Below are 111,873 nucleotides of genomic sequence, written 5' to 3'. Positions count from 1 at the left end.
TGGGTCACCTTGTCCCCCACCCGGAACACCCGCCCGCCGAAGCGGCGTTCCGGCACCTCCGGGCGGCTGGGCGTCAACGCCTCCTGCAGCACCAGGTTCAACGCCCCCGCACCGGCCGGACCGCGGTGCATCGGCGCCAGCACCTGCACATCCCGCCGCGGGTTCACCCCGAACTTCTTCGGCAACCGCCGCGCCACCACATCCACCGTCAACTCCGCGGCGGCCTCGGCTTCTTCCACCGGGAACAGGAAAAAATCGTCCAGGCCGTCGGTGATCGGCTGTTCGCCCGCGTTGATCCGGTGCGCGTTGGTCACCACCCCGGACTGTTGCGCCTGCCGGAAAACCTGGGTCAGCCGCACATGCGGGATCGGACTGTCCGCGGCCAGGAGATCACGCAGCACCTCCCCCGCCCCCACCGACGGCAACTGGTCCACATCGCCGACCAGCAGCAGGTGCGCGCCGGGCCCGATGGCCTTGACCAACTTGTTGGCCAGCAACAGATCCAGCATGGACGCCTCGTCCACCACGACCAGGTCCGCGGGCAGCGGCCGGTCCCGGTCGAAGGCCGCGTCACCACCGGGTCGCAGCTCCAGCAACCGGTGCACGGTCGCGGCCGGGTGCCCGGTCAGCTCGGTGAGGCGCTTGGCCGCGCGGCCGGTCGGCGCGGCCAGGACCACCCTGGCGTTCTTGGCCCGTGCCAGGGAGACGATGGAGCGCACGGTGAAGCTCTTGCCGCAGCCGGGTCCGCCGGTGAGCACCGCGACCTTCTCGGTCAGCGCCAGCTTCACCGCCTCTTCCTGTGCCCCGGCCAGTTCGGTGTTGTTCTGCCGCCGCAACCAGGCCAGGGCCTTGGTCCAGTCCACCGCGGCGAACTCCGGCATCCGGTCCTCGCCGGTGCGCAGCAGCCGCAGCAGCGCGGCGGCCAGGCTGATTTCCGCGCGGTGGAAGGGAACCAGGTAGATCGCGCCCACCGGGGTCTGCGCGTCCTCGCCCGGTACCTGTTCGCGGACCACGCCTTCCTCGGCGATGAGTTCGGCCAGGCAGTCGATCACCAGGCCGGTGTCCACCTGGAGGATCTTGATCGCCTCGCTGATGAGTTCCTGTTCGGGCAGGAAGCAGTTGCCGTTGCCGGTGGCCTCGGACAGGGTGAACTGCAGGCCGGCCTTGACCCGTTGCGGGCTGTCGTGCGGGATGCCGACCGACTTGGCGATGGTGTCGGCGGTGCGGAACCCGATCCCCCACACGTCGGTGGCCAGCCGGTAGGGCTCGGTGCGCACCACGTCGATGGACTTCTCCGCGTACTGCTTGTAGATCCGCACCGCCAGGGAGGTCGACACCCCGACCCCTTGCAGGAAGATCATCACTTCCTTGATGGCCTTCTGTTCCTCCCAAGCGGCGGCGATCAGCTTGGTGCGCTTGGGTCCGAGCTTGGGCACCTCGATCAGCCGCTGCGGGGTCTGCTCGATCACGTCCAGGGCGTCCACGCCGAAGTGGGTGACGATCCGGTCTGCCAGCACCGGTCCGATGCCCTTGATCAGCCCGGAACCCAGGTAGCGCCGGATGCCCTGGATGGTCGCGGGCAGCACCGTCGTGTAGTCCTCGACGTGGAACTGCTTGCCGTACTGGGTATGCGAGCCCCACCGCCCGCGCATCCGCAGCGACTCACCGGGTTGCGCGCCCAGCAGCGCGCCGACCACGGTCAGCAGATCGTTGGCGCCGCGCCCGGTGTCCACCCTGGCCACGGTGTAGCCGGTGTCCTCGTTGGCGAAGGTGATCCGTTCGAGGACCCCCTCCAGCACCGCGTGCTTGAACGGTTCGCCCCCGTTCATCCCCGCCACCCCTCGCCGTGTCCACGCCGGGACAACACCTATCACAGCCCCGGCTGACGCGAGGGCACGGCAGCCGGGCAGCGGGGTGCCGCGCTGGTGACGTTGACACACTCATCGCATGACAGGTTTGACCGCCGAACTCGTGGTCGAGGGGCACGTCCCGCAGACCCCGGCTATCGCGCCGAACGGGCAGCTGCTCTGCTACGTTCTCGCGCCCACCAGCCGAATCGGTGACCACCTCGACACCACACTCTGGCTCGCCGACCTCGAAGGCGACGGTGGGTGGCGCCGGGCGACCAGCGACACCGCGACGGAGTCCCGGCCGCGCTGGTCCGCGGACTCGCGCACGCTGTACTTCCTGTCCGACCGCGCCGAACGTGGCACCGCGCAGGTGCACCGGCTTACCCGCACCCATGACGTGGTGATCGCGTTGACCACCTGGCGCGCCGGCATCATCGACCACCTGCCGCTCGCCGATCCCAACCTGGTCGCGTTGCTCGCCGAAGACGAGCCCACCGAGCAGGACGCGCGTCGCGTCCAGGACCGCGATGACGCCATTGTCGTCGGTGAGCGCGAACCGCGGGCCCGGCTGCGCCTGCTCGACCTGCGCACCGGCCAGGTCAGCACCCCGAGCGTGTTCGGCCACCGGCACGTCGTCGAACTGCGGCAACGACCCGACGGTGGCCCGCTCGCCGTGCTCACCCAGGCCAGCGCCGACCAGGACTACGGCCCCCGCACCGGCCGCCTGCACCTGTTCGACCCCGCAACGGGGACCGCGGCGGACCTCGGACCGGTCGAGGCCGACGCGCACTCGCTGGCCTGGTGGCCGGGCGAGGACGGTTGGCACCTCGGCTATGTCGCGCTCACCCCACCGGTCCTGCAGGCCGGCGCCGCCGTGTTCGACCTGGCCCTGGGCAGCCGCGTCCGACGCAACCGCACCGCCGGCCTGCCGATGTGCCCCACCGAACTGAGCCAGACCGACGCCGCCCCGCTGGTGGTGTTCGCCGACGGCCTGAACACGACCCTGGCCCGGCTCGACCCCGACGGTCCCACCCCACTGTCGCAGCACCCCGGCCGCCTCGACGACCTCACCACCACCCCCGCGGGCACGGTGATCGCGGTACTGACCGGCACCCGTTACCAAGCCACGAACGTTCACCTCGGACCACCAGCCGGACCGCTGCGGAAGATCACCGACACCCGGCCCGAACTGGACGGCATCACCTTCGGCACCCAGCGACCGCTGGCCTATCGCGCCGCCGACGGCCTCGATCTGGACGGTCTGCTCGTACTGCCAGCCGGGAAATCCGCTTCGGACGGCCCGTTCCCGCTCGTCACGATCGCGCACGGAGGCCCCTACGACCGGTACGCCGATCGGCTCCAGCTGTTCTGGTTCCCCAGCGCGCAGTGGCTGGCCACCGCCGGATACGCGGTGTTCCTGCCCAACCCACGCGGCGGCCAGGGCCACGGCCACCAGTTCGCCGCCAGCGTCGCCGGCCGGGTCGGCCAGGAGGAATGGACCGACATCCAGACCGGCATCGACCTGCTCATCGCCGAGGGCATCGCTGATCCCGATCGGCTGGGCATCGCCGGCGGGAGCCACGGCGGCTTCCTGGCCGCCTGGGCGATCGGGCAGACCGAGCGGTTTCGCGCCGCGCTGGTCAACGCTGGCGTCACCGACTGGGGGATGCTCGCCGCGACCGGGGAGAACGGCCAGTTCGAGGCCGCGCTCGGCGGCAGCACCGGGTGGCACGGAATCGGCCCACACCGCCATGACGCGGTCAGCCCGGTCTCCTTCGCCGGCCGCGTCCGCACCCCGGTGCTCATCCTGCACGGGGCCCAGGACACCAACGTCCCCCTCGGCCAGGCCGTGTACTTCCACCGGGCACTGCGCCACTTCGGCGCCGAGCACGAGTTCGTGATCTACCCCAGAGAGGGCCACTCGATCCGGGAACGCAACCACCAACTCGACCTCCTGCGCCGCACCCGGGCCTGGTTCGACCGCTGGCTCCGACCCTGACCAACAACTCCCGGTAATCGATTGACCACATAACGTTTGAGACATCTGTCCTTACGGTTCGCGGCGCCTGACTAGCGTCGAATCATGGGTCGATCACGCAGCGCGGCCATCCGCCTGGTCCGCGAACTGATGTCCCGGCCGGAACAGCACGACCGGCCGACCAGCCGCGGCTACCCGGTGCTGGTGGTGGCCGGGTCCCGGGGCAGCGGCAAAACCACCCTGCTCACCGACCTGGCCCGGCGGCTGGACCAGCACGTGCCCTACGCCCGCCTGGACCTGGAAGCAGGCAAACACGCCTCCATCCCGCAGCTGCTCTCCGCGCTGGCCTCGCAGCTCAACCGCTGGTGCCGCGGCTACGGCCACCTGCGCTTCCCCCGGCTGGCCGCCGCGACCGTGGTGATGGCCCTGGACCTGCCCGAGGACCGTCCGGCTGCCCGCCGCCAGGTCCTCGCGGTGCTGCAACAACGCCGCCGCCTGGACACCCTGGCCCAGATCCTGGAGACCGCGGCTGGCGAAGCCCTCGGCACGGTCGAACTGCCACCGGGGGTGCCGCCCGGTCCGCTGGGCAGGCTGGCCGGTTCGCTGGTGGGCTGGGCCTCGGGCTGGCGGTGGACCAGGGTGGTGCTCGGCCGCTTCCTGGGCTGGTTCAAGCACCAGGACCGCGACCTCGACGAGGACGCCCTCGAAGTGCTGGTCGACATCAACGAATGGGCCCGCGACCCCGACCACGAACAAGGCCAGTACCTCCTGGAACAGTTGCTGTGCCGGGCATTCCTGGCCGACCTGCGCGCCGGGTTCGGCACCCGCCGCGCCGCCGAGTGGTCGCTGAACTGCGTGGCCCTACTGGACAACGCGGACACCCCGGTCGGCCGCCGGTTCCTGCTCCGCCTCACCGACACCCGCAAGCAGACCGCCCCCGACCCGCTCACCCTGGTCGTCACCAGCCGCGGCCCGCTGCTGGACCGGATCGACCCCGCCGACGTGGCCACCCTGACCCCGCGCGACCGCACTTACGCCGAGCTGCAACGACGCGTCGACCCGCAACATCCGCGCTGGCTGCACCTGCGGCTGCCCGACCTCACCGAGGACGAGGTGCGCGAACTGCTCGCCACGCTCGGCGCCCGGGTCGGCGATGACCGGCGGATCGCACACACCGTGCACCGCTTCACCGGCGGCCACCCCGCCGCGGCCCGGCTGCTCGTCGACGCCCTGCGCGCACACGCCGAGGCGCGCCCGGAAATCGCCGAACTGCTCACCAAACGGGAACCGCACGGCCTGGAACAGGACACCCCGCTGTGCGTGGCCGACCGCCTGCTGCACCGCCTACTCCAGGACTACCCGGTCGAACTGGACTTCCCCGACCTCACCGTGCTGACCGACCTGGTCACCTGCGCCGCCGCCCGCACCGAGGACGACGGCCTCTGGCTGGCCGGCCAGGCCGAACTCCGCGCCAGGGACCGCACCTCGCTGCCCGAGATCGAGGCCACCCACCTGTGGTCCGGCAGCGGAAACCTGTTGCGCCGCCTGCTGTTGCACCGCCTGGCCCGCCGCGCCCCCACCGATCCCGCCCCCTGGTCCAGGGTCTTCGACACCCTGCGCAGGCACAGCCTGGAGGGCTCGGTCGCCGCCCGCTACTACGCCCTGGCCGCCGAGGACCTCGCCGGGGTCGCCGCGGCCGAAACCCAGCGCCTCAAGCACCTGGACACCACTACCTGGCTGGCCGAACTGCACCAGGTCACCGCCGCCCCCAACCGCCTGCCCCACCGCCTGCCCGCGGTGGACGAGGTGGCCACGCTGCTGCACAACCTGGGCCCGGCCGGCGACACCCAGCACACCGTCGCCGGCCTGATCGCCGCCCTGTGGCTGGACACCGACCCCCTGCACCGGGACACCCGCGGCCGCCTGCACCAGGAGATCGCCACCCACTTCACCACCCTGGCCACCTATTCGGGGGCCTCGCCCACGGTGCTCCTCGATGAGTCCCGCCGCTACCAGCGACTCGCGGAGCAGTCATGACCGACCTGGACACCATCGATTTCACGCCCCCGCCCACCAAAGCGGGCCGGCGGCGGCGGATCCGCAACCTCGGCGTGCTCACCGCCGTCGTGCTGCTGGTGGCCGCGGGCGCGATCTGGATCGGCGACCGGCTGCTCGGCGCCTGCGGCGGACCGTCCTCCGGGGTGTCCGAAGTGGACGGTGAATGCGTCGGCGTCACCGACGGCTCCTACGAGTTCCACCCGGATCTGGCCGAGGTGCAACGGAAAATCGTCGCCGAGAACGAGTGGGTGCTAGCCCAGAACAAGCCCTACGTCAGCGTCGCGTTGTTGTCCCCGTTGACCTGGAACGACACCAGCGCGCTCAACGGACCCAAGATCCTGCGCCTGCTACAGGGCAGTTTCGTCGGCCAGCAACGAGTCAACCGCGGTTCCCTGGCCGGTGATCCGCAGCCGCTGATCCGATTGCTGCTGGCCAACGCCGGTTCCGGGATGACGCACTGGGAACCGGTGGTGACCGCACTGGCCGAGCGGGTCACCAGCGACGATCGACTGGTGGCGGTGTCCGGGCTGGGCATGAGCGTGGCGCAGACCGCGGCGGCCGCGACCCGCCTGTCCGAGCTGCGCCTGCCCATGATCGGCGCGCTGATCACCGCCGACGGCCTGGACCACGAGCACATCAACGGCCTCATCCGGGCCAATGCCACCAACACCGACTACGTCGCCGCGCTGGCCCGCTACCTGTCCGGCCGCGCGGATCTGCGGGACGGGCTGCTGGTCTACGACGCCAACCAGCCCGACCTCTACACCCGCACCCTCAAACAGGCCATCGAGCGGCAGTTCACCGAACGCGGCGGCTATCTCCGTTATCCGCCACAGAGTTTCGTCGGCGCGTCCATCCCGGGCGCGGCCACGCCCAACATGTTCGACGGCATCACCAAGAACATCTGCACCGTGCACCCGCAGCTGGTCTTCTACGCGGGCCGGGAAGGCGACCTGGTCAGTTTCATCGAGGCGCTCAGTCACCGGGTGTGCCGGGCCGAACCGCTCACCGTGCTCACCGGCGCGACCGGGTTCGGGCTGGTCAAGGTGCTCACCGGCAAACTGGTCGCGGCCAACGTGACCGCGGTCTACGCGTCCTCTGTGGACGATGAGCGGTGGCGGGCCGGGGCGTCGGAAGCGCCGAACTACCGCGATTTCCACGCCGCCTTCACCGCGCACTTCAGCCCCGCCTCCCTGGACGACGGGTACGCGGTGATGCACCACGACGCGATGGTCACCGCCGCCCGCGCCATCCGGCTGGCCGCCGAGCAGTCCGGCGCGGCCCGCGGCCGGCCCAGCCCCGCGGACGTGCTCAGCCAGCTGCTCAACCTCAACAACGCCTACCAGGTCCCCGCGGCCAGCGGCCTGATCTCCTTCAGCGCCAAGACAAAAGGCAACCCCGGCGGCAAACCGGTGCCGGTGCTCCAGGTGCCGCCGCCCCCGGTCGGGCCGCCGACCACCCCGTACTTCACGCCGAGTGGCTGACCCCGGCCCGCCGGGCCACGTGCAGCACCGGGGTGACGTCCACGCCGGTGATCTCCGGCAGCGCGCCCAGGGTGCCGGTCAGCAGCTCGTAGAGGTCCTCGCCGTCCCGGCACACCACCGCGACCAGGAGGTTGCTCGGTCCGCTGGTGGTGGCGGCCATCCGGGTGGCCGGGTGCGCGGCCAGCACCTTGGCCACCTTGCCGAGCCCGGCGGGCTGGATGGTCAGCCACAGCAACGCTTCCAGGTGGTAGCCGAGCAGGCGCGGGTCGACCTCAGTGGTGATGGCGATGGCGCCCTCACGCAGCAGAGCGTCCACCTTGCGGCGGGCGGTGGACTCCGAGACGTTGCTGTGCCGGGCGAGTTCGGTGAACCCCATCCGCCCGTCCTTGACCAGCAACGCGGTCAGCCGCCGGTCCACCTCGTCCAGGGTGGGCAGCGGCCGGGTCGCCGGCAACGGCACCACCTCGCCCAGCCGGGCCTTCTCCTCGGCCGACAGCAGCGGGGCCTGCCAGCCCAGCGCGTCCGGGAAGATCCACAGCAGCCGCCGGGTCTGCCAGGAGTCGATCGAGGAGGTCTTGGGAAGTTCCTTGAGCAGCAACAGTTTCAGCCGGTCCGGCGTGCTCACCCACAGCGTCGCGGCGATCTCGTCGCCGCCCTCCAGGATGAGCACCTGCCACGCCTCGGGCAACGCGGCCAGGGCCTCGGCCACCGGCGGCGTCCGGCCGGGGCGGCAGCGCACGCGCAGGACCAGACCGGTGAGGTCGGGGTCGAGCACCGGGTTGGGGATCGCGCTCACCCGCACCGTGCCACCGGCCAGCAGCGGAGCCAGCCGCCGGGTGACGGTGCGCTCGGAGACCCCGACCGCCGCCGCGACACTCGACCAGGTGGCCCGACCGTTCACCTGCAGCGCGGCGACCAGTCTACTGTCAAGATCATCCATATGCGTTCGCCGGTTCTCGTCGACTGGGGCCGCCACTTCGCGGGATTTCGTCGTTTCAGCGTACGGGACGACCGGTTCCAGGCAAGTCCGCGCTGAAGTGGAGGGCGAACACCAGGACACGGGAGGCCGAAGTGGCACAGGTGAACAGGCGGATGGCACTGGGACTGGCCGGCGGCGCGATGCTGACCGCCGCGGTGCCGGGGGTGGCCGCGGCGGCCGACGCGGAGGTGGTCGCGACCACCCCGCTCGGCAGGCTGCGCGGGCAACGCGCGGGCGAGATCACGGTGTGGCGCGGCATCCGCTACGCCGAGCCGCCCACCGGGGAGCACCGGTTCACCGCACCCCGCCCGGTGCGACCGTGGAGCGGGATCAAGGACGCCACCGAGTTCGGCGCGGCCGCCCTGCAACTGGCCGGACCGCCCCGCCCGCCGGGTCCGCAGAGTGAGGACTGCCTGTTCCTCAACGTCTACTCCCGCGGCACCAGCGGTCGCCGGCCGGTGGTGGTGTGGATCCACGGCGGCGCGTTCATCAGCGGCGCGGGCAGCGACTACGACGGCACGGTCTTCGCCGAGCGCAACGACATCGTCCTGGTCACGATCAACTACCGCCTGCACGCCTTCGGCTACCTGCACCTGGCAGGCCGGCCAGGGTCGGGCAACGCCGCCCTGCTGGACCAGATCGAGGCCCTGCGCTGGGTGCGGCGGTGTATCAGCGGCTTCGGCGGCGATCCCCGCACCATCACGGTGATGGGCGAGTCCGCGGGCGGCATGTCCATCGGCAGCCTGCTGGGCGCGCCCGCCGCGACCGGCCTGTTCCGCCGCGCGGTGACCCAAAGCGGTGGCGCCCGCCCCCACTTCACCCCCGGCCAAGCCCAGCGCACCACCAACTACGTGCTCAAGCAGCTCGGCATCCCCGACCCCAACTCACCCAAGCTGTTCACCGTGCCCGCCGCCGACCTGGTCGCCGCGGCCGCGGCCGCCACCCAGGCCCCCGAGCTGAACGGCGAGGTCTTCCACCAGGTCCTGGACGGCCACGTGCTGCCCACCCACCCGCTACGCAGGCTCTCCCCCGCCGTCGACCTCATGATCGGCACCTGCCGCGACGAGTCAAAACAACTCGCCCAGCTCTTCCCCCTCTTCGCCCCCGGCCTGGAAGCCAAGCTCGAATCAGTAGTCGGCGACGTCCGCTTCGCACAAATCCAGGCCACCTACCGCAAACACAGCCCTGCAGGCCGCGACCCGCGCTTGGACCTGGTCAGCGACACCTTCGTCGGCCTCCCCTCGATCTGGCTGGCCGAAGCCGCCCAGCGCGCCGGGGCCCGCGCCTGGACCTACCGCTTCGACTACGCGGACGCCTCCCCGCTGGGCCCGGTGCACGCCTCCGACCTGGCCTTCACCTTCGGCAAGGTCCGCCAGGAGCAACTCCATCCCCAGGCCAACCTCAAGTTCGCCCAGCGCCTGGCCACCCAGCTCAACGACTCGCTGTGTGCCTTCGCCCGCTCCGGCGACCCCCGCCTGCCCGATCTCCCCCGCTGGCGCCCGTTCGAACCCGGCGCCCGCGACACCATGATCTTCACCCGCCACCCGTACGTCCGGGAGGACCGGGTACCCGCCGAGATCCGCACCGCCTGGACCGGCGTGCCACCCACGGCATTCTGATCGCAGACTACACAGCCAGGCTGTAGAGTTGCGGGTATGCGACTCACCAAGTACGGCCACGCCTGCGTCCGGGTCGAGCACGAGGGCGAGACCATCGTGCTCGACCCGGGCGCCTTCACCGAGCCGGAGGCGCTCACCGGCGCCACCGCGGTGCTGATCACCCACGAGCACTTCGACCACTTCGACGGCGACCGCCTGCGCCAGGCCCTGGACGCCAACCCGGCGCTGCGGGTGTGGACCACGGCCTCGGTCGCGGCCCAGCTCACCGGCCTGGCCGGCCGGGTCACCGCGGTCGGGCACGGCGACCGGTTCGACCTCGGCGCGGTCGAGGTCGAGGTGCACGGCACCTGGCACGCCGAGATCCACCCGGACCTGCCCCTGGTGCCCAACAGCGGTTTCCTGCTCGGCGGCACGGTCTTCCACCCCGGCGACGCGCTCACCGTGCCCGACCGCCCGGTGGACACCCTGCTGCTGCCGTTGCACGCGCCCTGGTCCCGGGTCGCGCACCTGATCGACTACGTGCGCGCGGTCAAGCCACGCCAGGCATACCAGGTGCACGACGTGCTGCTCAGCGACATCGGCCGCACCCTGACCAGCAGCATGCTCGGCGAACGCGGCCCCGGCACCGGCGCGCCGCTGACCCTGCTGGCCACCGGTGAGAGCGTCGAACTGCCCGCCTGACCCCGGCGGTGATCATCGCGACGGATACGCTGCGTCCGGTGATCGCTACGGATCGGGGGTTCGGTGGGCTTCGCGGTGGTGGACGTCGAGACCACGGGCTTCGCCGCAGGCCGCGACCGGGTCATCGAGATCGCCGTGGTCCAGGTCAACGCCCAGGGCGCCATCACCGGCGAGTGGTGCACCCTGGTCAACCCACGCCGTGACCTGGGCCCGCAGCACATCCACCGCATCACCACCCGCGAGGTCCTGCCCGCACCCACCTTCGAGAAGATCACCGGCGACCTGATCACCCGCCTGACCGGCCGGGTCCTGGTCGCGCACAACCTGACCTTCGACGCCAGATTCCTCCAGGCCGAGCTGACCGCCGCCGGCGTCCTGCCCCCGGCCGAGGCCCTCAACGGCCTGTGCACCATGACCCTGGCCCCGCGCTACCTCACCACCGACCGCCGCAACCTGGCCGCCTGCTGCGCCGCCGCGGGCATCCCGCTGACCAACGCGCACTCGGCCCTCTACGACGCCCGCGCCACCGCGGCCCTGCTCGCGCACTACCTGGCCGCGGGCCACGACGACTGGTCCCCACTGCTCGCAGCGGCCCGCTCCCGCCCCTGGCCATTCGCCCCCGCCCTGGACACCCCGGTCGTGCACCGGAGCGCGCCCGGCCACCCGGTCGCCCGCCGCCCCCGCCGGGACGGCGCCCCCAGCTACCGCCGGGCGAGCCGAAACCCGGCCGTGTTCCGCACCAGCACGGCACCCAGCCCCGCCCCTGTCCCCCGCTCCGCCGAGGACGACCGCCCCACCGGCGCGGAACTGCCCGCCGGATTCCGCCTGGACGCCGGCGACCGCATCGCCTTCACCGGCCAGACCGACCAACCCCGCGAACAGCTCCAGGCCCACGCGGCCGCCGCCGGGCTGGTCACCCACCCGGAGAACGTCTGCCGCTGGACCAAGGTCGTGGTCGCCGCGGACCCGGATTCCCTGTCTACCAAGGCACGCAAGGCACGCGACTACCAGATCCCGATCATCACCGAACCGGTGTTCGCCCGCCTGCTCGCCGAGCTGCGCACGCCAGGATGACCAGCAACCCCAGGTACTGCCCCAGCGCCGCCGGTCCGAAGGCGCTGGGGCATGAACATCAGGGCCGCGAACGGCGAGACGTGGTGGCGAGACGTGGTGGCGAGGCAGGGGCCGGGGCGGGGCGGAACGCGGTGGCAAGGCAACCACCCAAGGCAACCGCTCAGGGCAGGACGTAGTGGCTGGGGCGACCGGCCCGGTGCACGAGCCGCGCGCCCAGTTGTTCGGCCTCGATCCGCTTCATCAGGGTGAAGCCACTGGGCTCGCGCACGGCCACCGCGTGCCAGGGGGTGAGCCAGGCGTCCGGGGTGCGGCCGAGCAGCAGGCCGAGTTTGGCCGCGCCGCAGGGCTGCGGGTGGATGGACAGCCGCACCGCGTCCGGGAACCGGGCGCCGACCAGATCGCCCCAGGCCCGGCTTCGGGCGACCACACCATAGGCCCGGTGGCGGCTTTCCCGTTGCAGGGCCGAGCGGGTGCCCGAGTAGCCGGGGCCGTGCCGGTCCTCCAGCAGGAAGCGAACAATGCCCAGGTACATGGCGCGCAGGTCGGCGTCGGCCCGGATCCGCGCGCGCAGTTCCGCGATCGGTTCGGTGTACTCCGCATCGAGCAGGCGGCGCAGTGATTCCGGGCCGGAACCGGGCGCGTAGTCGTCCAATGTGTACAGATCGAGCCGGTCCGACCCGGTGGCCCGGATGAGCGCGGCCATCTCCTGCTGGTAGGCGGTGATCGCCTCATCCGGCACGCCGATCAGGTCGCCGAAGACCCGGCCGTCGGAACAGATGGTGAGCCGGGCGCCCGGTGGATACAGCTCGGTCAGCTCCGCGCACAGGTCGCTGAGGAAACCGACGGCGAGTTCCTCGGCCAGGTCGGGCAGGTGGCCGAGAACCTTGTCCCGGTTGGGCGATTTGGCCGGAAAGGCGGGCAGCACGAACTGAATCGGCCGGTTCTGCCCAATTGCCCGGATCACCGCGGGCAGGTGCGCGGAAAGGCACCGGGGGCACGGACTCGGTCCGCACGGCCCGCCATTGCGTGCTTTCCGCTGGTGCGCAAGCACAAGTTCGAGCACCCGCGTGGCCAGCCGCGCCGGTGTCGTGGAGGACAACATGCAACTCATTAGAATTTGAACAATTCGGCGGGGGCCACTGACACCTCGCCATGACCGCAAGACATGGTTCGACCGGTCAGGGGACGATCAGCGGCTACGCGGCCAGGTCAGCGGGTCCTAGCATCGAGATCATGGACGTGGAGATCCGGCACCTGCGGATGATTGGGGCCATCAGCGAGGCGGGCAGTCTCAGCGGCGCCGCCACCCGGCTCGGCCTGACCCAGCCGGCCCTGACCCGCCAGCTACAGCGCCTAGAGCGCGCCTTCGGCGGCATGCTGTTCCACCGCGACCGCAACGGAACCCGTCCGACCGCGCTGGGCGAGCTGGTGGTGCAACGGGTGCGGGTCCTGGTGCCCTCGGTGGACGAGCTGATCGAGGAGGCCCGCCAGCACGGTGCCCCGCTGTCCGACGGCCCGGCCCGGATCCGCGTTGTGGCCCACCCGACCCCGCTACCGGGTCCGATCACCGAACACCTGCACGAACTGGCCCCGGAGGCCGACATCACCCTGCGGCAGGAACGCTGCGGCCAGACCGCGATGGAACTTCTGGCGGGTGGCGCGGCGGACTTGGGTGTGCTCGCCGAGCACCCGGGCATGCCCCTGGACCGCCCGCCGGGCGTGACGGTGCACACCATCGCCACCGAACCGCTGTTCATCGCCGTCGCAACAGGACATTCGCTAGCAAACGAATTCGAGATCGCCCTGGCCGACCTTTCCGAGGAGAACTGGATCCTCCCCCAGGGCTTGGAAATCCGCTGCGCCGAATACCTCCGCGGCATCTGTGCCAATGCCGGTTTCATCCCCCGCATCGCCTACCGCCTGGACAGCTTCAACGCCCGCGACTTCCTCCGCCGCGGCCTGGGCGTGATGCTCGCCCAAGCCACTTTCCGTCTGGAGGAGGGCATCTCGGTCCGCCCCTTCGCCGGCGCCCGCCCGGACTTCCGCCACATCCTGGCCTTCCGCACCGACAGCCCCCTGGCCGCCCTGACCGACACCCTGGTCAGCAGCGCGATCCGCGCCTACTGGGCCAAGGCGGACCAGGCCCCGGTCTACCGAAGCTGGCTGTCCCGCACCGACGAACTGGCCGGCTGACCCCACCCGCCACCGTCCCAACACCCCGGTCATCCCGGACCCGACACCCCGGTCGTTCCGAGGCAAACGACCGAACCCGTGCCACCGCATCAGCCGCGCCGCACAACCCGCGTGACCCACGCCAGGCATCACGCACCACCAGCCGCCCTCACGCATCACCTGCCACCCTTGCTCACCACCTGCCGTCCTCACTCACCACCTGCCGCCCTTGCTCGCCGGCAGCCGCCCCTGCACACCGCCAGCCATCCTTGGGCGCCACCAGCCGCCCTGCCGCCAGGCCGCGAGCACCCCGAACACCAGCGCGATCAGCACCGCCAGCCGCCCACATGCGCCTGCGGCCACCCTGCGCCACCCGTGCCCTCCGAGGCCCGGTCTCAGACCGTCCCCGCCGCGCCAACTGCCTGCTGCACCCAACTGCCCGCTGCATCATCCAATTGCCCGCTGCACCCACTGCCCGCTGCACCCACTGCCCGCTGCACCCGTTGCCGCCACGTCCCTTCACCGCCGCGGCGAGCACGGCTGCCCACCGCGCTCATCCCACGGCACCCGCGCGCCTCATCCCGAGCCACCCGCACGCCGCCACCTGCCCGGCACCTCGCGCCGCCACCGCCAGGAAGGCGAGCCCGCTCGCACGCCCCGACAGCGACATCCGGCCTACGCCGCCCGGTGCCATCGCAGGTCCGGACCCTCGTCCACACCGCCGTCCCTGACCACCGCTCGTAGGACCTGTGCACCTACGTGGCAGGCGACACACTCTGACGAGCGACTCGGCCCCACCGCCGCGGATGACACAATCCGCGCCATGACGATGAACGGGCGCCTGTACGAGATCCGCTCTGGCCGGCACACCGCGGTGGTGGCCGGAGTGGCCGCCACGCTGCTGTCCTGGCGGGTTGACGGCGTCGAGCGGCTGCTCACCCACGCCGCTGACGAACTCGGCGACAGCTATCAGGGCAAGACCATCGTGCCGTGGCCCAACCGGATCGAGGACGGGGCATACACCTTCGGCGGGGTGCGGCACCAGGTCCCGCTGAACGAGCCGGACCGGGGCGCTGCCCTGCACGGGCTGCTGAGCTGGACCGAGTGGTCGCTGGTCGAGCACACCGAGGACCGCGTGGTGCTGACCCAGGACCAACGTCCGCAGTACGGCTATCCGTTCGCACTCTCCTTCCGTATCGAGCACCAGGTTGACGCCGATGGCGTCCGAATCACCTTGCAGGCCACCAACACCGGCTCGGCACCGGCGCCCTTCGGCGCGGCGCACCACCCGTACCTGGCCACCACCGGGCCGGTCGAACTGACCGTGCCTGCGGCCACCTACTACCCCACCGACAACCGCCTGCTGCCCATCGGCAAGGAGTCGGTGACCGGCACCGCGCTGGACTTCCGCGCCGCCCGCTCACTCGGTTCGGCGGCTCTGGACACCGCCTTCACCGACCTGGTCCGGGACGAGCGGGGACACGCCGTGGCCCGGGTGGCCGACGCGACCGGCACGGCCACCGAGCTGTGGCTGGACGGCGGCTACGACTACCTGCAGGTCTACACCGACGACTACGCCCCGGCGGCACGCACGCCGCGCTCTGGCATCACCATCGAGCCGATGACCTGCGCGCCGAACGCCTTCAACAGCGGTGACGGGCTGATCGTGCTGGAACCGGGTCAGAACTGGAACGGCTCCTGGGGGTACCGGTCCATCGCCTCCAGCTCCTCCAACGCGGCCTCTGCCTCGGCCTGATCCTCCGGGGTCTGGTTGGCCAGTATGCCGAGCAACTGCAGGCGGTCGTGGCTGACGGTGCCGGGCTCGGCGGAGTAGACCAGTAAACGCTGGTCGTGCTCGGGGGTCAGCAGGATCTCGCAATGCACCTCGATCAGTCCCATCTCGGGGTGCAGGAAGCGTTTCTCATCCGATCGGCGCACGGCCACGACGTGTTCGTCCCAGAGTTCGGCGAACTCGGCGCTGCTGGCGCGCAGGGCCCGGACGAACTCCAGCACGTCCTTGTCCTTGGCTCTGCGGGCCACGGTGGCCCGCAGATCCGCCACGTGCACCCGCGAGTGGTGCGGGTGGTCCTCGGCCGGGAACAGCGCGCGGGTCTCCGGGCGGGCGAACCAGCGCCAGTAGAAGCTGCGGTCCCAGCCGTGCGCCGAGACCAGATCACCCATCAGGGCGACCGAGAGCGGGTTCTGCGCGAGCACGACACCAAGGTCGGAGACCACCTGGGCGGGGTTGTCCCACAGGCGGCCCAGCAGCGACCGCAGGCTGGGCCGGATCGTGGTGGTGGGCTCCTGCGGGACCGGTGGCTCGTGCCCGGCGAGCAGGTACAGGTGGTCTCGTTCATCGTCGGTCAGTCGGAGCGCGCGGGCCAGGCTGGCCAGCACCTGGGTGGTCGGATGTCGGCCTCTGCACTGTTCAAGGCGGGTGTAGGTGTCGGTGGAGACACCGGCGAGGCGGGCCACCTCCTCGCGGCGCAGGCCGGGGGTGCGGCGGCGGGTCAGGTCGAGGCCGGCCACCTCGGCGGGCTGCACGCGGGCCCGGCAGCGGCGGAGGAAGTCGGCGAGTTGGGTTCGGTCCACGGCTCCACCCTGCCCTGCCGCACCGACAGTTATCCAGGGACTCCGAGTCCCTGGGACGCCCAGTCCCTGGGACTCGGAGTCCTCTCCTCAACTCGGCGCCGGCGGGGCAGGCTCGGGTCAGCGGCAGCTTCGCCGCGGAACCGACTGGAGGCCCCACCGTCATGAACACCCGTCCCCTCGGCGCCACCGGCCCGGCCGTCGGCGCGCTCGGCCTCGGCTGCATGGGCATGTCCGACCTGTACGGCCCGGCCGACCGGACCGAGAGCATCGCCACCATCCACGCCGCCCTGGACTCGGGCCTCACCGTGCTGGACACCGGCGACTTCTACGGCATGGGCCACAACGAGCTGCTCATCGCCGAGGCACTGCGTGGCCGCGACCGCGAGCAGGCCGTCATCAGCGTCAAGTTCGGCGCGTTGCGCGATGCCGACAACAACTGGCTGGGCGTCGACGCCAGACCGGCCGCGGTGCGGAACTTCGCCGCGTACACGCTGCAGCGGCTGGGCACCGACCACATCGACGTCTACCGGCCGGCCCGGCTCGACCCGGCCGTGCCGATCGAGGACACCATCGGCGCGATCGCCGAGCTGGTGCGGGCCGGGCACGTACGGCACATCGGGCTCTCCGAGGTCGGTGCGGAGACCCTGCGCCGGGCCGCCGCGGTGCACCCGATCGTGGATCTGCAGATCGAGTACTCGCTGATCTCCCGCGGGATCGAGGCGGAGATCCTGCCGGTCTGCCGCGAACTGGGCATCGGCGTCACCGCCTATGGCGTGCTGTCCCGGGGCCTGCTGTCCGGACACTGGGCGGCCGGGCGGGCGATGCCGGCCGGGGACTTCCGCGCGCACAGCCCGCGATTCGCGCCGGAGAACCTTGGGCACAACCTGGGCCTGGCCGAGGCATTACGTGCGGTGGCCGAGCCCCGGGGCGCCACTCCCGCCCAGGTGGCCATCGCGTGGGTGCTGCACCAGGGGCAGGACATCGTGCCGCTGGTGGGCGCGCGCAGGCGGGAGCGTCTGGCCGAGGCGATCGGCGCCCTGGATCTGGAACTGTCCGATGTGGACCTCCAGGCGATCGAACGCGCGGTGCCGGCGGATGCCGCTGCCGGAGCACGCTATCCGGAGCCGTTGATGGCGCACCTGGACAGTGAGCGGTGACCCCGGATCGGCCCATGTCGCCCGGCGGGGCGGGTGGGCCATGATGGAGGCTCCCCGTCGAGGAGTCCGCCATGACCGCACCCGGGCCCGGATCCCTGTACTGGCGTTACGCGGGTGACCGCCGTTCGCTGCTGCTGCTCGGGCGGGTCGGTCTGCTGGAACTGATGTTCCCGGCGCTGGGCGCGGGCGTGGTGGAGCACTCGGCGTTCTACACCGAGCCGTGGGCGCGCACCCTGCGGTCGATCCCGCAGATCGCCGGGGTGGTCTACGACGGTCCGGCGGCCGGGGCGACCGCGCACGGCATCCGCGAGTTGCACCACGGCATCACCGGCCGGGATGCCCAGGGGCGGCGGTACCACGCCCTGGATCCGGAGGTGTGGTTCTGGGCGCACGCGACCATGTTCGACGTGGTGCTGCAGATCGCGGAGGTCTTCGACCGGCCGTTGACCGAGGCTGAGCGAGAGCAGCTCTACGCCGAGTCGGTGCTGATCTACCGGCGGTACGGGGTGAGCGATCGGCCGGTGCCCGGCGATTGGGCGGAGTTCCAGGCCTACTTCGAGCGGGTGTGCGCCGAGCAGCTGGAACTCACCCCGGCGGCGCGGGCGTTGCTGGCCTTCGTGCACCGGCCGGAGACGATGGCGCAGCCGTGGCTGCCCGCTCCGCTGTGGCGGCTGGTCGCACCGCTGGTGGGCCGGGTGCTGTGGTTCCTGACCCGCGGGTTGTTGCCGCCGGTGGCGCGGGCCAGGATCGGCGCGTCCTGGCGGCCGGTGGACGAGCGGCGGTTCCGGCCGTTCGCGGTGGTGGTGGCGCGGGTCTGGCCGTTGCTGCCGTACCGGCTCCGCTACCTGCCGCGGGCGCGGGCCGCCTTCGCCAGGGCCGACCTGGCCGCGGGCGAGGACGTGCGCGGCAACCGAGGCTGCGGCAAGCGAGAAGGCCGCAACAGCCGAGATAGCGGCGAGCAGCGAGAAGGCGGCGGCCACCGCGGTGACAGGGAAGGCGATGCTGGGCGAGGCGGTGGCGGCCGCGCGGACGGCAACCGGCAGTCTTGGCGTCCTCGCAGGTCAGCGTCGTTCGCGGATGCGCGTTCCCGGTCCGGCGGCTAGCGTCGCGAGACGGGAGGCGCGGCGAGCGGAGGAGGGGGACTTGCCGGTCCAACAGGTGGTGTTCGCCGCGGAGCTGGCCGAGGCCGGGCTGGAATCGGCCATCGAGGAGTTCCTGCGGACGCGTGGCGACAGCGATGTGCGGGCCGGGGTCGATCCGGCGGTGGTGCGGGCCCTGACCGAGTTGGCGCTGGCCGGCGGCAAGCGGATCCGGCCGGCCTTCGCCTGGTGGGGCTGGCGGGCCGCGGGCGGTGATCCGGCCGGGGAACGCGCGGACTCGGTGGTGCGGGCGCTGGTGGCCCTGGAGTTGTTGCAGTGCAGCGCGTTGGTGCATGACGACGTGATGGACCGGTCCTCGACCCGGCGTGGGCAGCCCGCGGCGCAGGTGGTGTTCGCGGGTCGGCATCGGACGGCCGGCTGGTCAGGTTGCGCGGAACGCTTCGGCGACGGGGTGGCGATCCTGATCGGCGATCTGGCGCTGGCCTGGGCGGATGACGCGCTGGTCGGTTCCGGGGTCAGCCATGACATGTTGCGGCGGGCCTGGCGGCCGTGGCAGGCGATGCGCAGTGAGATGGTGGCCGGTCAGTACCTCGATCTGCGGGCGCATGCCAAGGGCGAGGACTCCGTGCCCGCGTTGTTGCGGGTGGCCCGGTTGAAAACGGCCAGCTACACCATCGAGCGGCCGTTGCAGCTGGGCGCCGAGCTGGCCGGGGCGGCCGAGCCGATGATGAGCCGGTTGCGGGCGTTCGGGCGGTCGCTGGGTGTGGCCTTCCAGCTCCGCGATGACCTGCTGGGGGTCTTCGGCGATCCGGCGGTCACCGGCAAACCGGTGGGCGATGACCTGCGCGAGGGCAAGCGGACCCCGCTGCTGGTGCTGGGGCTGCACCTGGCTGAGCGGACCGGGCGGCGCGCGGTGACCGAGCTGCTGACCGGGATCCTGCGCGGCAGCGGGGAAAACCCGGTGGAGGAGTCCACTGTGGACCGGGTTCGCCAGGCGCTGACCGAGGTCGGGGCGGTGGACGCGGTGGAGCGGATGATCGCCGAGCACACCGCGGCCGCGCTGGCGGCGCTGGCCGCGGCGGACCTTCGTGCGGGCCCGGCCGGGCAACTGGGTACGTTGGCCAGGGTGCTGACCGAACGCGATCACTGACGGGTTCGGCAGCCGGCGGACGACCGAACGGAGTGCGGCCATGCGGCGGGTGACCGGACGGAGCGACCACGTCCTGGTCGTCGGCGGCGGGCTGGCCGGGTTGTCCGCGGCCCTGCACCTGCGCGGCAGCGGCCGCGAGGTGACCGTGGTGGAACGCGAGCCGCATCCGGGCGGGCGGGCCGGGCGGCTGGATGTGGACGGGTTCCGGCTGGACACCGGACCGACCGTGCTGACCATGCCGGAACTCATCGACGAGGCATTGCACGCCGTCGGCGACTCGCTGGACCGACGGCTGGAGCTGCTGCCGCTGCACCCGGCCTACCGGGCCCGGTTCGCCGACGGCAGCAGTCTGGACGTGCACACCGGGGCCGAGGCGATGGCCGAGGAGGTGCGCCGGTTCGCCGGGCCGGCCGAGGCGCAGGGCTACCTGCGGCTGCGGGAGTGGCTGGGCCGGTTGTACGCGGTGGAGCGGGACCGGTTCATCGGCGCGAACTTCGACTCGCCGCTGGATCTGGCCGGCGCCTCGCTGGCGAAGCTGGCGGCGATGGGCGGGTTCGGGCGGCTGGGGCCCGCGGTGGGGCGGTTCATCCGGGATCCGCGGCTGCGGCGGGTGTTCTCCTTCCAGTCCCTCTACGCCGGGGTGCCGCCGCAGCGCGCGCTGGCTGCCTACGCGGTGATCGCCTACATGGACACCGTGGCCGGGGTGTGGTTCCCGCGCGGCGGTATGCGCGCTCTCCCCCAGGCCATGGCCGAGGCCGCCGCGGCCGCCGGGGTGCGGTTCCGCTACGGCGAAACGGTGGAATCCCTGGAGGGCCGGGGCGGGCGGGTGCTGGCCGCGCACACCGCCACCGACCGGATCACCTGTGACGCGGTGGTGCTGACCACCGACCTGGCCGCCACCTACGACCTGCTCGGCCACCAGCCGCGCCGCCCGGTGCCACTGCGCTGGTCGCCCTCGGCGGTCGTGGTGCACCTGGCCGCCGAGCAGACCTCGCCGGACCTGGCGCACCACACAATCAGCTTCGGCGAGGCGTGGGAACAGACCTTCGCCGAGATCACCAGTGGCGGCCGGCTGATGTCGGATCCCTCGCTGCTGCTGACCACCCCGTCGCTGACCGATCCGACGCTCGCCCCGCCTGGCCGGGCCGGGCACTTCCTGCTCGCGCCCTGCCCGAACCTGGCCGACGCACCCCTGGAGTGGGACCGGATCGGCCCGCACTACGCCGAGGAGATCGTGACGGTGCTGGCCAAGCGCGGCCTGCTGCCGGACCGGGCCGCGGTCACCCGGCTGTCGCTGGTGACCCCGGCGGACTGGGCGCGGCAGGGGCTGTCCGCGGGCACGCCGTTCTCGCTGGCGCACACCTTCGCCCAGACCGGCCCGTTCCGGCCGGGGAACCTGCCGAGGGCATTCGCGAACGTGGTGCTGGCGGGGGCGGGCACCACGCCCGGGGTGGGGATTCCGCCGGTGCTGATCTCCGGTCGGCTGGCCGCCCAGCGCATCACGGGCTGACCAGCGCCACGAGCGCGGCTGCCCGCCGGACAGGCCGCACAGCGGAGACTGACCACCGCCGTGGCGGCTCCCCGGCCGCAGGAGCGGCTGCCCGCCGGACAGGCTGGACGCGGGGCCGATCACCGCTGCGCCGCCCCAGCGACCGCGACCGGCCCGGCCGCATTCCGCACGTCGGCGACCGGCGACCGGCGACCGGCGACCGGCGACCGGCGACCGGCGACCGGCGACCGGCGACCATACGCCGCCTAGGCGACCGTGATGTCGCTCAGTTCCAGGGTGATGCCGGCGATGCTGAGGTCCGCCGTGTTGTCCGGATTGCGCCGGTACACCCGCCGGCTGGTCGGGAACACCAGTCCGCCCACCGTGCGGTGTTCCCCGGTGTAGTGCGCGACCAGCACGTCCGCGTTGACGTCGACCGTGTAGTCCAGGCGGCGGAGCAGGCCGTCGGGGCCGTAGTAGAAGGTCTGCTCGGCGGTGTGGGTGGCCAGGTCGGCGGGGAAGGTGACGTGCAGCCGCCGCCAGGTCTCGCCGTTCTCCCGCCAGGTCTCGCCTTCCTCGGCGCGGACGCCGTCGAAGGTGAACAGGTAGGGCGTGACCAGGTAGTTCCACATGGCGTAGCCCAGGAAGTAGCCGACCTGCAGCGGCTGCCACGGGGACAGCGCGTCGTTGCCGCGGTAGGTGCCGCGCGGTTCGGTCAGGCGGTCCACCACCGCGCCCGCACTGTCCCGCAGGGTGACCTCGTTGGGCCGGAAGGTCAGGTTGTGCCCGGGGTCGAGCCAGGGCGTGATCACGTGGTGCTGGCGGTGCGGGTCGATGACCAGGGTCTGGCTGGTGAAGGCGTCCGGGTAGCCGCGCAGGCCCCAGAACGGTCCGCCCGCGTTCAGGTGCGCGGTGATCTCGGTGGTGTGCTGCCAGGCGGTCAGGCCGCCGTGCTTTTCCAGCACGAAGTCGAGCAGGTCACTCATTGTCGGTCGCCTTTCAGTGGAACGCGAGCTGGTTGCCGAGGAATCGGTCGGCCTGGCTGACGAACAGTTCCGGGTACTGGAACAGGGCGCCGTGGCCGGATTCGGGGTAAATGCTGAGCTGGGCGTTGGGCAGGTGCCGGGCGAGGTCGTAGGAGTTGATCGTGGGCACCATGACGTCCTCGCGCCCGTTGACCACCAGGGTCGGTTGGGTGATGCGGGCGAGGTCGGCGAAGCGGTCCGCGCCGTCGGCCTGCCAGGTCGCCGTGGCGATGCCCTGGGCCTGCATGGTCTGCGCGCCCGAGGGCGGGTCGGCGTCGGCGCGGGCGGTGCGGCGGTCCCAGAACTCGCGGCCGGCGGCCTGGCTGGCCGCGGCGGGGTCGAAGAAGAGGAACAGGAAGTCCGCCAGTTCCGGCACCGCGTTGCGGGTGGCCACGTGCGGGTAGTCCGGGTGCGCGCCCTCGCTGGTGCCGCCCTTGGCCCGGGTGCCGACCAGGATCAGCCTGCGCACCAGGTCGGCGTGTCGCAGGGCCAGTTCCTGGGCGACCATGCCGCCGATAGAGAAGCCCAGCACGTCCACGGTGCGCAGGCCCAGTCCGCCCAGTGCGGCCGCGACCCCGTCGGCGTGGCCCTCGATGGTGTCGGGGGTCTGGCCGGTGGAGGCGCCGACGCCGGCGTAGTTGACCAGCAGCACCGGGCGGTGTGCGGCCAGGCCGTCGGTGATCGCCGGGTCCCAGTTGTCCAGGCCGCCGCGGAAGTGCTGGAGGAAGACCAGCGGGGTGCCGGTGTCCGCGCCGAAACGGCGGTAGGCGTACCGGGTCCCGTCGGCCTCGACGAATTGTGTCGGCGCGGTGACATGCGTGCTGGCGGTCATGCCCGTTGTCCTTTCCTGAGCCCAGCCGATCCAGGTAAACCGATCGGTACCGCAGACGTTAGCACCAGATGGAAACCGATCGGTACCCGCTTTCCTGTGATCGGCGACACGCGATTTTCCGGAACAGGAAAACGAGCGGTACCCTGAACGCATGACCACCCAGGCCAGCCCGCGCGAGCGCATCCTCGGCGCGACCAGCGCACTGTTCTACCGGCAGGGCATCCAGGCCACCGGCGTGGAGGAACTGGCCGAGGCCGCGGCGGTCTCCAAGCGCACCCTCTACAAGCTGTTCGGCAGCAAGGACAACCTGGTCACCGCCTACCTAGAGCAGCTGACCACCAGATCCCTCGGCAACGAGGCCGGCCTGGCCCGCGCCGATCTGTCCGCCCGGGATCGGCTGATCGCCCTGTTCGACCGCCCGGACCAGGCCCTCGGCTTCCGCGGCTGCCCCCTGCACAACGCCGCGGTCGAACTGGCCGAGGCCAACCAGGCCGCGCACGCGGTGATCCACCGCCACAAGCTCGACTTCCTGCGCCACCTGACCGAGACCGCCCGCGAGGCCGGGGCGGCGGATCCGGACGAGCTGGGCCGCCAGCTGTTCGTGCTGTTCGAGGGCTCGATGGCACTGGCCACCTCCCTCGATGACGACGCCGCCTTCGACTACGCCCGCCCGGCCGCGCTCAACCTGATCGCCACCGCCACCGGCAGCTGACCGGAATCACTTTGAGCAATCGCTCAACATGTGCTTAGAATTGAGCACTCGCTCAATCCTGGAGGCACAGCATGGAAACCTCACTCCCGGCCCCCGTCTGGCGGATCGTCGCCACGGCGGTGGCCGCGGTGGTCATGGCGGCCACCACGCTCACGCGGATCTCGGAAACGACCCGCGTCGACCCAACCGAGCAGTACCTGGTGGTGATGTCGCTGGTCGGATTCGTCCCGCTCTTCTTCATCGGCAACGAGTACGCGTTCCGGGTGGCCTGCCTAGTGGTCGCGGTCAGTCCCGGCCTGACCGTGCCAATCCTGTTCATGGGTCCCGGTCTGCTCCTGCTCGGAGTCGCCCTGTCCGGCCGGTCCTGGCTGGCCAGGGTGCCGTTCATCGTGCTCGGTGCGGCCGGCGGCTACCAGATCATCGCCTTGATCATTTACCGCTTCCACGGGCTGTCATGACAGCCCCGCCGCGCTGGCTGTGGCGGCTGATGGCGCTGCCGGTCACCGTCTCGATGGCCGTCGGCGTGCTGATGTCGATCGCCCTCGGCCCGGCCAGCCCGTTCTTCCTGGCCCTGGCCCTGTTCGGCTTCCTGCCCCTGGCTGCCCGCAGCACCACCCAGCTCGGCATCCTGTGCCTGCTGACCGGCGGCGTCCAGGTGGCTGTGGGTGTGCTGCCGTTCCTGGTCCTGTTCGCCGCCAGCGGCGGGGTCATGATGCTGGTGGGACTGGTGGCCTTCGTCAGCCGGCCACAGCGGGCACCGGCAGGGTGAACTCCGGCCGGGACCAGGTCACCCGGGGCGGCGACGGCGGCAGGATCCGGACCTGCTGCGCGCCCTGCCGACGGTAGAACTCGGCCGCGGGCGGGTGCGAGACGATCCGCACCGCGGTCAGCCCGCGTTGCCCCGCCTCGGCCAGCATGTGCCGGAGCAGCCGCGCTCCCAGACCCAGTCCCTGCGCGTGATCGGCCACGAACAGCAGGTCCAGCTCCGGCGGATCCAGGATGAGCCGGTAGAAGCCCAGCGGCTGCCGCTCGCGCATGGCGACGAAGGTGGGTTCGGCGGTCAGGTCCGCCGCGGTGAGCCGGAAGTCGTGCAGGATCGAGGCGTACTCACCCCGGTAGGCCGAACAGGCGTACATCAGTTCGGTCAACTCATCGGCCTGACCGGGGTCGGCGGGGCGTATGACGGTCACCTCCGGCAGCGTAGGCGGGGGCACCGACAGCGCTACAGGTACAGCAGCGCGGTCAGGGTCAGGCCGCCGAGGGCGATCAGCCAGGTGTAGGGCAGCGTGGACAGCATCACCCGTTCCGGGCGGGTGCCGGCGTACTGGGCACTCCACACGGTCTGTGTGCTGGTCGGATCGGACACGCCGAGCACCTGGCCGAGGGAGGACATCAGGCCCAGCACCGCGGTCTGCGGGTACACCCCGCCGGAGATCAGCACCCCGGCCACGCCCGCGCCGAGGCCGTAGATGTTGAGCGGCCCCCGGTACAGCGACAGCGGCGCCAGCACCGCGAAGACCACCACGAACAGCACCGGACCGGCCGGGCTGACGGCTTGCACGATCGGATTCAGCGCCGCGACCGCACCCGGTAGCCGCACCGCGGACAACAGCATGCCGATGGCCACGAACAGCACGATCGGCGGCGCGGCCACCTCGAAGGCCCGGTACAGCGTGCGCAGCGCGCGTTCCTTGGCCCCGCCGCGCCGGTAGGTGCTGACCAGGCAGTAGAGCAGTCCGGCAAGCAGGGCGGGCACGATCGGCAGGTCGAAGCCGAGCGCGAGCACGATCGGCACCAGCGGGGTGAGCAGGGCGTACCAGGGCGCGTCGCCGCGGCGGGCCCGTCGCCGGGTGGCGGCGCGCACCGCCCAGGCGTGCCGCACGCCCTTGCGCCGGGTTTCGATGAGCACGTAGGCGATTCCGATGACCAGCACGATCGGGAACAGCCGCAGCTGGAAGGAGCGGACCTGCTCGATCGGCATCCGTAGCGCGTCGGCCAGAAACTGCCAGCCGATCAGTTCCAGGGGCAGTCCGGCGGAGATGCCCATCAGCACAGTGCCCGCGGCGACCACCTTGGGCACGCCGACCGCGATCATCGCCGGGATCCCCACCACCCCGGCCAGCAGTGCCGCGGGCGCCGAGCCGGTGATGGTGCCGACCAGCAGCGACACCCCGAACACGCCCACTGCCACCAGCGCGGGCCGTTCCCCGCCGAACTCGACGATCTTGCGCACCAGGGTCGCGGCGATGCCGGTCTCCTCCAGCAGCGCACCGAGCCAGGAGCCGAGCAGGATGGCGATCATGGTGGCGGCCAGCAGCGGCGCGCCGGTCTGCAGCACGGTGGTGGCCACGCTGGTGGTCTTGCCGAGCAGGCTGGCCCCGGACAGCAATCCGATGGCCACGGCGAGAAAGCCGAGGGTGAACGCGGTGGGCAGCAACCGGGTGAGCATCAGCAGCACACCCAGGGCCATCACGGCCACGATGACAAAGCCCATGGTCAACTCCGGGTGGCGGCGAGGTGGCGGCTGAGGGTCTGGGTGAGGCGCAGCGGGCAGTGCCGCCCGCCCAGGACGTGCCGGGCGTAGCTGTGCGCGGCGATCTCGTCCGCGCCGAGGACGTGGCCACGTAAGCGAATCCGGCCCAGGGTCAGTGCGGTATGGTCGAGGCGGTGGCGTAGTTCCCGGCCCGCCGCGCCGTGCAGGCGGTGGTGGGCCTGCTCATGGGCGATCGCGGCTGCCTCGACGATCTCCGGCGGGAACGTCTCGTGTTGTCCCTGGTCGCGCAGGATGTCCTGGACCGCGGTGAGCGCGTCGGTGTAGAGCAGGATCCTGGGACGGTTGGGCCGGTATTCGGCGAGCACCAGCTCGTCCGGGTGGTGGCCGCCCCCGACCCGGTGCACCGGGATGTCCAGCGGTGGCGCGGCGTTGGCGAGTTCGCGGCCGAAGTCTAGGGCGATGCGGGCCCAGCGGCGCAGGGTCTGCTCCTCGCGGTGCTCATGGGTCGGGGTGGCCCGCAGCAGCCACACGGCCCGGTCGAGTTCGGTCATCGCCGTTCCTCCATGATCGCCACCAGCGTTTCACCCGGTGCGCGGGTGCGGAGTTCGGTGTCGATCAGGGCGAGCAGCGCGTCCACGGCGAGCACGCCGCTGAGGTCGATCACCTTGGCGCCCACCAGCAATCGCACCGCGGGGGCGCGAGCGCCGCCGTCGCCGTAGCGGGTGCGGTCGCGGATGAGTTCCAGGAGTCTGGCCGGGGCTTGCGCGACGGTCAGCGCGTCCACGTGCGCGTCGGAGCTGTGCACGCGGACCACGCCCTCGGCGTCGACCACGCGCACCGCGAGCCGCGGTCGCCGGAGCAGGCCGCGCTTGCGGGTGTGGCCGAAGACGCGGTAGTTGCCGTTGTGCGCCAACGACCGCACCTCGGCGACCGGTGCGTCCAGGCTGCGCGCGGCGATCTCGCCCGCCCGCTGATCGTCCACTGTGGACGCGCGGTCCTTGGTGCGCAGGTCGGTGGCGCCGGTGGCGATGGCGCGGACCAGGTTGCGCTGCGGGTCCACCAGGACCTCCACCTCGACCCCGGCCGGGTCCGCGCCCTGGGCGACCACGGCGGCTTCGGCCTCGGCGCGCACGGCCAGCACGTCGGCGTGCCCGGGGTTGGGCACGATCCGCTCGACCGATTCCCGGACCAGGGCCAGTGCGACGCCGAGCGGGCTGATGACCTCGCTGTGCGCGGCGATCCGCCAGTCCAGCCCGGTTTCGGCGCCTAGGTGCGGGGTGACGGTGGCCGCTCCCCCACCGCCGCCGACCAGGGTGAGCAGGTCCCGGTCCAGCCGGTAGTCGGCCACCAGGGCGTCGAGGACGGCCCGGACCGGGCGGATCGCCTGGTCGAGCACGGCCCGCGCGGCGGTCTCGACCGGCACGCCCAGGGCCAGCGCCAGTGGGGTCAGCGCGAGCCGGGCGAGGGCGGGATCGGCGTGCGCGTGATCGCCCGGTGGGACCACGCCGAGTGCGTTGGCCGCGCAGGTCAGGGTGATCGCGTAGCGCCCGCCCGCGGCCTCGATGGCCAGGTAGTCATCGGGGTCCTCCGGTCGTGGGCGCAGGGTGATGAGCCTGGCCGCGGCGAGTTCGGCTGCGGTGGCGAAGCAGGCGTAGGGCAGGCCGGCGATGTGCGCGCTGCGCGGTCCGACCTCGGCGATCTCCCGCTGTCCTGGGGCGAGCCGGATCATCGAGCCGCCGCCGACGCCGACCGTGCGCACGTCCAGCGCGGACAGGTAGGTGTCCCGGCCACCCAGGCGGGCGTGCCGGATCTGCACCCGGCCGCGGCGGATCACGCTGATGTCGGTGGAGGTGCCGCCGGTTTCCAGGAAGATCCCCTCGCTGATCCGCTCGGCCAGCAGCGCACCCGCCACCCCGGCGGCGGGGCCGGACAGCACGGTGAGCAGTGGGCGGCTGCGCATCTCGGCCAGGGACATCACCCCGCCATCGCAGCGCATGACCATCAGCGGCGCGGTGATCCCGGCCGCGGCGATGCCGCGTTCGACCAGGGTGGCGGTCTCCAGCATGCGCGGCATGATCCCGGCGTTGAGCACGGCGGTGCGGGCGCGTTTGGTCAGCCCGTACAGCTTGGAGATCTCGTGGGTGGCGGTGGCGGGGATGCCGGCTTCGGCCGCGGCGGCGAGCACGGCCTGTTCGCCGAGTGGGTCGTCCACGCTGAACGGTTCGACCGCGACCAGCACTTCCGCGCCCGCTTTTCGCAGCGTGGCCACGGCGGTGGCGGCCTCGGCAGGGTCGCGGGCGGCGGCGTAGCTGACCGGCAGGGTGCGGCCGGGGGCGAGTTTCAGCTTGCCCAGGGCGCGCAGTCGCGCGGTGGCCCAGCCGTCGAAACCCTTGCCCACGCCGACGATCCCGACCTGGGCGACGTCGCCTTCGAGTAGGGCGTTGGTGGCCTGGGTGGTGCCGTGGGCGAGGAAGCCGACTTCGGCTGCGGCCACCCCGACCTGGTCCAGCAGTGCGGTCAGCGCGGCCACGATGCCGTGTGCCACGCCGTCGGGGTGGTGGTGGCTGGTCGGCACCTTGACCTGGCCGAGCAGCTCGAAGGTGCGGGCGCTGACCGCGACCGCGTCGGTGAAGGTGCCGCCGACGTCGATGCCGACCCTGATCCGTCCCACCGTTCCGCCTTCCGGTGTCCGCATGGTCAGTACCCGCGGATGTCCGGCCAGCGGCGTTCGACGCCGGCGCGGTCCAGTTCCTGGGTGAAGCTCTCCAGCAGCTTGGTTTCGGCGTGCACCTGGTGCGGTTCGACTCCGTTGCGTAGTGCGAAGCCCGCCAGGTGCCCGGAAACCTCTCCCACATTCCACTCGACGGGGTGGAGTCGGAAGCAGCCGTTGGTTATGTGCGTGGTGCCCAGATTTTTCGCCGCCGGGAGCAGGTTCCGGACCCGTTGCGGCAGCAGCGCGCCGAGCGGGATCTCGAACGGAACGCTTGCCACGTCTATGTAATTGTCGCCGCCGGTGGAGGGGTGAAGATCGATCCGGTAGCTGCCGACGCCGACCGAGTCCGGGTACCTGGTGCCACCGGCCGGACCGACCAGTTCCAGGGCCACATCACGTTCGGTGACTGTCCTTTTGGCACGGACGCGCCGGGATTCGCGGATATATGGTGCTTTCGCGAGACCATCAGCCGTTCCGGTGATGTCGTTACGCAGCTTCAGTCCGGGGAAGCCGGTTCCGCCGTCGTGGCGTGGAGCTTCGGTCTGCAGCCAGTACAGTACGGACAGCGACAGTTGCTTGGCCTCGTGCAGGGCAGTACGGACTTCCGCGGCGTCGACCCCGCCGTCGATCTCCAGGGCAGGCATGAGCCAGTAGTCGTTGAGTGGCCAGTTGACCAGGGTGATGTCGGAGTCGAAGCTGCCGGGCCGGTGCAGGCCGCGCGCGAGGATGCGCCGGAAGCCCCACAGCTCCTTGTCCCCGGCGTCCGCGCTCTGGTCCGCGCTGACCGCGAGCGGATCGGTGTCCGGGTTCGGGCGGAAGGTGCGTTCGGTCGGTTCGAGCGTGCGTGGATCCGGTGCGCTGAAACCGATCAGCGGGCCGGGCCAGAACTCCGGCCGGTAGGTGCGCCAGAACGAGTACATCTCCGGCCGGTCGATGACGTGGTTCTCGCCCTGGTGGTGGGACAACGCGAAGCAGTAGGTGATGCCTTGGAGGTTCAGTGGATCAGCGAGATCGGGCGCGTGCGGCTCATCGTGTTCGGCGGCCGCCTCGGCCCCCGTGACGTGTTCGACGCCGGCCATCGGCAGCAGGTCGCCGGATTCGGTGGCGTCCAGGATGTAGGCGGCGCGCACGGTGGTCTCGGCGCCGTCCGGCCCGGCGAGGGTGACCGCCTCGACCAGGTCGCCGTGCACGTGCGCGCGGATCGGCCTGTGTCGCAACAGGATGGTCAGTAGTCCGGCGGCGATCAGCGGCTGGCACAGCTCCTGGAGCACGGCCAGGGCGACCCGCGGTTCGTGGCAGAGTTTGCTGACCCGCCCGGCGCCCGGGTTCAGCTCGCGCTGCCGGAGTGCCTCGGCGCGCAGCGGGTAGGCGCGCCGGTAGTAGGCGCGGATGCCCTCGCGGAGTTCGCGATAGCTCGCGGTGCAGCCGAAGCGCTCGATCCACGGGTGCTCATCCGGTGGCACGGCCTGCGCGGTGAGCTGGCCGCCGATCCAGTCGGTCTCCTCGGTCAGCACCACGGTGTGCCCGGCCCGGGTGGCGGCCAGGGCCGCGGCGACCCCGCCGAGGCCGCCGCCGACGACCAGGATCTCTGTTTCACGCTCGGACAATGCTCAGGACCTTTCGGAAGGAGTCAGCGATGGGGTGCCGGACCGGTGGTGTCGCCGGTGCGCGGTGCGCACGGCAGCAGGTGCTGGTGCGGTGGGTGATCCGCCCCGGTGACCAGGTCGACCAGCAGCCGGACCGCGGCGCGGGACATCTCGTGCCGGGGCACGGCGAAGCCGCTGATCCGCCGGTCCCGCCAGCCGGTGACCGGTGGCGCGCCGAGCAGGGCCAGGGACACCTCGCCGGGGCAGTCCGCGCCGAGGGTGTCCAGGGCTCTGGTCAGGGCGGTGAACACGGCTCCGGTGTCGGTCTCCTCGGTGACCAAAGCGGTGACGCCCGCGGCCAGCCAGCTCGCGAGGAGGCCGGGCGTGATCCCGGCGGCGTCGGCGCGGTGCACCAGGCCGTCGTGGTCGGCGCCGATGCTCGCGGCGGCCCGGCGGACGCCGAGTTCGCGGTCAGCCGAGGACGGGGCCTCGTCCCGCTCGCGGACATAGCGGAAGTGCCGGTGCCCCAGGGCGTGCAGGCCGTGCACGACCTCGGCGGCGGCGCTGACGTAGTCCGCGCCGACGTAGGGGATGCGGCCGTCCAGCTCGTCCCGGCGTCCGATGTGGACGAACGGGTAGTCCTCGGCGAGCAGCACCGCCAGCTGGTCCTCGGGCACGTGCCTGCCCAGGAACAGGCAGCCGTCGGCGACCCGGACCCGGCGCAGGATGTCCTGGCCCGCGCCGCTGGAACCGGTGAACAGCAGCACATCCTGGCCCTGGGCGGCGGCCTCGGCCTCCACGCCGGCCAGCGAGGGGTAGTAGGAGTGTTCGACGCCGGTGGGGAAGGTCGCGGTGAAGGTGTAGAGGCCGAGGATGTTGTTGCGGGCCAGGGCAAGCCGGGTCGCCACCGGGTCTGGCGCGTAGCCCAGGGTCTGCGCGGCGGCCAGTACCCGGCGGCGGGTGGTCTCGGCCAGGCAGATGCCGGACTTGTTGCCGCTGAGCACCAGCGACACCGTGGTCTGGGAGACCCCGGCCAGCCGGGCCACATCCGACTGCGACGGACGTCTGCGTCCTCTCGCGGCCAACCGGCACCTCCGGATCTCCAGCGCTAATGCGGATTAGCACCGAACTGTCGTCAGCGCCGGCCGGACAAGTCAAGGAGCTGACCGAAATGGGTCAGACCGCCGTACTAATACGTATTAGGTCCTTGACCGGCCGGTATGGGCCGAGCACACTCCCCCGCCAACGCCGTGGTTTCGCAAAGGAGCGAACGACATGGACGACACCGCGCACCACCCGGCGACCTTCACCCGCCGCACCCTGCTCGGCGGCGCCGCCGCACTGGGCTCAGCCGTCGTGCTCGGCGGGCTCCCCACCCCGGGCTCCGCGGCCCCACTCGGCGGCGCGGCCGCGCCGGGTTCGGCCGCCGCGGCCCCAGGCGGCTTCCCCGACTACCGCTACCTGAAGCTGGCCTTCGACAAGGCCACGCTGACCTATCCCCCGGCCCGCCGCGAGGTGATCTTCCCGTGCGTGCGGGGCACCGCGGGCCGGATCGCCAACCCGCTGGGCCGCTTCTACCTCTACTACGCCCCGCACGACGCCCCCGGCGGGATCTGCCTGAGCTACGCCGACTCCCTGGAGGGCCCGTTCCGGGAGTACGGCGGCAATCCACTCGTGCGACGGGAATGGCCACCGCACTACGACTTCGTCACGCACGTGTCCAGCCCGCACGTGCTGTGGAACAGCCGGGCCAAGGAGATGTGGCTGTACTTCCACGGGGAGAACACCACCACCCGGCTGGCCCGCTCCACCGACGGCATCACCTTCCGCTACGACAAGATCGTGCTGTCCACCGACATGCTGCCCGCCAGCACCAGGGAGACCAGCTACGCCAGGGTGTTCGAGCACAGCATCCCGGCGCGCGGGGCGAACTACATCATGGTCTTCATGATCAATACCACCGCGAACCGGCGATCGATCGGCTGGGGCTGGTCGGCCGACGGCCGGAACTGGAGCTTCGACCAGCAACCGCTGATCCGGCCGGAGGAGGTCGGGCGGACCAACCTGTCCGGGCCGCACGTGTTGTTCCGCAACGACTCCGCCTACGTCGTCTACCACACCGACCAGGGCGGGATGCGGATCACCGAGGTAGGCAAGGACTTCAGTCGGCGCAACCACCTGGGCGCCTTCCACACCCCCCTGAACACCGCACCGGACAACGGCCGGTCCGCGGCCCCGTCCTTCGGTTCCGACGGCGGACGGGAGTACATGTTCTACGAGGCCGGGGACCGGCTCGGTGGCAACATCGCGATCGCGCGGGCGGTGTGACATGCGCGGGTGGACCACAGTGCCGGCGGCGGTGCTGACAGCGGTGCTGACGCTGATGTCGGCACCGGTGGCACAGGCCGTCGCGCCCGCGGGGACGGCTGCGCACTGGGTCGCGACCTGGGGCACGGCCATGAGTGAGGGCAGCGCCGAACTGTCCTCCTGGCCGAGCTACACCGTCCGACATTTCCCGCACACCAGCGTCGGCGGGTCCACAGTCCGGGTCCGACTGTCCAATGTGTACGGAGAAGGGGCGGCTCGCTTCGGCCGGGTCACCGTCGCGGTGGCCAGCGCCACCAGTCCCCGCCGGCCGGTCGGCACCCCGCGCGAGCTGACCTTCGGCGGACGGCGATCGGTGACCGTGGCCGCGGGCGGAATGGCGGTGAGCGATCCACTGCCGTTCACCATCGCGGCGGGCTCGGACCTGGTGGTGAGCATGTTCCTGGACCGCCCACCCGGCCTGGCCACCCGGCACCGGGCGGCCTACGCGCACAACCACCTGGCCGCCGGGGACCAGTCCGGGGCGCTGGATCCGGCGGTGTTCACCCGCAGCACCACCTCCTGGTACTTCCTCTCCGATGTGGAGGTCGACGCCCCCGGCGGCGCGGTGGTGGCCTTCGGCGACTCGATCACCGACGGCGCCGGGTCCGCGGTCGGCGCCAACCACCGCTGGCCGGACCGGCTCGCCGCGCGGGATCGCCGATCAGGTGTGGTCAACGCCGGGATCAGCGGCAACAAGGTCCTGGTGGACAACCCGGGCTACGGGCCCGCCGGGGTCTCCCGCGCACAGCGGGACATCGCGAACCGGGCCGGGGTGCGCACCGCGATCCTCCTGGAGGGCACCAACGACATCCGGCAGGACGACCCGCCCACCGTGGCGGAGTTGTGGCAGGGCTACCAACGGATCGTGGCCACCGCGCATGCCCGTGGCATCCGGGTGCTCGGCGGCACGATCACCCCCTTCAAGGGCTCGGCCAGGTTCACCGCGGCCAGGGAATCCTTACGGCAGCAGGTGAATCAGCGGATCCGGTCCGGTCAGCTCTTCGACGGGGTGGTCGATTTCGACGCGGCCGTGCGGGATCCGGCTGATCCGGCCCGATTACGGGCGGAGTTCCACAGCGGCGACTGGTTACACCCCAGCGACGCGGGCCACCAGGCCCTTGCCGGAGCGGTGCCGCTCAGCGAGTTACCCGCACCGGCAGCGGCCGGGACCAGGTCTGGCCGATGAGGTCCTTGCCGAAGCTGTGATGCTTGTCCTCGCTGACCAGCTCGAACCCGAACTCCTGGTAGATCTTGCGGGCCGAGGTGAGGACGTCGTTGGTCCACAGGGTGATCGCGGAGTAGCCGGCGCGTTCGGCGAAGCGCAGGCATTCCTCGACCAGGCGGGAGCCGATGCCCAGGCCCCGGGCGTTCGGTTCGACCAGCAGCAGCCGCAGCCGGGCGGTGTGCTCGTCCTCGGTCACGCAGAACACGCAGCCGACCGGTTCGCCGTCGACCTCGGCGATCCAGCCCGCCTCCCGAGAAGGGTCGTGATAACCCGCGAAGTCAGCGATGATCTTGGCGACCAGGGCTTCGTAACTCTGGTCCCAGCCGAACTGCTCGGCGTAGAGCACGGCGTTGCGGCTGATCACCCAGCCGTAGTCGCCGGGGCGCAGTGCGCGCAGCACCACAGCGCGCGGGCGGGAGCGGGCCGGTTCCAGCACCTCGCGCACCGTGTTCATGGCTGCCACCAGGCGTTCCTGGTCCGCTTCGGAGAGGTCGCCGAGCAGGCCGAGGACCTGCTCGGCCGAGCGGGCGTCCAGGTCGGCGAAGACGGCGCGGCCGGCTTCGGTCAGGCGCAGCACCTGGCGGCGGGCGTCGGCGGCGGACTTCTCCTTGACCAGGAGTCCGTCGGCGGCGAAGCGGCCGACGATGCGGCTGAGGTAGCCGGCGTCCAGGGCGAGGTCGCGGCGCAGGTCGGCCACGTCCACGGTGTCGCGCTGGCCCAACTCGAAGAGCACCCGGGCCTCGGTGAGTGTGTACGGGGTACGCAGCAGGCCCTCGTCGAGCACGCCCAGCTGCGCGGTGTAGCACCGGGTGAAGGCCCGGACCGCGGTGATCCGCTCCTGCCGCACACTCGACATCGTTCCCCAGTCCGCTAGTTAGTTGACTGAGTCAAACATATCATGGGGTTGACCTGGAGTCCGCTCCAGCACCTAGGGTCCGGCGCAGAGATCACCAGACTGGGGAGCAGCACTTATGCGTTACCGCACACTCGGCGGGACCGGCATCGAGGTCAGCGTGCACTGCCTGGGCGCGATGATGTTCGGCGCGGTCGGCAACTCCGATCACGGCGACAGCGCCCGGATCATCCACGCCGCACTGGACACCGGCATCAACTTCGTGGACACCGCGGACATGTACTCCACCGGAGAATCGGAGGAGATCGTCGGCAAGGCCCTGGCCGGCCGGCGCGAGGACGTGGTGCTGGCCACCAAGTTCCACTTCCCGATGGGCGAGGGACCCAACCGGGGCGGCAACTCCCGGCGCTGGATCACCCGCGCGATCGAGGACAGCCTGCGCCGCCTGCGCACCGACTGGATCGACCTGTACCAGGTGCACCGCCCCGACCGGAGCACCGACATCGAGGAAACCCTGGGCGCGCTGACCGACCTGGTCCGCCAGGGCAAGATCCGCGCCTTCGGCTGCTCCAGCTTCCCGGCCCAGGACATCGCCGAGGCCCACCACGTCGCCGAGCGCCGGGGCCTGTACCGCTTCCGCACCGAACAGCCGCCGTACTCGCTGCTGGCCAGGGGCGTGGAGACCAACCTGCTGCCCACCGCCCAGCGCTACGGCATGGGCGTGCTGACCTGGAGCCCCCTGGCCTCCGGCTTCCTCTCCGGCAAGATCCGCAAGAACCAGCCGGTGGACCTGGGCACCGGCCGGGCCGCGCTGACCCCGTTCCGCTTCGACCCGGCCCTGCCGGAGAACGCGGCCAAGTTCGACGCTCTGGAAAAGCTGACCGAACTGGCCCAGGACCTGGGCGTGAGCCTGCCGGAGCTGGCGGTGGCCTTCCCGGCCGTGCACCCGGCGGTGACCTCGGTGATCATCGGGCCGCGCACGATGGAGCAGTTCGAGTCGCTGACCAAGGGCGCCGGGCTGGTCCTGGACGACGCGACCCTGGACCGGATCGACGAGATCGTGCCGCCCGGGACAGACCTGTACCGGGCGGACGGGGCGTGGCAGCCGCCGTCGCTGGAGCCGGCGCGTCGGCGGCGTCCGGTGGCCGAGCGCGCGGCGGACTGAGCGAACGGGTCGCGGTCGGGTGGGCGGCGGCGGGTCAGGGTTGGGTGGTGGGGTTTGTCGAGGCTGACCACTCTTCCCTGGTGAGCTGGTATTCGACGTCGCCCTGCTCGCTGCCGTCGATCTCCGCGCCCTCCCAGTCCATGAAGAAGGTCCGCACGAACCGCAGCCCGGCCTTCTCCATCACCCGCCGCGACCCCGCGTTCACCGTCATGGTGTTCGCGGTGACCATCCGGACCCCGTGCTCGCGAAATGCCTTGTCCACCAACGCGATCGAACCCTCGCTCGCCAGGCCCTGGCCCCAGGCGGTGGTGGCGAGGCGGTAGCCGAGTTCGACGACTGACGAGTCGGCCTCGCTGGGGAACAGCTCGAACCAGCCGAGGAACTCGCCGGTCTCGCGGCGGCGGGCGATCCAGTAGCCGAGGTCGCGGGGGTAGCCGCGGCTCATCCTGGTGGCGAACCCCGCTTCGGTCTCGGCCGCGGTCTGGGGTGCGCTGAGGTAGCGCATGACCGCCGGGTCGCTGTGCAGGGCGATCACGTCGGGAAGGTCGGCGGGCGCCGGGGCGGTGAGGACCAGGCGTTCGGTGGTCAGGAAGCTCGCCATGGGGTCAGTGTGCGGGATCGGGGCAACTGATTTCCGGTGCAACCAGGTTGGTGCTTTCGGCGTAGAGGGGGCATGCGAGTACGTCTGTGGCTGCCGGTGGGGCTGGTTGTCGCGGTGGTGGCCACGGTGCTGATCACCTCGTTCGGGCGGGATCCGTGGCGAACCGGGTGCACCGGGCCGCTGACCGCGCCGGGGACCGCGACCGGGTCGGGGGCCGCGGTGCGCAAGGCGGTGGAGGAGGCCGGGCGCGGGGTGACCATCGGCTACGAGGTGGTCGACCTGTCCTCCTGCCAGGTGGTGGCCGGAGTGAACGCGCAGCAGCGGTTCGCCTCGGCCTCGGTGGTGAAACTGCTGATCGCGCTGGACGCGCTGGAGCGGCAGGGCGAGGCGGCCGAGGACCTAGTGGAACGGATGCTCACGGTCAGCGACGACAACGCGGCCAGTGCGCTGTGGACCGCGCAGGGCGGTCCGCAGATCGTGCAGCGGATGGCCGACAAGCTCAAACTGGGCGGGGTGCGGCCGCCGAAGAAGGCCGGGCAGTGGGGCGACACCCAGCTCACCGCGCACGATGTCGCGCTGGTGTACCGGCACATCTCCGCGGTGGCCTCCCGGGAACACCGGCAGGTGCTGACTGCGGCGATGGCCGCGGCCCCGCGCACCGCCGCGGACGGCTTCGACCAGCACTTCGGCATCCCCGACGGCATGCCGGGCGCCCGGTGGGCGATCAAACAGGGCTGGGGCAGCAGCGCGGAGCGGACCATGGTGCACAGCACCGGGCTGGTGGGAGGCGATCACCAGTACGTGGTGGTGCTGCTGTCGAGCTGGCCGGAGGGCATGGACCGGATGGCGGCCGGCCGGGCGCTGACCGCGGGCGCCGGGCGGATGAGCGAACCGGCATCGCCCGCCTGACCGGGCACGGGTCGGCGAGCCGGGGAGCAAGCGGGAGCGGGCGCCTGACGCTTTGACCGGCCGGGGCCGGGGTATCCGGTCGTGGTGAACGCCACCAGACATCGAGTCGTCATTGTCGGCGGAGGGTTCGGCGGACTGGCCGCGGCACGCGCGCTGCGCAAGTCCGATGTGGACGTTGTGCTGATCGACCGGATGAACCACCACCTGTTCCAGCCACTGCTCTACCAGGTGGCCACCGCGCTGCTCGCCCCCGGCGACATCGCCCCCGCCCTGCGCGATGTGCTGCGCAAGCAGCGCAACGCGCGGGTGGTGCTGGGCAACGCGACCGAACTGGACGTGCGGGCCCGCACCGTCCGGGTGGAACTGCCCGACCGCAGACACGAGGTGGTCGGCTACGACAGTCTCGTGGTCGCCGCCGGATCAGCGGACAGCTACTTCGGCCATGAGCAGTGGCGCGAGGTGGCGTTGCCGATGAAGACCCTCTCCGATGCGGTGCGGCTGCGGTCCCGGCTGCTCACCGCCTTCGAGAACGCCGCCAACGCGCACGATCCGGCCGAGCGGGCCCGGTGGCTGACCATCGCGATCGTCGGCGCCGGGCCGACCGGGGTGGAGCTGGCCGGGCAGGTGGCCGCGATGGCCAGGACCGGGCTGCGGCACCAGTTCCGCGATATCGACCCGGCCTCGGCGCGGGTGGTGCTGATCGACGCGGTGGACACCGTGTTGCCGCCCTTCGCCGAATCGCTGCGCGCGCACACCGCGAAGAAGCTGGGCAGGCTCGGCGTGGAGGTGGTGCTGAACAGGATGGTCGCCGAGGTCGACCAGGAGGGCGTGCTGTTGCGCGCCAAGGACGACAGCCAGGGGCGGCTGTCCGCGCGGACGGTGGTGTGGGCGGCCGGGGTTCGGCCGGCCGACTTCGCCGATCAGCTGGTCAAGGCCACCGCGGTGCCCACCGACAAGAAGGGCCGGGTCAGGGTCGAGCCGGACTGCTCACTGCCGGGTCATCCCGAGATCTTCGCGGTCGGCGATCTGGCCAATCTGGACGATCTGCCGGGACTGGCCGCACCGGCCATCCAGCAGGGCGGCCACGTCGGCGAGGTGATCCGGGCCCGGCTGGGCGAGCGGACCGCGCCGCCCCGGTTCCGCTACCGGGATCGCGGCACCATGGCCACCGTCTCCCCCGGTGACGCCGTGGCCGACCTGCGCGGGCTGACACTCCGCGGCCTGATCGGCAAGGCGGCCTGGATCGCGGTGCACCTGGCCTTCCTGGTGGGCTGGCGCAACCGGATCGCGGTGCTGGCCGAATGGGGCTGGCTGCTCACCACCGGCCGCCGTTCGCAACGGATCATCCTGGAGGCCGCCGACGAGGGCATGGCGCGGAGGAAGTCTTGACCACTACCGAGAGCCGGGCGGTGAACCGACTATCCACTGTGGACACTGCGACCGTGCTGCCGTTGGCGCTGCCCAGCCCGGCAGTGTGATCGCCCTGGCGGCCCGGCGGAGCAGGGCGCGGCCGGGCCGCCAGGGCGCTCAACCAGGTCGCGCTCAGCCGGCGCGACTGAGCGCGGCAGCCGCGCGAGCACGGGCACGCGCTGATCAGCGCTGCCGGAACGGCACCAGGAACCACAGCACGCCGAAGCCGATGGCCGCGGCCACACCGAGTGCGATGCCCGCCCAACCCCCGATGATCACCTCACCGAGCAGGAGCACCGTGCCGGTCAGCGCGAAGGCCAGCGCGCCCAGGCCGAGCACGGTGAACCTGTTGGCCGCGTTGATGATCCGCTCTCGCTTGCCGCGCCGGAACAGCACCCGGTGCCAGGCCGCGGGCGCGGTCAGCAGGGCGACCGCGGCCGCGGCGAACAGGATCGTGATCAGGTGCGTGACCCGGATCGCGAGGCCGACCTGGGTGTAGCGTTCGGTGAAGGTGATCGAGAGCAGGAACCCGAACAGGATCTGCACCCCGGCCTGGGCGACCCGTAGTTCCTGGAGCAACTCGTTGAGGTTGCGGGTCAACCGTTCCTCGGCGTCGGCCTCCGGTTCGCTCATACCAGGTCAATACCCGCTGACCGGCTGTTTCACCCGGTCCGCGCAGAGCGTGCGCACGCACGATTGTGCCGCCCCCGGTGGTGGCTGGGGGGCGGCACAATCGTTTCCGGTGCGGCGGCCGGGCCCTGCTTCCCGGCCGCGCGCGTGCTACCTGGTAGTCGGGTCCTCGACCGGCCGGACCTCGCCGCGCCAGCCACCGGTCTCCTGACCGCGATGCTCGATGAACTCCTTGAACCGGCTCAGATCGCCGCGAACCCTGGTCTGCACGAGGCCGAACGTGTCACCGATTTTCTCGGTGGCGCCGGTCGGCTCGAACTCGATCCGCAACGACACCTTGGTCTCGGCGCCGTGCGGGGTGAAGGAGACGGTCCCGCGGTGCTGGGGCCCGGACACCACGGTCCAGGAGATCCGCTCGTCGGGGACCTGGTGCAGGATCTCGGCGTCGAACTCGCGCTCCACCCCGGCGATGCTGGTCTTCCAGTGGGTCAGCGTGTTCGACACCTGATCGACCCGTTCGACGCCCTTCATGAACTCCGGGAACGTCTCGAACTGGGTCCACTGGTCGTAGACGGCGCGTACCGGCGCGTGGACTTCCACGCGTTCCTCGATCACGCTCACTGTCCTGACAACTCCTCTCTCGTGTCGGTCACGCCCTCTTCGGCTACCCGCCGGGCCCGGCCGGAAACGTGCGGCGGCGAAGAAATCGGGAACCCGGTTCCTGTGCTCGACACCGCTGCCACCCGCCACTACCGTCCCGGCTGCTCGGCCGCTGAGTCCACTGTAGACAGAGGTGCTACCTGGGCAGGTTCCCCAGCGGGGGCGGCTCAGCCGAGGCGCTGGGTGAGCACCAGGGGGCCGTCCTCGGTGATGGCGATGGTGTGCTCGGAGTGGGCGGTGCGCGAGCCGTCGGCCGAGCGGATGGTCCAGCCGTCGGGGTCGAGCACGATCTGGCCGGTGGTGCGGGCGAACCAGGGTTCCAGTGCCAGGGTCATGCCCGCGCGGAGCTTGAGCCCGCGGCCTGCGCGGCCTTTGTTGGAGACGTGCGGGTCCTCGTGCATGGTCCGGCCCAGGCCGTGCCCGCCGAACTCGGTGTTGACCGGGTAGCCGTGGCCGGTGGCGACGGCCTCGATGGCCGCGGAGACATCGCCCATCCGGTTGCCGGGCCGGGCGGCCGCGATGCCGGCTTCGAGGGCTTGTTCGGTGGCGCGGACGAGTCGCAGGTCCTGCTCGGCCGGGGTGCCCACGATGACGGTGCGCGCGGAGTCGGCGACCCAGCCGTCGATGCCGACCGCGAGATCCATGGTGAGGACGTCGCCGTCGCGCAGCGGGTAGTCGTGCGGCAGTCCGTGCAGCACCGCGTCGTTGACCGACAGGCAGATCATGTTGCGGAAGGGGCCGTTGCCGAAGGACGGGGCGTAGTCCCAGTAGCAGGACTGTGCCCCGCGGTCCCGGATCCGGCCGCGGACGTGCTGTTCCAGCTCAAGCAGGTTGACGCCGACCTGGGCCAGTTCGCCGACCTCGGTGAGGATCTGGGCGACGAACTGCCCGGTGGTGCGCATCCGCTCGATCTCCGCGGACGACTTCAACTCGATCATGCACACCCTCACCTCGTCGGTATAATAATACCAACGTAGCAGTTGCGGTATTAAAATACCACCGGTACTCTGATGCCGTGGTTCGCACTCCGCTCACACCCGAACAGATCGAGGCAGGCAGGCGCCTCGGACGCATGCTGCGGGCGGCGCGGGCCGACCGGGATCTCACCGAGGTGGCGCACCTGGCCGGCATGTCGCCGGAGACCTTGCGCAAGATCGAGACCGGCCGGTTGCCCAGCCCCGCGTTCGGCACCATCGTCCGCCTCAGCGAGGCACTCGACCTGCCGATCCAGGACCTGGCCGCCGCCTGGCGCGACGACCAGCGACTTGAGGCAGCGTCCTGACCTACGCCCTGGCGGGGGATTGACGATGTAAACGCTTTCATGGTTAATGGAGGCAGCCGTCGCCGCACGTTCCCCCACCACGAACGAGGTGCACGGATGTCTGCACGCAACTGGCTCATCGCCATACTGACCAGCGGATTCGCCCTGACCACCGCCATCCCGGCGCAGGCGGCGGTGATCTGGGACGGCGATGCCTCCCGCGGCACCGGGGTCTTCGAGGACATCGCCAAGGGCGAATGCGAGGCGCCCGGCAGTGTCACCGCGGTGGACGATGCCACGCACGGCAAGGTGTGGCGCTTCCACAAACCCGCCGGCGACCGCCGCTGCGAGAGCCGCGGCATCCGGGTCGGCGGCGGCAAGTACACCTTCCGCAACAACACCACGGTCTACCTGGGCTGGCGCAGCAAACTCTCCAGCACGGTCAACAACAACGCGATCTTCCAATGGAAGTCCTACGCCAGCCACATCCAGAACTTCCCGGTGGTGCTCAAGGTGATCAACGGCCGGATCAGCATGCTGCAACGCCAGCCCGGCCCCTCGGAGAAGATCATCTGGTCCCAGCCAATCACCGCGAACAGCTGGAACCACTACGTGATCGGGCTCGGCCTGTCCTCGGCGACCAGGGGCGGCTGGGTCGAACTCTGGTTCAACGGCGTGCGGCAGAGCTTCACCGACGGCACCCAACGCTATGCCTGCCGCACCTTCGACAGCCAGAACGACCCGAAATGGGGCATCTACGGCGCTTCCGGCACCACCGTCACCAACTACGTCGACGGACTCAAGGTCGGCACCGGCTACGCCGATGTGGCCGCGACCGCCGGTTCCAGGCAGTAGACCTGGTAAGCGCTCTTGATCACCGGCTGGGCCACGTTGCGCACCCGCACCCCACCAGGGGTGCTGCCGTGCTCGGTGCCGAAGTGGGCGTGCCCGTGCACGGCCAGATCCGCGCCCGCGCTGTCGATGGCCTCGGCCAGCAGATACGAACCCAGGAACGGGTAGATCTCCGGCGGCTCGCCCTTGAGCGTGTCGGTCACCGGCGAATAGTGGGTCAGCGCGACCGTGATATCGCAGTCCAGGCCGTGCAACGCGTCGGCGAGCCGCTCGGAGATCCCGGTGGTGTGGTTGATGAACGTCTTCATCTCCCGCTCCCCGAACGCACTGCCGCACTTGCCGGCGAATCCGCCGCCGAAGCCCTTGACCCCGGCCACGCCCAACCTGCACCCCCCGACCGTCAGCGTCACCGCCGCACCCTCCAGCACGGTGATCCCGTGCCCGGTCAGCAGTTCGGCGACCTGCTCGGGCACATCGGCGTGGTGGTCGTGGTTGCCCAGCACCGCCAGCACCGGCACCGGCAGCTCGGCGAACTCCTCGGCCACCACCAGAGCCTCGTCCAGGCTGCCATGCTTGGTCAGATCCCCCGCCAGCAACAACACATCCGCGCACCCGCCGAGCTGTTCCAGGGCGGGACGCAGGTGTCCGGCGGCGTCCGGCCCCAGGTGCACGTCGCCGACCGCGGCTATCCGGATCACCGCAACTCCTCCCGTCCGGCCGGGGCGCCCGCGCCGGCCACGTGGGTGTCGTTGTGCACCACCAGATCCGGCGCCAGCTCCCCGATCACCTCGGCCAGGTTGCGCCGCCGTTGCTCGCTGGCGACCTCGCCGACCAGGAACACGTGCTGCCCGCGCACGGTGACCTTGACCCCCTGCTCGGCGGTGCGGGGGTCCGCCACCAGCGCCCGGCGCAACCGGCTGACCTCATACTGCGGTGTGCTGGCTTCGTTCACCCTGTCCTCCTCGATGGCCGAGCGCGCCGAGGGCCGGGGCGATCCGCAGTCGCTTGGCCAGCAACAGGAATGCCTCGGCGTACGGCGAACCGGCGGTGTCGGTGGCGACCCGTTCCCAGTCGACCTGCTCGCGCAGCGCCCTGGTCATCGGCAGCAACTCGGTGAAGTCGCAGCGATGCGGCCCGAGCACCAGCAGCTTGTCGATCACCAGGTCGGTGGCGCGGGCCACCGGGGCGTTGACCGAGCCGACCCGCAGATCCTCGGCGGTAGCGAGTTGTTCCCTGGTGACCGGCCGGTCGTTGGGCCGGAAGATCAGGTCGATCAGCCGGTCCCCGTCATAGGCCTTGAGCAGCCAGTCCTCCGGCGGCTGCGCCCCACGCATCCCGTTGTCCATCAACGCCTGCACCGCGCGGCGGGCGTCCTCGGCGGTGACCAGCAGGTCGATATCGTGATCGGAGGCCGCCCCGCCCCTGGCGTAGGCCGCGGCGCCGCCGGTGACGGCGAACGGGATGTCCTTGGCGCGCAACGTGGTCACCACCTTGACCAGGGTGCGCAGCAACGCCTCCGGATCGGCGGTGGGCGGCTGATCCGGCGGATCTTCCAGCGGTAACGGCGGCAGTTCCGCGCTCATCACTGCTCGATCCGCAACGCGAGCTGTTCCGGCGCACCGGATTCCCCCTGCCGCCCGGCACCCGGCTCGGACTCGCCGAGATCGGGATCCTCCCCCGGTGGCGCGGTGTCGATGGTCTCGTCCAGGTCCTCATCCGGGGTGTCGGCCCAAGGCCGCCCGGCCACTTCCGGGGCCTGGTCCGGGATTTCCCCGGCGAGCCGGTCGGCCAGGGGTTCGCCGTCGGCCATCTCCCGGGCGGTGGTGCCGAACCGGTCCGCCTCGGCCCAGCCCTCCGGCGGCTCCACGCCTTCTTCCAGGGGATCCACGCCGATGCGGTCCTCGTCGAGATTCTCCGCGGTGGTGTCACCGCGCTGCTCCTCGGGGCTGTACTCGTGTGCTGTCATGGCTTTCGCTCCTCTCCGGCCAGTGTGGTCGCGGGGCCGCGGGCAGCACGTGCTCGGACCGGTTGTCGCCCGGTTACCCACCGCCGCCCAACTCACACACCGCCACGACCGGACGAAACCGGTGTACGCGCGCGTCTGTCTGGGTAAACCGCGGGCATGAGAACGATGTGGCGGGGCCGGAATTCGTCTCCGCCGACCAGACCCGCCTAGCCGATGGGCGACCTCACCGACTACCGGCGCACCCGGGATGCCACCCGCACCCCCGAACCAGTGCCCAGCGGACACGATGACACCTTCGTCATCCAGGAACACCACGCCGGCCGCCCGCACTGGGACATCCGCCTGGAACGCGGCGGGGTCCTGGTCTCCTGGGCGGTGCCCAAGGGCCTGCCCGCCGAACCCGGCGTGCCCCGCCTGGCCATCCGCACCGAGGACCACCCACTGGCCTACGCCACCTTCGCCGGGCAGATCCCGCGCGGCGAGCACGGCGCGGGCCGCATGACCATCTGGGACACCGGCCACTACGAAACCCGCCACTGGACCGGCTCCCGGGTCGAGATCGTGCTGCACGGCGACCGGGCCAACGGCCGGTTCCTGTTCACCCGCAAGGGCGAGAACTGGCTGCTGCACCGCCTGGATCGCCCGGCCGACCCCTCCTGGACACCGCTGCCCGAGGCGATCGCACCCATGCTGGCCACCCCCGGCACCCTGCCGCCCACCGAAGAGGACGAGCAGTGGTCCTATGAGTTCAACTGGGACGGGGTGCGCGCGCTCGCCCGGGTGGAGGGCGGTCGCCTCACCCTGTTCTCCCGCAACGGCGACGAGATCACCGCCGGCTACCCGGAAATCCACGGCCTCGCCGAGCAACTCGGCAGCACCCAGGCCCTCCTGGACGGCGAACTGATCGCCTTCCAGGACGGCAAACCCAGTTTCGCCGCCCTGCAACGCCGCATGCACCTGCGCGAGGCCGCCGCCATCCGCCGCCACACCCAATCCCAGCCGGTGCACTACCTCGTCTTCGACCTGCTGCACCTGGACGGACAGTCCACAATGGACCTACGGCACGCCGAACGCCGCCGCCTGCTCGACGAACTCGCCCTCTCCGGCCCCCGCTGGCTGACCCCGCCCGCCTACCCCGGCGCCGGCGCCGCGGTGCTGCGCGCCGCCCAGGACGCCGGACTGGAAGGCGTGGTGGCCAAACGACTCTCCGCCCGCTACCACCCCGGCCGCCGCAGCCCGAGCTGGGTGAAGGTGACCGACCTGCGCACCCAGGAAGTGGTCATCGGCGGCTGGCGCACCGGCCACGGCCGCCGGGAGGGCCTGGTCGGTTCGCTGATGCTCGGCGTGCCCGCCGGCGGCGGACTGCGCTATATCGGCCAGGTCGGCACCGGCTTCACCCAGGACATGCTGCAACTGCTCACCCGCCAGCTCACCGCACTGGCCAGGAAAACCTCCCCGTTCACCGGCGCCGTCCCGGCCGACCGCGCCCGCGCCACGCACTGGGTCACCCCGTCCGTGGTCGGCGAGGTCACCTTCCGCGAGTGGTCCAGGGACGGCCGGTTGCGCACCCCGTCCTGGCGCGGCCTGCGGCCGGATCGCGACCCGGCCGACATCACCGCACCACCTCCGCTGCACTAGGATTGACCTGCGGAAAGGGGGATCCGGATGGACCGGGACATACGCGATGTGGACGATGTGCTGCGCCTGCTGGACGGCCTGTTCACCCGCGAGGCCGACCGCTGGACCAGCGACGCCGGATCGACCTGGTGGGACGGCTTCTACGCCGACCGGGACAAGCCCGTGCCCTTCTTCGCCGCCAAACCCGACGAGAACCTGGTCTCCTACCTCGACCGCGAGCTGTTCACCCCCGGCCGGGCCCTGGACCTGGGCTGCGGACCGGGCCGCAACGCCGTGCACCTGGCCGCCGCGGGCTTCACCGTGGACGCCATCGACCTCTCCCCCACCGCCCTGGACTGGGCCCGCGACCGGGCCCGCGAAGCCGACGTCGAGGTCAATTTCCGGTGCGGGGACGCCTTTTCCACCGACCTGACCGGCCCGTACGAGCTGATCTACGACTCCGGCTGCCTGCACCACCTGCCCCCGCACCGCCGGATCAGCTACCTCGCCCTGCTCGACCGGCTACTGGCCCCCGGCGGACACTTCGCGCTGACCTGTTTCGCTTCCGGCGCCATGGGTTCGGAGCTGTCCGACACCGAGCTGTACCACCAGGGCGGCCTCGGCGGCGGACTCGCCTTCACCCCGGAGTCACTGCGCTGGATCTTCGCCGATCTCACCGAGGTCGAACTGCGCCGCATGCGCGAGGAACCCGCCGACTCCGCCGGCTTCGGCGAATCCTTCCTCTGGACCGCGCTGTTCCGCCGACCCACTACAGTCAATCCGCGTGACGCACGGTAACCACAACGCGGGCTCGGTCGGCGGCCACCTGGTCCAGGCCGGCTCGATCACCGGCGACATCTACCTGGGCGCCACCCCACTGCCGATCCCCCGCCAACTCCCACCCGCCCCGACGGCTTTTGTCGGCCGCGCCCCGGAACTGTCCGCCCTCACCACTGCCCTGGGCGGCAACGCGACCGTGGCCATCACCGCGCTGGCCGGGACCGGCGGCATCGGCAAAACCGCACTCGCCCTGCACTGGGCACACCAGCGGATCGCGGACTTCCCGGACGGCCAGCTCTTCGTCGACCTGCGCGGCTTCAGCCCCGACAGCGACCCCCTCACCCCCGCCACCGCCGTCCGCGGTTTCCTGGACGCCCTCGGCCAGGACCCGGCCCACCAGCCCGCCGACCCGTTCGCGCACTACCGCAGCCTGGTCGCGGGCAAACGCCTGCTGATCATCCTGGACAACGCCGTGGACACCGCCCAGGTCCTCCCCCTGCTCCCCGGCAGCCCGACCTGCACGGTGCTGGTCACCAGCCGCAACCACCTGCCCGGCCTGATCGGCGCGCACGGCGCCCAGCACGTCGCCCTCGACGTCCTGCCCCGGCCGGACGCGCACGAACTGCTCGCCACCAGACTTGGCCACGCCGACCCAGCCGACCTGCGCGAACTCGGCGAACTCTGCGGCGGACTGCCCCTGGCCCTCAACATCGTCGCCGGCCGCGCCCGCACCCAACCGCACCTGCCGCTGTCCGAGGTCATCGCCGAACTCCGCGACACCGGCCTGGACGAGGACGACCCGACCGCCAGCGTCACCGCCGTGCTCTCCTGGTCCCACCGCGCCCTGGGCACCGAAGCGGCCCGCGTCTTCGGCCTGCTCGGCATCGCCCCCGGCCCCGACATCAGCCTGACCGCAGCCACCGCCCTTACCGGCTCACCCGACACCCGCCGCACGCTGCGCGCCCTGGAACAGGCATCCCTGGTGCACCGAGACGCCAACAACCGCTGGCGCATGCACGACCTGGTCCGCAACTTCGCCGCCACCACCGCCACCGACCGGGACCTGGGCGGCCTCACCGACTTCTACCTGCACACCGCCCTGGCCGCCCACCACCACCTCGACCAGCTGCACGTGCTCCCCCTGCCACCCGGCCCACCCCGCACCCCGCCCCTGGATATGCCCGACGAACAGAGCGCGCTGGCCTGGTTCGACGCCGAACACCGCGCCCTGTTCGACACCGTGCGACTCGACGACAACCCGCTGCTGACCTGGCAACTCGCCTGGGCCCTGACCACCTACCAGCAACGCCGCGGCCACCAGGCCCTCCACCTCATGACCTGGGGCCTTGGCCTGGTCGCCGCCGACTACCTCGATCACCCAGAAGCCCGCTACACCGCACTCCGGCTGCTCGGCCGCGCCAGCCTGCGCCTCGGCCACCCCCAGCAAGCACTCGACTGCCTGCGCCGCGCGGTCGGACTGGCCACCGAAGCCGGCGACCTGGCCGGGCAGGCGCACGCCCAGCGCGCGCTCGCCCTCGCCTGGCAGGCCCTCGGTGATCACCAGCAGGCCCTGGAGGCCGCCACCCACGCCCTGGATGCCTTCGAGCAGCTCGGCGCCCCGGAGTGGCGGGCCAAGGCGCTCAAGGGATATGGCTGGCACCTGGCCAACCTCGGCCTGGAACTCAAGGCTGTCGACTACTTCACCACCGCCCTGGAACTCTCCCGCGTCCACCACTACCGGGACGGCGAGGCCGGCGCCCTGCACAGCCTCGGCAGCATCGCGCTCAAACTGGGCCGCCACCACGATGCCATCGACTACCTGCACCAAGCCCTGACCCAGTACCGGGAACTCGGCGACGCCTACGAACAGGCCGACATCCTGCGCCGCCTCGGCAGCGCGCACACCGCCCTCGGCCAGACCGACCAAGCGGCCACCGCCTGGCGTGAATCCCTTGTCCTGCACCGCGCCCAGCACCGAGAACAGCAGGTCGCCTGGCTACTTGCCCGCCTCGGCGAAAGCTGAGGCCAACCGCTCCGCACCCGCCCCGGACAAACCCGCCAGCCCCGCCGCCCGCCCGGTCGCCAGCAACAACAACTCCCCCACCGGACCACGCACCTCATCAGCCCCCTCCCCCGAGATCCACTCGGCGTCGGTCGCGACCAGACGCAGCCCGCGGAACCGCTTGCGCGCACCGTAAAACGCGCTCTTCAGGACGTGTTCCAGGGCCGCGACCGTCGGCTCCACCGGCATCACCCGCACCCGGCCCAGCGGCCGCGCGATGTCCTGGGTGTGCACCAACGCATCGGTCAACGGGTCCAGCAAACCCGAACCGGGCGTGCGCTTGGCCGAGCCCGCGTGCTCCCGCACCTGCGCGATCAACTCCGCCGGACTGAACCGCGCCGCCCGTTCGATCGCCAGGGTCGCCTCCATCCGGTCGAAGCTGCCCCGCGCCCGGATCGCGGCCTTGGCCAGACCGACGAAGGTCATCCGGGTGGAGATCGTCATGTGCGCGGCCACCTCATAGACCGTCCACTCCGGACAGAGCGACCGGGCCTGCCACTCCGATTCGGGCAGACTCTCCAGGAAATCCGCCAGGTGCAAGCGCTGCTGAGTGGTCCAGTCGAGGATCTGGTCACGGTCCATGGTTGTTCCCCTCCAGGGCGACAAGTCGGTCGCGCAGGTGCGCGCGTTCAGGTTCAGTGCCCGCCAGCTCCAGGGCTTCCCGGTACGCGGTGGCGGCCTCGTCGTTGCGGCCCAGGCGTTCCAGCAGGTCCGCGCGGGCCAGCGGGTACAGGTGGTAGCCGCGGAGTTTCGGCTCCCCGGCCAGTTCATCGAGCAGGGCCAGACCGGCGGCGGGACCGTCCCGCATGGCCACCGCGGCCGCCCGGTTCAGCGCCACCACCGGCGACGGCATGATCGTCAGCAGCACGTCGTAGAGGGCCACGATCTGCGGCCAGTCCGTGCTCGCGAAATCGGCGGCCTCATCGTGCAGCGCGGCGATCGCGGCCTGCACCCCGTACCGCCCCGCCGGACCGCCGGACAGCGCGGCGACCACCAGCGGCTCGCCCTCGGCGATCATCGCCCGGTCCCAGCGCGACCGGTCCTGATCGGCCAGCAACATCAGCTCGCCGTGCCCGCCGGTGCGCGCCGCCCGGCGGGCGTGGGTCAGCAGCAGCAACGCGAGCAGCCCGGTCACCTCCCGCTCCCCGGGCAACAGCCGGTGCAGGATCCGCACCAGCCGGATCGCCTCCTCGGCCAGGTCCAGCCGCTGCAACTCCGGCCCGGAACTGGCCGCGTACCCCTCAGTGAAGATCGAGTACAGCACCTGCAGCACCCCGGGCAGCCGCTCCGGCAACTCATCCGCGCCGGGCACCCGGAACGGGATCCGCGCCTCCCGGATCTTCTTCTTCGCCCGCACGATCCGCTGCGCCATCGTCGCCGAGGGCACCAGGTAGGCCCGCGCCACCTCTGGGGTGGTCAGCCCGGCCAGGCAACGCAAGGTCAGCGCGCCGCGATCCTCCGCGGGCAGCGCCGGGTGCGCGCAGGTGAAGAACAACTGCAACCGGTCATCCGGCAGATCCCCACCCACATCGGCGGCCGGAGCCGGATCGGACCGGTCCGCCTCCACCTGCAGGATGGCCAGCCGGGCCGCGTAAGCCTGGTCCCGCCGCAGCCGGTCCACCGCCTTGCGCCGGGCCGTGGTCAGCAACCACGCCCCCGGCTTGTTCGGCACCCCGTCCACGGGCCAGTGCGTCAGCGCCGCCTCGATCGCCTCCGCGGCGACCTCCTCGGCCAGGTCCAGATCACCGAAACGGCGCACCAGCGAGGCCAGCAGCCTGCCGTGCTCCTCCCGGAAGATTGACTCGACCGAGGAGGACGCCTGCTCGCTCATGACGATCAGTTCCCGAAGTCCGCGACCGGCCGCACCACGACCGCCCCGCCACCCCAGGACCCCGGGCAGCGCGCCGCCCACTTCAGCGCCTCGTCCAGATCAGGCACGTCGATGATGTCGTACCCACCGAGCACCTCCCGGGTCTCCGCGAACGGCCCATCGGTGACCGTCCGCTCCCCCGCCGCGCTGACCTGCACCGTCGTCGCGGTCACCAGGTCGGCCAGGGCGTGCCCGCTGACCCACACCCCCGCGTCCTTGAGCTCCTTCTCATAGGCCACCCAGTCCTCGAACGTGCAGCCGTTGTCCGCGTCCTTGTCCGCGGCCATGATCATCAGCATGTACTTCATCGTCGTGCTCCCGTCAGTTCTGGTGCTGGCGTACACCATGACGACGAATGGCCGCCGGCGATATCGACACGCCCCAGCGAACTTTTTCCGGTAGCCCCCGCGCCAACGGGGTACCCGGGTCCGATGAGCACCGACAACATCGTGGTCGCGGTCCAGGACCGCCGGGTGCGCCTGACCAACCTGGACCAGGTGCTCTACCCGTGGAGCCGCACCACCAAGTCCGAGGTCATCGACTACTACGCGCACATCGCCCCGGTCCTGCTCCCGCACCTCCAGGACCGCCCGGCCACCCTGCGCCGCTTCCCCGACGGCGTCACCGGCGAGTCCCGTTACGAAAAAGACGTCTCCCGGCACGCCCCCGGCTGGGTACGCACCGCCCAGGTGCCCACCCCGCGCAGCAGCCGCGGCCGGGACAGCGTCCACCTCCCCGTGCTCGACGACCTGGCCACCCTGATGTGGGCGGCCAACCTCGCCGCCCTCGAACTGCACGTTCCACAGTGGACAGTCGGCCCACCAGGCGGCATCCGGCCACCGGACCGCCTGGTCTTCGACCTCGAACCCGGCCCGCCCGCCGGCCTGGGCCTGTGCTGCCGGGTCGCCGAACACCTGCGCGCCGTGCTCGCCGAGGACGGCCTCACCGCCTACCCCAAGGTCAGCGGCGGCAACGGACTCCAGCTCTACCTGCCGGTCCGGGTCACCGCCCCCGAACACACCAGCGCCTACGCCAAGACCATCGCCCAGCGACTCGCCAGACAGCTCCCCAACCTGGTCGTGCACCGCATGACCAGGGCCGAACGCACCGGCCGGGTGCTCATCGACTGGAGCCGGAACAACCCGGCCAAGACCACCGTCGCCCCATACTCCCTGCGCGCCCAGCCCCAGCCGACCGTGTCCCTGCCGGTGACCTGGGCCGAGATCGAGGACTGCACCCAGCCCGGCCAACTACGGTTCGGCCCGGAGCAGGCCCTGGACCGCATCGAGCAGGACGGTGACCTGTGGGCGCCGCTGCTGGATCCGGACCGGGCCGCGGTGCTGCCCCGCTAGATCCGGTCGCCGGGACCGAGGCGGCGCGGCGGGTAGTAGCCGTCGAAGTCCTTGGGGTCATTGGGGTTCGAGCTGGTGTGCAGCTGATCCGGGAACACCACCACCGCGGTGGTGCGGGTGAAATCCAGGCCCTCGGCCGGGCCGAACCACTCCTCGCCGACGCCGGTGTGGTGGATGCCCGCGCACAGGATGACCACCCGATTCGCGTCGATCGCGCAGGCCAGCAGTTCGACCAGGACCTCCGGCGGGGTGCCGGTGAACCGGTAGCGGAAGTTGACCGCCGAACCCCGCTCCGGGACCTGCGGATGCGGCCGGACCTCCCAGCTGAGGATCTCCGCGGTCATCGGATAGGTCCGGTCGCCACGGACCACGGTCACCTTCTGCCCCGGCACCCCCAGCCTGGGCGGCTCCGGCGCGCCACAGCCGGCCAGGCCGATGAGCAGCACAATCCCGATCAGCAGTGATCCCCCACGCATGCGCCAAGCCTAGGCGGTTGACATGCAGCCGTTTGGCTGCCTATCGTTCAGGCAGCCAAACGGCTGCATGTGCGAGAGGATCCGATGGACGAGGTGTTCAAGGCACTGGCCGATCCCAGTCGCCGCCGGTTACTGGACAGCCTGAACAGCCGGAACGGACAGACCCTGCGGGAGCTGTGCGCCGGACTGGAGATGGCCCGCCAGTCGGTGAGCAAGCACCTGGCGGTGCTGGCGGCTGCCGAACTGGTGACCACCCAGTGGCGCGGCCGGGAGAAGTTGCACTACCTCAACGCCGCGCCGATCAACGCCATCGCCGACCGCTGGATCACCCACTACCACCGTCCCCGCGCCCAGGCACTGGCCGACCTGAAAACCGCATTGGAGCAAGGACCCATGGACCCCTTCGTCTACACCACCTACATCCGCACCACCCCCGAACAGCTGTGGGCGGCCCTGACCACCCCGTCCTTCACCCAGCAGTACTGGGGCGCGACCCTGGAATCCGACTGGCGCCCCGGCTCCACCATCACCTGGACCCAGGGCGACTGGTCGCACAGCGACCCGGAGCAGGTGGTCCTGGAGGCCGATCCGCACCGCAGGCTGGCCTACACCTGGCACACCTTCACCCCGGAGTTCGCCCCCAGCGTCGGCCTGGACCCGGAGCTGGGCGCGAAGCTGGCTGCGGAACCGCGGTCGAAGGCGAGCTTCGACATCGAGGCACTGGGCGAGCTGGTGAAGCTGACGGTGACCCATGACGGGTTCGCGCCGGACTCGGTGCTGCGCGGCATGATCAGCGAAGGCTGGGTGCACATCATCGCCAACCTGAAGACGTTGCTGGAGACGGGTTCGGTGTTGCCGGAGCCGGCGCCGCAGGACGCCTGACCCAGCCTGGCCAGGGCACCGCCGCCACACTCGCGAGGCCCTGGCCTGCCCGACCTCTTCTCGGCAGGTTTCGTCTCTTTTCGTCCAGCGGCATTGATTTCACTCGACACTGAAGTTATCGACACAATAATGATGCAGGGCCGACCTGTTCGCGCCGATGACCGCGGGTGAGCTATCGCCTGGCGGTTGACCACGTCATCCGGTCAACCCCAACGCCACCACACGGTGCGCCTGCCACGCCGCGCCACCCGGCCCGCCACCCGCCACCCACCAACCTGGCGCCGCCTCTCGCCGCCGCCTGCCGCCCGGCCCACCCGCCGACTCGGCGCCACCTCTCGTCCGCCGCGCGACCGCAACCCCCGGCGCCATCGCAGTGCCCCTCCCCCGCGCCACTCCCCTCTGTGCCCGGGTTGTGCTCGTCGCCCCATCGCACCAGTTTCGCTCGCCACTGAAACCATCACGACCATCAACCACTGAGTTTGATCCCCACCCCACCTGTGCCTACGATGCGGTCGCCTTGTCGACGGCAACGGGAATCCGACACGTTCGGAGCGGTCGCGCCACTGTGAAGCCAGACCCCGTGCCGTCCACACCGCCACCTAGCGGGTCGCGTCAGCCCGGGGAGGTTTCACGTCGTGCGTCGTTCCCTGACCGGCCTGGTGCTGCTCGCGTTGACGGCGTTGTTGCTGGTCGCGACCGCCTTCTCCGCCTCCGTCGGCGCTGAGCAACTCCCCATCGGCGCCGTGCTCGACGTGCTCGGCGCGCGGCTCACCGGCTCCCCCGGCACCGATCTCACCTTCGACACCATCGTCTGGAACCTGCGCGTCCCCCGCAGTCTGCTCGCCCTGATCGTCGGCGCCGGACTGGCCATCGCGGGCGCGGCGATCCAGACCCTGGTGCGCAACCCGCTCGCCGATCCCTACCTGCTCGGGGTGTCCTCCGGCGCGGGTGTCGGGGCGACCGCGGTTATCACCTCCGGGTTGTTCGCGGGGGCCGGGGTGTGGGCGTTGTCGGCGGGGGCACTGGTCGGCGCGCTCGGGGCGGCCGCGCTGGTGTTCGCGATCGCCGCGGCCCAAGGCGGGTTGACGCCGTTGCGGTTGGTGCTCACCGGAACCGTGCTGGGGTCGGCGTTCTCGGCCATCGCCAGCTATCTCGTGTTCCGCAGTGCGCAGCCGGGAGCGGCCGAATCCGTGCTGTTCTGGCTGCTGGGCAGCCTGGCCGGCGCGGACTGGGACCGCCTCGGACTGCCCCTTGCAGTGGTGCTGCTACTGGGTTTGTTGCTGGTGGCCGGGAGTGGGTGGCTGGACGCCCTCGCCATGGGGCCGGACACCGCGGCGGCGCTGGGGGTGCCGGTGCGGGGGTTGCGGAACTCGTTGTTCGTCGCGCTGGCCGTGCTGGTCGCGGTACTGGTGGCGGTGTCCGGCGGGATCGGGTTCGTGGGACTGGTGATTCCACACATCGCGCGACTGCTGGTCGGGGCGCGGCATCGGGCGATGCTGCCGGTGGCGGCGTTGACGGGGGCGTTGTTCCTGCTGTGCGTGGACATGGCGGCACGAGTGCTGGTCCGGCCGGTGGAGGTGCCGTTGAGCGTGGTCACCGGGCTGATCGGCGCGCCGGTGTTCCTGCTGCTGCTCGGACGGCGGCGGTACCGGTTCGGGAGCGAGGGATGAGACTGCGGGCGACAGGGCTGGACTGCGCGATCGGCGGGCGGACCATCCTGCGCGGGGTCGATCTCGCCGTCGAACCCGGTGAGGTGCTGGGATTTGTCGGGCCCAACGGCAGCGGCAAGTCCACCCTGCTGCGGGTACTGGCCGGGATCCGGCCGGCCGCGGCGGGGCAGATCCTCCTGGACGGCCAGCCGCTGTCGGCGTTCTCCGCGCGGCAGCGGGCGCGGCGGATCGCCATGGTGGGCCAGGAAGAGGAACTGCCAGCCGATCTGCTCGTCGGCGAACTCGTCGCACTCGGGCTCGTCCCGCACCGCGCGCCCTGGGCCGGGGGCGACCGGCGGGAACGCGAGACCGTCCTTAAAGCACTGTCCACAGTGGACCTCGCGGACGCGGTGGACCGGCCGGCGGAACAGCTTTCCGGCGGTGAACGGCGCCGGGTCCTGCTGGCTCGCGGACTCGCCCAGGACGCGCCGCTGCTGGTGCTGGACGAACCCACCAACCACCTCGACATCCGGCACCAGCTGCACCTCCTGGACCTGGTCCGCGGGCTGGACCGGACCGTGCTGCTGGCCCTGCACGACCTCAACCTGGCCGCCGACGTCTGCGACCGCGTAGTGGTCCTGCACGACGGCCAGGCCCGCCCGGCCGCCGCCCCGGCGCAAGCCCTGACTCCGCGACTGGTGCACGAGGTCTTCGGGGTCCGGGCCACCCGGGTCACCCACCCGGACACCGGGCGGCCGCACCTGCTGTTCACCCCCACCCTGGAGCGCCCATGAGCCGTCCCGTCCCCCTGCTGATCGGCGCCATCACGCTACTCGCCCTGCCGGCCTGCGGCAGCGGCCCGGCCGCGCAGCCCGCCGCGGGCACCGTCACGATCACCAACTGCGGCACCCCGGTCAGCTTCCCGGCGCTGGCAAAGCGGCTGTTCGTCAACGACGGCAACCTGATCGCGATGACCCTCGCCCTCGGCGCGCAGGAGCAGATCGCGGCGGTCTCCAGCGTGCAGCGGGACGCCCCCACCCTCAAGCGGCACTACGGCGCGGTGGTGGACAAGCTCAACTCGGTCTCCCCCGAATACCCGGCCAGGGAAACCGTGCTCGCCCAGCGCCCGGACGTGATGGTGGCCGGCTGGAGTTACGGCTACGCCGAGGAGAAGCAGCTCACCCCGGCCACCCTGCGCCAGCAGAACGTGGCCGCCTATGTGCTCACCGAGAGCTGCCGCCAGAGCGACGGCAAGGCCGCCCGCGGTGTGGTCGAACCCTGGCAGGCACTGCGCGAGGACCTGGCCAACCTGGGCAAGATCACCGGCCGCACGACCGAGGCGGACCAGGTCACCGCCGATCTGGACGGCCGGCTCAAAACCCTGCGCGACGCACCGAAAGCGGCCAAGGCGCCCACCGTGTTCCTCTTCGACAGCGGCACCGACAGCGTGTACTCCAGCGGCCGCTTCGGCGCGCCCGAGGCGATCATCAGCGATGCCGGGGCCCGCAACGCGCTCACCGATGTGGACGACACCTGGACCAAGGTCTCCTGGGAACGGGTCGCCGCGGCCAAACCGGACGCCTTCCTGTTCGTGGACTACCCGCCGCAGAGCTACGCCGACAAGGTCGCGCTGCTCAAGGCCCGAGCCGGGATCAACGAGCTGCCCGCGGTCAAGGAGAACCGGTTCCTCAACCTGCCCTACGCGCTGTGGACCTCCGGGCCGCTCAACATCGACGCCGCCGAACAGGTCCGCAAGGCCCTGGAAGGCTGGCGGCTGGTGCCTACCTCCGGTGTCACCCCGAAGTTTGACGACCGGCCCGGGAACTGAGCACATCCGCCGATCCGATGGCACGATGGCGGCATGAGCTTCCTGGACAAGGCGAAAGAGCTGGCTGAGCAGGCCAAGGAGAAGGCGGCCGAGTTCGCGCAGAGCCCCGCGGGGGACAAGGCGCGCGAACTCGCCGCCAAGGGCGTGGACGCCGCGGCCAGCGGGATCGACAAGGTCACCGGTGGCAAGTACACCGACAAGATCGAGAATGTCAGCAACAAGGTCGAGGGTTTTCTGGACAAGGACGGCAAGCCGGAGGGTGACGCCAAACCCTGACCCGGCAGACTGACCGGATGCTGCGGACCGATCACGGGCTCGTCCACTCCCCGACCGACCTGGTCGACCTCATGGAGTGCGGGCACCGCAGTCGGCTCAACCAGGCCCTCGCGCTCGGCCTGCCCGGCGCGCCCACGCCCGAACGCGGATCCGAGGCCCTGGTGGCCAAGCACGGCCTCGCGCACGAGCAGGCGGTGCTGGCCCGGCTCAAGCGACGGTACGGGGCCGGGGTGGTCGAGATCGACACCCCGGCCCCAACCCCGGAGGCGCTGACCGCGGCCGCCGAACACACCCGGCAGGCCCTCGCCGCCGGGGCTCCGGTGGTCTACCAGGGTGTGTTCTACGACGGGGAGTTCTCCGGCCGCGCCGACTTCCTCATCGCCACCGACGACGGCGCCTACGAACCACACGACGCCAAACTCGCCCGGCACGCCCGCCCGTCCGCGGTGCTCCAGCTCACCGCCTACGCGCAGGCGCTCACCCAGACCGGGTTCACCGCCGGGCCGCTGATGCACCTGCTGCTCGGCGACGGCAGCGCGCATTCCTTGCGGGTACAGGAATTCCTGCCGCTGCTGGCCCACCTCCGGGACCGCCTGCGCACCCGCCTCGGCGAGCAGGCCACGCTGCCCGAGCGACTGTGGGACGACGAACGCCCGGCCTGCGCGACCTGCCGGTTCGCCCAGCACTGCGCCCAGGGCCGCTCGGCCGCCCGGGATCTGTCCCTGGTCGCGGGCCTGCGCACGGACCAGCGGCGCAAACTCGCCGCCGCCGGGATCGGCACCATCGAGGCCCTCGCCGCGGCCACCGAGACCGAACGCCCGCCCACCCTGTCGGCGGCCACCTTCACCGGATTGCGCGCCCAGGCCACCCTCCAGGTGCAACAGGACCTCACCCGCACCCCGGAAGACCCGATCGGCAAGGTCTCCTACGAGATCCTCGCCCCGGACGAGCTGGCCGGGCTGCCGCAGCCCAGTCCGGGCGACGTGTTCTTCGACATGGAGGGCGATCCGTTCGCACTGGACTCCGACGGCCTGGAGTACCTCTTCGGCGCGATCACCCTCACCCCCGGCGGCCTGGAGCAGTTCACCCCGTTCTGGGCGCACAGCCGGGTCCAGGAGAAACGCGCGTTCGAGTCCTTTGTGGACTTCGTGACCGAACGCCTTGCCGAGCACCCGGACCTGCACGTCTACCACTACGCGCCCTATGAGACCAACGCGCTGAAGAAACTGGCCGCGTTGCACGGCACCCGGGAGGAGGAGGTCGACACGCTGCTGCGCGGCGGGGTGCTGGTCGACCTGTACACCGTGGTGCGCAAGGGACTCCGGGTCTCCCAGCGCTCCTACTCGATCAAGTACCTGGAACCGTTGTACATGCCCGAATCCCGGGCCGGGGACGTGCAGAACGCGGTGTCCAGCATCGAGGCATACGAGGACTATCTCACCCTGGCCGAGGTCGGCGACACCGATCGCGCGGCCGGGGTGCTGCGCGGCATCGCCGACTACAACGAGTACGACTGCGTGTCCACCAACCGCCTTTACCGCTTCCTCCTGGACATCCGCGCCGAGGCTGGGATCGAACCCACGCCGCCGATCGATCCGTCCACATTGGACGCCGCCATCGATTCCGCCGCCGACGAACTGGCCGCGCAACGCCGGGCCGAACGCGCAGCCAAGCTCGCCGCCCTGATCGACCCGCTGCTGGACGAGCTACCGGAGAACCCGGCCGTCTTCACCCCCGACCACCGCACCCGGTCCCTGCTGGCCGCCTCGGTCGGTTACCACCGGCGGGAGACCAACCCGGCGTGGTGGGAGTTCTTCCGCCAGGTCGCCGCGCCACTCACCGATCTGGAGTCCGACAACACCTGCGCCGTCCCGGTGTCAGTGTCCACACAGGACTGGACCGCGCCGTCGGGCCGGGTGCGCAACGCCAAACGCGAGGTCCGGCTGGCCTGCGACCCAGACCGGCCGCACCCGTTCGCCCCCGGCGACACCGTGCGCCTGCTCTACCCCGGCCACCGCACCAGGGACGCCCTGGTCGTCGACGCCGGGGCCGACGGCCTGACCGTGCAGGAAAGCGCCAAACCCGCCGAACTCGACGGGTTCGACGGCCGCCCCGCCGCGGTGCTGCCCGGCAGTCCGGTACGACCCAGCCCCAAGGACGAGGCCGTGGCCGACCTGGCCCGGATCACCGTGGACACCCTGCCGGTGCTGCCCGCGCACCCCGGCCTGGACCTGCTGCGCCGCCGCCCCCGCCTGCGCGGCAACCGGGATCTCCCTTCCCCCAACGACTTCGACGGCGACCTGGTGGCCACCGTGATCGCCGCCGTGGACGCCCTGGACGGCTCCACCCTGGCCGTGCAGGGCCCGCCGGGCGCGGGCAAGACCTACCTCGCCGGACGGTTGATCGCGCACCTGGTCGCCAACGGGCGCAGCGTCGGCGTGACCTCCAACAGCCACAAGGCGGTGGAGAACGTGCTCACCGCCGCCCGCGGCGCGGCGCGAGCGACCGGGGTGGCGCTGCCGATGGCCAAGCGCCCCAAGAAAACCCCCGAACCGGACTGCCTGTGGGAACAGCCCAAGTCCAACAACGACCTGGCCCGCTGGCGGGAGGAGCAGGGCGGTGGGCACCTGGTCGGCGGCACCGCCTGGACCTTCGCCAACGCCGCGCTGCGCGCCCAGCCCTTCGACGTGCTGATCATCGACGAGGCCGGCCAGTTCGCCCTCGCGGACGCCCTCGCCGTCTCGCTGTGCACGCGGAACCTGGTGCTGCTGGGCGATCCGCAGCAACTCCCCCAGGTCGTGCAGGGCACCCACCCGGCCGGTGCGGATGCCTCCGCGCTCGGCCACCTCATCGGCGCCGCCGACGTGATGCCGCCCGCGCTCGGCTATTTCCTGGACCAGTCCCGCCGCATGCACCCCGCGGTCTGCCTGCCCATCTCCAACCTGTCCTACGCCGGCCTGCTGCACGCCCACCCCAGTGCCGCCGGACGCGGGATCGACGGCGTGGCACCGGGTCTGCACCTGCGCGAGGTCGACCACCGGCACAACCTGGCCTCCTCCCCCGAGGAAGCCGCGGTGATCGTCGACCTCACCCGCGACCTGCTCGGCCGCACCTGGACCGACGGCGCGGAGTCCCGGCCGCTCACCGAGTCCGACATCCTGGTGGTGGCCCCGTACAACCTCCAGGTCCGGGTGGTCCGGCGGGCGCTGGAACGCGCGGGCTACCCGGAGGTGCGGGTCGGCACGGTGGACAAGTTCCAGGGCCAGGAAGCCCCGGTCGTCCTGGCCACCATGACCAGCTCCGCCGCCGCCGATCTGCCCCGCGGACTCGACTTCCTGTTGTCCCGCAACCGGTTGAACGTCGCCCTCTCCCGCGCGCAGGTCCTGGCCGTGCTGATCTGCTCACCGCGGCTGGTCGAGGCCGACATCCGCAACGTCGAACACATGCGCCTGGTCGCCGGAATGCTCGGCCTGCTCGCCGAGGCCCGGCCCTGGCCTACCAGGTGACCGGCAGCCCGTCCACGCCACCGCCCAGCTTCACCGCCTCCGGATCCACGTTCATCGGAATCTCGTGCACCGGCACGGTCAGCGCCAGCCCCGGCAGCCGGGCGATGAGCGCGCTGAAGGTCTCGCTGAGCTGGACCTTGGCCAGCGGGGCGCCGATGCAGTGACTGATGCCGTGGCTGAAGGCCAGGTGCGGGTTGGGGGCGCGGGTGATGTCGAAGCGCTCGGAATCGGGGAACACCAGCTCGTCGTAGTTGGCCGAATAGTGGTCGCACAGCACGAGTTCGCCCGCGCGAATGGTGACCCCACTGATCTCGATGTCGGACTCGGCGTAACGCGGCATCACCGACTCCACCACCTGCCCCATCCGCAACACCTCGTCCACCGCGGTCTCGATCAGTCCAGGATCACGCGCGAGCAGATCCCGCTGCTCCGGGTGCGCGGCGAACAGTCCGATGCCCACGCTCTGCACGCCCGGGGTGACCAGGAACGGGAAACTGATCGTGGACACCAGCGACACGATCTGCTCCACCGGCACCCCTGCCTCGGCGAGCGCGGTGATGATGTCCGGCCCCGGATGCGCCATCCGCCAGGTCACCGCCTCGACCAGGTGCCCGAACACCGCGCCCACCGACGCCTCGTCGTCCACCGCCAGCAGCAGGCTGATGAAGGTCCGCTCGTCCGGCACGCCCAGCAGATCGCTCAACACGCCGTGCGACAACGGCAGCGAGAACTCGCTGTGCAGATCGGCGGGCGGCCCCTGCTCGATCAGTTGGTCCAGCAGCGCGTGCACCCGGGCCCGGATGCCCTCGCGCAGCACAGCCACCCGGCGGGCGGAGAACAACGGGGTGAGTGCGGACCGGAAGTCCCGGTGCAGTTGATTGGCCTCGGTGAAATCAGTGCCGAGCAGGTTGTAGTCGAACACCGGACTGTCCAGATAACGCGGCCGGTTCGCCGGATCCGGATGCGCGTTCTCCAACCGCCCGTCCAGCAACAGCTTCTTGAGTTCGGCATGCCTGCTCACCAGCCAGGCTTCGTCCCCGGCCCGGGTCCGGACCTTGGTGATCGGCCCGCGCGACTGGAGTTCCCGGAGCACCGGGTCCAGCCTGCCGACCACGGGCTGCGTGCACAGCAGCAGCGGTAGTTCCTCCAGGTTTGGCGCAGTCGTCACTCCGGCAGCCTCCAGCTCGGTTACGGATGGCGGTTCGAAACCGTTGCGATGAGAAGTTACCTACCCGAATTGCCGGAATTCACTGGTTTATGGCGTGTTAATGTCACGCGCCCCGGATTCGCGTCACCACACAATTCCCCGACCGTCAACCAGCACGCCTGGCCAGAACTCGCCATCGGCATTCAACCCGTTGATCACGCGCCGCGCGCCGCGCGCCGCACGCTGGCACCGGCGCCGCGCGGCGCTGGCGCCCAGCGCCGAGGCGGGGGCCCGGGATCGCGGGCCGGGCGGCACGGGCGCCCAGCGCCAGGGGCCAGGGGCCGGGCGGCGCGGACGCCCAGCGCCGGAGATCGGGGATCGGGGATCGGGGATCGGGGATCGGGGATCGGCCGTTGCGGATCGGGCGGTCAGCGGCACGCCACCAGCGTCGGGCTCCGGGTGCCTGCCATGCCTGCTCACCTCACCAGCCTGCTCACCCTACCGGTCCTGCTCACCTCACCGGTCCTGCTCACCTCGCCTGGCCACCTCATTACCTGGCCGGTTCAGCATCACCTGGCCGACTCAGTCAGGCGGGGCCCGGTCGATGGTCGCCTCTCCCCCGCCCCGCGCACCGCTTCTTTCTGCGGAACGAAACGATCAGCGGCCAAAGTTCCCCGAGCGACACATCTCTTGGCGAACAGCCTCAGCCCAGCATCCACGCCCAGGTCACCGGCCTCGGCCGCACACTAAGGGATGACGCCGCCCAGGAAACCCAGCACCAGTGTAGACAGGTGGGCCTGGGTGAACTAAGCGGCCGGCGTCGCGCTCCCCGATACCGCGCTCCCCAGCGTCGTGCTGATCTCCGGCCGACCGAACCCCTGGCCGCCTTTTCGCCTGATTGACAGGCCGATCCGGGTGCTGCTCTACTCGTTTTCGTCTTTCCCGCAGGCGCCGCCGCCGTATCACCCCATACGACGACGGAGATCGCCTCATGCGAAATGTTCAGCCCGCTGAACCCTCCCGCCGCACATTCCTCCTGGGCACCCTCGGCGCGTTCGCGGCCGCTCCCCTGTTGCCGGGAACCGCGTTTGCCGCGCCGGACTGGTCGGTGTCGGTGGTCGACTCGACGATGGCCCGCTTCACCCCGGCCACCCTGGGTGGCTGGACCTATGAACGTGGGCTTTACCTCTACGGGCAGTACCTGGTGTACAAGCGCACCGGCAACGCGCGTTATCTCGACTATGTCCGGCAGTGGATGGACCGGCATGTCGATGCCAACGGCAACTTCGCCAACCGGCTCAACGATCTGGACGCCTTCCGGCCCGGCTACCTGTTGCCGTTGCTGCACCAGGAAACCGGGCAGCAGCGGTACAAGATCGCGGCGGACCGGATCCGGGACCGCTTCCCGAGCTATCCGCGGACCAGTGACGGCGGCATGTGGCATGCCACCGGCAAGGTCGGCGAGCTGTGGGCGGACGGGGTGTACATGGCCCAGCCCTTCATCGCGCTGCACTCCCAGCGCTACGGCCAGACCTACGGTTTCGACGAGTCCACCCGGAACATGCTGACCTATCACACCAGGTTGAAGGCACCCAGCGGGTTGCTCTTCCACGCCTACGACGCTGACGGCTCCGCCGGGTGGGCGCCGGATCCGCACCGGCACTCCGCGCACCACTGGGCGCGGGCGATCGGCTGGTACGCGATGGCCGCGATGGACATCCTGGATGTGTTGCCCGCCAACCACTCCCGCCGGACGGCGCTACTGGACACGGTGCGGCAGCTGGCGGTGGCGTTGCAGCGGTTCCAGGATCCGGCCAGTGGGCGCTGGTTCCAGGTGGTCGATCGGGGCAGCACGGCGGGGAACTGGACCGAGACCTCGGCCTCGGCGATGTTCACCTTCATGCTCTCCCGCGGCGTGGAGAAGGGGTACCTGGAGCCGGGCTACCGCGCGGTGGCGGCCAAGGGCTATCAGGGTGTGCTGCAACGGATCTCGCTGGGCACGGACGGGCGGACGAACCTGCGGGAGATCTGTGTCGGCACCGGGCCCGGTGATCTCAACTACTACTTCAACCGGCCGCGCAGCACCAACGATCTGCACGGCCTCGGCGCGTTCCTGATCATGAACGAGCAACTGCTCCGGACCGGCTGACCACGCCGCCGAGTTGGCCCAACTCGTACGCCCGCTTGGGCACACTCGTACGCCGAGTTGGGCCAACTCGCACGCTCTCCGCCCACTTGGGCCAACTCGGCGTACCACTTGGGCCAACTGGGCGTACGAGAACGGCCAACACTCGGGGCTTGCCGGGCGCCCGGCCCTCGGCGGAGGGGCGGGCGCGGGCAACGGGGTCAGGCCGGGTTGTTGGCGTGGGTCAGGGTTTGCCAGGCGACGAAGAGGATGTTGGTGCCCGCCGGGCGCCGGGACTCCACCAGGCGCTGGGTGTTGGCCATGGTGTGGCCCATCCGGTTGGCCAGTGCGTTGTAGCCGACCTCGGAGACCGGGCCGACGCCGCGCTTGATGGTGCCGCCGCACAGCCACCCCGGGGCAGGCTCGCCGAGTTCGTACTTGGCGTGGAAGCCCAGCGCGTGCCGCAGCCGGTCGCCGATCTCCGGGTACAGGTCCTGGCCCTGATGCCGGGTGGTCTCGGCGAAGTTGGCGATGCTGGCCAGGCCGTAGCCGGTGTGGGTGAAGTCGCGGCAGGTCTCCTGGCTCAGCCCGTCCACGAAGGTGGACTGGTTGTGCCAGTAGCGGATGATCTCCTCCCTGGTGTCGATGCCGCTGCCCACCGGGCCCTTGGCGTAGGCGCCGTCACCGGTGACGTAGAGGAACGCGGGCACCCGCTGGCGGAACTTGGTCACCGCCCGGTCGTAGGCGCTCCGGTCCTCCAGGAACACCGCGATGCCGATGGATGCCTCCATCATGGTGAGTTCCCAGTTGCCGTTGCTGGTGGCGTGGCCGTTGATCACCTTGGGCAGGTAGACGTTGCGCAGCATGGTGCTGAACCGGGTCACCCCGGCCGCCGACCAGCCGCCGCCGGTGTGCCGGATGATCTCCGCTGCCTTGGCCCAGGACACCCCGGCCCAGGCGGTCTGCAGCGGGGCATTGCTGTTGGTGTGGTCGCGAATGGTGGCCGACCAGGCGTCCATGATCTGGATGGCCTTGGTCGCATAACGCTGATCCCTGGTGATGTACCAGTTCAACGCGTTGGTGAAGGCCGCGATGGCGTCCTGCCGCTCATCGGTGCAGCCGAGGTTCGGGTTCGAGTACGGACCGCACTCGACCACGGCCCGTGGTTTCGGATTTCGGGACAACGAGGCAAGGGCATGCCCGTTCATCTGGTCATAGGCAGCCTTCCATGGCTGCGCGCCGGCCTGGACCTTGCCCCGCACGAAGTCGAGCTGGCCCCGGCTCACGTACACGCCGGGGTGGGTGAACGTGGGTGGGGCGAGCGCGGCCGCCGGGGCAGGGTTGGCGGCCGGTGCGGGTTCCGCGAGCGTAGGCGAGGCGCCTACCAGCAGGAATGATGCGGTGATCGAGGCGAGCGCGGCGACGATTGTCCGGCGTCGATGCTGGGCGGTCATCGGTCTCCTCAGGGATGGATACCCGGGTTGCGCGTCGCGGCGAGAAGCGCGGATAACGCAAACGATGGTGTGGTCCAGACCACGCCGCGGTCAATACGCCGATATTCGTAAATCGCCGGAAAACGGCATCGCCCTAGTTCACAACCATGAATTTTCACGGTTGTGAACTAGGGCGATGTATTTACCGGATGCGCTTACTGGAATGGAATTGTCAACACCGACTGCTGGCCCTGGCCCGCGGTCGCGTTGACCCGCAGCGTGGTCGGGCCGGTGCCGATCGCGCTCCACACCTCCAGCCGCACACAGCCGTTGCGCAGCTCGCTGAAGCCGCCCGAGCTGGAGTGCTGGGCGCCCGCGGTGTAGTTCTCCCACCCGGTGACCGGGTCGGTGGCGAAGTAGCGGTAGGTCTCCACCCGGCCGTAGTTTCCGGAGCCGGTGAAGTCGTAGGAGACCCGCGCCTGCACTCCGTTGGCCACGCCGGTGCCGGAATCGACGAACAGGCTGAACCCGGTCTGCCGGGCCGGATCATGGGTCCCGGACAGGCCGCAGGCGGTGTAGGTCTGGGCGTTGCGCGGGACGCCGTCGTTGTTGCCGCCACCCGCGCCGGCGATCGTGTCGGTCCGGGCCCCGGCGGACTCGGTGAGGCTGAGCGCGCCGGGGTTGTTGACGAAGAACCTGTTGCCGCGCACCGGCGGCGGCCCTGTCGTGGTTGTCGTGGTGCCGGTCGTGGTCGTCGTGGTGGAGCTGCTGCTGGTGGTGGGCTGGCCGCCAGAGCCGCTGCCGCCGCTCCAGGTGATCGCGCCGGTGGTGGCCGTCTTGCCGGCGCCCACGGTGAGTGTGGTGCCGTTGGAGAAGGTCACCGTGATCGGCTGGTTGGAGATGTTGGCCGCCACATAGGTTTTCGCGCCGTTGCGGGTGAACACCGCGTGCAGCGGGTGGTTCGCGGTGACCGTGCGGTCCACCTGACCCAGCGCGCTGAGGTTGCGCAGCCACTGGAAGGTGCGGGCCTTGGTCTCGCCCTCCTCCACGGTGTAGTTGCCAGCGCGGAATTCCGCGAGTGCGGTGTCCGGTTTGGACAGTGCCTGGAAGGACCAGATGATGTCCCGCCACACCGTGGGCGGGCCGCCGTTGTTGGTCACCAGCTCGCGCAGGTTGCGGTCGATGTAGGCCGGATCATGGCCCAGGTACAGGGATCCGCCGTTGATCGGCAGCATGTTGATGCCCTGGATCATCTCCGGTTCGGCGCTGAACCAGGTCGAGTACGCACCGCCGTCGCCCCACACCATGCCGACCGTGGAGTGCTGGAAGGCGCTGGGGAAGTTGACGTCCCGGTTGTCGAACCAGTACTCCTTGATCGCCTCGCCCTGGGTGGTGTACATGAACAACCCGGCGTCGCGGGCCGCGGTGTCGCCGGTGGCCAGGCCCCACTGGATCACCGCGTTGGCGAAGTTCATGCCCTCGGAGCTGGATTCCTGGTTGTTCCCGGCGAAGAAGGCGCCGTGCCCGGCCGCCCAGTCGTGGCCGGCGTAGATGTCGAAGTCACGCAGGAACGGGAACATGGTGTCGTTGCGGTTGAACCCGTTGGCGTCCCTGATCAACAGGTTGACCATGCCGCCGTACTGGCCCGCCGAGGCCCAGGCCGGATCGAACTTGGCCAGGGTGGCCGCGGCGGAGATGTAGTAGCCGTAGTGGAAGTGGTGGTCGTTGAGGTCGGTGTCCGAGCCGTAGGAAGCCGGGAAACCGGTCAGCGAACCCCAGTTGCGGTCGTAGTAGAAGACCCGCTCGTTCTTGCCGTTGGGCGCGGTGAACCAGTCGGTGAGCCGGGTGCGGATGGCGCCGATCAGCTTGTCCCGCACCGCCAGGTTGCCCACCTGGTCAGCGATCTCGATCATCCGCGCGGCCCGGCCGAGAGCCTTGCCGGTCCAGTAGGTGTCGTTGTTGAACCCGCCGAACGGGTCACCGGCGGACGCCTCGTTGAGGTAGTTGTTCAGCGTGGTCAGGTCACCGCCGGTCATGCCGACCTGGGGCAGTTCGGGCAGCACGCCCTGGTAGCGGATGGCGGTGGTGAACGCCGAGGCGCCGACCAGGGTTTTGAGCTGACCACGGGGCGAGACATAGGTTTGCGCGATCGGCGTGCTGCCACTGAGGTTCTGCCACTGGTGCGGGTACAGCGCGACCACGGTGCCGCTCTGGCCGCCCTCCATGGCCTGGGTGGTGTAGCGGTAGGTGGCGCGCACCGTGCTGGCCGCCTGGTCGTAGGCCCACTCCACCTTGGTGCCGGTGACGTGGGCGTGCGCGTGCCGCCCGTAGGAACTCAGCAGCGCCTGCCGGTCCGCCGCACTGCTGGCCGGGGTGGTCGGCAGCACCGCCACCGAGAAGAAACCCTTGCCCGCCAAGGAAGAGGTGATGGCGTTGCCGCCCACGTTCCAGGTCGAGCCGGACGGCGCGTAGGCCACGTAGTCGTGTCCCTCGGCGGTGAAACCGATGGTGGCCCCGGTGTTGGACCACACGGTCGGCGCGGCCGGGAAGCCCAGCCGCGCGTCGCCGCCGGTGACCCTGGCGTAGACGAAGGGCAGGCCGTGGCCGATGGTGGTGCGCAGGGTGCGCGCGCCGTCGCTGAAGTACGGGCTGACCGTCCAGTCGGTCCAGCCGTCCACCTTGACATCCGGCGAGTTCAGCCCGGTCACGCCCAGGGTGAAGTCGGTGGAGTACGGGTAGTGGTACTCGCCGACACCGGTGGCGGTGCCGCTGATGGTGACGTTGGTGGCGTAGTCGACGCCGAGGCCGTTCGCGCTGGTGTTGAAGGAGAACGGGTGCGCCATCAGGTTGTCGGAGTACGCGCAGTTGTTGCGCTTGAAGATCAGCGAGGACCACCAGTCGTTGGTCGGCACCGCGCCCGCCGGGGCGTTGCCGGTGACGTACTGGCGGGGGTTGCGCGGGATCTCCCCGCAGGCGGTGGGCAGGACCGCGCCCGCGGGCAGGGTGGTGGTGTAGCTGCCCGCGCCGATCGGCTCGGCCTGGGCCGACCCCGTGCCGACCGCGACGGCCAGCGGGACTAACACGCCTAACGTGAGGACCGCGGTGGCAGCGGCCAGCCCACGGCTGAGCAAACTCATGGTTCCTCCAAGCAGGGGGTGGTGAACCACTGGTTTGAAACCGGTTTCAAACGCGTTTCGGGAATGTAACATCCGTCACAGGGGCGGTCAACGCCCAGGTGAATGGGGAGGGTGGGGCTGGTGGCTGGCAGGAAGGCGACGATCACCGACATCGCGGCGCGGGCCGGGGTGTCCAAGGCGACGGTGTCCCGGGTGCTCACCGGCAACGCCGTGGTCGCCCCGGAGAAACGGGACGCCGTGCTGTCCGCGATGGCCGATCTGAGCTACCGCCCCAACCTGATGGCCAAGGGCCTGGCCTGGGGCCGCACCTTCACCGTCGGCGTGCTCACCCCCGACCTGGCCAGCCCGCTCTACGGCCTGATCATGGCCGGGGTGGAGGCCGAACTGCACGGCCTTGGCTACCAAGCCCTCTTCGCCAGCGGCGCCTTCGAGACCGAGACCGAACGCCGCGCGCTGGAGCACCTGGTGCAGCGCCAGGCCGACGCGCTGATCGTGCTGGGCGGTCGCCTGCCCGGCCCGGATCTTGTTGCGGCGGCGGGAGATCTGCCCCTGGTCACGGTGCTGCGCGGCGCGCCGGGTCATCCGGCGATCACCCTGGACAACCACCACGGCGCGCGGGTGGCCACCGAACACCTGGTCTCCCTTGGGCATCGGGACATCGTGCACATCTGCGGCGAGGCCGGGCAGCAGGACACCGAGGAACGGCTGCGCGGGTACCGGGACGCGATGACGGCGGCCGGGCTCACCCCGGTCGCGGTGCCCGGCGGGTACCACGAGGACGACGGACAGCGGGCGGTGCACCTGGTGGCGGGCACGGGAATCCGGTGCACGGCGGTGGTCGCGGCGAACGACCAGGTGGCGATGGGGGCGCGGCTGGCCTTGGCGGAGCAGGGGTTGCGGGTGCCGGAGGACGTGTCCCTGGTGGGGTTCGACGACCTGCCGAGCGTGCGGTACGCGGTGCCGCCGCTGACCACGGTGCGCCAGCCCGCCAGGGAGATGGGGCGGGCGGCGGCACGCGCGGTGCTCGGCCTGCTGGACGGCGCCGAGCCGGAGCTGCCCGCCTTCGCCGCGGAGCTGGTGGTGCGCGGCTCCACCGCGCCGCCGCGCGCCTGACCCGGCGGCTACCGGCCGCCGCCGAACTTGCGCAGCCGCATGCTGTTGGACACCACGAACGCCGAGGACAACGCCATCGCGGCCCCGGCGATCAGCGGGTTGAGCAGGCCGAGGGCGGCCACCGGCAGTGCGGCCACGTTGTAGCCGAAGGCCCACCACAGGTTGCCGCGGATGGTGTTCAGCGTGGCGCGGGCCAGCCGGATGGCGTCCGGGACGGCGATCAGGTTGTCCCGCACCAGGATCAGGTCGGCGGCGTGCAGGGCGACGTCCGCGCCGGTGCCCATGGCCATGGCCAGGTCGGCGGCGGCCAGCGCCGGGCCGTCGTTGACACCGTCACCGACCATGGCCACCCGGCGGCCCTGGGCCTGCAATGCCCGCACCACCTCGACCTTGCCCTGGGGCAGCACCCCGGCGTGCACCTCCTCGATGCCGACCGCCTCGGCGACCAGGCGGGCGGTGGCCTCGTTGTCGCCGGTGAGCAGCACCGGGGTCAACCCGAGTGCGCGCAACGCCTTGATCGCACCTGGCGCGGATTCCTTGACCGTGTCCAGCACCGCCAGGAGACCACGGGCCGCGCCGTCCCAGCCCGCCACCACGACGGTTCGGCCCAGCTTTTCCCATTCCGCGCAGCGTTCCGCCAATTCCGGCTCGACGGTCCAACCGCGTTCGGCGAACAACAACAACCGGCCGATGAGCACTTCCGCGCCGTCCACCCGGCCGCTGGCGCCGAGCCCTGGCAGCGCGGCGAACTCGGCGACCTCGGGCAGTTCGGGGAATTCCGCGCGGGCGGCGGCGGTGATCGCGGCGGCGATGGCGTGTTCGGAGGCGGATTCGACCGCGCCGGCGTAGCGCAGCAGCTCGGCCGGGTCGCCGTCGCAGTAGGTCTCGGCCAGGGACATCCGGCCAGTCGTCACCGTGCCGGTCTTGTCCAGCAGCACCGTGTCCACCGCGCGGGTGGATTCCAGGGCCTGGGCGCTACGCAGCAGGATGCCGAGCTGGGCGCCGCGGCCGGTGGCCACCAGCAACGCGGTCGGCGTGGCCAGGCCGAGGGCGCACGGGCAGGCGATGATCAGCACCGCCAGGGCCGCGCCGAAGGCCGATTCGGTGGACCCGCCGGCCAGCAGCCAGACCGCGAGGGTGAGCGCGGCCAGTACCAGGACCACCGGCACGAACACCCCGGCCACCCGGTCGGCCAGCCGTTGCGCACCGGACTTGCCCGCCTGGGCGGCTTCGACCAGCGCGGTCATCCGGGCCAGCTGGGTGTCCGCGCCGACGCCGGTGGCGCGCACGATCAGTCGGCCGCTGTGCGAGATCGTGCCGCCGATGACGGTCGCGCCGGTCTCCACCTCCACCGGCACCGACTCGCCGGTGACCATGCTCAGGTCGACCACGGACCGCCCGGACTCGACCACCCCGTCGGTGGCGATCTTCTCCCCCGGCGGCACCACGAACAGGTCGCCGACCAGCAGCTGCCCGACCGGGACCCGCACCTCTTTCCCCTTGCGCAGCAACAACACGTCCTTGGCCGCGAGCAGGGACAGCGAGCGCAGCGCGTCCCCGGCCATCCGCCGGGCTCGGGCCTCGAAGTAGCGGCCGGCGAGCAGGAAGGTGGTCACCCCGGCGGCGACCTCCAGGTAGATGCCGCCGGTGACCGTGGTGCTGAACATCGCGTAGGTGGACCAGCCGAACGCGCTGAGCACCCCCAATGAGACCAGCGTGTCCATCGAGGCCGCGCCGTGCCGGGCGTTGCGCAGCGCGGCCCGGTGGAAGGGCAGCGCGGCCCACAGCACGACCGGCGCGGCCAGGCCCAGGCACACCCACTGCCAGCCGGGGAAGCGCAGCCAGGGCACCCAGGCCATGGCCAGCGCGAGATCGGCGAGCGGGAAGGTGAGCAGCACCGACACGACCAGCCGGCGCCACAGCGCGCGCACCGGGTCCGGGGTGTCGGTTGCCGTCGTCTCCTGGACCTCTCGCGCGCTGTAACCAGCGGCGGTGACCGCCTCGACCAGGCGGGGGATGTCGACGGCGGGCGGGAAGGAGACCGCGGCACGCTCGGTGGCGTAGTTGACCACGGCGTGCACACCGTCGATCTTGTTGAGTTTGCGTTCGATCCGGGCCGCGCAGGCGGCGCAGGTCATGCCGCTCAGGGCCAGTTCGACCGTGCCCAGCCGGGTGCCGGGCCCGTCGTCTTCGGCCTGGTTACCCGCGGTCGCGCTGGTCGCGACACCTTGCTGCACTGCTCACTCCAGGGGACGCCGCCGACTGCTGTGGACGGTGGCCGGCTCCGCGAGGCGGTGCGTGCACACCGCGCGGAGCCGACCACGCCAGTCAGGTCGGTCAGCTGGTCCACCTGGTTCCCCCCTGTGACCTGAGCCACCCGGCAATCCGCTAGTCGCACCGCTTCCAGGAGAAGTGGTAGGTGGTGCGAATGCTGCCATCCGTGGAGTCCATCGTCATAAAGCTGGTCGTCGTCGATGGATTCGAGGACCCCGCCTGCACACGCAGCTCGGTGTTGACGTTGAGGTTCCTGGTCTCGCCACAGGGAGCGTAGATCAGGTTGGGACCTTCGGAGGTGTCGGTTGCCTGCCAGCTATCCGCCCACGGACCGTTGAACCAATGGCTCCGCGACTCGGTGGCCGACATTCCCTGGAAGTAGTAGTTCGCCCGCTGGAGTCCGCGCGCCCCTGGCTGGAGATTCGCGTAACCCCGGTAATCCGCTTTCTGGATCGCGTAGCTGAAGCCCTGCGGGTAGTGGATCCGCAGGGCGAGCTGGCAGTTCTTGCGAACGTCGGTCGGTTTCGCGCCCACGCCGACCTGGGCGAGATAGTCGCTGTAGGTCACGGTAAAGGCGGTCTTGTCGTGGGCGACGGCGACAGCGGACGTGCCGGGCGGACAGCCGGATCCGTTCGCTGTGACCACCTCGACGGTCACCTTGTCCGGCGGCGCTGAATCGGCCGCCGGCACCGGAGAGGCAAGCAGGGAAAAAGCCATTCCAGCCGCGGCCAGCATGGTAATCATGGAATCCCTTCCCAATCGTCTCAATTTATCGACGACGGCGACCCACGATATCGTAAACGGGAGTATTCAACAGCGGCCGTATGGGGCAACTACGAAAGTAGTGCGACCGACTGAGATCACATTTGGGGATCCCATGTGCCCATGAACCCACGAGCGGTAAATGGCTTCTGGACTCATTGTATGTGACTGCATTCTCTGACGCCAGGGATTACGGTGGGCCGGGTGAGCGAGTTGCTGGGGATCGGCCAGGTGGCACGCCTGTTCGGGCTGCGCGCCTCGGCGTTGCGCTACTACGACGAGATCGGCCTGGTGCCGCCGGCCGGGCAGGATCGCGGGAAACGCTGGTACGGCGAGGCGGAGTTGCGCCGGCTGGCCCTGGTGCTGACGCTGCAACGCACCGGGATGCTCAGTCTGGAGGACATCCGGCAGCTCCTCGACGCGAGCCAGGGCGAGAGCGCGCGGAGCGTGCTGGCCGGGCGGGCGGCCGAACTGGCCGAGCGGGTGCGCGAGTTGCGGCAGGCCCAGGAGTACCTGGAGCACCTGCTGACCTGCCCGCGGGCGCACCCGGTGCGGGACTGCGCGCACCTGGCGGCGCGGCTGGACGGGCAGGTGCGGGAGCTGACCGCGGAGGTTGACTTCAAGTCGGCTTGAACCCGCACGCTGCGCGGGTGATCATCACCAGAACCTTCCTGACCGCGTTGTTCCTGTGCACCGCGCTGGCCTTGTTCGGCACCACCGTGATCGGCGTGGCCCTGCCTGCGATCCAGCGGGACCTGGGGGCCGGGGTGGACGGTCTGCAATGGATCGTCAACGCCTACACCGTGTGCCTGGCCGGACTCACCCTCACCGGCGGCGCGCTGGGCGATAGGTACGGGCGGAAACGGTTGCTGCTGCTGGGAATCCTGGTGTTCCTGCTGGGATCGCTGGTCAGCGCGCTGGCCGACGGCGTGGGCCTGGTGATCGCGGGCCGGGTCGGGCAGGGCGTCGGGGCCGCGGTGCTGCTGCCCGGGTCACTGTCCATTCTGGCCAGGAGCACCCCGGATCCGGTGCGGCGCGCGGCGTTGCTGGGTTGGTGGGGGTTGTTCGGCGGGCTGGCCGCGGCGCTGGGGCCGGTGCTCGGCGGACTGCTGGTGGACGGCTTCGGCTGGTGGAGCGTGTTCCTGCTCAACCTGCCGCTCGGACTGGCCGCGCTGGTCGCGGTGTGGGTGGCGGTGCCGGAATCGGCGGATCCGGCGCACACCGCCCTGGACCCGCTGGGGCAGCTGCTGGGCATCGCCTGGCCGGCCGCGCTGAGCCTGGGCCTGATCCGCGCGGGCCGGCACGGCCTGGATCTGGGGGTGTGGATAACTGTCGGGCTCGCCGTGCTGGCGGCGGTACTCTTCGTGGTGGTGGAACTGCGGCAGCCGCGGCCGATGGTGCCGGTGCGGTTGTTCGCGGATCGGGCGTTCGCGGTGGCCAACTACGCCTCGTTCGCGCTGGGTTTCGGGCCCTACGCGGCGTTCGTGTTGCTGGCGCTGTACCTGCAGCAGGGCCGGGGCCTGGGCGCGGCGGAGTCGGCGCTGTGGTTGCTGCCGCTGTCGGTGGCCATGCTGGTGGCCTCCCCGGTGGCGGGCCGGTTGACCGCGCGACTGGGTGGCGCGGCGGCGATGGCGCTCGGCTACGGCGTGGCCGCGCTGGGCCTGGCCGGCTGCCTGTTGCTGGGCGCCGGGACCCCGTTCGCGTTGGCGGCGCTGGTGTTCGCGTTGGTGGGCCTCGGCATGGGGCTGGCCATGACACCGACCAACGTGACCGCCTTCGGCGCGGTGCCGATCGAACGGTCCGGGCTGGCCTCGGCGGTGGTGAACACCACCCGGCAGACCGGCACGGTGGTCGGGGTGGCGCTGCTGGGCGCGCTCTACGCGGCGGGCACCGCGGGCACGGATGTGTTGCCGGGCCTGCGGATCGCGCTGGCGGTGGCGGCCGGGGTGACCCTGCTCGCCGCACTCGCGGCGACACTGCTGCGCGTCCGCGACAAGGCGCACGCCTCGGCGCGCTGACCGCACCCCTTCGAGCCCGCCCCGTACCACTTGGGCCAACTGGTACGCCCACTTGAGCCAAACCGGCGTACCGGTTGGGCCAACTCGACGGGGACTTGCGCCGTCGGTATTCAGCGATACTATGTACCGGTAGTCAGTGACACCAAGTAGTCTGGGAAGGCGCGGTTCGTGGGGAAGCAGATGACGGAGATGCTCAAGGGCGTGCTGGAGGGCATCGTCCTGGCGATCCTGTCCGGCAGGCCCGCCTACGGCTACGAGATCACCGCGTGGCTGCGCGATCAGGGCTTCGCCGACATCGCCGAGGGCACTGTCTACGCGCTGCTGGTCCGGATCGAACAGCGCGGCCTGGTCGACGTGGCGAAGGTCCCGTCGGAGAAGGGGCCGCCGCGCAAGGTGTATTCGCTGAACACGCAGGGCGGGCAGCACCTCGACGAGTTCTGGAGGACCTGGAGCTTCCTCGCGGAACGGCTCGGACAGCTCCATGAAGGGGGTAGATGATCATGTCCATCTCGAAGATCATCGAGACGGTGGTCGGCGACAAACGCCGGTGGTGGCAGTACAAGGCGCGGGTGAAGAAGCTGCCCGAGCACTATCGCGTGGCGGTCGAGGCGCTGGAGCGGTACGTGATGTATTTCGGTCCCTCCGACGGCGACAGCGCGGCGTCGATGTATGAGGACCTGGCTGATCTCTTCGAGCAGGCCGCGGCGGACGGCAAGCTGATCCGCGAGATCGTCGGCGAGGACCCGGTGGAATTCGCCGAGATCTTCCTCGCGAACTACACGGGTGGCGGCTGGGTCAACCGGGAGCGGACCCGGCTGACCAGCGCGATCGAGCGTGCCGAGGAAGCGGGCGGGGGGCCGCGGTCATGACGGCCGGACCCGCGATCCGGGTGCGCGGCCTGGAGAAGTCCTATCCGAAGCTGCCGGTGCTGCGCGGGGTGGACTTCGAGGTGGCGCCGGGCCACATCTTCGCGCTGCTCGGTTCCAACGGGGCGGGCAAGACCACGGTGGTGAAGATCCTGTCCACCCTGCTCAAGGCGGACGCGGGCGCGGCCAGCGTGGCCGGTTTCGACGTGGCCGCGCAGCCGGCGCGGGTGCGCGAGTCCATCAGCCTCACCGGACAGTTCGCCGCCGTGGACGAGATCCTCAGCGGGCGGGAGAACCTGGTGCTCATCGCCCGGCTGCGGCACCAAAAGCAGCCCGGCAAGATCGCGGCGGACCTGCTGGCCCGGTTCTCGCTGACCGAGGCGGCCGACCGGAAGGTCGCCACCTACTCCGGTGGCATGCGCCGCCGCCTGGACATCGCGATGAGCCTCATCGGGAATCCGCCGGTGATCTTCCTGGACGAGCCCACCACCGGACTCGACCCGGAGGCCCGCCTGGAGGTGTGGGCCGCGGTGAAGAGCCTGGCCGCACGCGGCACCACGGTGCTGCTGACCACGCAGTACCTGGAGGAGGCCGAACAGCTCGCGGACCGGATCGCGATCCTGCACCAGGGCCGGATCATCGTCAACGGCACCCTCACCGAACTCAAAGGACTGCTCCCGCCCGCCGAGGTCGAATACGTGGAGAAGCAGCCGACCCTGGAAGACGTCTTCTTCGCCCTCGTCGGCGCCAAGGAATCACCATGACCACACACTTAGTCAGCGATGTCACCGTCCTTTTCGGACGGTCCCTCAAACACGTCACGCGCAGCCTGGACACCATCATCACCACCGCGATCATGCCGGTGGCGATGATGCTGATGTTCGTCTACGTCTTCGGCGGCGCGATCAACACCGGGTCGGGCTCCTACATCGACTACATGCTGCCCGGCATCCTGCTGATCACCGTCGCCTCCGGCGTCGCCTACACCGCGTTCCGGCTGTTCAACGACTTGCGCGGCGGGATCTTCGAGCGCTTCCAGTCGCTGCCGATCGCCCGCTCGGGCGTGCTGTGGGCGCACGTGCTGACCTCGCTGATCGCCAACCTGCTCTCACTGGTGATCGTCGTGGGCGTGGCCCTGATCATGGGTTTCCGCTCCGGGGCCGGCGTGCTGGCCTGGCTCGCGGTGGCCGGCATCCTGATCCTGTTCACCCTGGCGCTGACCTGGCTGGCGGTGATCGCCGGGCTGTCCGCGAAGTCGGTGGACGGCGCGAGCGCGTTCTCCTACCCGCTCATCTTCCTGCCGTTCCTCAGCTCCGCGTTCGTGCCCACCGGCACGATGCCCGGCCCGGTGCGCGCCTTCGCCGAGCACCAGCCGGTGACCTCCATCGTCAACACCATCCGCGGCCTGTTCACCCAGCAGCCCGCCGGGAACGACATCTGGATCGCGCTGGCCTGGTGTGCCGGCATCCTGCTCGTGGCCTACCTCCTGGCCACGGCGACCTACCGGCGCCGGATCTCCTGACCTCCACGCCGGAGCAGCTACAACCCTTACCGCACAACATCTTCGCCCTGGGCCGGGCTTGTTCGCCGCACCCGTTTCCAGGACACCCGAAAGGATTCCATCATGGAACACACGACCAGCAACCCCGAGTGCGTCGAGCCAGGCTGGGGCAAGGTCGCCGACGTCTTCCACGCCAACTTCGAGGGAGACGGCGAGATCGGCGCCGCGTGCAGCGTCTACGTGGGCGGCCGCCCCGTAGTCAACCTGTGGCGCGGCCTGGCCGATCGCGAAGCGAACCTGCCGTGGCGCGCGGACACCGTCATCCAGGTCGCCTCCACCACCAAGGGCGCCACCGCGATCTGCGCGCACATCCTGGTACAGCGCGGATTGCTGGACCTGGACGCCCCGGTGGTCCAGTACTGGCCGGAGTTCGGCGCCAACGGCAAGGAACACATCAAGGTGCGCTGGCTGCTCTCGCACCAGGCCGGTCTGCCCCTCGTGGACGGACCGCTGACCTTCGCGGAGGCCTGCGCCTGGGACCCGGTCATCCGGGCCCTGGAAGCACAGCCTCCACTGTGGACTCCCGGTACCGAACACGCCTACCACGCCGTCACCTACGGGTTCCTGGTCGGCGAACTCGTGCGCCGGATCACCGGTAAGTCGCTCGGCACGTTCTTCGCCGAGGAGGTCGCCCGTCCGCTCGGGCTCAGCGCCTGGATCGGGCTGCCCGAGGAAGACGAGCAGCGGGTGTCCAAGCTGCACTTCGCCGCGCCGTTCAGCCTGCCGGAGCTGATCGCCGGGATGGTCAAGCTGACCGGCCTCGACGCGGACACCGTCACCGCCTGGGTGAACGCCTTGTACAGCCCGGATTCGGTCCAGATGAAGGCGGGCTCACTCGGCGGCGCCCTGGACAACACGAGCGACTACTTCACCACCCGGGCCTGGCGGGCGGCGGAGTTCCCGGCCGCGAACATGGTCGCGGACGCGCACTCGCTGGCCCGGATGTACGCCGCCACGGTGAGCGAGGTCGACGGGACGCGGCTGCTGAACCCGGCCACGGTCGAGCAGATGTCCGTCGTGCACACCGACAAGACGCCGATGCACGGGCTGCCGCCGGAGCTGAACATCCCGGCCGACCGCTCCTTCTACATGTCGCTCGGATTCATGCGGGCCGCCCCGATCATGCCGCTGACCGGGCCTGGCGCCTTCGGTCACCCGGGTTCCGGCGGCTCGATCGGTTTTGGCGACCCCGATGCCGAGGTCGGCTTCGGCTACGTCACCAACCTGTGGAACTTCCGGCCGGACGACCCGCGGGCGGTGCGGCTGGCCACCGCGGTCCGGGCCTGCCTGGACTGAGGCCGGGATCGGGCGCGGGCGAGCGAATTCGCCCGCGCCCGGCGGTCAGCCGGTCAGCTCCCGCATGGCCTCGGCCAGCAACTCCCGCTGCTGGAACCGGTCCGCCGGGAACGGCATCGCGACCACCCGTTCCGCCCCGGCCTCGGCGTAGGCGGCCAGTTGCGCCGCGGCCTGCGCGGGCGTGCCGACCACGATCGCCTGGCGGGCCTCGGCCTCGCTGACCCCGTAGTCGCTCAGCCCACGCACCCGATCGGCCACCACCGACGGATCGACCGCGCCGAGTCCGACGCTGACCCCGACCGTCACCGGGGCCTCGATCCCGCGGTCCCGGAGCTGCCGGATCCCCCCGGCCACCACCGAGGGCGGCACGAACGCCGGGTACCAGCCCGCGCCGAGCCGGTCGATCCGCCGCCACGCCGCCGGGCCGCTGCCGCCGATCAGCAGCGGCGGCACAGTGGCGCCAGGCGACATCCGCACGGTCTCGCCGTCGATGGCCGCGTCCTTCCCCGCGATCAGGTCAGGCAGCACGGCCAGGATCGCGTCGGTGCGCTTGCCGCGGTCGGCGAAGGGCACGCCGATCGCGCGCCAGGCCGCGTCACCGTGTGGTTCGCCGCCGGTGCCGATGCCGACGATCAGCCGGTCGCCGGAGAGATGTTGCAGGGTGGCGATCTGCTTGGCCGCCCAGGCCGCGCCGCGCAGAGCCGGGATCAAAACGCCGAAGCCGAGCTTGATCCTGGTCGTGCTCGCCGCGACGGTGGCCTGGACCAGGGTGCTGTCCAGGTAGGGCAGGGCGGGGATGAGGTGGTCGCCGGTCCACACCGATTCCAGGCCGAGGCCCTCGGCGTGCCGGGCGTGCTCGGCCGCGGTGGCCGAGGGATCCACGCCGAAGGAGGGCAGTTGCACGCCGATCTTCACTTGACCTCCAGCAGGGTCTTGCCGATGGTGCCGCGGTTGGCGATGGCGGTGTGCGCGGCGGCGGCCTCGGCGAGGGGGAAGCGCTGGCCGATCACCGGGTGCAGGCGTCCGGCGGCGGCCTCGGCGAGCACGTGCCGGGTGCTCTCCCGCACCAGCTCCGGCGAGGGCCGCAACGACACCAGGGTGACGCCGCGTTCGGCCGCGGTCTCCTCGGCGATGCCCGCCCATTCGCCGCTGGCCAGGCCGTAGCTGATCATCCGGCCGCCCTGGCCGAGCAGGTCGAAGGCGGCCCGGCCGATCTCGCCGCCGACCCCGTCGAAGACCACGTCCACCGGTGCGATCCGTTGTGCCCAGCCGGGTTCGGTGTAGTCGGCCACCTCGGCCGCGCCGAGCGAGGCGGCCAGTTCGGTCTTGTGCGCGCCACCCGCGGCCGCGACCACGGTGGCCCCGGCCGCGACGGCCAGTTGCACCAGCAGCGAGCCGACCCCGCCCGCGGCCGCCTCGACCAGGACCCGCTCCCCCGGCTTGACTTCGGTGGCCCGCAGCAGCATCGCCGCGGTCCGGCCGTCGGCCAGCAGCGCGACCGCGCTGTCCAGGGGCAGTTCCGCCGGGACCCGGTGCAGGGTGGCGGCCGCGGCCACCGCGAGTTCGGCGTAGCCACCGGACCCGGTCAGGCTGCTGATCACCCGCTCCCCCACCAGGTCCGGGTCGACGCTGGGGCCGGTGGCCAGCACCGTGCCGCCGACCCCGTTGCCCGGGATGACCGGCAGTTCCACCCGGAACGGGCTGTCGCCGCCGGCCCGGAACTGGGTCTCCACGAAGGTGATGTTCGCGTAGGCCACCTCGATCAGCACCTGACCCTGGCCGGGCACCGGATCAGGGGCGTCGCCGAGCTGGAGCACCTCGGGTCCGCCGAACTCGCGTAACCACACCGCACGCATCTGTGTTTCCCCTCAGTAGGTCTGGCCTGCCCAGCCAACAAGCTCGACCTAACTGGAGGTCAACCCCCGGTGCGCATGACTTCGAACACACCGGAGGCGCTCTCCTGCCCGTTCCCGGCCGCGATCCGCTTGCGCACCAGGTCGACGGTGGGCACGTGGAAGCCGGGGTCCACGCCCGCGGTGCGGCTGGCCGCGACGATGTTCTCCAGCGCGAACAGGTTGATGTCCAGGCTGGACTCGCCGGTGCTGTAGTCCCCGGTCTCGGTCTCCCTGGCGATCTCGCTGAGGAAGGCGACCATGCCGTTGAGCCACGGCACGGCCAGCGCGAGGAACTCGGTCGGGCGAACGCCCGCGGAGTCCAGCATCGCGGTGCCGTGCAGGAAGCCGAACAGGGTGCCGTACCCGGCGCTGAGCAGGGCGTAGCTGTACAGCTCGGCCACCCCGGGGTCCTCGCCGACATACCGGGCCGCGCCGAGCACGCCGAGCTGCTCGCCGTAGCTGTCGAAGGCGGCCGGGGAGCCGCTGTAGAGGACCTGGGCGTCCGCGGTGCCGATGGCCTGCGGCACCGCCATCACCGCACCGTCCAGGTAGTCCGCGCCATGGCCTTGCGCCCAGGTGGCGAGCTTGCGGATGTCCTCAGGGGTGCTGGAGCTGATGTTGAGCAGGGTCCGGCCGCTGAGGCTGCCGACCACCGGGTCGAGCAGTTCGCGCACCGCGCCGTGGTGGGCGAGGACGGTCAGCACCAGCGGGCTGGCCTCGATCGCCTTGGTCAGCGAACCGGCCACGGTCGCGCCCTGGGCGGCGAGGTGCTCGGACTTGCCCGGCGAGCGGTTCCACACCGTGGTCGGGTGCCCTGCGGCCAGGAACGCCTCGGCGAGCGCGGCGCCGAGGCGGCCGAGTCCGATGACGCTGACCGGGGTTTTGCTGCTGGTCACGATGATCACTCCTTGATCGCTGCTGCCTGTGCCATCACCATGTCTGCCTGCGCTTTCGATTCGCTGGCGATGCGCTGTCGGTGCACCGCCAGCGGGTACGGTTGCCGGGTGCGATTCGGGGTGCTCGGTCCGCTGACCGCCTGGACGGCGGACGGGACACCGGCGCCGGTCCAGGAGTCGAAGGTGCGCGCCCTGCTGGCCGCGCTGCTCGCCCAGGGCGGACAGGCGGTCTCGGCGGACCGCCTGGTGCTGGACCTGTGGGGCGATGAGGTGCCCGCGAATCCGCTGGGCGCGTTGCAGACCAAGGTGTCCCGGCTGCGGCGGGCGATCGGCCGGGACCTGGTCGAGTCCGGACCGGCCGGGTACCGGCTACGCGCCGGGGTGGACGCGACGGAGTTCGCCGAGCTGCTGACCGCCGCCCAGGACGCCCCGCCCCGGGAACGGGCCGAACTGCTGGTGCGTGCCCTGGAACTGTGGCGGGGACCGGCGTACGCGGAGTTCGCCGACGAGGACTTCGCCCGCCCCGTCGCCGAGCGCCTGGAGGAGCAGCGCCTGGTCGCGCTCGAACTGCTCGGCGCGACCCGGCTGGAACTGGGTGAAGTGGCCGAGGCACTCGCCGGGATCGACGACCCAGTAAGGCGGCACCCGCTGCGCGAACGGCTGCGCGCGGTGCAGCTGCGCGCGCTCTACCTGGCCGGACGGCAGGCCGAGGCGCTCACCGAGTATGCCGAACTGCGCACTCGGCTGGCCACCGAACTCGGCGCCGACCCCGGCCCGGAACTGGCCGCACTGCACGAGTCGATGCTGCGGCAGGACCCCGGGCTGCGGGTCGCGGTGCGCGCCCGCACCAACCTGCCCGCCGCGCTCACCGAGCTGATCGGCCGCGAGCACACCGTCCGCGCGGTCCGCGCCCTGCTCGCCCGGCACCGCCTGGTCACGCTGACCGGGCCGGGCGGGGTCGGCAAGACCAGCCTCGCCCTATCCGCCGCCGAGCCGGGACCGGAGTACCCGGACGGGGTGTGGCTGGTCGAACTGGCCGGCCATCCCGGCCCGACCGCCTGCACCGCGGCCGAGGTCGCCGAATCGGTCGCCGGTGTGCTGCACGTGCGCGACGATTCCGGCGCCGGGCTGGCCGCGCACCTGGCCGAGGCGCTCCTGGACCAGCAATTGTTGCTGGTCCTGGACAACTGCGAACACGCCCTCGCCCCGGCCGCCGACCTCATCGCGCACCTGCTGCGCGCCGCGCCCGGCCTGCGGGTGCTGGCCACCAGCCGCGAAGGACTCGGCGTGCCCGGCGAACGCCTGGAAGTGGTGCCGCCGCTGGCCCCGGCCGACGCGGTCCGCCTGCTCACCCAGCGCGCCGAAGCCGCCGGCGCGGACCTCAGCGCCGCCACCCCGGAACAGCTGTCCGCGCTGTGCCTGCGCCTGGACAGCCTGCCGCTGGCCCTGGAACTGGCCGCGCCCCGGCTGCGCGTGCTCGGACTGACCGAACTGCTGTCCAGAGTGGACGATCGATTCCGGCTGCTCACCACTGGCGGCCGACTGGTCCCGCCGCGCCAGCGCACGCTGCGCGCGGTGATCGACTGGAGCTGGGATCTGCTCACCGAACCGGAGCGGATCGTGTTGCGCCGCCTGGCTGTGCACGCCGAAGGCGCCACCCTGGCCGCCGCCGAAGCGGTCAGCGCCGCCCCGCCCGTCCTCCTCGAAGACGTCCTGGATCTGGTGGCCCGCCTGGTTGATCGCTCCCTGGTGGTCGTCGCCGACGGGCCGCGCTACCGGCTCCTCGAATCCATCGCCGACTACGCGCGCACCCGCCTGACCGAGTCGGGCGAGCTGGCCGAAGTCCGCGACCGGCACCTGACCTGCTACCTCCACCTGGCCGAGCGTGCCCGCCTGCGCGATGCCGGACAACGCGAATGGCTGCCCCGGCTGGACCGGGAATCGGCCAACCTGCGCCGGGCCCTGGACACCGCGGTGGACACCGCCGACACCGACCGCGCGCTCCGCCTGGTCCGGGCACAGACCTGGTACTGGTACCTGCGTGGCAGGCTCAGCGAGGCTGAACGCCAGCTCCGCCTGGCCCTGTCCGTCCCCGGCGAACACCCGTTGCGGGACACCGTCACCGCCCTGCTCACCGGGATCACTCTGCTCCGCCGGGGCGCCACCGACCCGGACCTCCGCCGCCAGGCCGGCGAACAGTCCACAGTGGACGCCGACACCACCTGGTTCCTGAGTTTCTGCCTCGGCTACACCGGCGCCGACCTGGCCGCCAGCGCCCGCCGCCTCGCCGAAGTGTCCACTGTGGACCCCTGGCTGCGCGCGATCTCCCTGGCGACAACCTCGTTCCTGACCATCATGCGCGGCGACCTGCGCATCGCGGCCGAGCAGGCCGCCGAGGCACTGGCGGTCTTCGTCGACCTCGGCGAGGTCTGGGGCCGCTCGCAGGCCACCTTCGCGCTGTCCACCATCGCCGAGATCACCGGCGACTACCCCAGGTCCGCCGAACTGCGCGGCACCGCCCTGGAACTGGCCCAGGAGCACGGTCTGTGGCCCGATGTGGCCGACCAGCTGACCGGCCTGGCCCGCCTGGATCTGTTGACCGGCAACCATTCTCGCGCCCAGGCCCGGCACGAGCAGGCCCGCCGCCTCGCCGTCGAACACGGCTACCACACCGGCGTCATCCACGCCGAACTCGGCCTGGCCCTGGGCGCCCGCCGCACCGGCGACCTGGACACCGCGGCCAAGTTGTTCCACCGCGTGCTGTCCTGGCATCAGGATGTCAGCTACGCCCCCGGCATCGCCCTGTCCCACGCCGAACTGGGCTTCATCGCCGAACTCCGCGACAATCCCGACGAAGCCCTGGCCGCGCACACCAGGTCCTTGACCGCCGCCCACCTCAGCGGCGATCCCCGCGCGGTCGCCCTGGCCAAGGAAGGCATGGCCGGCGCCCATGCCCTGGCAGGCGACCACGACCAGGCCAGGGCCCTGCTCGCCGAAGCCGCCACGCTCCGCGCCGCCGCCGGCGCCCCACTGCCCCCGGCCGAACGCGGCGACGTGGACCGGATCACCGCCCGGATCGCCGCCTCAGTCCCAGGGCAGCGCTAATCCCGCGTCCTCGGTCACCGAGTGCAACGGCGTCACGGTAGGACATCCCTGCGCCAGCAAGGCGACATCGCTGCCGTCCTCGACCGCGCCCTCGGACTCCACGGTCACCAGCTCCAGGCCGCCGCCGTCCAGGTGCCGGACCCTGGACTGCACGGTGCCGTGCGCGGCCAGCGTGGCCCGCCGCAACGGCCCCAGCTTGCTGACCGGGACATTGGGCACGTTCAGGTTGAGCACACTGCCCGGCGGCAACTCCCACAACAACTTCAGCACCGTCTCCGCCACCTCCACCGCGGTCTCCCAGTGCTGCTCGCCGACCCCTCGCCCCACATCCAGCGAGACGGCCAAGGCCCGGATCCCGTTGATCCCCGCGGTCAGCGCCGCCCCCACGGTCCCCGAATGCAGTACCGCCCGCCCCACATTGGCCCCGCGATTGACTCCGGACAACACCACATCCGGCCGCCCGCCGAACGCACCCTTGGCCGCCAGCAACGCGATCAACCCCGGATGCCCGGCCACCGCGTACCCAGGCACCTCCGGCAACCCCTCCAGGCTCCGCCGCCGCACCGCCACCCGCCGCTTGTCCTCCGCCGCGGTCAGCCCGGCACTCGTGCCGCTGGCCTCGGTGGCGGGGGCGGCGACCACGGTGGTCAGCCCCGTCCGGTCGGCCAGACCCGCCAGCGCGGCGAGTCCGGGGGCGAGGATGCCGTCGTCGTTGGTGATCAGTGCGAGCTGCGTGGTCATGAGCTGCCCTTCATCGCCGGAGATGCTCCTCGCACCTCACCTTGCCGAAGGGTGGGCTGGGTGGCAATGCGGGGGCGTGGCGGCGGCCTCGCCACCCGCCCCCGTTCCGCCGCCGGTTACCGCAGCACCGCGCACTGACCGGTGGCCGGACCGGACCCGGTGATCGGCGCGCCCAGGTTGTCCGGAGCGGTCGCGTTGCCCCGGCACTGCACCGGCCCGGTGACCGCCACACCCGCGAGCACCGGCCCACGATCGGTCGCCGTGGAGTCCGAGACCCGCAGCGCGCCCACGATCCGGCCGCCGACCACGGTCACATCGCCGGTGGTGCCGGTCAGCGCGGTGGGGCCGACGATGGTGGAGTTCAGCAGGTGCACGCCGACCGCTCGGTCGGTACGGACCGGGCCGGTGATCGTCGACTCGGTGGCGACCAGCGTGGCGCCGGGGCTGACCGTGAGTGGGCCGGTGACGGTGGCAGCGTTCAGGCAGGTGACGCCGGTGTTCACGACCAGGGGGCCGGTGTGCCGGCCGGTGATCGTGGTGGTGCAGGCCGGGGGTTCGCGGAGCAGGGTGACGGCGAAGCGGCCGGGGGTACCGGTGTTGCCCGCGGGGTCGATGGCCCGGTAGTCGATGGTGTGGCGGCCGTAGCCGGGGGGCACATTGTCCCAGGGAGACAGCCTGGGGGTGCCGAGTTTGCCGTAGATCAGGTCGTCGATGTTGGTGCCGTTGGGGGTGAACCGGAACGGGGCGCTGGCGTCGGTGGGCCAGCCGAAGTAGTTGTACCAACCGTCGCCGTTGGTGCGGAATTCCGGGACCACGAAGCCCTGGGTGTCGTCGGTGGCCTTCAGGCGCATGGTGAACGGCGCGTTGAACACGTACTCCGGATCACCGGTCGGGGAGGTCCTGGTCAGCAGGGGTTTGGACAGCTCGAAGCTGGTGGCCGGGGCCTGGGCGTCGACGGTCCAGGTGCGGGTGGCCGCGCCGGTGGTGGCGGTGAGGGTGTGGCGTCCCGGGGTGAGTTTGAGGGACTTGAGGTTGAGGTCGCGGTTGTCGACGGCGGTGCTCACCTGGCGGCCGTCCAGGGTCCAGGTGACCGGGGGTTCCTGGGCGGCGGGGCGGGTGGTTTGCACGTAGACCACGTCACCGCCGCCTACCGGACGGTTGGTAGGGGTGTGTGCGAGGAAGTCGGCGGGGACGTTCGGGCGCGGGGTGGTGAGGCTGGTGTCGATCGTCCAGGTGCGGGTGCGGGTCAGCGCGGCGGAGGCGCGGATGGCCGGGTCGCGGACGAACTCGGTGGGGTCGGTGACCGTGGCGAGGAGGGTGTGGCGGCCGGGGGTCAGGTTCTGCTTGGTCAGGTCGACCGAACGGGAGCCGTTGGTGGACAACGGTGTGCCGTCCAGGGTCCAGGTGACGGTGAGGCTGTGGCTGACCGGGTGCAGGGGTTCGGCCCACACCACGCGGTCCGCGCCGATGGGTGCGGTGTTCGGGGTGCTGTCCTGCAGGATGCTGGTCTTGCCGGAGAGGCGTTCGACCATGCGTTCCCTGGTGGGCTGGTCGAAGTAGTAGCCCAGGGTCTTCATCATCGAGTGCTTGCTGGGCCGCCACACGCCGGTGCTGGCATACATCCCGGCCTCGAACCGGCCGATCATGCCGCCGGACTCGCTGGGCTCGCCGAGCCAGCGCCACCACTTCTTCTTCTGGTCCCGCATCTGCGCTTCGGTGAGCAGGGAGTGGTGCACCGAGTCGGGTTCGCCGCCGGTGTAGGCGCCGCCGCGCACGCCGCGGTTGAGGTAGTCGTACTCGTCCTGCAGCCCGCCAAGGGAGTGGCCCAGCTCGTGCGGGGTGATCAGCGCGGACAGCGCGTTGCCCCCAGAGGCGGTGGCGTAGGTGCCGCCCGCGCCGCCGTAGGTGTCGCTGTTGGCGATGGCCAGGATCTGCCGGTTGGCAGCGGTGGTGCCGGGCACCAGGTTGGCGTAGTTGACCACCGCGGTGCTGTCCACGGTGAGCAGGCGGCGCACGCCGCTGGGGTTGCAGCCGCCCCAGAAACCCATCCGCAGCGGGGTGTTGCGGCGCGGCGAGCTGATGTCCGGATCGCAGCTGACGCCGGACTCCGGGGAGGCGATCTCCACCGTGTAGACGTTGAGGTAGCTGCGGTAGGACTTGAACGGCTCGATCGTCCACAGCACGTTGAGGTGCTTGTCCACGTGTTCGCGGAACTTGGGCAGGTCGGCGCTGGTGTAGCCGTCCGGCACGATCACCAGGTTGAACCGCTTGGCCGGGTCGCCGGTGACCTGCACGGGCACCACGGTTCCCGGCGGCGCGGCGGGATCGGCCTGGGCCGGACCGGCGGCCAGCAACACACTCGCGGCCAGGGCCAGCGCGCCCAGCAGCGCGGCGGTTCGTCTCACCATGGTCGGCAGCCTAGAACGCCCCGGCCCCGGCTCAGCAGTGCCGCCCGTCGCCAGTGTTGAACTGTTTTTGGCCAAGTAGGCCACCTGGACCAGCGCGGATCAGCCAGGCGTCACAGCTCGCCCAGCTCGGTGAGCACCCGTTGCGCCACGGCGTAGGCGGCGTTGGCCGCGGGCACCCCGGCGTAGACCCCGGTGTGCAGCAGCACCTCGCCGATCTCGGCCGCGGACAGGCCGTTGCGCACGGCCGCGCGCACGTGCATGGCCAGTTCCTCATGCTGGCCGAGGGCGGTGAGCAGGGCCAGGGTAAGGCAGCTGCGGGTCCGCCGGTCCAGACCGTCCCTGGTCCACACCGAGCCCCAGGCGGCGCGGGTGATGTAGTCCTGGAAGGGCGCGGTGAACTCGGTTGTGTCGGCCACCGCGCGGTCCACGTGCGCGTCGCCGAGCACCTCCCGCCGCACCCGCATGCCTTCGGCGTACTGCTCGTCAGACATCGAGTGCTCCCAGGTGGTCCAGGATGAGTCGGGTGAATTCCGCGGGCTGCTCCACGCTGCCCAGGTGCGCGGCCTGCTCGACCAGGGCGAACCGGGCGCCGGGGATTCGGTCCGCGATCAGCCGGCCGTGGTCGGGCGGGGTGGCAGGGTCCTCGGCGCCGGAGATCACCAGGGTCGGCGCGCTGATCGCAGGCAGCAGCGGGAGCAGGTCCATCCGCTCGATCGCCCCGCAGCAGGCCGCGTACCCCTCGGCGGGGGTCGCGGCGACCATCCCGCGCAACTCCGCGGCGAACTCCGGCTCCCGCTGGGCGTGGGCAGGGGTGAGCCAGCGGCTGACCACCGCCTCGGCGACCGCACCGGTGCCTTCGGCGCGGACCAGGCGCGCCCGGTCCGCCCACCCCGATCGGGGGTTGAGATCGGCCGAGGTGCAGCACAGCACCAGGCCACGCACCCGGTCCGGCCGGTGCGCGGCCAGCCACATGCCGACCATCCCGCCCAGGGACAGCCCGGCGAAGTGCGCGTCCGGGAGGTCCAGCTCGTCCAGCAACGCCGCCGCGTCGGCGGCCAGGTCTCCCATTTCATAGGGCCCCGGCGGGGTCAGCGAGGCCCCGTGCCCGCGGTGGTCATAGGAGATGACCCGGTACCCGGCCGCGGCCAGCGCACTCGCCTGCGGTCGCCACATGCGGTGATCGCTGCCGAGCGAACCGGACAGCACCACGGGTGTCCCGTCCGCGGGCCCGTCCACCACGTACGCGGGAAGGATCGTCACCTGACCTCCTCGTGCCACGCGGCCAGCGCGCGATCGACGAATACCCCGGCGCTGCCCAGATAGCCCGCCGGGTCCAGCAATTCCACGATCCGCTGCCGCGACAGCTGTGCCGCCACCACCGGATCCGCGCCGAGCACCGCGGCAAAATCCTCCCCCGCCACCGCCCGCCGCGCACACCAGCCGACCACGTCATGCGCGACCAGTCGTCCCACCCGCCCGGTCAGCGCGGCCGTGACCCGTTCGGCCAGCAGCACTCCCCCGGTGCAGTCCAGGTTCGCCCGCATCCGCTCGGGATCCACCCGCAACCGGTCCAGGCTCTCCGCCAGCCAGTGCGCCGCGGCTCCGGTCACCCGGACCAGTTCGGACAGGGGTCGCCACTCGGCATGCCAATGCCCAGCGGCCCGCTGATACTCCTGCGCCCGCACCGAGAACAACGTCCCCACCAGTCCCGGGGCCTGGGCGGCGGCGCCGGCGGCGAGTACGGCGGCCACCGGGTTGTGCTTGTGTGGCAAGGTGGATGAGCCACCGCTGCCCGGTGGGCCGTCCTCGTGGACCTCGCCGATCTCGGTCTGGGCGAGCAGGGTGATGGTGCGGGCGATGCCGGCCACCGCGCCCGCGAGGTCGCCGAGGGCGGCGGCGATGGTGGTGACGCGGGATCGCTCGGTGTGCCAGGGGAGGGCGGGTTCGTCGAGGTCGAGCACTCGGGCCAGGGCGGCGAGCACTGCCGGGCCGGTGGGTGGGGTTGGGCCAGCGGGCACTGACGACCCAGCGGTCGTCGCCCAGCCAGCACTCGCCGCCGGATCGGTGGTCGCCGCCGGATCGGTGGTCGCGGCAGCGGTCGCCGTGGGCCTCGCGAGTCCCGTCTGGCCAACCTCCGCCAGCGAGGCCAGGGTCCCCGCCGCCCCGCCCAGCTGCACCGCGAACCGCAACCCGCGCAACCGTTCCCGGGCAGCCGTCAGCGCGGACAGCCACCCCGCCGCCGTCAGCCCGAAGGTCACCGGCAACGCCTGCTGCCCCAGCGTCCGCCCGGCCTGCGGCGTGTCCCGGTACCGCGCCGCCAACTCCGCCGCCCGCGCGCCCGCTCTGTCCACAATGGACAACAGCTCGCCGGCCGCGCCACGCAGCACCAGCATGGACGCGGTGTCCAGCACGTCCTGGCTGGTCGCGCCCAGGTGCACGTACCGGGCCGCCTCACCGCCCACCTCGGCGGTGAGGGCGCGGACCAGTGGTGCGGCCGGGTTGCCGACGCCAGTCGCCGCCGCGCCGATCCCGGCCGGGTCGTAGCGGGCCGGATCACAGGCTGCCGCAATGGCTTTGGCGTGCTCCGGGGCCAGCAGACCGGCTTCGGACTGGGCCTGGGCGAGGGCGCGTTCGAAGTCGAGCATGGCGTGCAGCCAGGCTTGGTCCTCGACCGCGGCTCGGACCGGGCCGGCGGCGGAGAGCGGGTCGAACAGGTCAGACATCGAAGAACACGGTCTCCTGGTCGCCCTGCAGGCGGATGTCGAACCGGTAGCCGTCCTCGGTGCGCGCGGCGATCAGCGTGGCTCGCCGATCTTGCGGAACCGTGCGCAGGACGGGGTCGGACTGGTGTTGCTCGGCATGCTCCGGGAAGTACACGCGCGTCACCACCCGGTGCAGCAAACCGCGGGCCAGCACCGAGATGTCGATGTGCGGCGCCTGAGCCTGCCCTTGCTCAGCCGATCCCACCTCGACGGGTACCGCACCCGGCACCACGGTGCGCACACCGTAGTCGCCCTCGGCGTTGGTCGTGCACCGGCCGAATCCGCGAAACCCTGGCGCCGCAACGGCTCCGCGCGGATCTGCCGGATGGTTGAAACGTCCGTCGGCGTCGGCCTGCCAGGTTTCCACCACCGCGTCCGGGACCGGCTCGCCCGCGCCGTCCCGCACCGTGCCACGCAACCATACCGCATCAGGCATACTCGGTGCCACCACGTCCGGGCCGTCCGTCCATTCCAGACCCAGCGCGAGGTAGGGGCCGACGGTTTGCGAGGGGGTGCTCATTCGTCCTCCTCGTCCTCGAAGACCGAGGAGTCGTTGCCGCGCAACACGATGTCGAACTCGAAGGCCAGGGCCCAGTTCGGCTGGGTGCGGTCCAGGTCGAAGCGGGAGATCATGCGTTGCCTGGCCTTCGGGTCGGGCACGGAGTTGAAGATGGGGTCCTGGGCGGAGAGCGGATCGTCCGGGAAGTACATCTGGGTGACCAGGCGCTGGGTGAACGCGGCGCCGAAGACGGAGAAGTGGATGTGCGCGGGACGCCAGGCGTTGTCGTGGTTCTGCCACGGGTACGCGCCGGGTTTGATCGTGGTGAACTCGTAGCGGCCCTCGTCGTCGGTGAGGGTGCGGCCGGTGCCGTCGAAGTTGGGGTCGACCGGGGCGGGCCAGCGGTCACGCACGTGCTTGTACCGCCCCGCCGCGTTGGCCTGCCACAGCTCCACCAGGGAATTGCGCACCGGTTTGCCGTTGCCGTCGAGCAGGCGGCCGTGCACGATGATCCGCTGCCCGTGCGGTTCGCCGGGGTGCTGGCGGGTGAGGTCGTTGTCCAGGGGGCCGATCCGGCCGGGGCCGAGCAGCGGTCCGGTCACCTCGGTCAGCCGGTGTGGTAGAACAACAAGGGGTTGCTTCGGGTGGCGGAGCGCGGTGGACCCGTAGGCCGGGCTGTCCAGCGGTGGATGGGTGCCTGGTGGGTCCCGGTGGTAGCGCGGCAGCGCGAGCCGGTGCCCTTCGGTCGTCGACATCGTCTCCCCTTCTGACTTCAGCGACTTCTGACCTCAGCAGCCGATCGGCAGACCGGCGTAGTTCTGGGCCAGCTCGGTGGCCGCGGCGGTGGAGCTGCGCACCGCGTCGAGCTGGGCGAGTTGCAGGCGGGCGTCGAAGTCGTCGCCGTGCCGGTGCAGCATGGTGGTCATCCACCAGGAGAAGTGCGTGCACCGCCAGACCCGGCGCAGCGCGGTGTCCGAATAGGACTCGGCCAGCTCCGGTTTGCCGTCCAGGAGCCAGGAAACCAGCGCGCGGTGCAGCAGCACCACGTCGGCCACGGCCAGGTTGAGGCCCTTGGCGCCGGTGGGCGGCACGATGTGCCCGGCGTCGCCTGCCAGGAAGAGCCTGCCGTGCCGGAGCGGGGTGGCGACAAAACTGCGCATGGGCAGCACGCTTTTCTCGGTGATCGGCCCGGTGGTGAGCTGCCAGCCGCCGTCCTGCGCGCCGAGCCGGGTGGCCAGCGCGGTCCAGATCCGTTCGTCCGGCCATTCCGCCGGGTCCTCGCCGGGCCGGACCTGGAGGTAGAACCGGCTGATGGTGCTGGATCGCATGCTGTGCATGGCGAATCCGTCCCGGTGCCAGGCGTAGATCAGCTCGTCGGTGGACGGCGGCACCTCGGCGAGCACGCCGAGCCAGGCGAACGGGTAGTCCCGGGTCCAGGTCTGGCGCAGCGACGCGGGCAGGGCCTGACGGCTGGGGCCGTGGTGGCCGTCGCAGCCCGCGATGACCCGCGCCTCGACCCGGCGCGGCTGCCCGTCGGCGTCGACGAAGGTGACATACGGCCGATCGGTGTCCACCTCGTGCAGTTCGACCTGGCTGGCCCCATAGAACACCGGCCGGTCGGCGCGTGCGCGGGCGGCCATCAGGTCCTTGGTGACCTCGGTCTGCCCGTACACCGACACCGAGCGGCCGATCAGGTCGACGAAGTCCACGTGCTCGCGATGGCCGGGCCACTGGAGGTAGATCCCGCGGTGCCGCAAGGCTTCCGCACCCAGTCGCTCGCCCACTCCGGCCTCGCGCAGCACCTCGACGGTGCCCGCTTCCAGGATCCCGGCGCGGATGCGGGACTGCACGTGTTCGGCGCTCTGGCGTTCGATCAGCACCGAGTCGACGTCGTCCAGCCCGAGCAGGTGCGAGAGCAGCAGCCCGGCGGGCCCGGCGCCGATGATGACCACCTGGGTGCGCATCCACTCCCCTTTCTCCGTGGACGCACCTTGACCGCCGCGACCAGCGCGGAGCTACCTCACTTTCATTGAATGAGACACTAGTGGCGCGCCGAGGGCTCGGGATATCCCCCGGGCGGCGGTGCGCAGCGCGGGCAGGTGGCCTGCGACCTGGGCGTCGTCGGGCACGATCACCGCGAGCGCGGCGGCCACCTCGTTGTCCGGACCGCGCACCGGGGCGGCGATGCCGGTGACGCCGTCGTCGATGAACCCGCGGCAGAGCGCGAATCCGCCGCGCCGGACATCGGCCAGAAAAGCCCGCAGCCGGCCGGGATCGGTGATGGTGCGCCGGGTGTAGGCGCGCAGCGGGCCAGCCAGCACGGATTCCTGCAGTTCGACCGGGGCGTGCGCGAGCAGCACCAGCCCGGCCGAGTTGACGTGCAGTGGCAGCCGCCCGGCGATCCGGATGACGTTGTCCACCGCGCCCGGCGCGGACAGCCGTTCCAGGAACAGCACCTCGCGGCCTTCGAGCACGCCGAGCTGGGTGTGGTGGCCGACCACGGCTTGCAGGTCCTCCATGAACGGCATGGCCGCCTCGCGCAGGTTCAGCGCGGGCGAGGCCCGGGAGGCCAGCTCCCAGATCCGCAGGCCCAGCCGCACGCTGCGGTCGGGTTCGCGGTGCAGCCAGCCGTGTCCCACCAGCTCCTCGATCAGGCGGGAGGCGGTGGGCACGGGCAGCCCGGCGCGGCGGGCGATCTCCGAGACCCGCAGCGCCGGGGTGTCCGTGCCGAAGGTCTCGAAGATGCGCACCACCCGCGCCAGCACCGATTCCCCGGCGGGCGAGTTGGCCATGCTCAGCCCTGGTCGGGGTAAAGCCCGTGCAGCCAGACCCGCCAGGCCTCGTTGGTGGCGGGCTGTTCGGCCGGGACGTAGAAGTGGTGGCCGACCGCGATGGTCATGCCGAGCGGGGCGCGGCCGTGGAAGCGGTAGAGCGCGTCCGCGGTGCGCACCGCGAGGAAGGGGCTGTCCTCGCCCTCGAACCAGTCCACCTCGCCGTCGATGGCGGGCAGGCCTTCGGGTGTGAGGCGCACCCGCTCGCCCAGGGCGGGGTTGTGGTCCAGGCCGAGGCCGCGCAGCAGCACCGCCCACGCCTCGGGTTTGGCGGTGGCCTCCGGACCCTCCGCGGTGACGTAGACCGCGGGCCTGCCGGCGAAGTGCGCGAGGTACAGCGCGAGGGTGTGCAGGTACATGTCCCAGCCGCGGGCGGTCATGCCCTCGAACTCCGCGCCCCAGTCATCGCTGAGGAAGCCGCTGTGCACGAAGCGGAGCACGGTGCTGCCGCCGTCCCTGGCCTCGATCAGGTACTCGAAGGCGTGAAAGGAGCCGTCCGGTCCCGCGGGCGTGGTGATCGACAGGTGTTCGCCCGGCTGCCAGACCTCGCAGGCGCCCTCCTCCGGCGCGGGCTGGGACATGAACCAGGCTTCCAGGCCGGGTCCGGTGGAGATCGCGTCCCACACCTGCTGCGGCGTGGCCGCCAGCTCGACTTCCTTGCGCAGCTCGAACTTCCGGCCCATTACGACTCCTTGTCAGTGTTGTTGTCAGGGGGATCCAGCACCGGCTGGACGCTCGGGTGCACGGCCACCAGCACCCGGTGGGCCCGGCCGCCCGCCGCGGTCTCATCGTGGTACTTGCCCACCAGCCCGGCCACCGCAGCGGCCAGTTCCCGGGCGAAAGCAGCCCGATCGGTGGCGGAGGCGAAGCGGATCTCGCCGTCGAGGGCGAAGGTCGCCAGGGGTTTCCCGGCCTTGCGGCTGCCGGTGATGAGCCTGCCGACGTCGCGCACGAGGCGGGCGGCCAGGGCCAGCAACCAGCGCGCGGACAGCTGGTCCGGCGCGCGGGCCGGATCGGGCTGCACCGCGGACAGGGCGTCGGGCGAGATCACGTAGGAGGCGGCGGTGGCCCGCAGCACCCGCTCGGTGAAGTTGCCCTTGCGCCGTTCCTCGACCAGCTCCACCAGGCCGTGTTTCTCCAGCTCACGCAGGTGGTAGTTGACTTTCTGCCGCGGGATGCCGACCCGGGCGGCCAGGGTGCTGGCCGAACCAGGCTCGACGAGTTCGGCAAGCAGACGCGATCGCAGCGGATCCAATGAGATCTCCGCCGCGGCCGCGTCCTCGATCACCGCTACCTCAAGCATGCGGCAATACTGGCTTGGACAAATTTTTTTGTCAAGGCTCCCGGATGATCAGCACCCGGAGGTGGCGGGCACCCCGGCGAAGCGGTCGGCGAGGAAGCGGTGCGCGGCCTCGTTGCCGGTGTAGACCAGGGTGATGTGGTCACTGGGATAGCCCTGCCAGCGCGCGTTGACGCCGAGCCGGCAGTAGTCCGCGAACAGCTCCTTGGCCTGCGGCTGGTGCACCAGTTCGTCGTTGTCGGCGTGGTACTGGAACACCGGCGCCGGGATCTTCTTCGTGCCGAGCTTGTTCTCCCGGACCCTGGCCAGCCACTGCGGGGTCAGCACCGGACTGCTGGTGGTGTGCTCGCTGAGCTTGCCCTTCGGATACCAGGTAAGCAGTTCGAAGGTGCAAGCCTCGCGCCGCATCCGGGCGAACTCGGTGCGCCCCTTGTCATTGAGGTAGTCGTTGAGCTTCAGCTCCGGGTATGCCTGGTCCAGGCCCATCAGCGCGTAGGCGAGCACGCCGTAGCCGGGCTTGCCCTCCAGAGGCAGCGCCACCTGGATCAGGTCCGCGGGCACGCCGCCGCCGACCACGCCGACCAGGTTCAGCTCCGGCGCGTAACTCGGCTGGGTCTCCCCCGCCCACATGGCCGCGCCGCCACCCTGGGAGTAGCCGCGGAAGGCGACCTTGGCCCTGGCCGACAACCCGGCCGCGGGCAGTCGCAGTGCGGCCCGGACCACGTCGATCACCGCGGCGCCCATGGAGCGCCCGACGATGTAGGTGGTGCGCGGTTCGGGCGTGTAGCCCTCGTAGTCGGTGATCGCGACCGCGTAGCCGCGAGCCAGCAGGTCGTTCACCGCGGGCTGTTCGTAGAGCGCGCCGACGTTGACCATCGCCGAGGGGGTGCAGCGGAAGGCCGGTCCGTGCGTGCCCACGGCCAGGCCGACCACCGGCGCGGTCTTCGGGTCGACGTTCTTGGGCACCAGCACCGTGCCGGTCACCGCGTGCCGCTGCCCGAGGGCGTTGGTGGACAGGTACATCACCTGCCAGGCCTTGGCCTTGTCCCGGCTGGGCGGGTTGTCCGAGACCCGGGAGCGCACCAGGTCGCCGGGCGCGCCGGCGGGCAACGGGTCCGGCGGCTGGTAGAAACTGTCCGCGAGCGCCACCGGCGACGGCAGCAGTGCCGCCACCAGCAGGGCGCCGGACAACGCCAGCAGGACACGGCGAATGGAACGTGACATCGCTCGACCTCCGAGCCGCACGACTAGACTGAAAACAGGGAATTGGCCAGCTGGCCGACCCCGCAAAACTACCACTCAGCCCGGTACGCCCGAAGTACTATTCTTTGTCACCGGCTCACAAAAACCGGTTCCGGAAACGCGCACCTGCACACGACGACCTCACACGAACAGGCGACGTCGCCTGACAGAGAAATGTTCACATTTGACAGAAATGCCGGATACTCGGCTAATACACGGTATGCGTTTGGCGAGTCGACTGTGGTCGACCATCCCGAAGGAGTTCGCCCGCCCGTTCCGCCCGCACGTGGCACGCATGACCGCGGACATGATCCAGGAGATCCGGCGGGCGGTGCCGGAGTACGAGGCACTGCTGGGCAGCCAGCACGAACCGATCATCGTCGAGGCCATCGAGAAGGCCATCCTGCACTGCATCGACAACCTCGGCGACCCGCAATTCCGCAGCGACGAATGGGCGGGCTACCTGCGCCACCGGGGCCGGGTGGAGTTCCAGGAGGGCCGCAGCGCGAATGCCTTGCAGACCGCCTACCGGGTCGGCGGCAAGGTCGCCTGGCGGCACGTCTGCGCGGTCGGCCAGAACCTGGGCTTCCCGTCCGAGCTGCTGTTCGTGGCCGCCGAGGCGATCTTCGCCTACGTCGAGGAGCTGTCCGCGCTGGCCGTGGAGGGCTACACCGAGGCCCAGCGGCAGGCCGCGGGCAGCCGGGAGCGCCGCCGGCGGCGATTGCTGGAGCTGATCCTGACCGAACCGCCACCGTCCCGGCGGGTCCTGGTCGAGCACGCCGAGGCGGCCCGGTGGACCATGCCGGACTCGGTGGTCGCGGTCGCCCTGGAGCCCCGCGGCGACCAGCACACGCTCAGCCCGCCCGCGCTGGACCCGGAGGTGCTGGTCGACCTGGAGGGCGAGGTGCCCTGCCTGGTCACCGCCAACCCGGAACGGCACCTGCGCAACCTGGCCCGCAACCTCAACGGCTGGCGGGCCGCGGTCGGCCTGCCGGTGCCACTGGCCGAGGCGGCGATGTCCCTGCGTGGCGCGCGGCGGGCACTGCGGCTGCTCCAGCGGGACCTGCTGCCGGACCGCCCGGTCACCTGGTGCGCGGACGAACTGCCCACGCTGTGCCTGTTCGCCGACGAGTTCCTCATCGGCGAACTGGCCCGCCGCTGCCTGACCCCCCTGGACGACCTCACCCCCAAGCAGCGCCGCCGCCTGGCCGACACCCTGCTGGCCTGGCTGAGCAGTCGCCGCAACGCCCTGGAGATCGCCGCCGACCTGGACGTGCACCCGCAGACCGTGCGCTACCGGTTGCACCAGCTGGAACGCCTCTTCGGCGACCGCCTCACCGACCCGGACCAGCGCCTGGCCCTCGAACTGGCCCTGCGCGCGGAGCGCCTCCTGCACCCGAGTCCGTGACCGCCGGCCCGCCCACTTGGGCCAACTCGTACGCCCAGTGTGGCCAACTTGGCGTACGAGTTGGGCCAACTGGGCGGGCGGGTCAGTGGTACTCGACGCTCATGGACTCCGCGCACATGGTCAGCTCGGCGATGGCGACCTGGTCGTGGCGGGTGTCGAAGCTGGGGGCGGCGATCCGGGTCGGGTAGGCGCTGCGCACCCGCCAGGTGACCAGCAGCTCGGGGCCCGGATCGTTGGTCAGGCTGATCGCCAGGTCCCGCTCGGCGACCCGGTCGCCCCAGGCCGAGCCCAGCCAGTCCCACAGCTCACCGCGTGCCGCGCAGACCCCTCGGGTCAGGGTGAAATCGACGTTGTGCCTGCGTGCGCCGATCGGTTCGCGCCCGGTCTGCAGGCCAGTGACCCGGACGAACGCCATGACGTCGCCCTCCACCGCCACCCGGAACCGATAGGACGGCATCGGGGGACGCCTGGTGGTCAGTTCGGCCGACGTGCGCATGGGGAGCCCTCTCACCTGGAAGAAGATCAGGCCCCAGCATGCGACGACGCTGCGTGACGCCGCCGTGACGTGGCGCACAAACCGGCGTCACGGACGCAACCGCAATGTGGTGATCACCCGGTTGTCCGGCCCGGCGACCAGGCCGGTGAACAGCGGACTCAGGTCTTCCCGGACGCCGCAGCCGGTGAACGGCGGGATTTCGAAGACCGAGGTGTAGCGGTAGTCGGTGTTCGGCAGGATCGGCAGCTCGCCGAGGAGCCGGAACACCGCGGGCGCGCTGGTCCGGCAGTGCGCGCCGACCTCCACCGGCACGGTGTCCTGGCGGACGTCCCGCAGCCGGATGCGCAGCGGCACGGTGATGTCGAGTTTGCCGCCGGGGAGGGTGCCGGTGGCGGGGCCGTCGGGCTCGAACTCGAGGGTGGCGGTGTGCGGGACGAAGCCGAGCACGATGAAGTACGACCTGGTCGGCGGGATGGCCAGGGTGCCGGAGAGCTTGCCGGTGCCGAGGTTCACGGTGGTGTTCATGAGGCCGGGGGTGGTGGTGACCTCGGAGCGGAGTTTGCGGATGGTGGCGGTGGTGCGGACGTCGTGGCGGAGTTCGATCTCGGCGTCCGGGGCGGCGCCGGGGATCAGCGGGGGCGGGGCCGGGCAGGGCGCTGGGCTGGTGGACGGGCCGGGGCTCGGGCTGGGCCGGGTGGTCGGGGGCGGCGAGAGGTGGCTCGTGGGTGGCGGGCTGGACGGGGTGGGGCTGGGGCTGGGGCTGGTCTGCGCGGACGTGGTGGCGCTGGTGGTGGCGGGGTCCGGGTCGGTGGCACCCGGCTGAGCCAGGACCTGGGGCTGGATCGCGGCGCGCGATCCAGCCTCCGGCGGACCGGCGGGGGGTGCCTGCGCCGATCCCGGAGTCGTCGGAGACCCCGGGATCGGCGCGGCCTTGCGGTCGGCCGGCGGCTCGATGGCGGACCGAGCCGCCGACCGGTCACCGGGCAGTGGTGCCCGGCGTTGTGGGGCCGGGGTGGCGGCGCCGGTCGGGCAGGGACTTGCCTGACCGGCGCCGCTCGCGGCCGGATCGGGACTGCGTGGCGGGTTCTGGTCGGCGGGTGCGGCCCCGGCGGTGATCACCACGGCCGTGGTGGCCAGCACGGTGGCGAGTCCGGTCAACCGCCACCGCCAGGTGTGCGGCGCGGGGCCGGGGCTCATTTCGGGGCCGGGAGCTTGGGGAACTCGGCCAGCTGGTCGGGCGTTGGCGGGTCCACCACAACCGGGGCACCCCAGTCGTGGAAGTCCGCCGAGACAGCGCCGATCGAGGCCCGCACCGGCCGGTCATTGCCGTCCACCGACAACAGGACACTGTGCCCAGCCGGCACGGCAACCTCGTAGCGCACACCTTCGGGTGCGGTCTTGGCCGAGGCCAGGCTGGCGCCCGCCGGGACCAGCTTGCGCGGATCGGACAGGTCGCGGATGCGCTCGGCCACCTCCGCCATCGGTTTGGCCAGCTCGGCGCCGTCGCCGGTGAGCCGCAGCCAGGATTTGGCGCCCGGTGCGCGGTGGTCATCGGGGATCCGGACGTAGGACGCGCCGGGCAGGAACGCGTACGTCACGGGCTGACCACCGGGTTTGGTCAGTTCGCACCGGGCGCTGGTGATGTCCCGGCGGCACACGGCCTTGCCGGTCACCCCCAGATCGAGGTCGACCGCCACCGACTTCTGCGTGTCGGCGACGGTGCTGATGGCCCTGGCCAGGGCCTGCGCGTCCGGGTGGCCGGGCGCGGCGGCGGGCGTGCTGCTGCACGCGGTGACCGCGAGCAGTAAGAGCAGAGCGGGGATGGTGCGCATCAAGGCCTCCGGCAGGCAGGGGTGGGACCCGGGTGCGGACGGGCTGGCGGCGAACGCCGTCCGCACCCGGGGGCTGGTTACGCCTTCTTCAGGTCGAGCGAGATCGTGTTGCCGGGACCGGAGGTCACGGCGCTGACCACGTCGGTGATGAAGGCGCCACACCCGGCGAAGGCCGGGATCTCGTAGTCGCCGGTGAGCGTGCCGCCGACCATCGGGTTGAAGTTCGGACCCGAGTTGAGCGCGATGTCGGCCGGCTTGGTGGTCTGGCAGGTGTTGCCGAGGACCACCGGGATGCCCCAGATCCGGATGTCGGGCAGCCGGACGGTGACCTTGGAATTCGACTTCACCACGCCGCCGGTGAAGGTGCCGGTGGTCTTGCCGACGGGCAGCAGTTCCACCACGGACTCGGTGGGAATGAACCCGAAGAGCTTGAAGCTGGCCTTGGTCTTGGGCAGGGACAGGTCGCCGGTGAGCGCGCCGGAGGTCAGGTTGACCTTGGCGGCGAACTCACCGGGGCCGAGCACGACCGGGGTGTTGAGCTTCTTGATGTGGGACTTGCCGTTGAGGCTGTAGCTGATCTCCAGGTCCGCGGGCGGCGGGGTGGTGGAGGTCGAGGTCGGGCTGGTCGTGGTGCTCGACGGGCTGGTCGTGGTGCTGGTCGGCTTGGTGGTGCTGCTGGAGGTGGTGGTGGTGCCGCTGCTCGTCGTGGTGGTGGTCCCACCCGGCGGCAGCACGTCGACCTCGTACAGCCTGGTCTTCTGCGGCGGCTCGGTCGCCTTGATCGTGCAGGCCGAGTCGAAGGTGCCCAGACCGGTCGGCGTGCCGTCGGCCTTGAGCGGGGTGAGCGTGGTGAGGAAGTTGCCGACGTCGATCGTGGTGCGGCCCGGGTTGGGCAGCGCGAAGGACGGGGCCTTGCCCTTGGCGATGACGTCGAAGGGACCCGAATCCGGGATCGGGGTCTTCGGGAAGGTCATCGGCACTTTGAGGTCGAGGGCGAGTCCGGCGTTGTCCAGCTTGGTGTCCGCGACCGCCTTGCCCTCGATGGTGGCCGCCGAGACCAGTTTCAGTCCGGCGGTGGCATCAGCGGGCACGGTGGCCACCGCGGTCACGTCCACCTCGGGGGTGGGCTGACCGGCCACCGGCTTCTCCGGCAGACCGGTCACGGTGATCTTGACCGACATGTCCTTCACGCCGATCAACGGGAACGGGCAGCTGTACACCAGGGTCAGCTCGGCCGGGGGCGCGGCGATGCCGGTGCCCGCGCCCGCCAGCACGCCGGCCGTGGTCAGCATCGCCCCGACGGTCACCGTGGCCAGTGCCCCGGCAAGCCTGCTGCGATTGTTCATCTTCATTGACTCCTCATCGCACGGGATTGGCTCACCCCACCCAACGCCATTCTCGGAAGCAAGGTTACGCGGCAATTTCTGGAATTCGTTTTCTTGTCAGCGCCCGCTAAACCTTGATCATCACGTTTGTCATCGGATGCGCATCAGAGAAAGGCCCGACGTTCGGGTGTTGACCAGGTTCATTATGCGGCAATAACGTCCGGCGGACCCTGAGCCGATTCGAAAGGCCATTTCCCATGCCCGAACTAGCGATACCGGCGGCGGTGGACGCCGACGAGGTGCTGGCCGAGGTCACCGTGATGATCCGGACCCTGCTGGAGCACTACGGACTCGACGATGTGGCCATCGGCCGCTGGTGCCGGTTCCACGACGACCTGGACCTGGAGAGCATCGATCTGGTCAAGCTGGCCACCGCGCTGCGGGACCGCTACGGCGAGCCGGTGAACCTGGCCGCCTTCCTGGCCGGGCTGGACCTGGACGCGCTGATCGGGCTGACCGTCGGGCACCTGGTCGACTACCTCGTCGCCGCGCTGCGGGCGGCCGGGACGGAGCGGCGCCGGTGACCCTGTTGACGGTCTGCGGACTCGACGTGCACGTGCAGCGCCTGCTCCCCCGCGGCGACGGCCGCGAGGCGCCGATGGTGGTGTGCGTGCACGGCATCCTCACCGACAGCCTGGCCAGCTACTACTTCACCCTCGGCCCCGCACTGGCCGCGGCCGGGTACGAGGTGCTGATGTACGACCTGCGCGGGCACGGCCGCAGCCACCGACCCGCCAGCGGCTACCAGCTGGAACGTTTCGTCGGCGATCTGCGGCATCTGCTGGACCGGTTGAACGTGCGCCGCCCGGTGCACCTGATCGGCAACTCCTTCGGCGGCACAGTCGCCTTCGGCCTGGCCACGGCCAACCCGGAACTGGTGGCCAGCCTGGCCTTCATCGAATCCGAACCGGCGCTGGCGCCCTGGCAGCCGAAGATGGCGAGCAACCTGGCGCGGGCCAAGCGGGAACTGGTGCGCGAGGAATCCCTGGCCTGGATCGCCGCCGAGTACAACCCGCACACCGCGCGGCTGGCCAAGGGTGCGGCGAAGTTGTTGCACAGCACCACGATCGCCGAGGACATCCCGGCCAGCCAGGTGCTCACCGAGGCCGAGGTGGCCGCGATCGAGGCGCCGGTGTTCGGCATCTACGGCGACCGGTCCGACCTGGCCGCACAGGCCCCCTGGCTGGAGAAATTGCTGCCGCGCTGCCGGACCGTGGTCATCCCGGACCAGGAGCATTCAGTGCTGATCGAACGCACCCCGCTGACCAGGGCGTTGTTACTGGAGTGGCTGGGCGAGCACGCGCTCAGCGCACCGGCAGATCGCGTTCGGCCCATTCGGCCATCGCGGTGAAGACGGTCTGCAACCGGTAACCCGCCTCGGTCAGTTCGTACTCGACCCGGGGCGGGACCTCGGCGTACGGGGTGCGGGTGAGCAGGCCGGTCCGCTCCAGTCCCTTCAACCGCGCGGACAGGGTTTTCGGGCTGATCCCGGGCAGTGCGGCCCGCAGCTCGGTGAACCGGCGTGGCCCCATGAGCAGCTCCCGGACGACCAGGGTGGCCCACGGGCCTTCCAGCACGGTCAGGAACCGGGCGATCGGACACTCCGGCAAAGTGTGGTCCGGCTCACTCATCCAAACTCCATTAGTTCATTTGAGGAAACTGATTCCCCGTCGGAACTATAGCGGCATGACCTACCTCGTGCACGGCGCCACCGGCGCCCAGGGCGGCCCCGTCGCGGCGCTGCTGAAGGCCACTGGCCACGACGTCCGCCCGCTCACCCGCGCGGTCGCACAACTCGACGACATCCCCTCTCTGACCAGCGCCTACGCCGGGGTCGAAGCCGCGTTCATCCACTTCCCGATCACCCCGGACCCGGCCGCGCCCGGTCGCTGGGCCAAGGCACTGGCCACCGCCGTGCTGGCCGCCAAGCCGCGCCAGGTGGTCATCTCCACCAGCGGCGGCGTCGGCGACGACCGCCTCGCCGCGATCTCCGGCCTGGCCGCCGAGCTGCGGGCAGGCGGGGTGCCCGCCACCCTGCTCGCGCCCCGGCTGTTCCGGGAGAACCTGCTGCTGCCGCCCATCCAGGACCGGCTGCGCGCCGAGGACACCCTGGTCTACCCGGTGCGCGCGGACCAGCCGATCGCCTGGGTCAGCCACCTGGACGTGGCCGAGGCCGCCGTGGCCGCGCTGACTCAGGCGAACCCGCCCGAAGAGGTGCACCTGGGTGAGACCGTCACCGGCCCGGAACTGGCCGCCGGGTTCGCCGCGCACCACGGCCGCCCGGTGCGCTACCAGCAGCTCACCCCCGCCGAATTCCAGGTACTCCTCGCCCCGCTGCTCGGCGAGGCCGCCGCCGCGGGCGTCGCCGCCTCCTACGGCGACATCGCCACCCTGCCGCACCTGAGCTTCCCCGCCGAGCAGGGCGGGAAAGCGCTGCTGGGCGCCGAACCGCGGGGCACCGCGGCCTGGCTGGCCGAGCTGGGCATCCCGGCCTGAGCCACCCCGGCGCCGGGCGCCACGAACACGAAGTGCAACAGCTCACCCAGCCCCGGCCCCTCCTCTGGCGGGTCTGCTAGGCCGACCGTGCGTAGGGTGTTGCGGGTGAGTACACATTTCGATGTCGTGGTGCTCGGCGCCGGACCCGGCGGGTACGTCGCGGCGATCCGAGCCGCGCAACTCGGCCTGCGGACCGCGGTGATCGAGGAGCGCTACTGGGGCGGGGTCTGTCTCAACGTGGGCTGCATCCCGTCGAAGGCGCTGCTGCGCAACGCCGAGCTGGCGCACATCTTCCAGCACGAGGCGCAGGAGTACGGCTTCTCCGTCGAGGGCGGGAAGGTCAGCGTCGACTACGGCGCCGCCTACCGCCGCAGCCGCCAGGTCGCCGACGGCCGGGTCAAGGGCGTGCACTTCCTGATGCGCAAGAACGGCATCACCGAGTTCACCGGCCGCGGCGCGTTCCTGGACGCCAAGCGGATCCAGGTCGCCCTGGCCGACGGCGGCACCGAGACGATCAGCTTCGAGCACTGCATCATCGCCGCCGGGGCCTCCCCGCGGCTGCTGCCCGGGACCACGCTGTCCGACCGCGTGGTCACCTACGAGGAGCAGATCCTGGCCGAGGAGCTGCCCGGCAGCGTGGTGATCGCCGGGGCCGGCGCGATCGGCGTCGAGTTCGCCTATGTGCTGGTCAACTACGGGGTCGAGGTCACCATCGTCGAGTTCCTGGACCGCCTGGTCCCCCTGGAGGACGAGGAGGTGTCCAAGGAGCTGGCCAAGCACTACCGCAAACTGGGCATCACGGTGCGCACCAGCACCAGGGTGGACCGGATCGACGACTCCGGCGAGCAGGTGCGGATCGAGGTCACCGGGCCGAAGGGCGCGGAGACGCTGCACGCGGACAAGGTGTTGCAGGCCATCGGTTTCGCCCCCAACACCACCGGCTACGGCCTGGAGAACACCGGGGTGGCGCTCACCGAACGCGGCGCGATCCAGATCGACGGCCGCGGCCGCACGAACGTGCCCGGCATCTACGCCATCGGCGATGTCACCGCGAAGCTGATGCTCGCGCACGCCGCCGAGGCCATGGGCGTGATCGCGGCCGAGACCATCGCGAACGTGGAGACCATGGAGCTGGACTTCACCATGATCCCGCGCGCGACCTACTGCCAGCCGCAGATCGCCAGCTTCGGCCTGACCGAGGCGCAGGCGCGGGAGGCCGGGTACGAGGTCAAGGTGGCCAAGTTCCCGTTCACCGCCAACGGCAAGGCGCCGGGGCTCAACGACACCCGCGGCTTCGTCAAGCTGATCTCCGACGCCAAGTACGGCGAGTTCCTCGGCGGTCACCTGATCGGCCCTGAGGTCACCGAACTGCTGCCGGAGCTGACCCTGGCCCAGCAGTGGGACCTGACCGTGCACGAGGTCGCCCGCAACGTGCACGCGCACCCGACGCTGGGCGAGGCGGTCAAGGAGGCCATCCACGGCCTCGCCGGACACATGATCAATATGTGACAACGGGTGTTCCCCCGGGGTATCGCACTCCGGGGGAACACTCAGTCGAACATCCTCTTGGCGGTGTGCCTTGCGGCGCGGGAAGATCTGGGTCCGCTCTTCACCGCCATGGGGGTGTCTCGGTGCCTGATCCGGGCTCGCGCGGAATCCATCGTGACGACCGGACCGGCCACGGGCCGCGGGTGCTGGTCATCGACGATGAGGAACCGGTGCTGCGCGAGCTGCTGCACCTGTTGCGCCAGGATTCCCGGCTCGGGCCGGTGGACGGGGCCACCCAGAGCCTGACCGCGTTGCGCTATCTGGCCCAGGCCACCGAGGCGGGCACGCCGCCGGACGCGGTGTTCCTGGATGTGCGGATGCCCGGACTGAGCGGGCCGGACCTGGCCCGGCTGCTGTCCCGGTTCGCCACTCCCCCGGTGATCGTCTTCGTCACCGGGCACGGGGATTTCGCGGTGGACGCCTTCGAGTTGAAGGCAGTGGACTACCTGCTCAAACCAGTGCGGACGGAACGACTGGCCGAAGCGGTGCACCGGGTGCTGCTCGCCTTGGCACAGCGCGCCGTCCCGGACTCGCCGTTGCCGCCGCCGCCCCGGCCCGCCGCGGACGAGCTGATCTCGGTGGAGCTGGCCGGGATCACCCGGACCGTGCCGTTGTCGGCGGTGCGCTGGGCCGAGGCGCAGGGCGACTACGTCCGGCTGCACACCGCCCAGGGCAGCCACCTGGTGCGGGCGGCGCTGGCCACCCTGGAGAAGCGGTGGGCGGATGCGGGGTTCGTGCGGATCCACCGGAGCAGGCTGGTCGCGGTGCGGGCGATCACCGCGTTGCGGATGGAGGGCGGGGCGATGACGGTGTGCCTGGACGAGGTGGTGCTCGCGGTCAGCAGGCGACACGCCGGCCAGGTGCGGGATCTGCTGATGCGGCAGGCCGGGATCAGTTCGCGGCGACGCTGAGCACGCGGCGCTTTCCCCGGCGCCACAACGGGATCAGGTACCGGCAGCAGACGCGAGGGTGGCTGGGCTTGCCGATGCGGGGCAGCACCGCGGGGGCGGCCAAGGGTTGACCGCGCCCGTGGCGACACCACCGTCCACTTAGGACTTCGGGTCCTGCAGCGCTGGCGCGAACTGGGCCAGGGACACCTCGACCGCCGCGGCCAGTTCCTCCTCGGTCGCGGTGCCCGACTCGCGCACGATCTGTTCCCAGGCCCGCACCGAGCCCAGGGAGAAGGTCTGGCCCTCGGTGGAGTTGGCCGCGGCCACCGGGTCCTCGGTCCGCTCGCCCGCCAGGTACAGGGCCAGGCCGAGGAAGGCGCCGTCCCAGCCGGGTCCGACGTAGAGCGCGCCCGCGCCGCTGCCCGCCATCTCCTTGGGCACCGTGTGGTCCAGTTCCAGCACGGTGGTCTCCGGCTTGCCGCCCTCGGTCAGGGTGAGGGTGACCAGGCTGACCGGGCCGCCGAAAGTGACCTTGAGCAGCCGGGGCGCCTGGCAGGTCAGGATGTCCCCGCCCGCGTTGCCCTCCAGCTGGAACGCGCCGCCCTCGCGGAGGTCGCCGGACAGCGGCAGGAACCAGCGGCGCACCCGGTCCGGATCGGTGACGGCGTCCCAGACGTCGGCGATCTCGGCCTCGTACTCCCGGCGCAGGGTCACCGCGACCACGTCACTCTCGTCCAGGGTGCGGTTGCCGACCGCACGGTGGATCGCGGCCAGCTGCTGGGCGATGTCGATCATTGCTTGTCCTTTGGTTCGGCGAGGCGGCGGGCCCGTTTTCCCCGGGCCAGTTCGGTGGCGAGGGCGTCCAGGTGCTGGTTCCAGAATCCGCGGAACTGGTCCAGCCACCCGTCGACCTCCCGCAGCGGCGCCGGGTCCACCGCGTACAGGCGACGGGCCCCTTCGGCGCGCACCGTGGTGAACCCGTTGTCCCGCAACACCCGCAGGTGCTGGGAGACGCCGGGCTGGGAGATCCCGAACTCGGCGCGGATGATCGCGGTCAGCTCTCCCGAACTCTGCTCACCACTGGCGAGCAGCTCCAGGATCCGCCTGCGGACCGGGTCACCGAGTACGTCGAACGCGTGCACCCGGCCATCATCACCGCAGCCGCTTATATAAGTCAATACTTAAATGAGTGCGGGCTGCTCGGACCGGACCACCTCCGCGGCCAGGAGATCCAGCACCGCGTCCGGCCCGCCGGCGGCCGCCGCGCGCTGCCGGTCCGCGCCGATTCCCCTGGTGCGGACCAGTTCCAGCAGACTGCGCACCAGTTCCAGGTCGCCCAGCTCGGCCAGGGCCGGGCGGACCCAGTTGAGCAACTCGGTGAGCAGATCGGTGGCGGGCAGCCGTTCCTCGTAGATCGGGTGCACGGCCAGTCCGCGCAGGCCGTAGCGGGCAGCCGACCACAGCGCCGCCGCGGCGACTTGCTCGCCCAGTGCGGGCGCGGGCCGGCCGGCGTCCACTTCGGACAGTCCGGTGTGCACCAGTGCCCGGCTCAGCGCGGCCTGCAGCAGTGCGTCGGCGGCGGTGGGCACCGCGTCGGCGACCCGGAACTCCAGGGTCGGGTACCGCGGCGAGGGGCGCAGCAGCCAGAAGGTCATCTCCGGATCGACCAGCACCCCGCAGTCGACCAGTCGGGCCACCTCGGCGTCGTACTCGGCGGCGGAGTCGAATCGCGGCGGCAGGCCCGAGCCGGGGAACCGGGATTGGCACACGGTCCGCCAGCTCGCGTAGCCGGTGTCCCGGCCGGCCCAGAACACCGAGTTGCCGGCGAGCGCGAGCAGCGTGGGCAGCCAGGGCCGGACGTGGTTCAGCACCGCCACCGCGGTCTCCCGGTCCGGCACCCCGACGTGCACGTGACAGCCGGAGACCTGGAAATCGGCGGCGATCCCGGCGTAGCGCAGGCCGATCTCGGCGAACCGCTCCCCCTCGGCCAGGCCGGGCGGCGCGCCGTCCAGCACCGGCGTCCCGGTGGAGAGCAGCAGCAGCCCCTCCGCCCTTGCCGCCGCGTCCAGGCAGGTGCGGGCCTCGGTCAGCTGCGCACCGAGTTCGGTCAGTCCGGCACAGACCCCGGTGGCGGCCTCGACCTGGGTGTTCATCAGTTCGGTGTGCAGGTGACCGGACTCGAACGAGGCGGCCCGGTCCAGCACCGCCCCGGCAGCGCGGATCGGCCGTCCAGAGGCCGGATCCACCAGCAGAAACTCCTCCTCGACCCCGACTGTCAGCGTCATCGCACCCGGGTACCCACTCCCGCCGATCCGCAAGACCGGACTTCCGGCCCACTGACTTGCCTGGCGCTATCCAGACGTCGACGGCCGGCACGCCGAGGGGTGACCGGGTGGCCCCGGCCGGCGTGCCGGTCGTCTGGGACGCGGGGCCCGGGAGGTCGTCCCGGGCCCCGCTGGTCACTGCCGTGTGGTCAGCCCGTGCGGTGGGGTCACACCACGAAGGACCGCTCGAACGAGCAGTTCAGCACCCGGGTGTACAGACCGGTGCACTGACGAGGGGCCTGCCGCCACACCTGGCCCTGCGGTGCGACCACTGTGGTGGTGTAGCCCAGGATCTGCTCGGCGCCACGGGTAACCGGGTTGTAGCTGCCGGCGCTCAGGCCCTGGTACAGGTAGGCGAAGCCGAACCGCGGGCCGACCTGTTCGACCTGGCGGGTCTCGTTGTAGAGGGCCGCCTGGCCGGTCATGATCATCGGGGCGCCGCAGTTCGTGCGGCCCTGGAAGGCGATCCGCACGTTCGCGGTGTCCGAGGGCCACTGCGCCCGCAGTTGGATGGAACAGATGGTGGCGACCGTGCCGCTCTGGGCGCGGACCTGGAACTGGTCGGTGATCACCGTGTCCGGGATCGGGGCGGCGTTGGCGGACACGCCGGTGACCAGGGTGGTCAGGCCGACGAACGCGGCGACTACCAATGCGCGCAACCGCATGACTTTCAACCTCCGAAAATGGCGGCGAACTTACGAACGTTCCCCATTAGGCAGGACATCGGCGCCGCGGTCCAGGATTTCCCGTTGCGATCAATCGGGGATACCGCGCGTCTGTGTGCAAACAATTATCTGGGCTGGATGTCGAAAACCGGCCCGGTGGCCGCTTCGAGTACGCACTGATTGGCGTAAGTGTGCTGGAAACGGACCTGGCTGCCCTGCCAGTGCCCGCTGGCGGTGACCGTCACCGGCCGGTAGTCCCGCGGACAGCCCGGGTGCCGCGGATCACCGGGCAGACGACGGAAGTCGCCGTTCGCCCTGGTCAGATCAACGCAGGCGGCGACGGCCCGAGGGTGGTCGCCGCCGGGCGGCTGGCAGGTCAGGGTGCGGCGGTACGCGACCGGGGTCGGGTCCTCGCCCTGCGCGATGGTCAGCGTCAGGCGGCTGGCCTGGACCGGTTCCGCATTCGAGGTGCCGGCGGTCAGGCCAGTCACACAGAACAGCGCGGCGAATGCGGCGGTCGCGAACAAGCGTTGGCGCATAGTGGTGCCTCCACACAGAAAACCGACGGGAGCGGTTCTCGCTCCCGTCGGTATACGCGTGGCGGATTGGAAAGCTCGCGGGTAAAACCGAGGAACCCACTGAAAGCAGGAACTCAGACCGTGTGCGCGTGTTCCCGGTAGGCGGCCAGCCCGCGCGCCAGCTCCGCCCGCGGCACCCGGCGCGGCTGCGGCGGCACCGGCTGTCCGAGCCGGTGCTCGCCCGCTCGGACGTCCGCGACGAAGCCCACGACCTCGGCGGGCGCGGGCAACAGGGAGTCGCCGAGGTAGGCCAGGGTGATCAGTTCCTCGCCGGTGCGGGATTCCAGGGCGGCGTGCCAGCCGAGGCGTTCCTCCCACAGCAGCGCCAGATCCAGTCCGGGGAAACGATCGAGCCGCCAGTCCAGGGCCAGGTAGGCCCAGGCCGGGGGCTCGGGGTCGATCGTGCAGGACTCCAGACCGACGCCGAGCAGTCGCGCGACCTCGGCGACGTAACCTTCCAGGCCGCGGGCGAAGGCGTGGTCAGTGTCCATCACCGCACCGGTCATGAAGCCCCTCTTTCGACTTGTCGTCCGACGTTGGTGTCCGAGGGGTTGACCGGATGCCCGTACCGCAAACCCTTGCGGTGGAGAACTTCGGTGTTCCTGATCACCGTCCGGGCCGGCGGGCGGCGCGGCCGCCGGCACGAGCAGGTCAGGTGGTCAGGGGATCAGTACACGTAGACGCTGTTGGCCTTGATCGGGATGTTCGGGTGACCACTGCCGGCGTCGATCGGGTACGGCCTGCCGGTGCAGTCCCGGCTGGTGAACAGCGACGCGGTGCGCGCGCCGTTGTTGAAGCCGGACTTGGCCCGGCCCTCGCCCCACTTGTGGTCGAACAGGTCGACACAGGTGCCGACCGCGGGGTCGAGCGCCCGGACGTTGAACGGGTTGCCCTGGTAGTTCGCCTGGTCCCACAGGCACAACGCGCCCGAGTGCGGACAGGGCGAACCTGGCGCCGCGGCGGCGGTGCCGGCCAGTGTTGATCCGGCCAGTGTTGATCCAGCCAGGGCGGTCACCGCGAGCACGGTGAAGGCGAGCACGGTGCAGGCGAGCCGGGTGGTGCGGGATACGGACTTGCGCACAACGACCTCCAGACACGGCCCCGTCCCTGGGAACATCGGCGGCCGTTCCCTGGGACCGGGGAGTGGATTCCTCGGTGCTGAACTGTGAGCAAGGCAGGGGGAATCACGCCGCTGCCGCATCAGGCAATGGATTGCAGTCCCCCAGGACCTCACCTCCGAGACTGGCACGAACCGGACCTCGCGTCCATGCCCGGAGAGTTAAGCACCGAAGTGGACGAATGGTCCCCAGACCGCGATGGACAGGCCGTGCCGGTGCCCGGCGCTGACCACCTCGGCCAGGGAACACGCGCCGGGGACGCCGATCAGCGCGCGGTGCAGGTGACCGAGGAGTTCGGCGGTGCCGTCCGGGTCAGGCAGCGGCCAGAGCGCTCCCACCACCGGCAGGGTGTCGAACTGGACGGAGTCGAAGCTGCTCAGGCGTCCCCCGGACACGACAACCAGAGGTGCGGATCGGTCCGGCGCGGACCGGTCAGCTGACGGGGACCGGTCCGGTGACAGGGGCCGGTGGCCGAGCAGGACTGAGCTGCGCCAGGGCTCGTCCGAGTCCAGGATCCCGTGGCAGGTCCGGCGTTCCACCACCGGATCACGCAGGTCGCGCGGGTTCCCCTGGACCGCGTTCCGCTCCGGCGCCGGGTGGCCGACCGGGACCGGCACCGTGGCCGGGGCGTGCAGCGGCACCCGGACCGCCAGGTCCAGCACCGTGCAGGCGGGGGCGTCCTCGATCAGCGCTGTGTGCAGGGGCAGGTACAGCAGGTCGCCGACCGGGGCCAGTTCGACCCGGTCGGTGCGCAGGTCCGGCCATTCCGCCAGCACCGGC

General features: G+C 71.1%; 107 protein-coding genes (2 of these 107 only partly in view). 48 read left to right on the top strand and 59 right to left on the bottom strand.

Annotated features, from left to right (window positions below; all coding sequences use genetic code 11):
* Nucleotides 1–1,829: the 5' portion of an ATP-dependent RecD-like DNA helicase gene (locus MZC64_RS12260; RefSeq protein ID WP_247757149.1), read on the bottom strand. Its footprint begins 388 nt before the window's first position; the window shows 1,829 of its 2,217 coding nt (coding positions 1–1,829); its start codon is at nucleotides 1,827–1,829; its stop codon lies off the left edge, out of view.
* A gap of 118 nt (nucleotides 1,830–1,947) precedes the next feature.
* On the opposite strand from MZC64_RS12260, the gene MZC64_RS12255 reads away from it, so the two are divergent.
* From MZC64_RS12255 to MZC64_RS12245, 3 genes are all read left to right on the top strand, one after another.
* Complete coding sequence (locus MZC64_RS12255) at nucleotides 1,948–3,849, top strand: prolyl oligopeptidase family serine peptidase (RefSeq protein WP_247757151.1); 1,902 nt, start codon at nucleotides 1,948–1,950, stop codon at nucleotides 3,847–3,849.
* Between the two features lie 84 nt (nucleotides 3,850–3,933).
* The gene (locus MZC64_RS12250) at nucleotides 3,934–5,865 is read left to right on the top strand and encodes a hypothetical protein (RefSeq protein ID WP_247757152.1); all 1,932 of its coding nucleotides are present in this window, start codon (nucleotides 3,934–3,936) and stop codon (nucleotides 5,863–5,865) included.
* Nucleotides 5,862–7,370, top strand: coding sequence for an ABC transporter substrate-binding protein (locus MZC64_RS12245; protein ID WP_247757154.1), 1,509 nt, complete (start codon nucleotides 5,862–5,864; stop codon nucleotides 7,368–7,370). The genes MZC64_RS12250 and MZC64_RS12245 overlap by 4 nt, the downstream gene beginning before the upstream one ends.
* Here the strand turns inward: MZC64_RS12245 and MZC64_RS12240 are convergent.
* Nucleotides 7,354–8,310, bottom strand: a complete 957-nt coding sequence (locus MZC64_RS12240) for an Lrp/AsnC family transcriptional regulator (RefSeq protein WP_247757155.1) — start codon at nucleotides 8,308–8,310, stop codon at nucleotides 7,354–7,356. The genes MZC64_RS12245 and MZC64_RS12240 overlap by 17 nt on opposite strands.
* Nucleotides 8,311–8,441: 131 nt before the next feature.
* On the opposite strand from MZC64_RS12240, the gene MZC64_RS12235 reads away from it, so the two are divergent.
* The 3 genes from MZC64_RS12235 to MZC64_RS12225 all read left to right on the top strand — a co-directional run bounded on the left by MZC64_RS12235 (nucleotide 8,442) and on the right by MZC64_RS12225 (nucleotide 11,723).
* Nucleotides 8,442–9,968: a carboxylesterase/lipase family protein gene (locus MZC64_RS12235; RefSeq protein WP_247757157.1), complete on the top strand. Its 1,527-nt coding sequence runs from the start codon at nucleotides 8,442–8,444 to the stop codon at nucleotides 9,966–9,968.
* A 36-nt stretch (nucleotides 9,969–10,004) separates the two neighbouring features.
* A complete protein-coding gene (locus MZC64_RS12230; protein WP_247757159.1) occupies nucleotides 10,005–10,649 on the top strand; it encodes an MBL fold metallo-hydrolase in 645 nt (214 codons plus the stop codon).
* 63 nt (nucleotides 10,650–10,712) lie between these two features.
* The gene (locus MZC64_RS12225) at nucleotides 10,713–11,723 is read left to right on the top strand and encodes an exonuclease domain-containing protein (RefSeq protein ID WP_247757161.1); all 1,011 of its coding nucleotides are present in this window, start codon (nucleotides 10,713–10,715) and stop codon (nucleotides 11,721–11,723) included.
* Between the two features lie 160 nt (nucleotides 11,724–11,883).
* Here MZC64_RS12225 and MZC64_RS12220 read toward each other — a convergent pair whose 3' ends face one another.
* Nucleotides 11,884–12,687 carry an isocyanide synthase family protein gene (locus MZC64_RS12220; protein WP_247757163.1) on the bottom strand — a complete coding sequence of 268 codons (804 nt, stop codon included), beginning with the start codon at nucleotides 12,685–12,687 and terminating at the stop codon, nucleotides 11,884–11,886.
* A 269-nt stretch (nucleotides 12,688–12,956) separates the two neighbouring features.
* On the opposite strand from MZC64_RS12220, the gene MZC64_RS12215 reads away from it, so the two are divergent.
* A complete protein-coding gene (locus MZC64_RS12215) occupies nucleotides 12,957–13,916 on the top strand; it encodes a LysR family transcriptional regulator (protein WP_247757165.1) in 960 nt (319 codons plus the stop codon).
* Nucleotides 13,917–14,108: 192 nt separating this feature from the next.
* On the opposite strand, the gene MZC64_RS12210 is transcribed toward MZC64_RS12215, so the two are convergent.
* Nucleotides 14,109–14,258 (bottom strand): hypothetical protein, encoded by a 150-nt coding sequence (locus tag MZC64_RS12210; RefSeq protein ID WP_247757167.1) that lies wholly within the window; start codon nucleotides 14,256–14,258, stop codon nucleotides 14,109–14,111.
* Nucleotides 14,259–14,718: 460 nt separating this feature from the next.
* Here MZC64_RS12210 and MZC64_RS12205 point away from each other — a divergent pair, with 460 nt between their 5' ends.
* Nucleotides 14,719–15,651 (top strand): aldose 1-epimerase family protein, encoded by a 933-nt coding sequence (locus tag MZC64_RS12205; protein WP_247757168.1) that lies wholly within the window; start codon nucleotides 14,719–14,721, stop codon nucleotides 15,649–15,651.
* On the opposite strand, the gene MZC64_RS12200 is transcribed toward MZC64_RS12205, so the two are convergent.
* Complete coding sequence (locus tag MZC64_RS12200) at nucleotides 15,576–16,487, bottom strand: helix-turn-helix transcriptional regulator (RefSeq protein WP_247757169.1); 912 nt, start codon at nucleotides 16,485–16,487, stop codon at nucleotides 15,576–15,578. The genes MZC64_RS12205 and MZC64_RS12200 overlap by 76 nt on opposite strands.
* Nucleotides 16,488–16,648: 161 nt before the next feature.
* On the opposite strand from MZC64_RS12200, the gene MZC64_RS12195 reads away from it, so the two are divergent.
* The 4 genes from MZC64_RS12195 (at nucleotide 16,649) to crtI (ending at nucleotide 21,404) form a co-directional block, all read left to right on the top strand.
* Nucleotides 16,649–17,644, top strand: a complete 996-nt coding sequence (locus MZC64_RS12195) for an aldo/keto reductase (RefSeq protein ID WP_247757170.1) — start codon at nucleotides 16,649–16,651, stop codon at nucleotides 17,642–17,644.
* A gap of 71 nt (nucleotides 17,645–17,715) precedes the next feature.
* Nucleotides 17,716–18,747 carry an oxygenase MpaB family protein gene (locus tag MZC64_RS12190; RefSeq protein WP_247757171.1) on the top strand — a complete coding sequence of 344 codons (1,032 nt, stop codon included), beginning with the start codon at nucleotides 17,716–17,718 and terminating at the stop codon, nucleotides 18,745–18,747.
* Nucleotides 18,748–18,787: 40 nt separating this feature from the next.
* A complete protein-coding gene (locus MZC64_RS12185; protein WP_247757172.1) occupies nucleotides 18,788–19,894 on the top strand; it encodes a polyprenyl synthetase family protein in 1,107 nt (368 codons plus the stop codon).
* A 40-nt stretch (nucleotides 19,895–19,934) separates the two neighbouring features.
* On the top strand, nucleotides 19,935–21,404 hold the full coding sequence (gene crtI / locus MZC64_RS12180; protein ID WP_247757173.1) for a phytoene desaturase family protein: 1,470 nt from the start codon (nucleotides 19,935–19,937) through the stop codon (nucleotides 21,402–21,404).
* A gap of 245 nt (nucleotides 21,405–21,649) precedes the next feature.
* Here crtI and MZC64_RS12175 read toward each other — a convergent pair whose 3' ends face one another.
* Nucleotides 21,650–22,369, bottom strand: coding sequence for a hypothetical protein (locus MZC64_RS12175; RefSeq protein ID WP_247757174.1), 720 nt, complete (start codon nucleotides 22,367–22,369; stop codon nucleotides 21,650–21,652).
* 13 nt (nucleotides 22,370–22,382) lie between these two features.
* Entirely contained in the window at nucleotides 22,383–23,240 is an 858-nt protein-coding gene (locus tag MZC64_RS12170; RefSeq protein ID WP_247757175.1) for an alpha/beta fold hydrolase, read from the bottom strand.
* Nucleotides 23,241–23,391: 151 nt separating this feature from the next.
* On the opposite strand from MZC64_RS12170, the gene MZC64_RS12165 reads away from it, so the two are divergent.
* The 3 genes from MZC64_RS12165 to MZC64_RS12155 all read left to right on the top strand — a co-directional run bounded on the left by MZC64_RS12165 (nucleotide 23,392) and on the right by MZC64_RS12155 (nucleotide 24,721).
* On the top strand, nucleotides 23,392–23,952 hold the full coding sequence (locus MZC64_RS12165) for a TetR/AcrR family transcriptional regulator (RefSeq protein ID WP_247757177.1): 561 nt from the start codon (nucleotides 23,392–23,394) through the stop codon (nucleotides 23,950–23,952).
* A gap of 71 nt (nucleotides 23,953–24,023) precedes the next feature.
* Complete coding sequence (locus MZC64_RS12160; protein ID WP_247757178.1) at nucleotides 24,024–24,410, top strand: hypothetical protein; 387 nt, start codon at nucleotides 24,024–24,026, stop codon at nucleotides 24,408–24,410.
* Complete coding sequence (locus MZC64_RS12155; protein ID WP_247757180.1) at nucleotides 24,407–24,721, top strand: hypothetical protein; 315 nt, start codon at nucleotides 24,407–24,409, stop codon at nucleotides 24,719–24,721. Before MZC64_RS12160 ends, MZC64_RS12155 begins: the two co-directional genes overlap by 4 nt.
* Here the strand turns inward: MZC64_RS12155 and MZC64_RS12150 are convergent.
* From MZC64_RS12150 to MZC64_RS12125, 6 genes are read right to left on the bottom strand one after another with little or no spacing between them, the layout of a single operon-like run.
* Nucleotides 24,690–25,142 (bottom strand): GNAT family N-acetyltransferase, encoded by a 453-nt coding sequence (locus tag MZC64_RS12150; protein ID WP_308300992.1) that lies wholly within the window; start codon nucleotides 25,140–25,142, stop codon nucleotides 24,690–24,692. The genes MZC64_RS12155 and MZC64_RS12150 overlap by 32 nt on opposite strands.
* Before the next feature lie 32 nt (nucleotides 25,143–25,174).
* The gene (locus tag MZC64_RS12145; RefSeq protein ID WP_247757182.1) at nucleotides 25,175–26,446 is read right to left on the bottom strand and encodes a transporter; all 1,272 of its coding nucleotides are present in this window, start codon (nucleotides 26,444–26,446) and stop codon (nucleotides 25,175–25,177) included.
* A gap of 2 nt (nucleotides 26,447–26,448) precedes the next feature.
* The gene (locus tag MZC64_RS12140; protein WP_247757184.1) at nucleotides 26,449–26,997 is read right to left on the bottom strand and encodes a hypothetical protein; all 549 of its coding nucleotides are present in this window, start codon (nucleotides 26,995–26,997) and stop codon (nucleotides 26,449–26,451) included.
* Nucleotides 26,994–29,117: a hydantoinase/oxoprolinase family protein gene (locus MZC64_RS12135; RefSeq protein ID WP_247757185.1), complete on the bottom strand. Its 2,124-nt coding sequence runs from the start codon at nucleotides 29,115–29,117 to the stop codon at nucleotides 26,994–26,996. Before MZC64_RS12135 ends, MZC64_RS12140 begins: the two co-directional genes overlap by 4 nt.
* Before the next feature lie 26 nt (nucleotides 29,118–29,143).
* Nucleotides 29,144–30,766, bottom strand: a complete 1,623-nt coding sequence (locus MZC64_RS12130; protein WP_247757187.1) for an FAD-dependent oxidoreductase — start codon at nucleotides 30,764–30,766, stop codon at nucleotides 29,144–29,146.
* A 23-nt stretch (nucleotides 30,767–30,789) separates the two neighbouring features.
* A complete protein-coding gene (locus tag MZC64_RS12125; RefSeq protein WP_247757189.1) occupies nucleotides 30,790–31,830 on the bottom strand; it encodes a LacI family DNA-binding transcriptional regulator in 1,041 nt (346 codons plus the stop codon).
* A 190-nt stretch (nucleotides 31,831–32,020) separates the two neighbouring features.
* Here MZC64_RS12125 and MZC64_RS12120 point away from each other — a divergent pair, with 190 nt between their 5' ends.
* Both MZC64_RS12120 and MZC64_RS12115 read left to right on the top strand, forming a co-directional pair.
* Entirely contained in the window at nucleotides 32,021–33,073 is a 1,053-nt protein-coding gene (locus MZC64_RS12120; RefSeq protein ID WP_247757190.1) for a hypothetical protein, read from the top strand.
* Nucleotide 33,074: 1 nt separating this feature from the next.
* Nucleotides 33,075–34,298: an SGNH/GDSL hydrolase family protein gene (locus MZC64_RS12115; RefSeq protein WP_247757192.1), complete on the top strand. Its 1,224-nt coding sequence runs from the start codon at nucleotides 33,075–33,077 to the stop codon at nucleotides 34,296–34,298.
* On the opposite strand, the gene MZC64_RS12110 is transcribed toward MZC64_RS12115, so the two are convergent.
* The gene (locus tag MZC64_RS12110) at nucleotides 34,249–35,193 is read right to left on the bottom strand and encodes a helix-turn-helix domain-containing GNAT family N-acetyltransferase (RefSeq protein ID WP_247757194.1); all 945 of its coding nucleotides are present in this window, start codon (nucleotides 35,191–35,193) and stop codon (nucleotides 34,249–34,251) included. The genes MZC64_RS12115 and MZC64_RS12110 overlap by 50 nt on opposite strands.
* Before the next feature lie 115 nt (nucleotides 35,194–35,308).
* Here MZC64_RS12110 and MZC64_RS12105 point away from each other — a divergent pair, with 115 nt between their 5' ends.
* Nucleotides 35,309–36,355 (top strand): aldo/keto reductase, encoded by a 1,047-nt coding sequence (locus MZC64_RS12105; protein ID WP_247757196.1) that lies wholly within the window; start codon nucleotides 35,309–35,311, stop codon nucleotides 36,353–36,355.
* A 34-nt stretch (nucleotides 36,356–36,389) separates the two neighbouring features.
* Here the strand turns inward: MZC64_RS12105 and MZC64_RS12100 are convergent, their stop codons facing one another.
* A complete protein-coding gene (locus MZC64_RS12100; RefSeq protein WP_247757198.1) occupies nucleotides 36,390–36,956 on the bottom strand; it encodes a GNAT family N-acetyltransferase in 567 nt (188 codons plus the stop codon).
* Between the two features lie 72 nt (nucleotides 36,957–37,028).
* Here MZC64_RS12100 and MZC64_RS12095 point away from each other — a divergent pair, with 72 nt between their 5' ends.
* Nucleotides 37,029–37,865: a serine hydrolase gene (locus MZC64_RS12095; protein ID WP_247757199.1), complete on the top strand. Its 837-nt coding sequence runs from the start codon at nucleotides 37,029–37,031 to the stop codon at nucleotides 37,863–37,865.
* Between the two features lie 84 nt (nucleotides 37,866–37,949).
* Nucleotides 37,950–39,254, top strand: coding sequence for an NAD(P)/FAD-dependent oxidoreductase (locus tag MZC64_RS12090; RefSeq protein WP_247757200.1), 1,305 nt, complete (start codon nucleotides 37,950–37,952; stop codon nucleotides 39,252–39,254).
* Between the two features lie 204 nt (nucleotides 39,255–39,458).
* Here the strand turns inward: MZC64_RS12090 and MZC64_RS12085 are convergent, their stop codons facing one another.
* From MZC64_RS12085 to map, 3 genes are all read right to left on the bottom strand, one after another.
* On the bottom strand, nucleotides 39,459–39,908 hold the full coding sequence (locus MZC64_RS12085) for a DUF6328 family protein (protein ID WP_247757202.1): 450 nt from the start codon (nucleotides 39,906–39,908) through the stop codon (nucleotides 39,459–39,461).
* A gap of 147 nt (nucleotides 39,909–40,055) precedes the next feature.
* A complete protein-coding gene (locus tag MZC64_RS12080; protein ID WP_247757204.1) occupies nucleotides 40,056–40,526 on the bottom strand; it encodes an SRPBCC family protein in 471 nt (156 codons plus the stop codon).
* A 206-nt stretch (nucleotides 40,527–40,732) separates the two neighbouring features.
* Nucleotides 40,733–41,503 (bottom strand): type I methionyl aminopeptidase, encoded by a 771-nt coding sequence (map, locus tag MZC64_RS12075; RefSeq protein ID WP_247757205.1) that lies wholly within the window; start codon nucleotides 41,501–41,503, stop codon nucleotides 40,733–40,735.
* A gap of 77 nt (nucleotides 41,504–41,580) precedes the next feature.
* On the opposite strand from map, the gene MZC64_RS12070 reads away from it, so the two are divergent.
* Both MZC64_RS12070 and MZC64_RS12065 read left to right on the top strand, forming a co-directional pair.
* Nucleotides 41,581–41,847 (top strand): helix-turn-helix transcriptional regulator, encoded by a 267-nt coding sequence (locus MZC64_RS12070; RefSeq protein WP_247757206.1) that lies wholly within the window; start codon nucleotides 41,581–41,583, stop codon nucleotides 41,845–41,847.
* Between the two features lie 96 nt (nucleotides 41,848–41,943).
* Nucleotides 41,944–42,681, top strand: coding sequence for a heparin lyase I family protein (locus MZC64_RS12065; RefSeq protein ID WP_247757207.1), 738 nt, complete (start codon nucleotides 41,944–41,946; stop codon nucleotides 42,679–42,681).
* Here MZC64_RS12065 and MZC64_RS12060 read toward each other — a convergent pair.
* From MZC64_RS12060 to MZC64_RS12045, 4 genes are read right to left on the bottom strand one after another with little or no spacing between them, the layout of a single operon-like run.
* Entirely contained in the window at nucleotides 42,642–43,376 is a 735-nt protein-coding gene (locus MZC64_RS12060) for a metallophosphoesterase (RefSeq protein ID WP_247757208.1), read from the bottom strand. The genes MZC64_RS12065 and MZC64_RS12060 overlap by 40 nt on opposite strands.
* A complete protein-coding gene (locus MZC64_RS12055; protein ID WP_247757209.1) occupies nucleotides 43,373–43,630 on the bottom strand; it encodes a BON domain-containing protein in 258 nt (85 codons plus the stop codon). Before MZC64_RS12055 ends, MZC64_RS12060 begins: the two co-directional genes overlap by 4 nt.
* The gene (locus MZC64_RS12050) at nucleotides 43,602–44,261 is read right to left on the bottom strand and encodes a nucleotidyltransferase family protein (RefSeq protein ID WP_247757210.1); all 660 of its coding nucleotides are present in this window, start codon (nucleotides 44,259–44,261) and stop codon (nucleotides 43,602–43,604) included. Before MZC64_RS12050 ends, MZC64_RS12055 begins: the two co-directional genes overlap by 29 nt.
* A complete protein-coding gene (locus MZC64_RS12045) occupies nucleotides 44,261–44,644 on the bottom strand; it encodes a hypothetical protein (RefSeq protein WP_247757211.1) in 384 nt (127 codons plus the stop codon). Before MZC64_RS12045 ends, MZC64_RS12050 begins: the two co-directional genes overlap by 1 nt.
* 213 nt (nucleotides 44,645–44,857) lie before the next feature.
* On the opposite strand from MZC64_RS12045, the gene ligD (MZC64_RS12040) reads away from it, so the two are divergent.
* From ligD (MZC64_RS12040) to MZC64_RS12030, 3 genes are read left to right on the top strand one after another with little or no spacing between them, the layout of a single operon-like run.
* A complete protein-coding gene (gene ligD / locus MZC64_RS12040) occupies nucleotides 44,858–46,282 on the top strand; it encodes a non-homologous end-joining DNA ligase (protein ID WP_247757213.1) in 1,425 nt (474 codons plus the stop codon).
* 27 nt (nucleotides 46,283–46,309) lie between these two features.
* Entirely contained in the window at nucleotides 46,310–47,059 is a 750-nt protein-coding gene (locus MZC64_RS12035; RefSeq protein ID WP_247757215.1) for a class I SAM-dependent methyltransferase, read from the top strand.
* On the top strand, nucleotides 47,046–49,064 hold the full coding sequence (locus MZC64_RS12030) for a tetratricopeptide repeat protein (protein ID WP_247757216.1): 2,019 nt from the start codon (nucleotides 47,046–47,048) through the stop codon (nucleotides 49,062–49,064). Before MZC64_RS12035 ends, MZC64_RS12030 begins: the two co-directional genes overlap by 14 nt.
* Here MZC64_RS12030 and MZC64_RS12025 read toward each other — a convergent pair.
* From MZC64_RS12025 to MZC64_RS12015, 3 genes are read right to left on the bottom strand one after another with little or no spacing between them, the layout of a single operon-like run.
* A complete protein-coding gene (locus MZC64_RS12025; RefSeq protein WP_247757217.1) occupies nucleotides 49,038–49,685 on the bottom strand; it encodes a maleylpyruvate isomerase family mycothiol-dependent enzyme in 648 nt (215 codons plus the stop codon). The genes MZC64_RS12030 and MZC64_RS12025 overlap by 27 nt on opposite strands.
* Entirely contained in the window at nucleotides 49,675–50,934 is a 1,260-nt protein-coding gene (locus MZC64_RS12020; protein WP_247757218.1) for an RNA polymerase sigma factor, read from the bottom strand. The genes MZC64_RS12025 and MZC64_RS12020 overlap by 11 nt, the downstream gene beginning before the upstream one ends.
* A 5-nt stretch (nucleotides 50,935–50,939) precedes the next feature.
* Nucleotides 50,940–51,281, bottom strand: coding sequence for a YciI family protein (locus MZC64_RS12015; protein WP_247757219.1), 342 nt, complete (start codon nucleotides 51,279–51,281; stop codon nucleotides 50,940–50,942).
* A gap of 123 nt (nucleotides 51,282–51,404) precedes the next feature.
* Here MZC64_RS12015 and ligD (MZC64_RS12010) point away from each other — a divergent pair, with 123 nt between their 5' ends.
* Complete coding sequence (gene ligD / locus MZC64_RS12010; protein WP_247757220.1) at nucleotides 51,405–52,325, top strand: non-homologous end-joining DNA ligase; 921 nt, start codon at nucleotides 51,405–51,407, stop codon at nucleotides 52,323–52,325.
* On the opposite strand, the gene MZC64_RS12005 is transcribed toward ligD (MZC64_RS12010), so the two are convergent.
* A complete protein-coding gene (locus MZC64_RS12005; RefSeq protein ID WP_247757221.1) occupies nucleotides 52,322–52,801 on the bottom strand; it encodes a hypothetical protein in 480 nt (159 codons plus the stop codon). The two genes, ligD (MZC64_RS12010) and MZC64_RS12005, sit on opposite strands and share 4 nt — an antisense overlap.
* 84 nt (nucleotides 52,802–52,885) lie before the next feature.
* Here MZC64_RS12005 and MZC64_RS12000 point away from each other — a divergent pair, with 84 nt between their 5' ends.
* The 6 genes from MZC64_RS12000 (at nucleotide 52,886) to MZC64_RS11975 (ending at nucleotide 60,942) form a co-directional block, all read left to right on the top strand.
* Complete coding sequence (locus MZC64_RS12000; RefSeq protein WP_247757222.1) at nucleotides 52,886–53,683, top strand: metalloregulator ArsR/SmtB family transcription factor; 798 nt, start codon at nucleotides 52,886–52,888, stop codon at nucleotides 53,681–53,683.
* 635 nt (nucleotides 53,684–54,318) lie between these two features.
* Entirely contained in the window at nucleotides 54,319–55,353 is a 1,035-nt protein-coding gene (locus MZC64_RS11995; protein WP_247757224.1) for an iron ABC transporter permease, read from the top strand.
* Entirely contained in the window at nucleotides 55,350–56,126 is a 777-nt protein-coding gene (locus MZC64_RS11990; RefSeq protein WP_247757225.1) for an ABC transporter ATP-binding protein, read from the top strand. The genes MZC64_RS11995 and MZC64_RS11990 overlap by 4 nt, the downstream gene beginning before the upstream one ends.
* Nucleotides 56,123–57,160 (top strand): ABC transporter substrate-binding protein, encoded by a 1,038-nt coding sequence (locus tag MZC64_RS11985; protein WP_247757227.1) that lies wholly within the window; start codon nucleotides 56,123–56,125, stop codon nucleotides 57,158–57,160. The genes MZC64_RS11990 and MZC64_RS11985 overlap by 4 nt, the downstream gene beginning before the upstream one ends.
* A 33-nt stretch (nucleotides 57,161–57,193) precedes the next feature.
* Nucleotides 57,194–57,436, top strand: a complete 243-nt coding sequence (locus MZC64_RS11980) for an Rv0909 family putative TA system antitoxin (protein ID WP_247757229.1) — start codon at nucleotides 57,194–57,196, stop codon at nucleotides 57,434–57,436.
* A gap of 17 nt (nucleotides 57,437–57,453) precedes the next feature.
* Complete coding sequence (locus MZC64_RS11975; RefSeq protein ID WP_247757231.1) at nucleotides 57,454–60,942, top strand: TM0106 family RecB-like putative nuclease; 3,489 nt, start codon at nucleotides 57,454–57,456, stop codon at nucleotides 60,940–60,942.
* On the opposite strand, the gene MZC64_RS48610 is transcribed toward MZC64_RS11975, so the two are convergent.
* Entirely contained in the window at nucleotides 60,932–62,110 is a 1,179-nt protein-coding gene (locus MZC64_RS48610) for a cytochrome P450 (RefSeq protein ID WP_247757232.1), read from the bottom strand. The two genes, MZC64_RS11975 and MZC64_RS48610, sit on opposite strands and share 11 nt — an antisense overlap.
* Nucleotides 62,111–63,080: 970 nt before the next feature.
* On the opposite strand from MZC64_RS48610, the gene MZC64_RS11965 reads away from it, so the two are divergent.
* Nucleotides 63,081–64,238, top strand: coding sequence for a glycoside hydrolase family 105 protein (locus MZC64_RS11965; RefSeq protein WP_247757234.1), 1,158 nt, complete (start codon nucleotides 63,081–63,083; stop codon nucleotides 64,236–64,238).
* A gap of 197 nt (nucleotides 64,239–64,435) precedes the next feature.
* Here MZC64_RS11965 and MZC64_RS11960 read toward each other — a convergent pair whose 3' ends face one another.
* Both MZC64_RS11960 and MZC64_RS11955 read right to left on the bottom strand, forming a co-directional pair.
* Complete coding sequence (locus MZC64_RS11960) at nucleotides 64,436–65,668, bottom strand: alginate lyase family protein (protein WP_247757236.1); 1,233 nt, start codon at nucleotides 65,666–65,668, stop codon at nucleotides 64,436–64,438.
* Nucleotides 65,669–65,862: 194 nt separating this feature from the next.
* Nucleotides 65,863–68,784 (bottom strand): glycosyl hydrolase, encoded by a 2,922-nt coding sequence (locus tag MZC64_RS11955; RefSeq protein ID WP_247757238.1) that lies wholly within the window; start codon nucleotides 68,782–68,784, stop codon nucleotides 65,863–65,865.
* Between the two features lie 120 nt (nucleotides 68,785–68,904).
* Here MZC64_RS11955 and MZC64_RS11950 point away from each other — a divergent pair, with 120 nt between their 5' ends.
* The gene (locus tag MZC64_RS11950) at nucleotides 68,905–69,897 is read left to right on the top strand and encodes a LacI family DNA-binding transcriptional regulator (RefSeq protein ID WP_247757239.1); all 993 of its coding nucleotides are present in this window, start codon (nucleotides 68,905–68,907) and stop codon (nucleotides 69,895–69,897) included.
* An 8-nt stretch (nucleotides 69,898–69,905) separates the two neighbouring features.
* Here MZC64_RS11950 and MZC64_RS11945 read toward each other — a convergent pair whose 3' ends face one another.
* Nucleotides 69,906–72,035 carry a cation-translocating P-type ATPase gene (locus MZC64_RS11945; protein WP_247757449.1) on the bottom strand — a complete coding sequence of 710 codons (2,130 nt, stop codon included), beginning with the start codon at nucleotides 72,033–72,035 and terminating at the stop codon, nucleotides 69,906–69,908.
* A gap of 250 nt (nucleotides 72,036–72,285) precedes the next feature.
* Complete coding sequence (locus tag MZC64_RS11940) at nucleotides 72,286–72,915, bottom strand: DUF4360 domain-containing protein (RefSeq protein ID WP_185004809.1); 630 nt, start codon at nucleotides 72,913–72,915, stop codon at nucleotides 72,286–72,288.
* 222 nt (nucleotides 72,916–73,137) lie between these two features.
* Between MZC64_RS11940 and MZC64_RS11935 the strand changes: the two genes are divergently transcribed.
* From MZC64_RS11935 to MZC64_RS11905, 7 genes are all read left to right on the top strand, one after another.
* Nucleotides 73,138–73,566 (top strand): MerR family transcriptional regulator, encoded by a 429-nt coding sequence (locus tag MZC64_RS11935; RefSeq protein WP_247757241.1) that lies wholly within the window; start codon nucleotides 73,138–73,140, stop codon nucleotides 73,564–73,566.
* Nucleotides 73,567–73,583: 17 nt separating this feature from the next.
* Nucleotides 73,584–74,951: a DHA2 family efflux MFS transporter permease subunit gene (locus tag MZC64_RS11930; RefSeq protein WP_247757242.1), complete on the top strand. Its 1,368-nt coding sequence runs from the start codon at nucleotides 73,584–73,586 to the stop codon at nucleotides 74,949–74,951.
* A 168-nt stretch (nucleotides 74,952–75,119) separates the two neighbouring features.
* A complete protein-coding gene (locus tag MZC64_RS11925; RefSeq protein WP_308300991.1) occupies nucleotides 75,120–75,449 on the top strand; it encodes a PadR family transcriptional regulator in 330 nt (109 codons plus the stop codon).
* A gap of 2 nt (nucleotides 75,450–75,451) precedes the next feature.
* A complete protein-coding gene (locus tag MZC64_RS11920; RefSeq protein WP_247757246.1) occupies nucleotides 75,452–75,820 on the top strand; it encodes a DUF1048 domain-containing protein in 369 nt (122 codons plus the stop codon).
* Entirely contained in the window at nucleotides 75,817–76,581 is a 765-nt protein-coding gene (locus MZC64_RS11915; protein WP_247757248.1) for an ABC transporter ATP-binding protein, read from the top strand. The genes MZC64_RS11920 and MZC64_RS11915 overlap by 4 nt, the downstream gene beginning before the upstream one ends.
* Nucleotides 76,578–77,339: an ABC transporter permease gene (locus tag MZC64_RS11910; RefSeq protein WP_247757249.1), complete on the top strand. Its 762-nt coding sequence runs from the start codon at nucleotides 76,578–76,580 to the stop codon at nucleotides 77,337–77,339. The genes MZC64_RS11915 and MZC64_RS11910 overlap by 4 nt, the downstream gene beginning before the upstream one ends.
* A 102-nt stretch (nucleotides 77,340–77,441) precedes the next feature.
* Entirely contained in the window at nucleotides 77,442–78,674 is a 1,233-nt protein-coding gene (locus MZC64_RS11905; RefSeq protein ID WP_247757251.1) for a serine hydrolase, read from the top strand.
* A gap of 45 nt (nucleotides 78,675–78,719) precedes the next feature.
* Here MZC64_RS11905 and MZC64_RS11900 read toward each other — a convergent pair whose 3' ends face one another.
* From MZC64_RS11900 to MZC64_RS11890, 3 genes are read right to left on the bottom strand one after another with little or no spacing between them, the layout of a single operon-like run.
* Nucleotides 78,720–79,589 carry an LLM class flavin-dependent oxidoreductase gene (locus MZC64_RS11900; RefSeq protein WP_247757252.1) on the bottom strand — a complete coding sequence of 290 codons (870 nt, stop codon included), beginning with the start codon at nucleotides 79,587–79,589 and terminating at the stop codon, nucleotides 78,720–78,722.
* Entirely contained in the window at nucleotides 79,586–80,530 is a 945-nt protein-coding gene (locus tag MZC64_RS11895; protein WP_247757254.1) for a zinc-binding dehydrogenase, read from the bottom strand. Before MZC64_RS11895 ends, MZC64_RS11900 begins: the two co-directional genes overlap by 4 nt.
* Before the next feature lie 59 nt (nucleotides 80,531–80,589).
* Nucleotides 80,590–81,525, bottom strand: coding sequence for an NAD(P)-dependent oxidoreductase (locus tag MZC64_RS11890; RefSeq protein ID WP_374205736.1), 936 nt, complete (start codon nucleotides 81,523–81,525; stop codon nucleotides 80,590–80,592).
* Between the two features lie 48 nt (nucleotides 81,526–81,573).
* Between MZC64_RS11890 and MZC64_RS11880 the strand changes: the two genes are divergently transcribed.
* Entirely contained in the window at nucleotides 81,574–84,570 is a 2,997-nt protein-coding gene (locus MZC64_RS11880) for a BTAD domain-containing putative transcriptional regulator (protein ID WP_308300990.1), read from the top strand.
* Here the strand turns inward: MZC64_RS11880 and surE are convergent.
* The 12 genes from surE to MZC64_RS11820 all read right to left on the bottom strand — a co-directional run bounded on the left by surE (nucleotide 84,550) and on the right by MZC64_RS11820 (nucleotide 96,335).
* A complete protein-coding gene (surE, locus tag MZC64_RS11875; RefSeq protein WP_247757256.1) occupies nucleotides 84,550–85,311 on the bottom strand; it encodes a 5'/3'-nucleotidase SurE in 762 nt (253 codons plus the stop codon). The two genes, MZC64_RS11880 and surE, sit on opposite strands and share 21 nt — an antisense overlap.
* Before the next feature lie 116 nt (nucleotides 85,312–85,427).
* On the bottom strand, nucleotides 85,428–87,719 hold the full coding sequence (locus MZC64_RS11870; RefSeq protein ID WP_247757258.1) for a M64 family metallopeptidase: 2,292 nt from the start codon (nucleotides 87,717–87,719) through the stop codon (nucleotides 85,428–85,430).
* Nucleotides 87,720–87,829: 110 nt separating this feature from the next.
* Nucleotides 87,830–88,210, bottom strand: coding sequence for a 4-carboxymuconolactone decarboxylase (gene pcaC / locus MZC64_RS11865; RefSeq protein WP_247757260.1), 381 nt, complete (start codon nucleotides 88,208–88,210; stop codon nucleotides 87,830–87,832).
* The gene (pcaD, locus tag MZC64_RS11860) at nucleotides 88,203–88,979 is read right to left on the bottom strand and encodes a 3-oxoadipate enol-lactonase (RefSeq protein ID WP_374205698.1); all 777 of its coding nucleotides are present in this window, start codon (nucleotides 88,977–88,979) and stop codon (nucleotides 88,203–88,205) included. The genes pcaC and pcaD overlap by 8 nt, the downstream gene beginning before the upstream one ends.
* Nucleotides 88,976–90,442: a lyase family protein gene (locus MZC64_RS11855; RefSeq protein ID WP_247757261.1), complete on the bottom strand. Its 1,467-nt coding sequence runs from the start codon at nucleotides 90,440–90,442 to the stop codon at nucleotides 88,976–88,978. Before MZC64_RS11855 ends, pcaD begins: the two co-directional genes overlap by 4 nt.
* Nucleotides 90,435–91,001 carry a protocatechuate 3,4-dioxygenase subunit alpha gene (pcaG, locus tag MZC64_RS11850; protein ID WP_247757263.1) on the bottom strand — a complete coding sequence of 189 codons (567 nt, stop codon included), beginning with the start codon at nucleotides 90,999–91,001 and terminating at the stop codon, nucleotides 90,435–90,437. The genes MZC64_RS11855 and pcaG overlap by 8 nt, the downstream gene beginning before the upstream one ends.
* A complete protein-coding gene (gene pcaH / locus MZC64_RS11845) occupies nucleotides 90,998–91,735 on the bottom strand; it encodes a protocatechuate 3,4-dioxygenase subunit beta (RefSeq protein WP_247757264.1) in 738 nt (245 codons plus the stop codon). The genes pcaG and pcaH overlap by 4 nt, the downstream gene beginning before the upstream one ends.
* 33 nt (nucleotides 91,736–91,768) lie before the next feature.
* Nucleotides 91,769–92,944 (bottom strand): 4-hydroxybenzoate 3-monooxygenase, encoded by a 1,176-nt coding sequence (locus MZC64_RS11840; protein WP_247757266.1) that lies wholly within the window; start codon nucleotides 92,942–92,944, stop codon nucleotides 91,769–91,771.
* Nucleotides 92,945–92,995: 51 nt separating this feature from the next.
* Nucleotides 92,996–93,772, bottom strand: a complete 777-nt coding sequence (locus MZC64_RS11835; RefSeq protein WP_247757268.1) for an IclR family transcriptional regulator — start codon at nucleotides 93,770–93,772, stop codon at nucleotides 92,996–92,998.
* A 2-nt stretch (nucleotides 93,773–93,774) separates the two neighbouring features.
* Complete coding sequence (locus tag MZC64_RS11830) at nucleotides 93,775–94,494, bottom strand: SRPBCC domain-containing protein (protein ID WP_247757269.1); 720 nt, start codon at nucleotides 94,492–94,494, stop codon at nucleotides 93,775–93,777.
* A complete protein-coding gene (locus tag MZC64_RS11825) occupies nucleotides 94,494–95,114 on the bottom strand; it encodes a helix-turn-helix domain-containing protein (protein ID WP_247757271.1) in 621 nt (206 codons plus the stop codon). Before MZC64_RS11825 ends, MZC64_RS11830 begins: the two co-directional genes overlap by 1 nt.
* A gap of 48 nt (nucleotides 95,115–95,162) precedes the next feature.
* Nucleotides 95,163–96,335: a lipase family protein gene (locus tag MZC64_RS11820; RefSeq protein ID WP_247757272.1), complete on the bottom strand. Its 1,173-nt coding sequence runs from the start codon at nucleotides 96,333–96,335 to the stop codon at nucleotides 95,163–95,165.
* 238 nt (nucleotides 96,336–96,573) lie between these two features.
* Between MZC64_RS11820 and MZC64_RS11815 the strand changes: the two genes are divergently transcribed.
* Complete coding sequence (locus tag MZC64_RS11815) at nucleotides 96,574–97,761, top strand: helix-turn-helix domain-containing protein (protein WP_247757273.1); 1,188 nt, start codon at nucleotides 96,574–96,576, stop codon at nucleotides 97,759–97,761.
* Between the two features lie 82 nt (nucleotides 97,762–97,843).
* On the opposite strand, the gene MZC64_RS11810 is transcribed toward MZC64_RS11815, so the two are convergent.
* The 4 genes from MZC64_RS11810 to MZC64_RS11795 all read right to left on the bottom strand — a co-directional run bounded on the left by MZC64_RS11810 (nucleotide 97,844) and on the right by MZC64_RS11795 (nucleotide 101,441).
* Nucleotides 97,844–98,257, bottom strand: a complete 414-nt coding sequence (locus tag MZC64_RS11810) for a phage tail protein (protein ID WP_247757274.1) — start codon at nucleotides 98,255–98,257, stop codon at nucleotides 97,844–97,846.
* A gap of 87 nt (nucleotides 98,258–98,344) precedes the next feature.
* Nucleotides 98,345–99,454 (bottom strand): hypothetical protein, encoded by a 1,110-nt coding sequence (locus MZC64_RS11805; protein WP_247757275.1) that lies wholly within the window; start codon nucleotides 99,452–99,454, stop codon nucleotides 98,345–98,347.
* Nucleotides 99,451–100,089, bottom strand: a complete 639-nt coding sequence (locus MZC64_RS11800; protein WP_247757276.1) for a hypothetical protein — start codon at nucleotides 100,087–100,089, stop codon at nucleotides 99,451–99,453. The genes MZC64_RS11805 and MZC64_RS11800 overlap by 4 nt, the downstream gene beginning before the upstream one ends.
* A gap of 77 nt (nucleotides 100,090–100,166) precedes the next feature.
* Nucleotides 100,167–101,441, bottom strand: a complete 1,275-nt coding sequence (locus tag MZC64_RS11795) for a DUF6801 domain-containing protein (protein ID WP_247757277.1) — start codon at nucleotides 101,439–101,441, stop codon at nucleotides 100,167–100,169.
* Nucleotides 101,442–101,671: 230 nt separating this feature from the next.
* Here MZC64_RS11795 and MZC64_RS11790 point away from each other — a divergent pair, with 230 nt between their 5' ends.
* Both MZC64_RS11790 and MZC64_RS11785 read left to right on the top strand, forming a co-directional pair.
* Nucleotides 101,672–101,998 carry a phosphopantetheine-binding protein gene (locus tag MZC64_RS11790; protein ID WP_247757278.1) on the top strand — a complete coding sequence of 109 codons (327 nt, stop codon included), beginning with the start codon at nucleotides 101,672–101,674 and terminating at the stop codon, nucleotides 101,996–101,998.
* Complete coding sequence (locus MZC64_RS11785; RefSeq protein WP_247757279.1) at nucleotides 101,995–102,825, top strand: alpha/beta hydrolase; 831 nt, start codon at nucleotides 101,995–101,997, stop codon at nucleotides 102,823–102,825. Before MZC64_RS11790 ends, MZC64_RS11785 begins: the two co-directional genes overlap by 4 nt.
* On the opposite strand, the gene MZC64_RS11780 is transcribed toward MZC64_RS11785, so the two are convergent.
* Complete coding sequence (locus MZC64_RS11780) at nucleotides 102,779–103,105, bottom strand: helix-turn-helix domain-containing protein (RefSeq protein WP_185004778.1); 327 nt, start codon at nucleotides 103,103–103,105, stop codon at nucleotides 102,779–102,781. The two genes, MZC64_RS11785 and MZC64_RS11780, sit on opposite strands and share 47 nt — an antisense overlap.
* A gap of 55 nt (nucleotides 103,106–103,160) precedes the next feature.
* Here MZC64_RS11780 and MZC64_RS11775 point away from each other — a divergent pair, with 55 nt between their 5' ends.
* From MZC64_RS11775 to MZC64_RS11765, 3 genes are all read left to right on the top strand, one after another.
* The gene (locus MZC64_RS11775; RefSeq protein ID WP_247757280.1) at nucleotides 103,161–103,970 is read left to right on the top strand and encodes an NmrA family NAD(P)-binding protein; all 810 of its coding nucleotides are present in this window, start codon (nucleotides 103,161–103,163) and stop codon (nucleotides 103,968–103,970) included.
* A gap of 105 nt (nucleotides 103,971–104,075) precedes the next feature.
* Nucleotides 104,076–105,479 carry a dihydrolipoyl dehydrogenase gene (gene lpdA / locus MZC64_RS11770; protein ID WP_247757281.1) on the top strand — a complete coding sequence of 468 codons (1,404 nt, stop codon included), beginning with the start codon at nucleotides 104,076–104,078 and terminating at the stop codon, nucleotides 105,477–105,479.
* 122 nt (nucleotides 105,480–105,601) lie between these two features.
* Complete coding sequence (locus MZC64_RS11765; RefSeq protein ID WP_247757282.1) at nucleotides 105,602–106,429, top strand: LytTR family DNA-binding domain-containing protein; 828 nt, start codon at nucleotides 105,602–105,604, stop codon at nucleotides 106,427–106,429.
* Nucleotides 106,430–106,567: 138 nt separating this feature from the next.
* Here MZC64_RS11765 and MZC64_RS11760 read toward each other — a convergent pair whose 3' ends face one another.
* The 8 genes from MZC64_RS11760 to MZC64_RS11725 form a co-directional block, all read right to left on the bottom strand.
* The gene (locus MZC64_RS11760) at nucleotides 106,568–107,203 is read right to left on the bottom strand and encodes an SRPBCC family protein (RefSeq protein ID WP_247757283.1); all 636 of its coding nucleotides are present in this window, start codon (nucleotides 107,201–107,203) and stop codon (nucleotides 106,568–106,570) included.
* Nucleotides 107,200–107,550, bottom strand: a complete 351-nt coding sequence (locus MZC64_RS11755; RefSeq protein ID WP_247757284.1) for a metalloregulator ArsR/SmtB family transcription factor — start codon at nucleotides 107,548–107,550, stop codon at nucleotides 107,200–107,202. The genes MZC64_RS11760 and MZC64_RS11755 overlap by 4 nt, the downstream gene beginning before the upstream one ends.
* A gap of 39 nt (nucleotides 107,551–107,589) precedes the next feature.
* Nucleotides 107,590–108,693 (bottom strand): glutamate--cysteine ligase, encoded by a 1,104-nt coding sequence (locus MZC64_RS11750; protein ID WP_247757285.1) that lies wholly within the window; start codon nucleotides 108,691–108,693, stop codon nucleotides 107,590–107,592.
* Between the two features lie 206 nt (nucleotides 108,694–108,899).
* Entirely contained in the window at nucleotides 108,900–109,397 is a 498-nt protein-coding gene (locus tag MZC64_RS11745; protein ID WP_247757286.1) for a hypothetical protein, read from the bottom strand.
* 125 nt (nucleotides 109,398–109,522) lie between these two features.
* Nucleotides 109,523–109,936, bottom strand: a complete 414-nt coding sequence (locus tag MZC64_RS11740) for an SSI family serine proteinase inhibitor (protein WP_247757287.1) — start codon at nucleotides 109,934–109,936, stop codon at nucleotides 109,523–109,525.
* Nucleotides 109,937–110,049: 113 nt separating this feature from the next.
* A complete protein-coding gene (locus tag MZC64_RS11735; protein WP_247757288.1) occupies nucleotides 110,050–110,481 on the bottom strand; it encodes a DUF6292 family protein in 432 nt (143 codons plus the stop codon).
* 161 nt (nucleotides 110,482–110,642) lie between these two features.
* A complete protein-coding gene (locus tag MZC64_RS11730; RefSeq protein ID WP_247757289.1) occupies nucleotides 110,643–111,056 on the bottom strand; it encodes a peptidase inhibitor family I36 protein in 414 nt (137 codons plus the stop codon).
* Nucleotides 111,057–111,254: 198 nt separating this feature from the next.
* A protein-coding gene (locus tag MZC64_RS11725) for a hypothetical protein (RefSeq protein ID WP_247757290.1) crosses the window boundary here: on the bottom strand, nucleotides 111,255–111,873 show its 3' portion. The gene runs 287 nt beyond the window's last position; only the last 619 of its 906 coding nucleotides appear in the window; its start codon lies off the right edge, out of view; it ends in the stop codon at nucleotides 111,255–111,257.

Source organism: Crossiella sp. S99.2 (assembly GCF_023094165.1).
Classification (GTDB): domain Bacteria; phylum Actinomycetota; class Actinomycetes; order Mycobacteriales; family Pseudonocardiaceae; genus Crossiella.
The sequence above is the reverse complement of the archived record's forward strand: the minus strand, read 5'-3'. Positions and strand labels throughout refer to the sequence as shown.

What these genes read in the sequence shown, in the direction of transcription:
- MZC64_RS12255 (WP_247757151.1), top strand. Translation starts at nt 1,948, where the DNA reads ATGACAGGTTTGACCGCCGAACTCGTGGTCGAGGGGCACGTCCCGCAG.
- MZC64_RS12250 (WP_247757152.1), top strand. Translation starts at nt 3,934, where the DNA reads ATGGGTCGATCACGCAGCGCGGCCATCCGCCTGGTCCGCGAACTGATG.
- MZC64_RS12245 (WP_247757154.1), top strand. Translation starts at nt 5,862, where the DNA reads ATGACCGACCTGGACACCATCGATTTCACGCCCCCGCCCACCAAAGCG.
- MZC64_RS12240 (WP_247757155.1), bottom strand. Translation starts at nt 8,310, where the DNA reads ATGGATGATCTTGACAGTAGACTGGTCGCCGCGCTGCAGGTGAACGGT.
- MZC64_RS12230 (WP_247757159.1), top strand. Translation starts at nt 10,005, where the DNA reads ATGCGACTCACCAAGTACGGCCACGCCTGCGTCCGGGTCGAGCACGAG.
- MZC64_RS12215 (WP_247757165.1), top strand. Translation starts at nt 12,957, where the DNA reads ATGGACGTGGAGATCCGGCACCTGCGGATGATTGGGGCCATCAGCGAG.
- MZC64_RS12205 (WP_247757168.1), top strand. Translation starts at nt 14,719, where the DNA reads ATGACGATGAACGGGCGCCTGTACGAGATCCGCTCTGGCCGGCACACC.
- MZC64_RS12195 (WP_247757170.1), top strand. Translation starts at nt 16,649, where the DNA reads ATGAACACCCGTCCCCTCGGCGCCACCGGCCCGGCCGTCGGCGCGCTC.
- MZC64_RS12190 (WP_247757171.1), top strand. Translation starts at nt 17,716, where the DNA reads ATGACCGCACCCGGGCCCGGATCCCTGTACTGGCGTTACGCGGGTGAC.
- crtI (WP_247757173.1), top strand. Translation starts at nt 19,935, where the DNA reads ATGCGGCGGGTGACCGGACGGAGCGACCACGTCCTGGTCGTCGGCGGC.
- MZC64_RS12175 (WP_247757174.1), bottom strand. Translation starts at nt 22,369, where the DNA reads ATGAGTGACCTGCTCGACTTCGTGCTGGAAAAGCACGGCGGCCTGACC.
- MZC64_RS12170 (WP_247757175.1), bottom strand. Translation starts at nt 23,240, where the DNA reads ATGACCGCCAGCACGCATGTCACCGCGCCGACACAATTCGTCGAGGCC.
- MZC64_RS12165 (WP_247757177.1), top strand. Translation starts at nt 23,392, where the DNA reads ATGACCACCCAGGCCAGCCCGCGCGAGCGCATCCTCGGCGCGACCAGC.
- MZC64_RS12160 (WP_247757178.1), top strand. Translation starts at nt 24,024, where the DNA reads ATGGAAACCTCACTCCCGGCCCCCGTCTGGCGGATCGTCGCCACGGCG.
- MZC64_RS12155 (WP_247757180.1), top strand. Translation starts at nt 24,407, where the DNA reads ATGACAGCCCCGCCGCGCTGGCTGTGGCGGCTGATGGCGCTGCCGGTC.
- MZC64_RS12145 (WP_247757182.1), bottom strand. Translation starts at nt 26,446, where the DNA reads ATGGGCTTTGTCATCGTGGCCGTGATGGCCCTGGGTGTGCTGCTGATG.
- MZC64_RS12140 (WP_247757184.1), bottom strand. Translation starts at nt 26,997, where the DNA reads ATGACCGAACTCGACCGGGCCGTGTGGCTGCTGCGGGCCACCCCGACC.
- MZC64_RS12120 (WP_247757190.1), top strand. Translation starts at nt 32,021, where the DNA reads ATGGACGACACCGCGCACCACCCGGCGACCTTCACCCGCCGCACCCTG.
- MZC64_RS12115 (WP_247757192.1), top strand. Translation starts at nt 33,075, where the DNA reads ATGCGCGGGTGGACCACAGTGCCGGCGGCGGTGCTGACAGCGGTGCTG.
- MZC64_RS12110 (WP_247757194.1), bottom strand. Translation starts at nt 35,193, where the DNA reads ATGTCGAGTGTGCGGCAGGAGCGGATCACCGCGGTCCGGGCCTTCACC.
- MZC64_RS12105 (WP_247757196.1), top strand. Translation starts at nt 35,309, where the DNA reads ATGCGTTACCGCACACTCGGCGGGACCGGCATCGAGGTCAGCGTGCAC.
- MZC64_RS12100 (WP_247757198.1), bottom strand. Translation starts at nt 36,956, where the DNA reads ATGGCGAGCTTCCTGACCACCGAACGCCTGGTCCTCACCGCCCCGGCG.
- MZC64_RS12095 (WP_247757199.1), top strand. Translation starts at nt 37,029, where the DNA reads ATGCGAGTACGTCTGTGGCTGCCGGTGGGGCTGGTTGTCGCGGTGGTG.
- MZC64_RS12085 (WP_247757202.1), bottom strand. Translation starts at nt 39,908, where the DNA reads ATGAGCGAACCGGAGGCCGACGCCGAGGAACGGTTGACCCGCAACCTC.
- map (WP_247757205.1), bottom strand. Translation starts at nt 41,503, where the DNA reads ATGATCGAGTTGAAGTCGTCCGCGGAGATCGAGCGGATGCGCACCACC.
- MZC64_RS12065 (WP_247757207.1), top strand. Translation starts at nt 41,944, where the DNA reads ATGTCTGCACGCAACTGGCTCATCGCCATACTGACCAGCGGATTCGCC.
- MZC64_RS12050 (WP_247757210.1), bottom strand. Translation starts at nt 44,261, where the DNA reads ATGAGCGCGGAACTGCCGCCGTTACCGCTGGAAGATCCGCCGGATCAG.
- MZC64_RS12045 (WP_247757211.1), bottom strand. Translation starts at nt 44,644, where the DNA reads ATGACAGCACACGAGTACAGCCCCGAGGAGCAGCGCGGTGACACCACC.
- ligD (WP_247757213.1), top strand. Translation starts at nt 44,858, where the DNA reads ATGGGCGACCTCACCGACTACCGGCGCACCCGGGATGCCACCCGCACC.
- MZC64_RS12035 (WP_247757215.1), top strand. Translation starts at nt 46,310, where the DNA reads ATGGACCGGGACATACGCGATGTGGACGATGTGCTGCGCCTGCTGGAC.
- MZC64_RS12025 (WP_247757217.1), bottom strand. Translation starts at nt 49,685, where the DNA reads ATGGACCGTGACCAGATCCTCGACTGGACCACTCAGCAGCGCTTGCAC.
- MZC64_RS12020 (WP_247757218.1), bottom strand. Translation starts at nt 50,934, where the DNA reads ATGAGCGAGCAGGCGTCCTCCTCGGTCGAGTCAATCTTCCGGGAGGAG.
- MZC64_RS12015 (WP_247757219.1), bottom strand. Translation starts at nt 51,281, where the DNA reads ATGAAGTACATGCTGATGATCATGGCCGCGGACAAGGACGCGGACAAC.
- ligD (WP_247757220.1), top strand. Translation starts at nt 51,405, where the DNA reads ATGAGCACCGACAACATCGTGGTCGCGGTCCAGGACCGCCGGGTGCGC.
- MZC64_RS12005 (WP_247757221.1), bottom strand. Translation starts at nt 52,801, where the DNA reads ATGCGTGGGGGATCACTGCTGATCGGGATTGTGCTGCTCATCGGCCTG.
- MZC64_RS12000 (WP_247757222.1), top strand. Translation starts at nt 52,886, where the DNA reads ATGGACGAGGTGTTCAAGGCACTGGCCGATCCCAGTCGCCGCCGGTTA.
- MZC64_RS11990 (WP_247757225.1), top strand. Translation starts at nt 55,350, where the DNA reads ATGAGACTGCGGGCGACAGGGCTGGACTGCGCGATCGGCGGGCGGACC.
- MZC64_RS11985 (WP_247757227.1), top strand. Translation starts at nt 56,123, where the DNA reads ATGAGCCGTCCCGTCCCCCTGCTGATCGGCGCCATCACGCTACTCGCC.
- MZC64_RS11980 (WP_247757229.1), top strand. Translation starts at nt 57,194, where the DNA reads ATGAGCTTCCTGGACAAGGCGAAAGAGCTGGCTGAGCAGGCCAAGGAG.
- MZC64_RS11975 (WP_247757231.1), top strand. Translation starts at nt 57,454, where the DNA reads ATGCTGCGGACCGATCACGGGCTCGTCCACTCCCCGACCGACCTGGTC.
- MZC64_RS11965 (WP_247757234.1), top strand. Translation starts at nt 63,081, where the DNA reads ATGCGAAATGTTCAGCCCGCTGAACCCTCCCGCCGCACATTCCTCCTG.
- MZC64_RS11960 (WP_247757236.1), bottom strand. Translation starts at nt 65,668, where the DNA reads ATGACCGCCCAGCATCGACGCCGGACAATCGTCGCCGCGCTCGCCTCG.
- MZC64_RS11955 (WP_247757238.1), bottom strand. Translation starts at nt 68,784, where the DNA reads ATGAGTTTGCTCAGCCGTGGGCTGGCCGCTGCCACCGCGGTCCTCACG.
- MZC64_RS11945 (WP_247757449.1), bottom strand. Translation starts at nt 72,035, where the DNA reads ATGACCTGCGCCGCCTGCGCGGCCCGGATCGAACGCAAACTCAACAAG.
- MZC64_RS11940 (WP_185004809.1), bottom strand. Translation starts at nt 72,915, where the DNA reads ATGATTACCATGCTGGCCGCGGCTGGAATGGCTTTTTCCCTGCTTGCC.
- MZC64_RS11920 (WP_247757246.1), top strand. Translation starts at nt 75,452, where the DNA reads ATGTCCATCTCGAAGATCATCGAGACGGTGGTCGGCGACAAACGCCGG.
- MZC64_RS11915 (WP_247757248.1), top strand. Translation starts at nt 75,817, where the DNA reads ATGACGGCCGGACCCGCGATCCGGGTGCGCGGCCTGGAGAAGTCCTAT.
- MZC64_RS11910 (WP_247757249.1), top strand. Translation starts at nt 76,578, where the DNA reads ATGACCACACACTTAGTCAGCGATGTCACCGTCCTTTTCGGACGGTCC.
- MZC64_RS11905 (WP_247757251.1), top strand. Translation starts at nt 77,442, where the DNA reads ATGGAACACACGACCAGCAACCCCGAGTGCGTCGAGCCAGGCTGGGGC.
- MZC64_RS11895 (WP_247757254.1), bottom strand. Translation starts at nt 80,530, where the DNA reads ATGCGTGCGGTGTGGTTACGCGAGTTCGGCGGACCCGAGGTGCTCCAG.
- surE (WP_247757256.1), bottom strand. Translation starts at nt 85,311, where the DNA reads ATGACCACGCAGCTCGCACTGATCACCAACGACGACGGCATCCTCGCC.
- MZC64_RS11870 (WP_247757258.1), bottom strand. Translation starts at nt 87,719, where the DNA reads ATGGTGAGACGAACCGCCGCGCTGCTGGGCGCGCTGGCCCTGGCCGCG.
- pcaC (WP_247757260.1), bottom strand. Translation starts at nt 88,210, where the DNA reads ATGTCTGACGAGCAGTACGCCGAAGGCATGCGGGTGCGGCGGGAGGTG.
- MZC64_RS11855 (WP_247757261.1), bottom strand. Translation starts at nt 90,442, where the DNA reads ATGTCTGACCTGTTCGACCCGCTCTCCGCCGCCGGCCCGGTCCGAGCC.
- pcaG (WP_247757263.1), bottom strand. Translation starts at nt 91,001, where the DNA reads ATGAGCACCCCCTCGCAAACCGTCGGCCCCTACCTCGCGCTGGGTCTG.
- pcaH (WP_247757264.1), bottom strand. Translation starts at nt 91,735, where the DNA reads ATGTCGACGACCGAAGGGCACCGGCTCGCGCTGCCGCGCTACCACCGG.
- MZC64_RS11840 (WP_247757266.1), bottom strand. Translation starts at nt 92,944, where the DNA reads ATGCGCACCCAGGTGGTCATCATCGGCGCCGGGCCCGCCGGGCTGCTG.
- MZC64_RS11835 (WP_247757268.1), bottom strand. Translation starts at nt 93,772, where the DNA reads ATGGCCAACTCGCCCGCCGGGGAATCGGTGCTGGCGCGGGTGGTGCGC.
- MZC64_RS11830 (WP_247757269.1), bottom strand. Translation starts at nt 94,494, where the DNA reads ATGGGCCGGAAGTTCGAGCTGCGCAAGGAAGTCGAGCTGGCGGCCACG.
- MZC64_RS11825 (WP_247757271.1), bottom strand. Translation starts at nt 95,114, where the DNA reads ATGCTTGAGGTAGCGGTGATCGAGGACGCGGCCGCGGCGGAGATCTCA.
- MZC64_RS11820 (WP_247757272.1), bottom strand. Translation starts at nt 96,335, where the DNA reads ATGTCACGTTCCATTCGCCGTGTCCTGCTGGCGTTGTCCGGCGCCCTG.
- MZC64_RS11815 (WP_247757273.1), top strand. Translation starts at nt 96,574, where the DNA reads ATGCGTTTGGCGAGTCGACTGTGGTCGACCATCCCGAAGGAGTTCGCC.
- MZC64_RS11810 (WP_247757274.1), bottom strand. Translation starts at nt 98,257, where the DNA reads ATGCGCACGTCGGCCGAACTGACCACCAGGCGTCCCCCGATGCCGTCC.
- MZC64_RS11805 (WP_247757275.1), bottom strand. Translation starts at nt 99,454, where the DNA reads ATGAGCCCCGGCCCCGCGCCGCACACCTGGCGGTGGCGGTTGACCGGA.
- MZC64_RS11800 (WP_247757276.1), bottom strand. Translation starts at nt 100,089, where the DNA reads ATGCGCACCATCCCCGCTCTGCTCTTACTGCTCGCGGTCACCGCGTGC.
- MZC64_RS11795 (WP_247757277.1), bottom strand. Translation starts at nt 101,441, where the DNA reads ATGAAGATGAACAATCGCAGCAGGCTTGCCGGGGCACTGGCCACGGTG.
- MZC64_RS11790 (WP_247757278.1), top strand. Translation starts at nt 101,672, where the DNA reads ATGCCCGAACTAGCGATACCGGCGGCGGTGGACGCCGACGAGGTGCTG.
- MZC64_RS11780 (WP_185004778.1), bottom strand. Translation starts at nt 103,105, where the DNA reads ATGAGTGAGCCGGACCACACTTTGCCGGAGTGTCCGATCGCCCGGTTC.
- MZC64_RS11775 (WP_247757280.1), top strand. Translation starts at nt 103,161, where the DNA reads ATGACCTACCTCGTGCACGGCGCCACCGGCGCCCAGGGCGGCCCCGTC.
- MZC64_RS11760 (WP_247757283.1), bottom strand. Translation starts at nt 107,203, where the DNA reads ATGATCGACATCGCCCAGCAGCTGGCCGCGATCCACCGTGCGGTCGGC.
- MZC64_RS11750 (WP_247757285.1), bottom strand. Translation starts at nt 108,693, where the DNA reads ATGACGCTGACAGTCGGGGTCGAGGAGGAGTTTCTGCTGGTGGATCCG.
- MZC64_RS11745 (WP_247757286.1), bottom strand. Translation starts at nt 109,397, where the DNA reads ATGCGGTTGCGCGCATTGGTAGTCGCCGCGTTCGTCGGCCTGACCACC.
- MZC64_RS11740 (WP_247757287.1), bottom strand. Translation starts at nt 109,936, where the DNA reads ATGCGCCAACGCTTGTTCGCGACCGCCGCATTCGCCGCGCTGTTCTGT.
- MZC64_RS11735 (WP_247757288.1), bottom strand. Translation starts at nt 110,481, where the DNA reads ATGACCGGTGCGGTGATGGACACTGACCACGCCTTCGCCCGCGGCCTG.